We start from the raw sequence: 115,343 nt of genomic DNA on the forward strand, positions 1-115,343 counted from the left end.
CAACATTGCCGAGCTTATCCAAGCTCCCGATCATGAATCAAGTCACAGGCCCGGCAAGCCTATGACTTGATTCATGATCAACTTATAGAGTCGGAGCGGGATTTCAGACGAAAACCGCTCACACTTTTCGCAATCCCGCTCCGGCGCTTGTGAATGGCAAGCGCGTGCGGCATGATCTTTTCCATGCGTATCGCCGTTTTTCTCTGTCTCTGTCTTTGCATGGCCTCACCGGCGCTTGCGCAAGTCGCCGTTTTCCCTGCACCATCAGGCAAGGCGGATGCGGAAACGCTGGTGGTTTATTCCTCGCTGGACGAACCGCTGGCCACGCCGATGATCGAGGGTTTCCAGAAGGCCAACCCCGATATCGCCGTCCATTACGAGGACATGCTGACCGGCGAAATCTATGATCGCATCGTGAAAGAAACCGATGCGGGCAAAAAGACCGCCGATTTCGCCTTTTCATCCGCCATGGATTTGCAGGTGAAGTTGAGCAATGACGGTTACGCCCAGCGCTCCGACCTTGCCATGAGCGCGCGCTGGCCCGCCTGGGCCAACTGGCGCAATACCGCCTATGCGCTGACCTTCGAGCCGGCGGTGTTCGTGTATCACAAGCCAAGCTTCACCACCGAAAAGCCGCCCGCCACCCGTGCCGAATTCGTCGATTATCTTGAGCGCCACGCCAAGGAGGTGCATGGCCGCATCGCTACCTACGACATTGAGCGCTCCGGCGTCGGCTTCCTGTTCATGTCGCGCGATCAGGAGCAGTTCGGCGATATATGGAGCGTCATCAAGGCCATGGGCGCGGCCGGCGTGAAGGTCTATTCAACGTCATCCGCCATTCTGGAGCGTGTCTCCGACGGGCGCTTCGTGCTGGGCTACAATATTCTCGGTTCCTATGCGGCCGACTGGGCCTCACGCCATCCCGATGTCGGCATCGTGCTGCCCAAGGACTATACTGTGGTCATGTCGCGCATCGGGCTGGTGCCGGAAGCCGCCGCCAACCCGGCGCTCGGCCGCCGCTATCTCGAATTCTTCATGTCCAAGGAGGGCCAGACGATCATGGCCCGGCAATTGCAGATCCCGGCCGTCAGCCCTGACGTGGCGGGCGAAAACACCGCCAACACCATGCAGGCGATCCACGGCGCACAATTGCGCCCCGTGCCCGTCAGCCCGGGCCTGATGGTCTATCTGGATCAGGTCAAGCGCAGCCGCCTGATCGAGCGGTGGAACGAGGCGCTACGCTCGCAATAGTAGACGGCAAGCACAAATTAATAGAGAGTAAATGCGCAAGGACTTGCCGTGCGTCAGTTAGATGACAGCTTTTTATGATGCTCTGCAATCCTTCTTCATTCCGTGGAGGCGGAAGAAGATGCGGGAGGAAATCTTGAGGACCGTAGAGCTCCGCGCTGCCCTGGCAGCGTCAGGATAAGCGCGGCCTGAAACTCCCTTCCGCATAAACGAAAAACGACGCCCAAAAGGGCATCCTGAGGAGGGTTTTCTAAGTGAAACATTTTCTTATCGGCACATTTCTGGCAGGCGTGATCGCACTTCCGGCGGTCGCGGCGGACTACACCATCATCGCGCCGGCCAATCCCGGCGGCGGCTGGGACCAGACCGCGCGTTCCCTGCAGACCGTGCTGCAGGAAGAAGGCATTTCCAAGAGCGTTCAGGTGCAGAACGTGCCGGGTGCCGGCGGCACCATCGGTCTTGCACAGTTTGCCAGCCAGCAGAAGGGCAACCCGAACGCCCTCATCGTCGGCGGTTACGTGATGGTCGGCGCGATCCTCACCAACAAGGCGCCCGTCACCCTCAAGGAAGTGACGCCAATCGCCCGCCTGACCGGTGAATATGAAGCAATCGTCGTTCCGGCATCCTCGCCGCTGAAAACCATCGGCGACCTCGTCGACCAGCTCAAAAAAGATCCGGGCAGCGTGTCCTGGGGCGGCGGCTCGGCCGGCGGCACCGATCATATCGCTGTTGGCCTGATCGCCAAGGCGGCCGGCGTCGATCCGACCAAGATCAACTACATCGCCTATTCCGGCGGCGGCGAAGCGCTTGCCTCGATCCTCGGCTCGCAGGTAACAGCCGGCATTTCGAGCTACGGCGAATTCGAAAGCCAGGTCAAGGCGGGCACGCTGCGCCTGCTGGCCGTTTCCAGCGAAGAGAAGCTGGAAGGCGTTGACGCGCCGACGCTCAAGGAAAGCGGCCTCGACGTCGTCGTGCAGAACTGGCGCATGGTCGCTGCTCCTCCCGGCCTGACGCCGGAACAGGAAAAGGCCGTCAGCGCAGATATCGAGAAGCTGGCGAAATCCGCAAAGTGGCAGGAAACGCTGAAGACCAAGAGCTGGATGGATACCTATCTTTCCGGTGACGAGTTCAAGGCGCAGCTTGCCAAGGACACCGACGCCACTGCCGCCATCCTCAAAGAAATCGGACTGGTAAAATGAGCCAGGGTTCCAACCCTTCACAACATCAAGAGCGCCGCCCTGACTGGGCGGCGCTGGCGATCGCCGTAGCCCTCGTCCTTATCGCCTGCGTGATCTTCTGGGACAGTGCGCGTCTCGCCAGCGTCACCGGCTACTCGCCGGTCGGTCCGGCAACGGTCCCCTACGCCATCGCCTTCTGTCTTGTCGGCCTTGCGCTCTGGACGGCCATCGAAGCCTGGCGCGGTGATTTTCCCGAACGGGACAAACAGGAAGTCGCCCCGGTCATATGGGTCGTCGCCGGCCTTGCCGCGCAGATGCTGCTGCTGAACGTCGCCGGTTTCTCCATCGCTACCGGTCTCCTGTTTGCGTTTACGGCGCGCGCCTTCGGCAAACGCAAGCTCTGGTATTCGATCCCCATCGGCATCGCTCTGAGCTTCGTCATCTGGATCATCTTTGCGCGGCTGCTGCAACTTTCTCTGCCTGCCGGGCCTCTGGAAAGGCTGTTGTTCTAACAGCCATTCCGACCAAAATTCGAGATCACAGGAAACCGCCGGCGCGCGATGACGCAAACGCCAGCCGTTCCGCCCGCCCTTCTGCTCGACTTGGGGGACATCTGTCCATGAGTACGTTTGAATTCCTGCTGCACGGTCTTGAGGTTGCTGCCCAACCCATGAACCTGCTCTATGCGCTGATCGGCGTGACACTCGGCACTGCCGTCGGCGTTCTGCCCGGCATCGGGCCGGCGCTGACGGTCGCTCTGCTTCTGCCCGTTACATACCGGCTTGATCCCGCCGGTTCGCTGATCATGTTCGCCGGCATCTATTATGGCGGCATGTATGGCGGATCGACCACCTCGATCCTGCTCAACACGCCGGGCGAAAGCGCATCGATCGTGACTGCGCTCGAGGGCAACAAGATGGCCCGTGCGGGCCGCGGCGGCCCGGCACTTGCCACCGCCGCCATCGGCTCCTTCGTCGCTGGTCTCATCGCCACCGTCGCTCTCGCCTTTGTTGCACCCTATATCGTCAAGCTGGCGCTGGTTTTCGGCCCGCGCGAATATTTCGCGCTGATGGTGCTCGCTTTTGTCACCGTCTCCTCGGCTTTCGGAGACTCGGCACTGCGCGGCCTTACCTCGCTGTTCATCGGCTTCGCGCTCGCCATCGTCGGTATCGACCAGTTGACCGGTCAGACCCGCATGAGCTTCGGCATTCCCGACCTTCTCGACGGCGTGGAAGTGACGACGCTTGCGGTGGCCATGTTCGCCATTGGCGAGACGCTGTTCATCGTTGCGCAGGGCCAGAGTGGCGACGAGAAGGTCGAAGCCGTCAAGGGTTCGGTCTGGATGAGTGCACAGGACTGGGCGCGTTCCTGGAAACCCTGGTTGCGCGGCACATTGATCGGCTTCCCGATTGGCGCCATGCCTGCCGGTGGTGCTGAAATCGGCACCTTCCTTTCCTATGCCACCGAAAAGCGGCTCAGCAAACATCCGGAAGAATTCGGCCATGGCGCCATCGAAGGGGTTGCCGGTCCGGAAGCCGCCAACAATGCGTCCGCTGCCGGTACGCTTGTGCCGCTCCTGACGCTCGGCCTGCCGACGACGGCAACCGCCGCCATCATGCTTGCCGGTTTCCAGCAGTTCGGTCTTCAGCCCGGCCCGCTGCTGTTTGCCACCAATCCGCAGCTGGTCTGGGGCCTTATCGCCAGCCTGTTCATCGCCAACCTGATGCTGCTGGTGCTCAATCTGCCGCTCATCGGCCTGTGGGTGAAGCTGCTGACCATCCCGAAACCCTGGCTCTATGCCGGTATTCTGCTGTTCGCGACGCTCGGTACCATCGGCGCCAACCCGTCCGTGTTCGAACTCGGCATGCTGCTCGCCTTCGGTATCCTCGGCTACATCATGCGCATCTTCGGTTATCCGATCGCGCCTGCCGTGGTCGGCCTCATCCTCGGCCCGCTAGCCGAACAGCAGCTTCGCCGCGCGCTCGCCATCGGCCAGGGCGACCCGACCGTGCTGCTCACCTCACCGATTGCCGTCGGCCTGTTCCTTGTCGCAGCCGCCGCCTTCATCGTCCCGCTCATCATGCGCATCCGCGGCCGCGGCGAGGTGCTGACGCAGCTTGCCGCCAACGAGGACTGACAACAAACAGCCTCCCAAGGCAACTGGCCCCGTCTCCTTCCGGATGCGGGGCCCTTTTTATTCACGGCAACGGGATGTGTGGCGCAGGCACGGCCATGATAGTATTCCTGTCCAACGCAGGAGAAAAACATGCGCAAGATCGCGATCATGCTGGTTCTGGGCCTTGCCGGCTGCGCCACCGCGGCACCCGACGTGCAACCCATTCCGGGCAGCATCACCTATGGCGGACAACCCCACACCAAATTGACCAAGTCACCCATCGGCAGCACGCTCAGCCACGAATTCGTCATGGGCGACGGCCGGCTGGCGATTGAAACCTACCGCATCCAGCCTGACCGGTCGCTGAAACTGGAAAGACGCGAGATCGTCGGCGACTGGCCGCCGAATTGAGAAAAGATACGGCCCCTGATGTGGCTCCGGGGTCTGCTTCCGGTGCCACACACATTTCCCGCTCACGGCAATTCAGAACCATTCTAAAACATATTTTTGATTTCCGCATACCTTGCCAATAAAGCTGACAGCGAACATCAAGTTACGCCTGTGTGATCAGCTTCCGCAGGTTCAAGAACCATATTGCAAGGGACATATCCGTGGCGATCAACTTCACCTTCCCCGTTCGGCTGCTGGCAGCAGCGGCCTTCAGCCTTGGCGCGATGACCGCAGGCGCTGAGGAAATGACGATCAAGCACGCACAGGGCGAGACCGTTCTGAAAGCCGCGCCGAAAAAGGTTCTGGTTCTGGATATCCCCTCGCTCGACAATCTCGATGCGATGGGCGTCGAGCCAACTGGTGTCCTCGGTTCCAACCTGCCGACTTATCTCCAGAAATATGCCGATGGCAAATATCTGAAGGTCGGCACGCTGTTCGAACCCGATTACGAGGCGATCAACGCGGCAGAAGCCGATCTCGTCATCGTCGGCGGCCGTTCGCGGGCGAAATATCCCGATGTTGCGAAGATCACGCCAGCCATCGACATGTCGATCGATTCCAAGGAATTTATCGCGAGCGTCAAAGCCAATATCACCAAGCTCGGCGATATCTTCGGCAAGCAGGAAGAAGCAAAGAAGCTCGACGCCTCCATCGACGAGAAGGTCGCGAAGCTGAAGGCCATCGCGCCGAATTCCGGCACGGCGATGATCCTCGTCACCAATGCCGGCAAGGTCGGTGTTTACGGCCCAAGCTCGCGCACCGGCTGGCTGCACACGGAAATCGGCTTCAAACCGGTCGCTCCTGATATCGACGACCGCTTCGACCGGGGCGATGTCGTGTCCTTCGAATATCTGGCCGAGGTCAATCCCGAATGGCTGTTCGTGATCGACCGCGACGCCGGCATCGGCCGCGCAACGGACCCAGGCAAGGCCGCCGCCCAGGTGCTGGACAACGAACTGATCCACCAGACCAACGCCTGGAAGAAAAAGCAGATCGTCTATCTCGACCCGCAGGCGGCCTATATCGTCAGCAGCGGTTATACGGCGCTTACGACATTGCTCGATCAGGTCTATAACGCAGTTTCGGAGAAGAAGTCGTAAAAGGCATAGACCATCCTCTCCAAGGCTGCTCCATACGCGACGTCATCCTTGGGCTTGTCCCAAGGATCTAAACACGCCAATCAAATCACAACGTTGCAGATCCTCGGGACAAGCCCGAGGATGACGAGAGGAGGCCTTCATCTCTTTCGGCAGCGTGACGGGCGGCCCGAAGCACCAGCATTTTCGAAAAACCATCAACGTGAAATCCCTGTCCCTCATATCAGCCCTCCTTCTGGCGCTGGCACTCGCCATCGTCAGCCTGTTCGTCGGCGTCAGCAACGTCTCGCTGGCGACGCTTTTTGCACCGGATACGAGCGCGGATGCACTGCGCGTGCTGCTTATAAGCCGCATTCCGCGCACGCTGGCGCTGATACTGGCGGGAAGCTCGATGGCGATTGCCGGTCTCATCATGCAGATGCTGGTGCGCAACCGCTTCGTGGAGCCTTCGACGGCTGGCACCACCGAATCCGCCGGCCTTGGCCTGCTCACCATCACCCTGCTTGCCCCGGAAACGCCGATCTTCGGCAAGATGCTGGTGGCCGCCGCTTTCGCACTGGCCGGAACCGCACTTTTCCTGCGTATTCTGCGGCAGGTGCCGCTGCGCGATGTGCTGCTGGTGCCGCTGATCGGCATCATGCTGGGCGGCGTCATTTCTGCCGTCACCACTTTCTTCGCCTATCGTTTCGATCTGCTGCAATCGCTTGGCGCGTGGATGACCGGGGATTTTTCCGGCGTGCTGCGCGGCCGCTATGAATTGCTGTGGATCGGCTTCGTTTTCGCCATCGCCGCCTATCTCGCCGCCGACCGTTTCACGGTGGCAGGCATGGGGCGCGACTTCACCACCAATCTCGGCCTGAACTATCGCCGGGTGATGGCGCTCGGCCTCACCATCGTCTCGCTGGTCAGTGCCGTCGTCGTCGTCACGGTGGGCATGATCCCCTTTCTGGGCCTGATCGTGCCGAACGTCGTCAGCCTGATGATCGGCGACAATATGCGCCGTTCCGTGCCCTGGGTGGCGACGCTTGGCGCGGTCTTCGTTCTAGCCTGCGACATCATCGGCAGAACGGTGCGCGCGCCCTATGAAGTGCCGATCGGAACGGTCGTCGGCGTCATCGGCAGCGCGCTGTTCCTCTATCTCCTGCTCCGGAAACGCCACCATGCATGAGAGACATCCCGACCGGCGCGCGAAACTCGTGCTGCTGATGCTTCTCGCACTGGCGCTCATCTCCATGGCCGCCTTCATGACGCTCGGTGCAAAGGGCAGCTGGAGCTTCGTCCTGCCGTTTCGCGGCATCAAGCTTCTGTCGCTGCTGTTGGTGGCCTATGCCATCGCCGTTTCGACGGTATTGTTCCAGACGGTCACCAACAACCGCATTCTCACCCCTTCGGTGATGGGTTTCGATTCGCTCTATGTGCTGGTGCAGACGGCGTTGATCTTCGTGTTCGGCTCCGCAACCGTGGTGATGATCGATCCGCAGTTGAAATTCCTTGCCGAAACCGCGCTGCTCGTCACCTTCTCCGCCCTGCTCTACCGCTGGCTATTCGTCGGCGCGGAACGCAGCCTGCATCTTCTGGTGCTGGTCGGCATCGTCTTCGGCGTGTTCTTCCGCAGCCTCTCGGGCTTCATGCAGCGCGTACTGGACCCCAATGAATATGCGGTGCTGCAGGATGTGCTGTTTGCCAGCTTCAATTCCATCGATCCCACCCTTCTTGCGGTATCAGCCATCATCATCGGCGTGGTGACGATTATAGGGTTGCGGCTCCTGCACACGCTCGACGTCCTTTCGCTCAGCCGCGCAACGGCCATCAGCCTTGGCGTAGACTACAAGCGAACGGTGACGATCATCCTCGTGCTGGTCTCCGTTCTCGTTGCCGTCTCCACCGCACTCGTCGGCCCTGTCATGTTCTTCGGGCTGCTGGTTGCGGCGCTGGCCCATTATCTCACAGGTAACGGCAAACATGCCTATGTGCTGCCGGCGGCGATCCTCATCGCCATCATCTGCCTTGTCGGCGGTCAGGTGGTGCTGGAGCGGATCTTCGCCTTCAACACGGCGCTTTCCATCATCATCGAATTTCTGGGCGGCATCGTCTTTATCGGTCTTATTCTCAAGCGGGGTGCGCGATGATCATCGCCAGTCAGATCAGCAAATCCTATGGCGACACAGTTGTTGTCGATGGCGTCTCCGTCGCCATTCCGGCAGGCGGCGTCACCTCCATCATCGGGCCGAACGGGGCGGGAAAATCCACGCTGCTCTCCATCCTGGCACGGCTGATGTCCATGGATGCGGGAACCGTGACGGTGGACGGGCTGGATGTGACCAAGACCCCTTCCGACACGCTGGCAAAACGGCTCTCGATCCTCAGGCAAGACAACCACATCTCGTCACGCCTGACGGTGCGCGATCTCGTCGGTTTTGGACGTTATCCCTATTCCAAGGGCCGTCCCACCATCGAGGACAAGGTCCATATCGACCGGGCGCTGGAATATCTCCATCTCGAAAACCTGTCCGGCCGCTTTCTCGACGAGCTTTCCGGCGGCCAGCGCCAGCGCGCCTTCGTGGCCATGGTTCTGTGTCAGGACACGGACTATGTGCTCCTGGACGAGCCGCTCAACAATCTCGACATGAAACACGCCTCAAGCATGATGAAGATCATGCGCCGTGCCGCCGACGAGCTGAAGAAGACCGTGGTTCTGGTGCTGCACGACATCAACTTCGCCTCCTGGTACTCCGACACCATCATCGCCATGCGTGATGGGCGTATCTGCCGCCAGGGACCGGCGGAACAGATTATCCGTCCGGAGGTTCTGCGGGAAATCTACGACATGACCATCAGCGTCAACGACATAGACGGTCGACGCATCTGTCTGTTTTATGAGTGAGATACGACGATTGCGGAGGTTTTTTGCCATTGCTGCCAGAGCGACGGAACAGGGCAACCGGCCGGGGCGTTAATCGGCGGAGATTTTGCCAAACGGCATTCCGTCCGCAACGTCAGGAGACATCGATGAAGACGCACAAGACGAAGAACGACCTGCCTTCCAATGCCAAATCAACAGTGATGGGTATTCTGAACGAATCGCTGGCTTCGGTGATCGACCTTGCACTGGTGACCAAGCAGGCGCACTGGAACCTGAAAGGTCCGCAATTCATCGCCGTCCACGAACTTCTCGACACCTTCCGCGCCCAGCTCGACAATCACGGCGATACCATTGCCGAACGTGTGGTGCAGCTTGGCGGCACGGCACTCGGCAGCCTGCAATCCGTCTCTTCGACGACCAAGCTCAAGGCCTATCCGACCGATATCTACAAGATCCACGATCATCTGGACGAACTGATCGCCCGTTATGGCGACGTGGCCAACATGATCCGCAAGGCGATCGATGATTCCGACGAGGCCGGCGACCCGACGACAGCGGATATCTTCACCGCCGCCTCGCGCGATCTCGACAAGGCGCTGTGGTTCCTCGAGGCGCACGTTCAGGAAAAGAGCTGATCCGCAACGCGGCTCCCGCCACCACACACACGAAAGCGCCCGAGATGCCCGGGCGCTTTTTTAATGAAATGGCGCAATCAGTGCCGACGTAAAACCGCAAGACCGATGTCGCGCAACATCTCATGATCGAGAATGCCGCGCTGGGCGCTACGGATCAAAACCGCCGCGCACTCATTGGCGACGTGGCTACAGCGATCTTGAAGGCACTCGAAACATACGCCATCGAAAATATTCTGCAGATCGGTGATCTGCTGGGGCGACAATTGTGCGCCGACTCTTTCAAAAGCTGCATACGACAAGGCTCATCCTCCCGATGATGACATGCCAAGTATCGTTTCTTTTTTTGTGGGCATAAAATTTGTACACCCGAACGAATCACTTGTCGAATCAGATTTTAACCAAATGTAAACAGGTTATTTTTTGGCTATCCGGCCGGTTGTGTGCTTTTACAACCCAAATAAAGGCCAGCCGAAACAATACCTTCGCCCGCCAACACACTTTTTTACGACACATCGGGCCGGTCGTTTTGAATAAACCCACAGGCCAGACGGATTTCCACCAAAACCGCAAAAGAAACTGTTGCATTCGAAAAACGATTGAGCGATATAGCACCCGTCGCCACGCTTTGGCGGCCCGCGGTCCAGCGAACTACCCCGGACCAGCGGTTTTTGAGCGGGTGTAGCTCAGGGGTAGAGCACAACCTTGCCAAGGTTGGGGTCGAGGGTTCAAATCCCTTCGCCCGCTCCAGTTTTCCCTGGAAAACGTCGGGATTGTCAAAGCGCTTACGGGCACCGCCCTGATTTTGCCGCCGGTCCCAGATAGCTCCTCTTCAACCGAAGCCTACCCGCATGTTCTGGGCCGATCTGACGCCCAAACCACAGTCGCGTGCCCTAGATACCGAACTTATTCGCTTCGGGAAGGCGTTTGCGGACGCGCAAGACATGACAGGCGATTTGGGATCGCTCATTAGAATTATTCAGTATTAAATATTATTCTTATTTAATCTAACATTACTGTAGCTTATTATAAAATACGTAATTACTAATAATACATAATTATTTCTTAAATTTATAAGTATAATCGTCATCGGAAAAGCGCATGATGCCGAAATATGACCCATGAAGGGCTCGATTTTCTTGTGGGAGCCATAACGATGAGAAATATTCCCGTTGTCGGAAAGTTTTTGACGGTATTTGCGCTATTCGGCGTATGTGCGATCCTGATTGCGGCCTACTCCGCCATACAGATCAAATCGATCGATGGAAGTTATAGTGACCTTATTGCCCGTGACAGCGCAGCGGCCCTGAATTTGGCGCTCGCGAACAAGGAACTGCTGAACGGGCGGGCGGCGTTGGCCGATATGATGATCGCCTTTACGGAGCAGGGTAATGCCGCTGCCGAAGCTGAGGTGAAGGCCACGCGCGACGAGTTCATGGTATCGATGGATCGAGCCATCGCCAATCTCCCCGAAGACAACCGCCTGCGCGTACTCAAGGACGACGTGACGACGCTCTATAACGTGACGTGCAAGAACGCCTGGCACCTGGGCCGAACCGCATCAACCGTGGATGAGGCGCTTGCGTCGCAGAAAGCGTTTGGCACCGAGTGCCAGCCAGTCTTTGCCAAGATCGGCGCGAAACTTACACAGATAGCCACTGATATTTCGAACCGTAGCGCCAAGCAGAGCGATAGTCTGAGCGACATAAGCCAACAGACTGCACTGATTACCGTCGTCGCGGTCGTCCTCGGCTTCATCGCCGTCGTCGTCATCGGATATTTCGCGATTCGCAGCTGGCTTGTCACGCCGATACGGGGTCTTGTCGGCACGATGCAAACGCTTGCGGACGGTAACCTGTCCGTCAATGTCGAGGGAACGGACCGGCGCGACGAGGTCGGCACGATGGCAAAGGCCGTTGAGGTCTTCAAGGATAACGAATTGAAAGCCCGCCGGCTGGAAGCGGATGCGGCGCAGGTGCGTAACCAGTCCGAGGCAGAGCGCCAAAGAACCGCCGAAATTGATCGCAGGCGCGCCGCCGAAATGGCGGAAGCGACCAGCGGCCTTGCCGAAGGTCTGAAGCATATGGCCAATGGCGACCTGTCCTACCAGCTGAAAACGCCTTTCTCCGCAGAATTCGAAAGCCTGCGTGCGGACTTCAATATCGCCGTAAACCAGCTTAGCAAAACACTGCTGTCCGTTGCCGATGTCACGGCCACGATCGACAACGGCTCTCGCGAGTTGAGTTCGAGTGCGAGCGACCTGTCGCAACGCACGGAAACCCAAGCCGCATCGCTGGAAGAAACAGCCGCAGCGCTCGACCAGATAACCAGCAACGTCAGCAATTCGACCAAACGAACTGAGGAGGCCCGGATTGTGGCGGTCGAGGCCAACAGATCCGCGCAGACATCCGGTCAGGTCGTCGCAACTGCGGTCGATGCCATGAAGCGCATAGAAAGCTCTTCAAGCCAGATTTCCAACATCATTGGCGTCATCGACGAGATTGCCTTCCAGACCAATCTTCTGGCACTCAACGCCGGCGTCGAGGCAGCACGTGCGGGCGAGGCAGGCAAGGGCTTTGCGGTTGTGGCACAGGAAGTGCGTGAACTGGCCCAGCGCTCGGCGCAAGCGGCCAAGGAAATCAAGGAGCTTATCCGCAACTCCGCCGACGAAGTGCAGAATGGCGTGAAACTCGTGACCGCAACCGGCGACGCCCTGAAGATCATTGAAAGTCACGTCATCGCCATCAATACACAACTCGACGCCATCGCAACATCCGCAAGGGAACAGTCGGTCGGGTTGGCCGAGGTCAACAGCGCGGTAAACCAGATGGACCAGGTCACGCAGCACAATGCCGCGATGGTCGAAAGGGCGACGGCCTCCAGCGCATCGCTTGCCGGTGATGCCGAAAAACTCCGCCAGATCGTCGGCCAGTTCAAGCTGGATGGCGCAATGGCCAGCACCAGCACGGCTAGAACCGCATATAAGCCTTCAGCGCCGGTGCGCGTTGCGGACAACGCACAGCCGAGACCATCCCCGGCGCGTCGCATGATCGGCCAGGTGGCCGCAGCGCTCGGCGTATCCACGGCCTCGAAAGATCAGACATGGGGCGAATTCTGATCCACTCTCTCAGACGACACCCCGATAGCTTATCCGGGTGTCTCAAGGTTATCTATATCTGTGAAAACCGCTCCTCCGTCATGCCGGGCTAGACCCGGGTGACGGCACCAGGAGGAATTCCACCCACACCCGTTGGCAACGGTCAGGCAGCCGCGTCCCATACCGGCGCAAGCCCATCCGGCGAGACGATACGGCCATCCGGTCGAGCAAGAGCACCGATCGCCTCCATCTCAGCGACCGACAGCGTGAAATCGAAGATCGCAAGGTTTTCATCAACACGCGCTTCGCTCACCGTCTTCGAAAGCGCAATCACACCCTGCTGCTGCACGAGCCAGCGCAACACCACCTGCGCCACCGACTTGCCCCGGCTTGCGGCGATGTCCTTCAGAACCGGATCGCCAAAAACCTTGCCGTCGGCCATGCCGTAATAACCCGTCACCGACATGCCGGCGCCCTTGGCCGCCGCGATCACCATATCCTGATCGATATAGGGATGGTATTCGATCTGATTGGTGACGATCGGTGCCTTTGACAAACTGACCGCCTCAGCCATCAGCGCCGTATTGAAGTTGGACACGCCGATATGGCGAACCTTGCCGGCGTCGCGAACCGCGTTCAGCGCGCCGATCTGCTCGGCCAGCGTTACCGCTTCGTTCGGCCAGTGCAGAAGCAGGAGATCGACATAATCGGTCTTCAGTTTTTTCAGGCTCTCATCGACGGAGGCAAGAAAGGCATCGTGCCTGTAGTTCTCCACCCAGACCTTGGTGGTCAGGAAGATATCGCTGCGTGCCACGCCGGAACCGGCAATGGCTTCGCCGACTTCGGCCTCATTGCCGTAAATCTGCGCGGTATCGATATGGCGAAAGCCGGCTTTCAGGGCATGCGGAACGATACGAAGAACATCGGGGCCAGGAATACGGAAGGTACCGAAGCCAAGCGCCGGGATCGATGCGCCGTTGGCGGTGACATCAAACATATATTTTCTCCTTTTAGGGTGCGCCCGGCCAGCCCTGCGGCAGTGGCCGGGATTTATATGAAAAACTCAGGCAGTCTTCAGCGAGAGCGAGGCGCGACGGTCGAGTGCACTGCTCCAGAGGGTGAGAATGAGGGCAATGGCGACAAGGATGGCGCCGACCCATGGGGTTGCGGCAAGGCCCATAGGCGATTCCACCACCAGACCGCCAAGCCATGCACCAATCGCGATGCCAAGATTGAAGGCGGCGATATTGAGCGCCGAGGCGACATCGACAGCGCCGGGGCGGTGTTCCTTGGCCAGCTGCACCACATAAAGCTGCAGACCGGGAACGTTGGCGAAGGACAGGAAGCCGAGCGCCACCAGCGTGATCAGGGTCAGAACAGGCGAGACGGCGGTGAAGGAAAAGACCAGCAGCACGATGGCTTGTGCCAGAAAGAGTCCTATCAACGCCTTGACCGGATTGTGGTTGGCGATTTTGCCGCCACCGATGTTACCGGCGGCAATGGCGATGCCGTAGAGCACAAGGATCAGGCCGACGCTCTTTTCGGAGAAGCCGGTGACGTCCTGCAAGATCGGCGCCAGAAAGGTGAAGGCGACGAAGGTGCCGCCGTAACCAAGTGCGGTCATGGCGAAAACGATGATCAGTCGGCCGGAACCCAGCACCCGCACCTGATCGAGAAGGCTGGCGGGCGGCGCTTTCTTCAGCGTTCCCGGCAACAGGGCCGCGATACCGGCAAAGGCGATGACACCAAGACCTGCAACCGCCCAGAAGGTGGCGCGCCAGCCGAAAATCTGCCCGATATAGGTGCCGATCGGCACGCCGGTGACGATGGCGACGGTCAAACCCATGAACATCATGGCAATCGCCGAGCCACGGCGGTTTTCCGGCACGAGATCGGCGGCGATGGTGGCGCCAACGGAGAAGAAGACGCCATGGGCGAAGGCGGAAAGCACCCGCGCGACCAGAAGCGTCTCATAGCTTGGCGACACGGCGGCTGCGACATTACCGACGACGAACAGCGCCATCAGACCCAGCAGCAGCGGCTTTCTTTCGATCTTGCCGGTCAGCGCAGTCAGGATCGGCGCACCGAAAGTGACACCCAGCGCGTAAACGCTGACGATAAGGCCGGCAAGCGGCAGGGTAATGTGAAGATCGGCGGCGACCGTCGGCAACAGGCCGACGATGACAAACTCGGTTGTTCCGATCGCGTAAGCCGCGATCGTCAAGGCAAATATGGCCAATGGCATGACGAGTACCTCTTCGCCCGGAGCGGGATCGCGGGCGTTATGGACAGCGGGTGCTGTCCGGTTGGATCAACTGTGTGATAGCAATATGGGCGAAGGGGACTTGCATGATAATCGGCAAGATTGGATAAAGGCCTTTGAATTAATTTCACAAGTGGTGCAGCGGTGGACAACAGGGCCGGAGAAATGGAAGTCTTCGTGGCGGCAGCCGAGCTGGGGAGTTTTTCCGCAGCCGGGCGCAGGCTCAAGCTTTCACCCTCGGCGGTGAGCAAACTTGTCACCCGCATCGAAGACCGCCTCGGCACCCGCCTTCTCGCTCGCTCCACACGCGTGGTGACGCTGACGCCGGAGGGGGAAATCTATCTTTCCCGGGCAAGGCGCATTCTGGCCGACATCGCCGATACAGAGCAGATCGTAGCAGGCGGCGGCAAGGTGGTGCCGCGGGGGCTATTGCGTGTCAACGCCACGCTGGGCTTCGGCGAAAGGTATCTTCTGCCGCTCGCACCGGAGTTTTTATCTCTTTATCCGGAAATCGACCTGGATATCTCGCTGACCGACGGCGTCATCAGCCTGATCGAGGAGCGCACCGATATTGCGATACGATCCGGCGGGATGGCGGATTCGTCCCTCAAGGCAAGAAAGCTGAAAGAGGTCCGCCGGATCATCGTCGCCTCCCCTGCCTATATCGAAAAACATGGCATGCCGGAAAAGCCGCAGGATCTGGCCCAACACAATTGCATCAGCTTCAATTTCAGTCGCAGCCTCAACGAATGGCCTTTCCGTGATCCCGGCACGACGGAAATCTACCGCCTTCCCGTGACCGGCAACGCCTCGGTCAACAGCGGCATGGCAATGCGAAGGCTGTGCCTGACGGGCCTTGGGCTGGGAAGGGTCGGAGAGTTTCATGTCGAGCCGGATATCGAGGCCGGTCTGCTCGTGCCGGTACTGGAGGATTACAATCCGGGCGACATGGAGGTGATCCACGCCGTTTATGCCGGACATGATCACCTGGCCGCCCGCGTACGCGCCTTCATCGATTTTGTCGCGGCAAAGGTCGGGCGGTGACTAGCCGCCTCAGACTAGGCTGTGAACCATCTTCGCCAGCCAGTCCACGAAAACACGGACCTTGTTGGTGACGTGCCTTGTCTGTGGGTAGACCACATAGATCGGCATCGGTTCGCGCCGCCATTTCGGCAGAACCGGCACCAACTCGCCACGCGCAAGCGCATCCTTGACCATGAAAACCGGCAGTTGCACCATGCCCATGCCCGCCAGCGCGGCGTTGAGATAGGTGCGGCTGTCATTGACCGAAACAACGTAGTTGGGCGTAATCTCGACACTGCGAAGCCCGTTGTCGAAGGAGATCGGCATGATCTGGCCCGTGGTGGCATTGAAATATCCCACGGAATGATGTCCGTTTTCGAGATCTTCAGGCTGTTGCGGCATGCCGAAACTCTCGATGTACAGGGGAGAGGCGAAGGTTTCGAATTTCAGCTCGCCGACCTTGCGCGCAATAAGGGATTGATCCCGCAACGTGCCGACCCGCAGCGCGCAATCGACATTCTCCGCGATATAATCGACCAGACGGTCGCCGACGCCGAGATCAAGCCGGATTTGCGGATAGCGCTGGTAAAATTCGCAAAGATGTGGAATAACCACGAGGTCCGCGAAGACACCGGCCATTTCCACCCGCAACCGGCCAGACGGCTGCACCTGCGCGCTGGACATGCTGCCATCAAGCTCTTCGATTTCCGACAGAATCTGCGAGGCCCGCTCATAATAGAGAGCGCCGTCCGTCGTCAGCATCACCCGCCGCGTTGTGCGGTTGAGAAGCGTGGTATGTAAATGCGCCTCCAGCGCCTGGACCATGTTGGTGACGGTGGTTTTGGGCATGTTCAGCGCGGTCGCGGCGCGGCTGAAATTGCCGGTTTCGACGACGCGCGTGAACACCCGCATGGCGGAAAGCTGATCCATGTCGCTATTATCCGTTTTTTTGGAATAGTGTTTTCATTTTGACGTACTTGATCGTTTTCTCCCGAACAATAATATGAATTTCAGATTTTGCAAATATGGTGAGCTGCTGATGGCGGCGCACGGGACCGGATCAGATGAAAGCGCACTGGGAAAATATCGAAAGTTGTGGGGGCTCGGCGTCCCAGCTTTCCGTGCGCCGATATGAAAGTGCCGGCCTGTGCACCAACCCGCCCGTGGTCCTTTATTTGCGCGGCGGCTCGTTTCTTGAAAAGGGCGGCAATTGCCCGGAGCTTCCGGTGGCACGCGCGCTCGCTGAAAGCGGCGCGATCGTCGTCGAGGCCGACTATAGCAAGTCGTCCGGCAACGAGTTTCCGATGGTGATCGATTGTGCCTTCGAAGCGCTGGATCATCTGAGCCGGGACCGCAAGCATTATGGCGGCGCAAAATCGCTGCTGTTTGTGGCCGGCGAAGAGGCTGGTGGCAATGTGGCGGCTGGGCTTGCGCTGAAGGCGCGTGACCGCATGCCGGGCAAGCTTGCCGGTCAAATACTTCTGTCGCCCATGATCGACCCGATGATGACGACGGAATCCTTCCGCGATGCGGACAGGATCGGCATGCGCCAGCGCTGGGCGGATGGCTGGAGCCATTACCTTGCCAAGGCCTGCGGGTTTTTTCACCCCTATGCCGCGCCCTGCCAGTGTACGCGGCTGAACCGGGTGGCGCCGGCGCTGATCTTTACCGCCGAGGACGACCCTCTGCGCGACGAAACGGTCGGTTATGCCGACAGGCTCATCGCCTCCGGTGTCAACGTCCGGCAGCATGTTTTCCCCGCCGGCATTGGCTGGACGGGGCTTTATCAAGGAAAGGGCGGCGGATGGGTCCCATCCGTCTGTTCGGAGTTCAAGACCTTCGTTGACCAGATAAAACACTGAAATCGCATTTTGAGCATGTCCAGTAAAAGTGCGTAGCGGTTTTACGTCCGGACCATGCGACAAAACACAGAGATAGAGAAACTGACCGGCTCCTGATCCGAGCCAAGGAGAAACCCATGACGCTGACCACAAAGCGCCGGGCCCTGACGGGCGCCGGTATCGGGCTTGCTATGTCCGTTGCAGCCGCAGCACTCATTTTCGACCTGCCCACCAGCCGTGATGCGACGGCAGCCTCCACCCCGGCTGAAACGCCGGCTATCCCCGTCACCGTCGCCAAGGTGGAAAGCCGCGATGTGATGCGCTGGGAAGAATTTTCCGGCCGTCTCGAAGCCGTCGACCGCGTGCAGATCCGCTCCCGCGTCGCTGGCCAGATCAAGGCCGTGCATTTCCGCGAAGGCGCGCTGGTGAAGGAAGGCGACCCCCTCTTCACCATCGACCCGGCCCCCTATCAGGCAGCCGTTGCGGGTGCTGAAGCCCAGGTCGCCTCCGCCGAAGCCAAGGTCAGCCTTGCCAAGACGGAACTCGACCGTGGCCGCAGGCTTTCCGACAATCGCACGATCTCCCAGAGCGATCTCGACCAGCGGCAAAGCTCGTTTGCGGATGCCGAAGCCCAGCTTCGCGCAGCCCGCGCGACGCTGACAACGGCCCAGCTCGATCTCGGTTACACCGAAATCTTCGCACCGGTTTCCGGCAGGGTCGGCCGCATCGAAATCACCGCCGGCAACCTCGTCGCCGCCGGCTCGACATCGCCTGCCCTTACGACGCTGGTTTCGGTCAACCCGATCTATGCCAGCTTCAACGCCAGCGAAGGAACGGTAGCGAAAGCGCTTTCCGAGCTGCCGAAGACGACCGACGCCCTGCCCGCGCTCGAACAGATCCCGGTGGAAATCGGCACGCTTTCGGATGAAGGCACGCCGATCAAGGGCACCCTGCACCTCATCGACAACCAGGTCGATTCCGCCAGCGGCACCATCGGTGTGCGTGCGGTCTTCGAAAATCCTGATGGCAGGCTCATTCCCGGCCAGTTCGTGCGGGTGCGCATGGGTGAACCGAAGCCGGAAAACCGAATCGTCATCAGCGACCGCGCCATCGGCACGGATCAGGACAAGCGGTTCGTCTTTGTCGTCGATGCCGAAAACAAGGTGAGCTACCGCCAGATCAAGCCCGGCGCACCGGCTGACGGCCAGCGCATCATCGACAGCGGCCTTGCCGCCGGCGATACGATCGTCGTCAACGGCCTGCAGCGCATTCGCCCCGGTGCAACCATCGCACCGCAGGCGGAAGACAAGGTCGCCGCCTCGCAATAACGCCGTCCCGCCTCCGGCGAGACGCATTTCACAAAGAACCGGCCCTCACCGGCGGCCATGATGCCGCCGGAACGGTCCTTGCATTTCCAAATCTACCCGGAGAGGGGACTGGATATGAATATTTCCAGATTTTTTGTCGACAGGCCGGTCTTCGCCGGCGTGCTGTCGATCCTGATCGTGGTCGCAGGCCTTCTCGGCATGCGCGCCCTGCCGATTTCCGAATACCCGGAAGTCGTGCCGCCATCCGTCGTCGTCCGCGCCACCTATCCCGGTGCGAACCCGGCCGTTATCGCCGAAACCGTCGCCACGCCGCTTGAAGAACAGATCAACGGCGTCGAGGACATGCTCTATATGGGCAGCCAGGCGACATCGGACGGCGTGCTGACGCTGACCGTCACGTTCAAGCTGGGCACCGACCCGGACAAGGCGCAGCAGCTGGTGCAGAACCGCGTGTCGCAGGCCGAACCGCGCCTGCCCGCGGAAGTGCGCGCACTCGGCATCACCACCGTCAAAAGCTCGCCCGACTTCATCATGGTCGTCAATCTGGTGTCGAAGACCGATGCCTATGACATCACCTATCTGCGCAACTATGCGACGCTGAACGTCAAGGATCGCCTCGCCCGTATCGAAGGCGTGGGTCAGGTGCAGGTCTTCGGCGCCGGTGACTATTCCATGCGCGTCTGGCTGGATCCGCAGAAAGTGGCCGAACACGATCTCGCCGCGGGCGACGTCTCCGACGCCATCCGTCAGCAGAACGTCCAGGCCGCAGCCGGCGTCATCGGCGCATCGCCAAGCCCCAATGGCGTCGACCTGCAGCTCAACGTCAATGCACAGGGCCGTCTGACGACGCCGGAGGAATTCGGCAACATCATCGTCAAGAGCGGCGCAAACGGTCAGATCACCCGTCTTCGCGATGTCGCCCGCATAGAACTCGGCGCTGCCGACTATACGCTGCGCTCGCTGCTCGACGGCGAACCCGCCGTGGCGATCGCCGTATTGCAGGCTCCCGGTTCCAACTCCATCGAAATCGCCGACAATGTCCGCGCGACAATGGACAATCTGCAACTGGCGATGCCTGATGGCGTAAAATATGAAATCGTCTACGACACGACGAAGTTCGTTCGCTCGTCCATCGAAAAGGTCGTTGATACGCTCCTCGAGGCCGTTGGCCTCGTGGTACTGGTGGTCATCCTGTTCCTCCAGACCTGGCGCGCCTCGATCATTCCGCTGATCGCCGTTCCGGTGTCGATCATCGGCACCTTCGCCGTCATGTATGCCTTCGGCTTCTCCATCAACGCGTTGACCCTGTTCGGCCTCGTGCTGGCCATCGGCATCGTGGTGGATGACGCCATCGTGGTGGTGGAAAACGTCGAGCGAAACATCGAAAACGGGCTTTCTCCGCGTGATGCCACCTACAAGGCGATGCGCGAAGTCTCCGGGCCGATCATCGCAATCGCGCTTGTTCTGGTCGCCGTTTTCGTCCCACTAGCCTTTATCTCCGGCCTTTCCGGCCAGTTTTACCGGCAGTTCGCGCTGACGATCGCGATTTCCACCGTCATTTCGGCGATCAATTCTCTGACGCTGTCGCCCGCTCTTGCAGCCCTGCTTCTGAAAGAGCACGACGCACCAAAAGACTGGCTGACCCGCTTCATGGACCGGATTTTCGGCTGGTTCTTCCGTGGCTTCAACCGCGCCTTCGGGGCCGCCTCCAACGGTTACGGCAAAACCGTAGGCGGACTGGTAACGCGCAAAAGCCTCGTCATGATCGTCTATATGGCGCTGGTGGCTGCCACCTACGGCATGTTCAGCGCGGTCCCAAGCGGGTTCGTACCGGCGCAGGATAAGCAATATCTCATCGGCTTCGCCCAGCTTCCGGACGGCGCAACGCTTGACCGCACGGAAAGCGTCATCAAGCGGATGAGCGATATCGCCATGCAACAGCCGGGCGTCAGCCACGCCATCGCCTTCCCCGGCCTGTCGATCAACGGCTTCACCATCGGCTCCAATTCCGGCATCGTCTTTGCGGTTCTCGACGACTTCGAAAACCGCAAGACGCCGGAACTGTCAGGCGGCGCCATCGCAATGCAGCTGAACCAGAAGTTCGCCGGCATTCAGGATGCTTTCATCGCCATGTTCCCGCCGCCTCCGGTTAACGGTCTCGGCCAGACGGGCGGCTTCAAGCTGCAGATCGAGGACCGTGCCGGTTACGGCTACCAGACGCTTGACGAAGCGGCCAAGGCGGTCATCGCCAAGGCATACCAGACACCGGAACTGGCGGGCATCTTCTCCAGCTTCCAGATCAACGTGCCGCAGCTCTTCGCCGATCTCGACCGCGCCAAGGCCGAGCAGCTGGGTGTTTCGGTCAGCGACGTCTTCCAGACGCTGCAGATCTATCTGGGCTCGCTTTATGTCAACGACTTCAACGCCTTCGGGCGGACATACAGCGTGCGTGTGCAGGCAGATGCGCAATTCCGCGCCCATGCAGAAGATATCGGCCGCCTGAAGGTTCGCTCGTCCACCGGTCAGATGATCCCGCTTTCCACGCTGTTGAAGGTGGATGCAACGACGGGACCGGAACGCACCAACCGTTATAACGGCTTCCTTGCAGCCGATATCAACGGCGGTCCGGCACCGGGCTTCTCCTCTGGACAGGCACAGGCAGCGATCGAGAAAATCCTTGCCGAAAACCTGCCGGCCGGGATCGAATACGAATGGACGGACCTGACTTACCAGCAGATCCTTGCCGGTAATTCCAGCCTCGTGGTCTTCCCGCTGGCGCTGCTGCTCGTCTATCTCGTATTGGCTGCACAATATGAAAGCCTGACCCTGCCGATCGCGATCATTCTGATCGTTCCGCTCGGCGTTCTCGCCGCATTGACAGGCGTCTGGCTGACGGGAGGGGACAACAACATCTTTACGCAGATCGGCCTTGTCGTCCTTGTCGGACTATCGGCGAAGAACGCGATCCTGATCGTGGAATTCGCCCGCGAGCTGGAATTCGAAGGACGAACGCCGCTTCAGGCCGCAGTCGAGGCAAGTCGCCTGCGCCTCCGCCCGATCCTGATGACCTCACTCGCCTTCATCATGGGCGTGGTGCCTCTGGTCATCTCCACCGGTGCGGGTGCGGAAATGCGCGCGGCCATGGGTGTCGCAGTGTTCTCCGGCATGATCGGGGTGACGTTCTTCGGCATCTTCATGACACCGGTATTCTACGTGCTGGTGCGCAAGCTGTCGGGTAACCGTCCTCTCATCCAGCACAAACAGGAAGAACCTGCCAATTCGGACTACAAGCTCGAAAAGGCCGGCTGAGACCTGATCCAATCCACCGCAAACTTCAACGAAAGCCCGCCGCGCATCTCACGATGCGCGGCGTTTTTGTTGGTGGGAACGTCCATGTGCATCGCCTGAAACAGAATCTGTTTCAATGACTTAAGCAGCAAGCACATACATATTGCGCCGCAATAAAGATATAACGAATACACTATATCCGCATAAGGCAGCAGATACGTAAAGGAACAATGCTATTTTATGCTTTTCATTTTATGGTAATTTCAAGAACAGGGTGATTCGGACTAAATGATTTAGTTCAGGGGTGACATGATGGAGCAGGAATACGAGAACTGGGCGACAACCATTGCCTATTCGATAGTAATGCATGAAGGTCTGGATCTGGCGCTTGCCGCGCAGAATCTGGACAGAGGCAAGACCAGAAACAATCGTGAACGGCTGATGGAAGCCATCCGCACATCGCTGCTGGAGGCCCGTTCGCGCAGCCATCTGACGATGGCGCAGCGGCTCTGAAGTCTGTCGCCGTATCCGATGCTGCCACAGGATCAGGTCGGAAGCAGATCGGTCCTTATCGCGGCCTTCAGCGGCAGGTGGTCCGAGGCAACGCGCGCCAGTGCACTGTCATGCGCCTGCACCTGCTCGATCAGCCCTTCGCGGTTGGCGATGATCCTGTCGAGCGCAAGCACCGGCAGGTTGGATGGAAAACTAGGCACTGCGGGCGGCAGGGCGCCGAATGCATCCCTCAGAGTATTGAGCGACGAGCCATTGCCGAGACGCCATTCGTTCAGGTCTCCCATGAGGATGGTCGCGCATTCATTTCGCGCTTCCAGTAGACCGATAAGCGCCTTTGCCTGCTGGGCACGGGAATGCCTCAAAAGACCGAAATGCGCCGCGATGATACGCAGTGCGCCACCGCTTTTCAAATCCAGTTCCACCACCAGCGCGCCGCGCGGCTCCAGCCCCGGCAATTTCAGCGTATGAACATCCCGCACCGCACCTTCCTTGAACAGCAGGACATTGCCGTGCCATCCATGCGCCTTCACACCCGCCAGAACAGGCACGGGGACAAGCCCGCTTTCCCGCTCCAGCCGGGCAAGATCGAGCAGGCCCGTGCGCTCGCCGAAACGGCTGTCCGCCTCCTGTAGCGCGATGATATCCGCGCCGATTTCCTGAATGACGCGGCTGGTGCGATCAGGATCGAACCTGCGGTCGCGGCCGACGCATTTATGGACGTTGTAGGACGCGATGACCGGGAATGAGTGATCTCTCTCCACCTGCCCGGCATTCTTCCGTTGGTGACGGTCGCGCAGCGACTGCATGACGAAGGCGGGCAGGCTGCTGTTTTTCGCCAGTGCCGTTTTTCCACGCTCCAGCAAACTGTTTTTCTTCACGCTGCGATGCCTCCGATGCGCAAATTAAAAGTTTTAGAGCGTTTCCGACGCATGGCGCTCTAAAGATACGGCGAAGCGAGCCACAGGACGCGCTCCACAAGACGGACAACGAATGGCCGCGCATTCAGTTCGCTCAGTCGCACGGGTAAAGCGGTTGCCCGGGCTTCACGGATGCGGTTTCCGATGGTCGCGGCGAATTCCTCATCCATAACTTCCAGATCGACTTCGAAGTTCAGCCGCAATGAACGAGGGTCCAGGTTGGAAGAACCGATGTAGCTCCAGCGCTCGTCGATCACCAGAAGCTTGGAATGATTGAAGGGCCCCGTCGCCCGCCAGATGCGGCAGTAATTCTTCAACATCTGGTCGAATTGCGCCGTCATCGCCCTGTCCACAAGCACCAGATTGTTGCTTTGCGGCACGATGATATCCACCACGACTCCCCGCCTCGCTGCGGTAATGAGCGCTGAAATAAGCTCCCGATCGGGGAGAAAATAGGGCGACATGACGAGAATGGAGGAGCGAGCGACGGAAAACGCCCCCATTAGCATCTTGTGATTGGTCTCTATGCTTTTGTCCGGCCCCGAGGAGGAAACGCGGGCAACGATCTGTGAACCCGGCACACCATCGGGAATGGCGATATCCCAGACCGGAGTGTGCAGAAGTTCCCCCGTCGTGAACCGCCAGTCCTCCGCCGCAATGGAGAAAAAATCAGAGACAACCGGCCCGCTGATCTTGAAATGGGTGTCGTGCGCCTGTTTTTCGCCGCCGAATTCCAGGGTGAAGCCCTCGCGGATATTCATGCCGCCGCTAAAGGCGAGGCGTCCGTCCACCACCAGGATCTTGCGGTGGGTGCGCAAATTCGCATAGGGCAGCCGTAGCCCCATGATGACATTGCCGTTGAACACATCGGCAACGATGCCTTTTTCCCTGAGCGTCGGCAGGATGCTCGGCACGGAATAGCGCGCGCCCACGGCATCCACCAGCACCCGCACCTCCACGCCCCGAAATTTCGCCCTTTCCAGCGCCGCGACAAAACGGGCGCCGATCCTGTCATTGTCGAAAATATATGTTTCGAGGATGATCGACCGCTTCGCCTCGTCTATCGCTTCAAGCATGGCGGCATAGGCCGAGTCGCCGGTGACAAGCGGCTCGATGCGGTTACCGGTCGTCAGCGCATGGCGCGTCACCCGGTCGCCGAGCGTCTTCATCGCCTCGAAACGGCGTCCGAACCGCGCGGCAATCACCTCGCCGCTCGCATCCAGGCGCGCCACGCGATCCATGATCTCGTCCTGCATGAAGGACCGCTGCTGCCTGATGCTGGACCGGCGAATCCGGTTGATGCCGGCAATCGCATAAATGACTGCACCGACGATCGGCGACAGAACGATGACGCCCACCCAGCCAAGCGCGGAACGGACCTCTTCCTTCGTCATCGTGGCATGTACGGCCGCCACGGTTCCCATCAAAATGGAAAGAGCGGCAAGGATATGAGGCCAATAGGCGATGACGAGATCGAGCATGATGCAACTATAGGGCATCGTGCCGAAAAGTGTACCGCGGTTTTGGGAAAACCCGATGCGTAAACAAAAAGGTAGGGCAGTTCGCCGATCCCGCAATAACGGACCGGCACCGGAAAGGCCAAGAAGACCGGACGCCCATCGTTTTACGGGATAGACCCTTGCGGGATTAACGGTGGAAAGTGACGATGCGATATGTCATGAGAGCGCATCTTGATCTGTGAGCAGGGGCACTTGCGGGCTTCTGCGGCGTTTGAAAGCAAGAAGGCCGTGATGCAGGAAAATACCCAGGGCGCCGTCATCGTCATTTCCAGCCACGTCATGCGTGGATCGGTCGGCAACCGTGCCGCAGTCTTCGCGCTGGAGACCCTTGGCTATCCGGTATGGGCGGTGCCCACAATCGTTTTGCCGTGGCACCCCGGTCATGGCCCGTCTACCCGGATGCGCTTTCAGGACGACGACTTCGACAAGGCCATGGCCGACCTCGAAAACTCCAAATGGATCGGCGAGGTCAAAGCCGTACTGACCGGTTATTTCGGAAGCGCAGCGCAGGTCCGTTCGGTCGCAAGGCTGATCCGCAATCTCAGGGAGAAAAACCCGGCACTCGTCTATGCCTGCGATCCGGTGATGGGCGACAAGGGCGGGCTTTACATTCCGGTGGAGACGGCAGAAGCCATCCGCGACGAGCTCATTCCACTTGCCACCGTCGCAACGCCGAACCGCTACGAACTGGCATGGATGAGCGGCGCGGAGCTTGAAACCAACAATGCCATCATGGATGCCGCACTCGCCCTCGGCCCTTCGAAAATGCTGGTCACGTCAGCCGTGTCGATGATGGCGGGCGGCACGGGAAATCTCTATTTGAGCGGCCGGCACGCGCTGATGGCGGAACACCGCGCCATAGACGACGCACCGAACGGTCTCGGGGACCTGATGGCGGCGCTGTTCCTTGCCCGGCTGCTGGAAGGCATGGACGACGAAAAGGCGCTGCAACTGGCCACCGCCAGCGTGTTCGAAATTCTGGCGCGAACCAAAAAACGCGACATGAACGAATTGACGCTGGAGACGGATTCTTCAAGTCTCTCAACACCCATGGCGATGGTGCAGATGCGCCATCTCTTGCATCCTTCGCGCAGCAAGCGCAAATAGCGGCTAAAGGATTGGTCTTCAACGCACCGAGTTCTTCTCTTGATCTTGGTCCAAGCACAACGGTACTGCGATAGATGAAAGATTTTCCGGAAAACCTTCTCAACGGCTACAAGAACTTCATGAGCGGCCGCTATGCCGACGAGCGCGAAAGATACCGCGTTCTGGCTGATACCGGACAGAAACCGCAGACCCTGTTCATTGCCTGTTGTGACTCCCGTTCGGCGCCGGAAACAATTTTCGACTGCGGACCGGGAGAACTTTTCGTCATGCGGAACGTCGCCAACATGGTGCCGCCCTTTGAGCCTGACGGTCAGTACCACGCCACATCAGCCGCCATCGAATATGCCGTGCAGGTTCTGAAGGTGAAGGACATCGTCGTCATGGGCCATGGCCGCTGCGGCGGCATTCAGGCCGCACTCGACCCCAATCTTGAACCTCTGTCACCCGGCGACTTCATCGGCAAATGGATGAACATGGTGAAATCCGCCGCCGAGCAGATCCAGAGCAACGACATCATGACCGCTTCCGAGCGCCAGACGGCGCTGGAGCGCGTTTCCATTCGCAACTCCATCGCCAACCTGCGCGGCTTCCCCTTCGTCAAGGCGCAGGAAACCGCCGGCAAGGTGAAGCTGCATGGCGCCTGGTTCGATATCTCGACCGGCGAATTGTGGGTGATGGACGGCAAAACGGGCGACTTTCGCCGCCCGGACCTGTGATTGTCAAAACCTTCTCAAAGCTTCGTCACCCCGGAGGTGATCCGGGGTCTAGCGCGATCAAGTCTTTGATTGCTTAGGATTTTTTTCACGGCGCAGACGCGCCGTGACTGAATGCCGGAACTAGTCCGGCATGACGGAAGTGGGCGTTCCAATTGGGAGAAAGCGGCCTTATTGGCCGTCAATCGCCTTGCCGATAAACGCAATCGCCTGCTGATAAACGCTAGCAGCGTTCCAGCCCTGAATGGCCGCGTAATTCGTCTGCCCCTGCTGATAACCCGCACCGCGCTGCCAGCCGTGGCCGACAAGGAAGTTGGCCGTGGAGGCCAGCGCATCGGCGCGCGAACCGACGAGATCGATGCGTCCGTCGCGGTCGAAATCCACGCCGTAACGCACAACGTTCAACGGCAGGAACTGCGTCTGGCCAATTTCGCCATGGGCAGCACCCTTGGCGTTAACGTTCAGCGAACCGCTGCCGACGAGCTTCAGGGCCGCATAAAGCTGCTCGGTGAAATAGTCCGAACGGCGGCAGTCGAAGGAAAGCGTCGCCACGGCGGACAGCGTGTGCTGGTTGCCCATGAAGCCGCCAAATCCGGTTTCCATGCCCCAGATGGCGAGCAGCGGGCCGGCCGGCACACCGTAGGCCTTTTCAATCGAGGCGAAGAGAGCCGCATTGTTCTTCTTCATGGTCTTGCCGCGCGAGATGATCGTCTGGCCGCCACGCTTCTGCATGAACTGGTCGAAGGACAGCTTGAAGCTGTGCTGGCCGCGATCGGCGCGGATGGTCGGCTGATTGTAGGAGACGCCGGAGAAGGCACGATCAAGCACCGAGGCGCTGACACCGCGGCCCGCCGCTTCCTGCTTGAAGGCACCGACCCAGGCGTCGAACCCTGCCGAAGTGTTGCCGCATTGCGCAGCCACAACCGGCGTCGCCGCCAAAACCGAGACCATGGCCACACCAGCCAGAATTGCCTTCATTGCCCGCATCAAAATCTGCCTTCGATATCCTTTGGGGAATTTATCCCGAGAACCAAAACGTCGCTGCTGTATGGGTCCGGGTGCCAAATTGCCTTTTGGCCGCCTAAATTGCCTTTCGGCAGCAAGGCCTGCAAATAAACTGGCCGTGATGACAGCCAATTGGAAAACCCGCCTGCCCCACACAGAACAGACGGGTTATACTTAACGAACCTTAAAAAATCGTATCAAGCCGCAGCCTTGCGGGGCTTGATGAGACCACGATTGACCAGGAGTTCGGCGATCTGGATGGCATTGAGGGCAGCGCCCTTGCGCAAATTGTCCGAAACAACCCAGATGTTGAGGCCGTTTTCAACCGTCGCATCCTCACGGATACGCGAAATATAGGTCGCATCCTCGCCGGCGGATTCAACCGGAGTGATGTAGCCGCCATCTTCATGCTTGTCGATCACGAGGCAACCCGGCGCTTCGCGCAGGATGTCACGCGCCTGATCTGCGGTGATCTCGTTTTCGAACTCGATGTTGACCGATTCCGAATGACCGATGAAAACAGGAACGCGCACAGCCGTGCAGGTTACCTTGATCTTCGGATCGAGCATCTTCTTGGTTTCGGCCAGAACCTTCCATTCTTCCTTGGTATAGCCGTCTTCCATGAAGACGTCGATATGCGGGATGACGTTGAAGGCGATGCGCTTTGTGAACTTCTTCGTTTCGACCGGATCGGCCACGAAGACGGCGCGTGTCTGCTGGAACAGTTCGTCCATGCCTTCCTTGCCAGCGCCGGAAACGGACTGGTAGGTGGAGACAACGACGCGCTTGATCTTGGCGAAGTCATGCAGCGGCTTCAGCGCAACAACGAGCTGGGCCGTGGAGCAATTCGGATTGGCGATGATGTTCTTGCGGGTGAAGCCCGAGATCGCGTCGGCATTGACTTCCGGAACGATCAGCGGAACGTCCTGATCGTAGCGCCATGCAGACGAGTTATCGATGACGACGCAACCCTGCTGGCCGATCTTCGGCGACCACTTCTTGGAAATCTCGCCGCCGGCCGACATCAGGCAAATATCGGTGTCGGAAAAATCGTAGTTTTCGAGGTTGGAAACCTTCAGCGTGCGGTCACCATAGGAGACTTCCGTGCCCTGCGAGCGGGAGGAAGCGAGCGGCACGACTTCATCTGCCGGAAAACCACGTTCGGCCAGGATGTTGAGCATTTCGCGACCGACATTGCCGGTGGCGCCTACAATTGCAACTTTGAAACCCATGATCAAGCTCTCTTTCTGTCTCTCCTCTTTTGGGTGAGGTGGGGAACCCGCATCGCATTGCGGCTTCCTCGATCCCCAGCCAAACCGGGGAGAGAGCGGTGGCCAGAGACGTCAGACGGTTTTAATCGTCGTTTTGGCCGTAATTCGGATAGAATAAGAAAGACGCGGATCATCGCCGGCGGATTGTGCCGGTCCTTCCATGACAATCATGTCTGCAACATGCCTGCGCAAGGTGATGCTCCTTCTTCGCGAGAAGCTATTAGAAGGTTTGGTGTTCGTGTCAAGAAAAAAGGCACGTTGCGAGCGACCCGGCGCATAAGCGCAAATACCACCTCGCGACATTTTTGCACGTTATGCATTAGACTAAAGTCATAATCCGAAAGCATCGCTCTCATTGGGGTTAATTTTCTGTCACTCTGACATTACGCGCATTGCACCCTTACGGGGGAGTCCGGAGGAGAGACAGGGCTCTGCAATGCGCTCATTTGACATCTGTGGAGGACAGACAATGGCAAACGTAGCAGCCGTGAGCGGCGCCGCCCGTCCCATGACGGGTGAGGAGAAGAAGGTGATTTTCGCCTCTTCTCTCGGAACAGTCTTCGAATGGTACGATTTTTATCTGTACGGCTCGCTCGCGATCTATATCGGCGCGAACTTCTTCAGCCAGTATCCGGAAACGACACGCAACATCTTCGCGCTTCTGGCATTTGCCGCCGGCTTCCTCGTGCGCCCCTTCGGCGCCCTGGTGTTCGGGCGTCTCGGCGACATTGTCGGCCGTAAATACACCTTCCTGATCACCATTCTCATCATGGGCGTTTCGACCTTCCTCGTCGGCGTCCTGCCCGGTGCATCGCAGATCGGCATCGCAGCCCCGATCATCCTGATCATCCTGCGCATGCTTCAGGGTCTGGCGCTTGGCGGCGAATATGGCGGTGCTGCAACTTATGTGGCCGAACACGCGCCCAACGGTCGCAGAGGCTATTACACCTCATGGATCCAGACGACGGCGACGCTTGGCCTCTTCCTGTCGCTGATGGTCATTCTCGGCGTGCAGTTCGCACTCGGCAAGGAAGCCTTCGCCGCCTGGGGCTGGCGTATTCCCTTCCTCGTTTCGGTTCTGCTGCTTGGCGTATCGGTCTGGATTCGTCTGAAAATGAACGAATCTCCTGCCTTCAAGAAGATGAAGGAAGAAGGCAAGACCTCCAAGGCACCGCTCAGCGAAGCCTTCGGCCAGTGGAAAAACGCAAAGATCGCCCTGCTTGCCCTCGTCGGCGCCGTCATCGGTCAGGCCGTCGTCTGGTATACGGGCCAGTTCTATGCGCTGTTCTTCCTGCAGAGCATTCTGAAGGTGGACGGCCAGTCGGCCAACATCATGGTCGCGGCGGCCCTCATTCTCGGCACGGGCTTCTTCGTGCTCTTCGGCTGGCTTTCCGACAAGATCGGCCGCAAGCCGATCATCATGGCGGGTCTCGTTCTCGCGATGCTGACCTACTTCCCGCTGTTCAAGGCGCTCACATGGGCGGGCAACCCGGCACTGGCGCAAGCGCAAGCCAGCGTTCGCGCCACCGTGACCGCTGCTCCGGGCGACTGCAAGTTCCAGTTCAACCCGACAGGTACGGCGAAATTCACCACATCCTGCGATATCGCCACCTCGTTCCTGACACGCAACTCCGTTCCCTATGACGTCGTTGCCGGAGCGGCTGGCACGCCGGCAAGCGTTAAGATCGGCGACGCCACCATTGCGAGCTACGACGCCATCGCAGCCGGCGCGGATGCTGCCGCAAAAGACAGGGCCTTCCAGAAACAGGTCAACATCGCGCTGCATGACGGCGGCTACCCGCTGGTGCGCGGCGTAGCACAGGTGCCGGACGCAAAACTGGATGCCTTCATTGCCGCCAACCCGGAACTCAACCTCAATGCGGAAGCCGTGCGCGCCGCCGACAAGAAGATGGTGGCGACCGACAAGCTGGTGGCCGACAAGTTGCTGACGCCGGCCGAGACCGCCGGAGCGGCGGAAATGGCCGTCTACAGCATTGCCGGTGGTGGCACCTTCGCCATGGTCGCCGATCCGGCTGCCGTGAACTGGGTTGTCATCATCGCGGTCCTGACGGTCCTCGTGATCTACGTGACGATGGTCTACGGCCCGATTGCGGCCCTGCTGGTCGAACTGTTCCCGACCCGCATCCGCTACTCCGGCATGTCGCTGCCCTACCATATCGGCAACGGCTGGTTCGGCGGCCTGCTGCCCGCCACCGCTTTTGCGATGAGCGCGGCGAAGGGCGATATCTATTACGGCCTCTGGTACCCGATCGTTTTCGCAGGCATCACGCTGGTCATCGGCCTGCTGTTCCTGCCGGAAACCAAGGATCGCGACATCCACACCATGGAGTGAGCGGTTTCGCTCCCGACGATAGAGACCCGGCGCTGACGCGCCGGGTTTTTTATTGCCGCAGTACCGCCAGTGCCCGAACTGGCCTTTCGCGGGCTGTCAATCCGCCGCAGGTAGAAACCGCCAAAAACAAGACAAAAACGCTCGAAATAGGCTATGACGCCCTATCGTGCGGAAAAGGGAGAGCCATTTTGAAAATCGGGACGCCTAAGGAATTATATGATGGCGAGGCGCGCGTCGGCATGACGCCCGACAGCGCGCAAGGCTTGCAGAAACTCGGATATAATTGCATCCTCGAAACAGGCGCGGGCAAGGCAGCGGGATTTTCCGACGACGCCTATCGCGCAGCCGGTGTCACCATCGTCGATAGCGCCGATGCGCTTTATACCGGCGCCGACATCATCGCCAAGGTTCGTCCGCCGGAAACGTCGGAGATTGATCGCCTGTCTTCGGACAAGACGCTGATCTCGTTCTTCTATCCCGCACAGAACAAGGACCTTCTGGAGCAGGCGAAGGAAAAGGGCGCAAATGTCATCGCCATGGACATGGTGCCGCGCATTTCCCGCGCCCAGAAAATGGACGCGCTGTCCTCCATGGCCAACATTGCCGGTTATCGCGCCGTCATCGAGGCCGGCAATAATTTCGGCCGCTTCTTCACCGGTCAGGTGACCGCCGCCGGCAAGGTGCCGCCCGCCAAGGTGCTGGTCATCGGTGCCGGCGTTGCCGGTCTTGCCGCCATCGGCACGGCAACCTCGCTCGGCGCCATTACCTATGCCTTCGACGTGCGCCCGGAAGTGGCCGAACAGATCGAAAGCATGGGCGCCGAATTCGTCTATCTCGATTTCGCCGACCAGAGCCAGGATGGCGCAGCGACCGGCGGTTACGCCGCCCCCTCCTCGCCGGAATTCCGCGAAAAGCAGTTGGAGAAATTCCGCGAGCTGGCACCGCAGATCGATATCGTCATCACCACGGCGCTGATCCCCGGCCGTGACGCCCCGAAGCTGTGGCTGGCCGACATGGTGGCGGCAATGAAGCCGGGTTCGGTCATCATCGACCTCGCCGCCGAGCGCGGCGGCAATTGCGATCTCACGGTGCCCGACCAGCGCGTCGTCTCCGACAATGGCGTCATCGTCATCGGCTATACGGATTTCCCGAGCCGCATGGCCACGCAGGCCTCAACGCTCTATTCCACCAACATCCGTCACATGATGACCGATCTGACGCCCGCAAAGGACGGCAAGGTCGTTCACAACATGGAAGACGACGTCATCCGCGGCGCGACCGTCACCTATCAGGGCGACATCACCTTTCCGCCACCGCCACCGAAGATCCAGGCCATCGCCGCGCAGAAACCCAAGGAACGAGCAAAAGAGCTTACGCCTGAGGAAAAGCACGCCAAGGAACGGGCCGAGTTCAAGGCGCAGACGAAAAGTCAGGTCGGTCTGCTCGTCATCGGTACGGCGGTCCTGCTTCTCGTCGGCCTTTACGCGCCGGCAAGTTTCATGAGCCATTTCATCGTCTTCGTGCTCGCCTGCTTTATCGGCTTCTCCGTCATCTGGAATGTCAGCCACTCGCTGCACACGCCGCTGATGGCGGTGACGAACGCGATTTCCGGCATCGTCATTCTCGGCGCACTGCTGCAGATCGGCTCCGGCAACTGGCTGGTGGTGCTCCTCGCCTCACTTTCCGTCCTGATCGCGACGATCAACATCGTCGGCGGTTTCCTTGTGACACGGCGCATGCTCGCCATGTTCCAGAAGTCCTGAGCCGTGTAGGGGACACATAATGACCATTGGTATCGTTTCCGCGGCCTATGTTGCCGCAGCCGTTCTATTCATCCTCTCCCTCGGTGGTCTTTCCGGGCAGGAAAGCGCCAAGCGCGCCGTCTGGTACGGCATAACAGGCATGGGTCTTGCCATTGTCGCCACGGTCTTCGGACCTGATGTCGGCAACTGGTTCATCGTGCTGCTGATGCTAGCGGGTGGCGCCGTTCTCGGCTACTTCGTCGCAAACCGCGTGCAGATGACCGAGATGCCGCAGCTTGTTGCAGCACTTCACTCCTTTGTCGGTCTGGCCGCCGTCTTCATCGGCTTCAACGCCCACATCGAGGAAGCGCATGTCGCCTCGCTCGATGAGACGGCGCGTTCGTTGCTGACAGGCTTTTCCGCCCTCCTCGCCCACAAGACGCCGGTAGAACTGGCAATCATGAAGGTCGAGGTCTTCCTCGGCGTCTTCATCGGCGCCGTCACCTTCACCGGTTCCGTCGTCGCCTTCGGCAAGCTTGCCGGCAAGGTGGACGGCAAGGCGAAGAAGCTTCCGGGCGGACACGTCCTCAATGCCGGTGCCGCGATCCTGTCGCTCGTCCTGCTCATCATGTATTGCAACGGTGCTGGCGCATGGACGCTGGTGCTGATGACGCTTGCCGCCTTCTTCATCGGCTATCACCTGATCATGGGTATCGGCGGCGCAGACATGCCTGTCGTCGTCTCGATGCTGAACAGCTATTCCGGCTGGGCGGCGGCGGCCATCGGCTTCACGCTCGGCAACGATCTCCTGATCGTTACAGGTGCGCTTGTCGGCTCCTCGGGTGCGATCCTGTCCTACATCATGTGCAAGGCCATGAACCGCTCCTTCATCTCGGTCATCCTCGGCGGCTTCGGCGGCACGACGGGTCCGGCGATGGAAATCGAGGGCGAGCAGGTGGCAATCGATGCCGAAGGCGTGGCATCAGCGCTGAACGACGCTGACAGCGTCATCATCGTGCCCGGTTACGGCATGGCGGTGGCACAGGCACAACAGGCCGTTTCCGAACTGACGCGCAAGCTGCGCGCCGACGGCAAGACCGTGCGCTTCGCCATCCACCCGGTTGCTGGTCGTCTTCCCGGCCACATGAACGTGCTGCTCGCCGAAGCAAAGGTGCCCTACGACATCGTGCTGGAAATGGACGAGATCAACGACGATTTCCCCAATACCGACGTCGTCATCGTCATCGGCTCCAACGACATCGTCAACCCGGCGGCACAGGACGATCCAAACTCGCCCATCGCCGGCATGCCGGTTTTGGAAGTATGGAAATCCAAACTGGTCATCGTTTCCAAGCGCGGCCAGGGCACGGGCTATTCCGGCATCGAGAACCCGCTGTTCTACAAGGACAACACCCGCATGTTCTACGGCGATGCGAAGAAGTCGATCAACGATCTTTTGCCGCTGATCAAGTAATGAAAAGGGCGTTTCCGGTCTCCGGGAGCGCCCTTCTTACTGACGTGAAAAGAAAGCTCCGCCGTCATCCTCGGGCTTGTCCCGAGGATCTATCCACGTCGAATAAAATCAATCGGTTGCAAATCCTCGGGACAAGCCCGAGGATGACGGCGCGCAAATAGCTGATCGTGAGTTTAACCGGCCCCAGAGACCGCTCTCAAAGCACCCGGTAACGCCGGTTGAAATACATCAGTGCTTCGTCGCCCTCATTGATCTTCATATCGACGACATCGCAGATCAGTATATCGTGCGTGCCACCATCATGTGCCTCGCGAATGCGGCAATCGAAGGAGACGAGCGCGTCTTCCAGAACCGGCGCGCCGGTTTCGAGCACGCCCCAGCTTCCGGCAGCGAAACGTTCTTCCGCCGGTGTCTTGCCGCCGAACAGGGTGCTCAGTACCTCGTGCTTGGAAGCAAGCGTGTTGACGCAGATGACGCTATTGCCCTTCACCACATTATAAGCGGAAGAGCCGCGGTTGAGGCAGACGAGAAGCGTGGGCGGATTGTCGGAAACGCTGCAAACGGCCGTCGCTGCAAATCCCGCACGGCCTGCCACACCGTCCGTGGTGACGATGTTGACTGCCGCACCGAGCCGCGCCATGGCGTTTCTATAATCGAGGCTGCGTTCCTGTGCAGTCTTCGTCTCCATTTCCGCTTCCTTTTCAAGAGACATCATCCGCATCTAAACCATCCTTCCTTAACAGGGCCTCAAGCCAGAACACAGGCGTCTTCGAACGCAAGTCGCGGCAGGCGTCCGAACAGCTTCGACGGATCGCCGTAACCAAGATTGATGAGGAAATTGGATTTCCACGTGGTACCCGCAAAAAATGCCGCATCCACCTTGCCCTTGTCGAAACCGGACATGGCTCCGGTATCAAGCCCGAGCGCGCGGGCGGCAAGAATGAGATAACCGGCTTGCAGCGTGGCATTGCGGAATGCCGTTTCCTCGGCCATCGCCGCACTGGACGTGAACCAGGAACGCGCATCGGCATGGGGAAACAGCACCGGCAATTTCTCGTAAAATTCGCTGTCGATGGCAGCGATGACAGTGACGGGTGCTGCCATGGTCTTTTCCAGATTGCCCGAAGAAAGCGCCGGCCTCAATTTTTCCTTGGCTTCCGGGCTGCGCACGAACACAAAACGCGCCGGCGAGCAATTGGCCGAGGTCGGCCCCATCTTCGTCAGGTCATAAAGCGCTATCAGCGTCTCATCGCCGATCGGCTTGTCCGTCCAGCCATTGTGGGTGCGGGCCTCGGTGAAAAGTGTTGCCAATGCAGCGTCGTCCAATGCTCTCGTCATTTTACTCTCAAATCCCGTCAGAATGTTTGTGTTGCCGGTAGCAGAAACTGCAAAAGCCGCGCGTTGAAAAGGTCAGAATCGGTGATATTGACTGCATGCGCTCCGAAATCGAGAAGGCAAAGCTCGCTTTGCGGCAAACCCTCCGCAAGACGCAGCGAACGGGTATAGGGCACCAGAAGATCGTCCTTGGTTGCCACCACCAGAACCGGATTGCCGATCTCGCCGAGGCGGGCGTCGACATCAAAGGCCCTGAGCGCCGCGATGCGCCGAAGCACATTCGTCTTGCCCTGAAAATGCGCGACGCCATGCGCATCGTCCCCTGCCAGCCGCTCCTGATGCTCTGACATCCAGGCCGCAGGATAAAGAAACAGCGGCTGGGCTTTCACGAAAGCCTCGACACCGGATTTTTCCAGAAGCTCGATCCGCACATCGAAGCAGCGCCCGGAATGCGGATCGGCCTTGCTCCAGGCATTGATAAGAACAAGCCTGTCGATGAGGCCGGGCTTGCGAAGGGCGATATCGAGTCCGATCAGACCGCCAAGCGCATGGCCCATGAAGTGAAATTTTTCGAGGTTCAGTGCCGAGACGATCTCCAGCACATCATCGGCCATCGCCGATATGCCGCCATCTGCCGGCACCTCGCCGCCGGTCCGGCCAGTTCCGCGATGGTCATAGGTAACGATCCGGAAATGGCTTGAAAGGGCCTCGATCTGCGGCGCCCAATAGGCGCCCGATCCACCCAGTCCCGATGACAGCAGGATAGTGGGCGCCTCAGGCTCGGCCCGGCCATGAACCTCGAAATGCATCATTTTGCCGTTTCGCCTTATTTACCGATATGGGCGACGGTGGCGATTTCCACCAGCGCGTCAGGCTTTACGAGGCCGCACTGGATGCAATACCGCGCTGGCTTGTCGCCGGGGAAATATTCGGCATAAACCGTGTTCACGGCCTGATAATTCGCCCAGTCGGTGATGAAGATGTGGTTCATCGTTACGTCCTCCATCGTGCCGCCGGCGGTCTCAATAACGGATTTGATGGTTTCCAGAACATGGCGCGTCTGGGCGCTGGCATCGCCCACATGCACGACATTATTGTCCTTGTCGAATGGCAGCGTGCCGGAAACGTAAACCACGCCATCGGCAAGGGTTCCCGGCGAAAAAGGGGCGATGGGTTTGCTTGTACCGGCAGGCACGACGATCTTCTTCGGCATTTCATTCTCCTCTTTGTGTTTGGGGATCAATCCCTGACGGGTGCGGCCTGCGAGATGACGCCGCAGAAATCATTGACGGTCGCGACCCAGCCGAAAAATTTCTCGACATTGTAGACCGTCGCCTGCTGGATATAGTCCGGGCCCAGATGATGCGTCGCATCTTCCAGCATCACCCCGAAATATTCGAGATGGAAGGCATCGCGCAGCGAGCTTTCCACGCAGACATTGGTGGCGATGCCGACGAAGACCAGATTGCGGATGCCACGGGCACGCAGCACGCTGTCCATATTGGTGTTGAAGAAGCCGCTATAACGCGTCTTCGGCACCAAGATATCGCCGGGCTGGGGCTGCAACTCGTCAACGATGGCATAGTCCCATGTGCCCTTGGCCAGTAGCTGGCCCTGCAATTCAGGCCTTTTGCGCATTGTTTTCAGCGCGTTGGACTTGTGCCAGTTGGGCGAACCCGGCCCACCGGCCTCGACATAGTCCTTGTCCCAGCCATTCTGGAAATAGATGACCTGAACACCTGCTGCCCGCGCTGCATCCAGCGTCTTCTTGATGTTGGCGATGGTGCCCTTCGCGCCGGAAATGTCGAACCCGGCAAGATCGACATAACCGCCCTCGGTCGAATAGGCGTTCTGCATATCGACCACGACAACGGCGGTCTCGCTGGGCTTGAGGGTAATCGGCTCTGGCCTTGCGGGAAGTGTGACACTTTCCGAACGGCTTTCCGGCCCCTTGTAACCCGCCACGACGGCTTCACTCATTCCGCTGCCTCCAGTTCGGCCAGCACATGCTGGCGGCTCTTCATCAGCGGCTGTACATATTTGCCGAATTTTTCGACGCCTTCGAGAAAATCGTCAAAGGTCAGCATCACGCCGCCCGTTCCCGGCACTTCGCTCATTTCATCCAGCATCGCCGCCACTTCCTCATAGGAGCCAATCAGCGTTCCCATGTTGATGTTGACCGCCGAGACGGGATTGGACATGTGCCGGACATTGGTGTCGGAGCCGGACTTGGTGTCGACAGAACTCTGCAGGCCGAGCCACTTGATCGCGTCTTCATCCGCGCCCGCCTTGTAATGCTCCCACTTCGCCCAGGCATCCTCGGATTTTTCTTCCGCGAGGATCATGGTCAGCACGACGGATTTAACCTCGCGACCGGACTTTTCCGTTGCCGCCAGAAGTCGCTCATTGGTGGGTGCAAAAGCCTTTGGCGTGTTGACGCCGACGCCGAAGCAGAAGCTGTAATCGGCGAATTTGGCAGAGAACGCCATGCCGGAATTGGAGGAACCGGCGCAGATGAGCTTCACATCCCCCTGCGGCACCGGCTTCATGCGGCAATCATCCATCTGGAAGAACTTGCCCTTGAAGTCCGACTGCCCTTCCGTCAACAGCTCTTTCAGCACGGAGGTATATTCGCCGAGATATTCATAGCGATCACCGAAATAATCGTCGCCCGGCCAAAGCCCCATCTGGCTGTATTCAGGACGCTGCCAGCCGGTAATCAGGTTGATGCCGAAACGCCCGCCGGAAATGGAATCGATCGTCGTCGCCATGCGCGCAACGATGGCCGGCGGCATGACAAGCGTGGCGGCGGTGCCGAACAGCTTGATCTTGGAGGTAACGGCGGCGAGGCCCGCCATCAGGGTGAAGGATTCCAGATTATAATCCCAGAACTCGGTCTTGCCGCCAAAGCCGCGCAGCTTGATCATCGACAGTGCGAAATCGAAACCGTATTTTTCCGCCTTCAGCGTGATTTCCTTGTTCAGGTCGAAGCTTGGCTTGTATTGCGGCGCGTTCTCGGAAAGGAGCCACCCATTGTTCCCGATCGGTATAAAAACACCAACTTCCATTTTGCTGTTCCCTTTTTTGGCATCAGGCGTTTTCCTGATTTGAAGAAAGAGTAGCAGGTTCCGTGCCAGACGAAAAAAAATAATTTTATCAATTGGATAATTTTTAGAGGCGAATTTATTTTTACCAAAAGATAAAAATTTTATCATTTGGTAAATTAATATGCCTGTTTATTCGGCAAATATCGAACGCAATGTGCGGGAAATGAGAGGCTCTTGCAACGGTTGTGGAGCGTTGCACGACATCCGAAAACCACTCCTCCGTCATGCCGCACTTGTTCCTGTATCCAGCCGCGGCGTGTCTGCGCCATGAATAGAGTCTCACGCGATCAAGTGCTTGATCGCACTAGACCCCGGACCAAGTCCGGGGTGGCGGCGTGAAGATGCTAAGACGGGGTCAACACGAATGCGTAACGAGGCATTTCAAGCGCTGTGAAGACAACCAGCGACAAGCTATGCCAAAACTTCAACCGAGGCGTTGCTGCGCGTAAGCATGCACGGCCCGGAAGGCGGCTTCGGCGCCGGCGACGACCCGCTCCTCTTCTTCGACGGTCAGCGAAATTTCATCGAGCGCGGTCGTGAAGGTACGCCAATGCAGGCCCCGCCCTTCCGGAGCGCCGGCCAGATGGCGCGCGCCGAATTCTTCGGTGAGGCCAATCTTGGCTGCGTCTTTCAGAAGGAAAGCCGCGCCGAGGTTCGAGCCTTCGACCACATAAAGCCAGCCCATGGCCTCAGGCAGATCGAACGGCGTTTCGCTGGTAAAGCGCGGCTCGTTTGTTTCGGGAATGGCGTGTCCCAGATCGGCAAGGTCCTGCTCGATCATGGAGAGACGGCGACGACCCTTAAGATCAGGCAGCAGGCCATCAAGCGTTTCATTGGAGAAAAACGCATCGAGATCGCGATGGAAAAGATATTGCGTTTCCACGAATTTGCCGAAGTTCTCCCGGCTCTCGAACGGCTTGGCTGCCATGATGAAAGTATCGAGACTACCATGCGCGCCACGCGTGGCAGCCCTCAGGCGCTTCACGCGGCTCTGCTCGATCTCTTCCACAGGCGCTGATGGCTCCACAATGGTCATGACGCTTCCCTTTATCCCATATTAAGATTGCCTGATAAAAATCTTTACTTAAACAGTCAAATTTTATTTTAGCATTTTTCCGGTGCATCGCTAAAAAATGGCATTCGCGTAAACCGGTGTAAACATTCCATGCCCCACCGGGCGCAACACAGATCCTGAGGCAGCTTCCGAAGCCCATTCTCCCCATTTCCACCGTCCGAACAATCATCCTGCAATTACCGCTTTACAACTAACATGTCAGTGTGCCATCAATCTGCAGCCATCTTGGAGGAGCATCTTAATTGACCCAGAAATTCGGCCTTTCGGCAGCACTGACGACCCCTTTCAAAACTGACGGAACCGTCGATACAGACGCCATGATCGCGCATGCCCGCCGCTGCCTTGCAAATGGTTGCGACAGCGTGACACTCTTCGGCACCACCGGCGAGGGGTGCTCCGTCGGCAGCCGCGAACGGCAGGTCATTCTCTCCCGCTTCATCGAGGCAGGCATTGCGCCTTCCCGTCTGGTCACCGGCGTTCTCGTGGATTCCATCGAGGATGCGGCCGACCAATCCGCCGAGGCCCTGAACGCAGGTGCCCGCAACATTCTTCTCGCCCCGCCCTCCTATTTCAAGAATGTCAGCGATGACGGCCTGTTTGCCTGGTTCTCGGCGGTTTTCGAAAAGATCGGCAAGGGCGCGCGCGACATTCTCGTCTACAACATCCCTTCCGTGACCATGGTAACACTGTCGGTCGAACTGGTGGGGCGGCTGAGACAAGCGTTTCCGGGCATCGTCACCGGCGTGAAGGACTCCTCAGGCAACTGGAGCCACACAGAGCGCCTGCTGAAAGAACACGGCGATCTCGCCATTCTGATCGGCGATGAGCGCGATCTGGCCAAGGGCGTTCGCCTGGGCGGTCAGGGAGCCATCTCCGGCGTTGCCAATTTCCTGACGCAGGAAGTCCGCGCCATGGCCGTTGACGGCAAGGACGACGCGCGCATTGTCGATCTTGTTGTGGAACTTCTGAAATTTCCGGTTACGCCCGCCGTCAAGGTGCTGGTATCACACACGACAGGGGAAAATATCTGGTCTGACGTGCGCGCGCCGCTCGTTGCCATTTCACCGGAGGGCCGGCGGCAGATCGAAGGCGCATTCGACGCGCTGTTTCGCAAACAGGCCGCCTGAACAGACCTTGAAAGGTTGAGCATGGACGATACCGGCGAGCAGACATTGCGGGAACGGGCGTATGAAAGCTTTACGCATCACCTTCTCTCGCGCGACGTTCGCCCGGGGCAATTCATCTCGCAACGCCGCCTCGTGGAATTGACGGGTCTGCCGCTGGGCGCGATCCGGGAAGCAATTCCGAGGCTGGAGGCGGAAGGTCTGATCAAGACCGTGCCGCAGCGGGGATTGCAGGTCGCCCATATCGACATCAACCTCATCCGCGAGGCGTTCCAGTTCCGGATCTTTCTCGAGAAGGAGGCCGTGGCGCTCTTTACGCGTTCGGCCTCGGACGAGACCATCGCCAAGCTGTTGAAACAGCACCGCGATATCGTCGAGGCGACGGAAAACGGTGGGGAATCGCCGGAGCTGGACCATCACGCGCAGCAGGTGGACTGGGGCATGCACGACGCCTTCATCGATAGTCTCGGCAATTCGATCATCTCGAACGCCTACAGGGTCAATTCCATCAAGACGCGCCTCATCAATCAGGAGCGCTTTCGCATCGCAGGCCACGTCAAATCGGTGATGAAAGAACACCTCGCCATCCTCGAAGCCATTGAGAAGCGATCCGTCGAAGACGCCGTGGAGCGGCTGACCGCCCATATCCGCAACGCAAGGGACAGGGCGCTGGCAGTATAGGGCAATTCCGGTAGGGCAGAAGAAAGGTCCTGGCCGGAATTGCATGAAAATAAGCAACAAGCCGGAGGTGAGGAGAATTTCCGGCTAACTGGAGGAGAACTGACATGACGCATTCATTGCTCAACCCAACGCGTCGCGCCTTTCTGGCAGGCACGGCAGCGATCGGTGGCAGCGCGGTGCTCGGCATCCGCCCCGCATCGGCGGCGGTGAACTGGAAAAAACACGCCGGCACCACGCTTGAAGTCAACCTGGTCAAAAGCCCGCGCAGCGAAACGCTGATCAAATATCTGGGCGAATTCGAGGAACTGACCGGCATCAAGGTCAATGCCGAAGCAACGCCTGAACAGCAGCAGCGCCAGAAGGTGGTAATCGAGCTTTCCTCCGGCAAGCCGAGCTTCGACGTTGTGCATCTGAGCTACCACGTGCAGAAGCGGCAGTTCGAAAAGGGCAAGTGGCTGGCCGATATCAGCGGCTTCCTGAAAGACCCGTCGCTGACCGATCCGTCCCTCGTCGAAAAGGATTTCGCCGAAGCCGGCATGCTGTTTGCCAAGGATAGCGACGGCGTGCTGCGCTCGCTGCCATTCTCGGTGGATTACTGGATCGTCTACTGGAACAAGGAACTCTTCGAAGCCAAGGGCCTGAAATACCCTGAGACCTTCGAGGAACTGGTGACGGCAGCGGAAAAGATCACCGATCCCGCAACCAACACCTACGGTTTCGTCGCCCGCGGCCTGAAGAACGCCAATACCCCGGTCTGGACTTCGTTGATGCTGGGTTACGGCGCAAAGCCGATCGGCGTGGACGGCAAGATCGACACCGAATCCAAGGAAGCGGTCGAGGCAGCGAAACTCTATCAACGCCTGATGACCAAAGCCGCCCCTCCCGGCGTCTCCGGCTTCAACTGGGCGGAAGCGCAGTCTGCCTTCCTTCAGGGTAAGATCGGCATGTGGTTCGATGGCGTCGGTTTCGCACCGCCGATCGAAAACCCGGAAAAATCCCGCGTTGTCGGCAAGGTCGGTTACGGTGTCATGCCGAAGGGCCCGGCAGTACAGGCGGCCGGCACCTTCGGCGATGGCCTTGGTGTCGTCGAAGCCAGCAGCAAGAAGGAAGCAGCCTACCTCTTCTGCCAATGGGCGATTTCGCACGACATGGGCGCGCGCCTGTTGCAGGCGGGTGCAGGCGTTCCGTTCCGCCAGTCCATCCTCGAAGACCAGAAGGTGCGTGAAGGCGTGAAGATGCCGGCCGCATGGCTGGATGCGGTTGTCGGTTCCGGCAAGGTCTCGCAGCTTGCCCTGCCGGTCATCATTCCGGTCACGGAATTCCGCGACATCTATGGCGTCGGCCTCACCAACATGATCGGCGGCGCCGACGCGGCAGCTGAGCTGAAAAAAGCGACGGAACAGTTCGCACCCGTTCTGGCGCGTAGCGAGGGATAATGGCCTCCGTGAGCATCGAAAACACCAAAACAGGCGTCAGCCGGAAAGAAGGGAGCAGGCCCGCAAGGCATGCTCCCAACTACTGGCCTTTCGTCATACCGGCACTTGTCGTCATCTCGGCGGTTATCGTTTTTCCGTGGGTCTTCACCCTGTGGATGAGCGTGCATCGCTGGACGCTCGGACAGGAACAGAGCTTTATCGGTTTCGATAACTATATAAGGCTCGCAAGCGACATGAGGTTCTGGGAGTCGCTCTGGCACACCCTCATCTATACCGTGCTGTCGGTCGTCGCTCCGCTGTTTCTGGGAACATTGGCGGCGCTGGTTTTCGATGCGCAGTTTCCGCTGCGCGGTTTTCTGCGTGGCGTCTTCGTGATGCCGATGATGGCGACCCCGGTCGCCATCGCGCTCGTCTGGACCATGATGTTCCACCCGCAGCTCGGCGTTCTGAACTATCTCCTGTCCCTCATCGGCATCGGGCCGCTGGAATGGATCTACAACCAGTCCACCGTCATCCCCTCCCTGGTGCTGGTAGAAACCTGGCAATGGACACCGCTCGTCATGCTGATTGTGCTCGGCGGACTGGCTGCAGTACCCCGCGAACCCTATGAGAGCGCCGAAATCGATGGTGCCAACGCCTGGCAGAAGTTTCGTTACCTGACCATGCCAATGATCGCGCCGTTCCTCATGATCGCCGTCATCATCCGCTCCATCGATGCCGTCAAAAGCTTCGACATCATCTACGCGATGACGCAGGGCGGCCCCGGCACGGCCTCGGAAACCATCAACATCTACCTCTACAACACGGCGTTTTCCTACTACGACATCGGCTACGGCTCGGCCATGGCCGTCGTCTTCTTCATCATCATCGTGGCGCTGTCCTTTGTGCTTTTGATGGTGCGCCAGCGTGCGCAATGGAACGAGATGGAGGATCGCTGATGGCTCGCCAATTGCTTAAACGTAAAAACCTCGACCGCATCGGCCTGTTTTTCGTGGCGCTGGTGATGATTTCGCCTGTCATCCTGTTCTTCATCTGGATGATTTCGCTATCGCTGAAATATGAAATCGACAACGGCGCCTATCCGCCGATACTCATCCCCGAGCGTTTCGCATGGTCGAACTATGTGAAGGTGTTCGAGGAGAATAATTTCTTCCTCTATTTCTGGAATTCGGTCCTCGTCACCGGTGCTGCCACCATTCTGGCGCTGGTGATCGGCGTGCCTGCCGGTTACGGCATCGCCCGGTTGAAGGCGGAAAAGTCGGCTGTCGTCATCATGATCGCTCGCATGACGCCCGGCCTCTCCTTCCTCATTCCGCTATTCCTGCTGTTCCAATGGCTGAACCTACTCGGCACGCTCTGGCCGCAGATCATCATCCATCTCGTGGTGACGGTTCCGATCGTGGTCTGGATCATGATCGGTTATTTCGAAACCACGCCGAAGGAGCTGGAAGAAGCGGCAAGCATCGATGGCGCGTCCTCCTGGCAGGTGTTCCGGCTGGTGGCGTTGCCGATTGCCAAACCCGGCATCGTCGTCTCCTTCATTCTGGCGGTCATCTTCTCGTGGAACAACTTCGTCTTCGGCATCGTGCTGGCCAGCCGTGAAACGCGCACCCTGCCGGTGGCGGTCTACAACATGCTCTCCTTCGAACAGGTGAGCTGGGGACCACTTGCCGCAGCCGCGCTGATCGTGACGCTGCCGGTACTGCTGCTCACCATGTTCGCGCAGAAACAGATCGTGGCGGGTCTTACCGCCGGCGCCGTCAAGGGCGGCTGAACCAACAAATTAGAAATACGGGAACATCCATATGGCACCGGTCAATATTCTAAACGTCCAGAAGCGCTTCGGCGCGGTCAACATCATCCACGGCATCGATATCGATATCAAGGATGGCGAATTCGTCGTGCTGGTCGGCCCGTCCGGCTGCGGCAAATCCACCCTGCTGCGCATGATTGCGGGCCTGGAAGAAGTAAGCGACGGCGAAATCCACATCGGCACGCGCGAGGTCAGCAACCTGCCTGCCCGTGACCGCGATATCGCCATGGTCTTCCAGAACTACGCCCTTTATCCGCACATGACGGTGAAGGATAATATGGGTTTCGCGCTGAAGCTGAAGAAGGTGAGCGCCGACGAAACCAAGGCCAAGGTCGACAAGGCTGCCGCCATTCTGGGGCTGGACAAGCTGCTCGACCGTTATCCGCGCCAGCTTTCCGGCGGCCAGCGCCAGCGTGTGGCCATGGGCCGCGCACTGGTGCGCGATCCGCAGGTCTTCCTGTTCGATGAGCCGCTTTCCAACCTCGACGCCAAGCTGCGCGTGCAGATGCGCGGCGAGATCAAGGCCATGCACCAGCGCATTGGCACCACCACCATCTACGTCACCCACGACCAGGTGGAAGCCATGACCATGGCCGACAAGATCGTGGTGCTGCATGATGGCGTGATCGAGCAGATCGGCGCACCGCTCGAGCTTTACGACCGCCCGGCCAACCTCTTCGTTGCCGGTTTCATCGGTTCGCCTGCGATGAACTTCATTCGGGGACGCGTTGAAGAAGGCGTGTTCCGCACCGTGAAGGGCTTAAGCCTTCCCCTGCCCGCCAACAGCGACATTGCCGCACTGGGCGGCCGCGACCTCGTCTACGGCGTGCGCCCGGAACATATCCGTGCAGCAAGCGGCGGCATTGAAGGCCGGGTCGAACTGGTCGAAGGCACAGGCTCGGAAATCTATGCCAAGCTGAACTGCAAGGGCGACGAGATCGCCTGCCTGTTCCGCGAGCGGCTGGACGTGCGGTTCGGCGATACGATCCATATCGCCATCGACCCGGAAATGGTGCACCTTTTCGACAAGGCAACCGGCAAGCGCATCTAAGGCGCATGACGAGTAAAATTGCGTAAGACAAAGACATAGGGTGACGGGCATGGACAGCCAACACGAGAGCCGCAAACATGTGCTGTGCGTGGGTGCAGCCGTGCTTGACACCCTGTTTCGCGTCCATGACATGCCAAAGGGCGAAGGCAAGGTCCTGCCTTACGAAATGTTGCAGATCGCCGAGGGCATGGCATCCAGCGCAGCCTATGCGGTGCACCGCATGGGTGGGCGCGCCAGCCTTTGGGGTGCGGTGGGCGACGACGAGACCGGAACCCGCATCCTGCGCGATCTCGCCGAAAGCGGTATCGACACCACAGGCATGACAGTCGCCGCCGGCGCACGCTCCGCACTCTCCACGATCATTATCGATGATCGCGGCGAAAGGCTGATCGTCCCTTTTTATGATCACAGGCTGCACGAAAAGAAGCGCTCCTGCACACCAGCGGACCTCGCCGCTTACGACGCCGTGCTGGTGGATGTGCGCTGGCCGGAACTGGCGCTCGATGTTCTTGATGTGGCACGCGCGCTCGGCAAACACGCCATTCTGGATGGAGACGTCGCGCCGGTCGAAACCCTCGAAAAGCTCGCACCCGCCGCGACCCACATCGTTTTTTCCGAACCCGCCGCCGCCCGGCTGACGGGACTTGAAACGGTAAAAGACATGCTGCCGGTACTGCACGCCCGCTACCCGCAGACTTTCATCGCCGTCACCGCCGGACCGGCAGGCTGCTACTGGACAGAAGCTGGCGATCCCACTGTGCATTTTCAGGAAACGATGCAGGTCAAGGCGGTGGATACGCTGGCGGCAGGCGATATTTTCCACGGCACCTTTGCGCTTGCCATAGCCGAAGGCATGGAAAGCCGTGCGGCCATCCGGCTCTCCTCCGTTGCGGCTGCCCTGAAATGCACAGTCTTCGGTGGCCGCATCGGCGCGCCCACGAGAGCAGAGGCCGAAGCGGCCATGCGCCAATGGCTGGAAGACGGGCACGGCCACGCACTTCGCGCCTCCTGAGCGCATACGTTGTCCGCATAAAACTATTCCATTTTTGCGATGCCGTTTCGCGGCGAACTAGGCTAACGTTCGGACAGGCAAAGCTTTTCGGAGGCTTCGCTCGCCCTGATGTCAGCCTTAAATTCCGCAAAAGCGATCGACCCGATGCATGAGACGACCCGCCCGAGACTGCGCGATATCGGCTATAAGCCGGGCCGGTTCCAGACTGGCGCGCTCAACGCCATTACCGATGTCGAAGGTGTGCTTGTCGGCCACTCCACCGTGATCGAAGGCGATACGGTACGCACAGGCGCGACCGCGATACTGCCGCATGGCGGCAATATCTTCCAGGACAAGGTGCCCGCGGGTTTTGCGGTCTATAACGGCTTTGGCAAATTTGCCGGCTCGACACAGATCGAGGAACTGGGCGAACTCGAAACCCCTGTTATCCTTACCAATACGCTCGCGACCGGCAGGGCAATCGAGGCGATCAACCGCCATACGCTGTCGCAGCCGGGCAATGAAAAAGTGGTGTCCATCAATGCGGTCGTTGGAGAAACCAACGATTCCCGGCTCAACGACATCCGCGCCGGTCGCCCGACCATCGAGGAAATCTCCACCGCGCTAAAGAGCGCTGTCACAGGCCCGGTGGCCGAGGGTGGCATTGGCGCTGGAACCGGCACCGTGGCTTTCGGCATGAAGGGCGGCATCGGAACAGCATCCCGCATGGTACCGATTGCCGGAGAAACCTATACGCTCGGCATTCTCGTACAGTCCAATTACGGCGGCCATCTCCTCGTCTGTGGCAAACCCTATCTAAGCCCGGAGCACAGGGACAAGGACGGTTCCATCGTCATCATCGTCGCAACCGATGCGCCGCTGTCTTCGCGCAATCTGAAGCGTCTGGCCGCCAGAAGCTTTGGCGGCCTCTCACGCACCGGTGCGGCATTAAGCAATGGCTCCGGCGACTATGCGCTGGCATTTTCGACCAATGAGCGGCTTCGCAAAACACCTGCGCGCCGCAAGGCCGTGACCGATTTTCCTGATCTCTCAAACGACGCCATCTCGCCGCTGTTCGAGGCTGCCATTGAGGCGACAGAGGAAGCGATCCTCAATTCGCTCTGCGCGGCAACGACGACAACGGGTTTCAATGCAGCAACGGCCAAGGTCTCCACGGTCGAGGCCATTTCCATCGATACGCTTAAAACCCTTCTTTCAGCCTGACTTTTCCAGACGGAGTTTTCATGACTAGCCAACCCGGTCGCATCGTTTATCTCAACGGCGAATTCCTGCCCGAGGCGGAAGCCCGCCTTTCCATCTTCGACCGCGGCTTCCTGTTCGGCGACGGCATTTATGAAGTCACCTCCGTTCTCGAAGGCAAGCTGATCGACAGCGACCTGCACATGGCGCGGCTGGAACGCAGCGCCCGCGAAATCGACGTGCCGCTGCCGGTCACAACAAAGGAAATCGTCGAGGCCGAACGTCGCCTGATTGCCGACAACAACCTCGTCGAAGGCATGATCTACCTGCAACTGACGCGCGGCGCGGAAGACCGCAACTTCCTGTTTTCCGCCGATTTGAAGCCGACGCTGGTGATGTTCACGCAGGCCAAGAAACTCGTCGGCACCGCCGTGGAAGAGGCCGGCATAGCGGTCAAATCCGTTCCCGACCAGCGCTGGGCGCGCCGTGACATCAAGACCGTCTGCCTGCTGCCGCAGGTCATGGCAAAACGAATCGCCAAGGCTGAAGGCTGCGATGAGGCTTGGATGATCGAGGATGGTTTCGTCACCGAAGGCGCATCCTCCACCGCCTATATCATCACCGGCGACAAGAAGATCATCACCCGCGGCAACAGCAACAAGACCCTGCCCGGCTGCACCCGCCTTGCCGCCCTGCAACTGGCCAAGGAAGCCGGTTTCACACTGGAAGAACGGCCTTTCACGCTGGAAGAGGCGATGAACGCAGACGAAGCCTGCCTGACCAGCGCCTCCAACTTCGTGGTTTCGGTGACGAAGATCGACGGCAAGCCGGTGGGTGATGGCAAACCAGGCGCGATGGTGAAACGCCTGCGCGCGCTCTATCTCGAAAACGCCCACCGCACCGCGATCTGACCAGGATCAATCTTCGAGAACCGCCCATATGCGCTCGACAACGGGACGGCGGTTCTCCTTGGAGCGATAAAGCCGGATATCCACGGCAATATCGAAACTGTGATCGGCGGCACGCACCAGCGCGCCGCTATCCAGCTCGTGCCGCATCAGGCTTTCCGGCACCCAGGCAACACCCCATCCCGCCATCGCCATGGCTTTCAGCCCCACCGACATGCTGCCCTCATGCACCCGCTCGAATTTCGGCAGGCGCGCACTCAGGAGATCACGCAACAGCGGCCCGAAGAACGATGCTTTTTCGTAATCCAGATAGGCAAACGGTTTTTTCGCGCTTTCCGTCAGGCTGTGCAGCGGTGCGCCATCCTCCGCGGGGGCCGAAACGGGAATGATATTTTCCGCGCCAAGCACGCGGAATTCGAAGGTCTGTGCATCGAGCAGCATCGGCACTTCGGGGTGGGCGTAGGTCAGAAGGAAATCGCTCTGCCCGTCCACCAGCGAATTGAGGTTCTCCTCCATGCTACCGGAATCAGGCCGCAGAACCGAAAACAGCGGTCCCGCCTTCTCGTTCACCCGTTTCAGCCAGTCCGGGAAGAAGGTGAAAGACAGCGTGTGCAGCGCCGTCAGCCGCACTGTTCTGGCATCCTCACCGTCTTCCTGCAACAGGGTGCGACGGGCGTGGTAAAGCTGCTTCAGGGTTTCCTGCGCCACTGGAACGAACTTCACCCCTGCCTCGGTCAGCCGTGAGGGATAGGAAGCGCGATCGACCAGCGTCGCGCCCACCCAGGCTTCCAGCTGCTTGATCCTTCGGCTAAAAGCGGATTGCGTCACATGCCGCTCTTCCGCCGCCTTCGAAAAATTGAGCGTTCCGGCCAGCGCCAGGAAATCCTCGAGCCATTTGACTTCCAAGGGCCTGTTCTCCCACAAAGATGTTGAACCGGCCTTTAGCTGGAACAAGGGTCTTTATTAGGAGCAATAGCAGCTGATTGAAACCCTCTTATAGGCTTCTGGAAAATTCGACCATCCGCGCCCGGCTTGCCACAAGCTCTATCCGGCTGTCGCTCAATTGATTGAGGCAGATGCGCTTCGTCCACGGCCCGTCCGAGAGCGTGACGAGGAAGCGACCATTGCCGAGCGCCGTCAAAGGCATGGAGCGGCGCGTGGGGCCGATGCCCATCGTCAGCGACGAACAGGAAATCGTAAATTCCGCCCCTTCGGTAGAGCGCCAAGACCCGGAAAGCTCATCGGGCACCGCATGGTCGCCAACCGGCAGGAACCGACGAGCGGCGTGGCCTGCCTCGCCGACGATCGCATCGCCCTCGAGCCTCAGAAGCATCGGAGAGGATGCGGAGCGCGATGATACCCAGCCATCGGCATCTTCATAAAGCGTGTCGTCGCCATCGATGAAGGTCGAGGTACTGCCCTTGATCTCCAGCCACCACGGTCCGCTTTCGGTGACATAGAGACCTTCCGGCAGGCTGCCGGCGGGTTTGGGTAAAGGCAGGCCGGTCAGGGCCGCCATGCTTTCCAGCGCGATCTTGAAGCCGTTGGTATCTTCGCGGTTCGATACCACGACGAAACCCGTGCCGTTTTCCGGATCGAGAAGGAAGTACGTCTTGTAACCGGGATGCGAGCCGCCGTGACCCACGAAACGTCTGTCGCCGAGATGTGACCAGCGCAGGCCGAGACCATATTCGCTCATCCGTCCATCGGCGAGCGGCCGCTCGGTGGAAAGCCCGTCCAGAACGCCTGTAAAGCTGCCCTCGCCCCGCATCAGGCCCTGCAGCCAGCGCGTCAGCGCTTCGGCACTGCCGGCAAGACTGCCCGAAGCGGAAATATGCAGGCCTGCCGCCGAAAGCTGCCAGTTGTTCTCAGCCTTCCAGTAACCCGGCACCAATCCGTCCACCGGATCGTTCCAGACGTCCGGCGCCTTCAGGAAAACACCGAACGGACCGGCAATTTGCGCCTGCACGAAATCATCGAAACGGAAACCATGGCGCTCCAGCGCCGCCTCGACCAGACGATAACCGGTATTCGAATAGGAAACCTCGCTGCCGGCCGGAAAGTTCAGCCGGGTCAGCCGCGACAGATAGTCGAGGAGCGGGCCGGCCTTCGTTTCGGTGTAGACGGAAAGACCAAGCAGCGAGAGGCATTCGCGCGTGTCCGGCAACCCGCCGCTCATATCCAGCGCCTGCCCGACGGTGACGTCGCGGAGTGGCGATTGCAGCTCCGGCAGATGCTTGCCGAGCGGATCGTCAAGCCCGATCAGATCGGAATGGGCTAGCACCATGGCGCAGAAGGCATGTTTGGTGACGGAAGCGTAACGCACCACGCTTTTCGGCGTGAACGGCGCAAAGGTCGAAACGCTCTCAACCCCGCCCGCATGGGCAAAACGGATGCCATCGAGATCGAAACCAATCACCGCTCCGCCCGGCTCATTGCCGGCCCATTGCGAGACGAAACTCTCGGCAAGCGTTGAAGCGGCGTTCCAGTCGAATTGCTGTGACATTGTTCGGTCTCGTGTCTTCGTGGGTCTTGTGGGAAGCCTCATACCGCTGCCGCGACCTTCTCCCCGGTGGAGAGAAGAAGCGAGCAGCACCCGCTCGATTTATGTGCGACGTGGGCTCAAGCCGGCTCTTCCAACCGGATACTCAGGCTGCGCAACTCTTCCGTATGCGGGTGTTTCGTGCGGCCTTCGCGTAAATCGCCTGCATTCAGCTGCTCGACCATTTCACCATTCAGCATCACGCCCACCTGTGGGCACAGATGCGCGATAACAGCCAGATTGTGGCTGACGAGGATATAGGTGAGGTTGCGCGCCGCCCGCAGATCCTGCAACAGGTTCAGGATTTCCGCCTGCACTGAAACATCGAGCGCCGAAGTCGGCTCATCGAGCAGCAGAACCTGCGGATCGGCAATCAAAGCACGCGCAATCGCCACGCGCTGACGCTGGCCGCCGGAGAGCTGGTGCGGGTAACGGAAGCGCACCGCCTGCGGCAGGGCCACATCCGATAGCGCCTGCTGGATGCGTTTTTCGATATTGTCCATGCCGTGCACCAACGGCAATTCGCTGAGAATGCGGTCGATGGTCTGGCGCGGATGCAGCGAACCATAGGGGTCCTGAAATACCATCTGCACCTGCCGGAAGAATTCCGGCGTGCGCTTCAGCGGCGCATCCTTGCCGGCAAAGGCGATGCGGCCTTCCCAGCTTTCATTAAGGCCGGCCATGGCGCGCAGGATGGTGGACTTGCCCGAGCCGCTTTCGCCGACGATGCCGAAGCTGCCGCCCTTTTCGACCGAAAAGGACACGCCCTTCACCACTTCACGGTCGCCGAACTTGATACGGAGATTTTCGACGTCGATCATAGGCTGGACCACGCTGCATCACGGTTGAGAACGGGAAGACGCTCGCGCGGATGCGTCAGCGAGGGAATGCAGTTCAAGAGACCCTGCGTGTAAGGATGCTGGGCTTTCAGGAGTTCGGAAGCCTTCAGCTCCTCCATCACCCGGCCGGAATACATGACAGCCACGCGGTCGCAGAAATGCGAGACAAGCGGCAGGTCGTGGCTGATGAGAATGAGACCCATGCCGCGTTCCGATACCAGCTCCTCGATTAGCCGCAGGATTTCCGCCTGCACCGTGGCATCGAGAGCGCTTGTCGGTTCGTCGGCGATCAGAAGCTCGGGATCGGGCGCCAGCATCATGGCGATCATCACGCGCTGGCCCATGCCGCCGGAAACCTCGTGAGCGTAGGACGAAGCGACCTGGCGCGGATTGCGGATCTTCACCTGATCGAGCAGGGCGATTGCCGCCTCCATGGCCGCACGCTTGCTGCCGCCCTTGTGGGCGCGCCAGGCTTCCGCGATCTGTGCACCCATGGTCTTGACCGGGTTCAGCGAATATTTCGGATCCTGAAGGATGAAACCTGCCCGTTTTCCGCGGATCTGGCGCATCTGCTTTTCACTGGCGGAAAGCACGTCGATACCGTCAAAGGAGAGCTTGTCGGCCTTGATATCGGCATTGGAGGGCAGAAGCTTCATCAGCGCGCGCGCCGTGAGGCTCTTGCCCGAACCGGATTCACCGACGATGCCGAGCTTTTCTGTTCCGAGCTTCATGGAAACGCCACGCACCGCCTCGAAACGGCTGGTGCGGGTCTGGAACGCGATCTTCAGATTTTCGATTTCGACCAGCATGGCTCAATGTCCCTTCGGGTCGAGCACGTCGCGCAGACCATCGCCAAGGAAGTTGAAGGCGAGCGAAACGAGGAAGATGGCGATGCCCGGAATGGTGGCGACCCACCATTGTTCGAAGATGAAGCGCTTGGCGGTCGCAATCATCGCACCCCATTCCGGCGAAGGCGGCTGCGCACCCATGCCGAGGAAGCCGAGGCTGGCGGCGGTGATGATGATCGAGCTCATGTCGAGCGTGATACGCACGATGAGGCTCGGCACGCAGAGCGGCGCGATGTGACGGGCGATGATGCGCCAGGCGGAAGCGCCTGTCAGCCGGTAAGCCGCAACGAAATCGCTGCCGCGAACCGTCATGGTTTCGGCGCGAGCGAGACGCGCATAGGGCGGCCAGGCGGTGAGCGCGATGGCGAGAATGGCGCTTTCGACGCCAGGCTTCAGCGCCGCGACGAAGGCAAGCGCCAGGATGAGGCGTGGGAAGGCCAGGAACACATCGGTCACCCGCATCAGCACCGTATCGACGATACCGCCGAAATAACCGGCGATGCAGCCGATGGCGAGACCGATCGGCGCAACCAGAACGACGACGGCAATGACCATGCCGAGCGTGACGCGACCACCATAGAGAATGCGCGAAAGAATGTCGCGGCCCAGCTCATCCGTGCCGAACCAGTGCTCGGCACTCGGGAAGGCAAGGCGGTTGCCAAGGTTCTGCGCGGCCGGATCGTAAGGCGCGATGAACGGCGCCAGCAGCGACAGCGCAATGAAGACGATGATGATCGTGAGACCGACTACCGCCAGCGGATTGGACTTGAGGTTCAGCCAGATGCGGTACCGATTACCCCAGGCAGCCTGCCTGCGGGAATGCGGCGTCTCATCCAGAGCCCAGTTTCTGAAAGTTGCTAACATCATCGAACGCGGGGATCCATTACTCGGTAAAGTACGTCTGCGAGCAGGTTGAGGCCGACATAGATCAGGCCGATCAACAGGGTCGCTCCGACGACAGGGTTCATGTCCGCGTTCATGAGCGAGACGGTGAGATATTGGCCAAGGCCCGGCCAGCTGAAGACGGTTTCCGTCACCACGGCACCTTCCAGAAGGCCGGCATAGGTGAGTGCGAGAACCGTGACGAGCTGTACGGCAACCGTCGGGAAGGCGTGCCCCCAGATGACTGTCATTGCCGAAAGCCCCTTGGCACGGGCCGTAATGACATATTCGCCCTTCAGCGCATCGATCATGAAGGCGCGCGTCATGCGGGTGATATAGGCCATGCTGAAATAGGCAAGAATGCAGACCGGCTGCACCATATGGGCGATGGCGTCGTAAAACGCGTCCCAGTCGCCGGCAAGCAGCGTATCGACCGTCATCAGGCCGGTGACCGGCGAGATCATGCCGTCATAGATAATGTCCTGCCTGCCCGGTCCGGGTGCGACGCCAAGTGTGGCGTAAAATACCAGCAGCGAAATCAGCGCCAGCATGAAGACGGGCACGGAATGGCCGGCAAGGCAGACGACGCGGATGATCTGGTCCGTCAACTTACCCTGCTTCACGGCGGCCCAGACGCCGAGCGGAATGCCGATCAGCGCAGCGAGAATGAGTGCTGCCGTGGCAAGCTCGAAGGTGGCGGGGAAAACGCGCTTGATATCGATCCAGACCGGGTTGCGGGTCAGGATGGAATTGCCGAAATCACCGTGCAGCACCTGCGACACATAGTGGAAAAACTGAACGACCAGTGGCTGATCCAGGCCCATTTCGGCCCGAACCCGCACAATGACGTCTTCAGGCGCGTTGTCGCCGACTGCCGCAATGACGGGATCGACAGGCATGACGCGCCCGATCAGGAAGGTGATGACCATCAACCCGAACAGCGTCAGAATGACGCTGCTCAGTGTCGACGATATGCTTTTGACGCGCTTGTTCAATGTTACGCTTTCTTAGCATCGTGATAGGAATTGCCCTCGGAGAGAACGCCGAGTTCAAAGCCGGAAACGCCCTTGCGGAACGCGGCCGTCTTCGTCGTCTGGAACATGAAGACGAAGGGGCTGTTTTCCATGTGCTCGCGCTGCAGCGCTTCATAAAGCTCGATGCGCTTTGCCGGGTCCTTCTCGTCACGGGCGGCTTCTGCCTTCGCGGCAAAGTCGTCGTTCTTGAAGCGCGAACGCCACAGGAAGGGCTTGGACTTGGCGTCGTCGCCATTGTCCTTGTTGATGTTGAAGACATCGGCATTGGAATGCGGATCGAAATAATCCGTGCCCCAGGCGGAAAGCGCCATCTGGTGTTCGCGGCCGCGCATCTTGGTCAGAACCTGACGGTTCTCGGCAGATTGCAGACGCACCTTGATGCCGATATCGGCAAGGTTTGCCTGGATGGCCTGCGCCAGATCCGGGTAAGGCTGGGCGGAATAGTGATCCATGGTGATTTCGAAACCGTCGGCAAGACCGGCTTCCGCCATCAGCGCCTTGGCCTTTTCGACATCGCGCTGGTACGGCGTGTCGTTGACGGCGCCGGGGAAACCTTCCGGCTCGAAGCTCTGGTGAACCTTGTGCGTCAGCGGCACGATGTTTTCCTGCATGCCCTTGTAGTCCAGCGCCCATTTGATGGCCTGCCAGACCTGCGGCTTGGCAAGGTTCTCATTGCCCTGATTGAGCGAGATCAGCACCAGCGAGGCGATGCTCTTGCGCTGCAGCTCGATGTTGGCGTCGTTCTGGACGGTACGCAGCTGTTCCGAGGTCAGGTCGCGGGCAATGTCGATATCACCCTTCTGAAGCATCAGAAGCTGGGAAGACGGATCGGTGACATGGCGCAGGATGACGCGCTTGATGTTACCCTTGTAGGGGCCATTCGGGTTGACGGTGAGCGCTACGCTCTCGCTCGGCTTCCAGGCCTGCAACATGAAATCGCCGGAACCGGCGCTGTTCTTCTGCAGCCAGCCATTGCCGAGGTCTTCGCCCGATACATTTGCCAGCACGGCCTTCTTTTCAACGATCGCGCCGATATTGGCGGAGAGGCAATAGAGCAGGAACGAGATTGCGGTCGGCTTTGCCGTCGTCAGCTTCACCGTCTTTTCGTCGGCGGCAACGATGGTCGTTTCGGCATTGTCAGGCGTGAAGCCGAACTGGCCGATGATGAAGGCCGGGCTCTTGTTCATCTTGATGGCGCGCTGCAGAGAAAAGGCCACGTCTTCCGCGGTCACTTTCGCACCGCTCGAGAAGGTCGCATCGTCACCGATCACAAAGGTGAAAACCTTGCTTTCCGCATCGGCTTCCCAGGACTTCGCGATGACCGGATCGACCTTGGTGGAATCTTCACGGTTCGCCCGCACCAGCTTCTGGTACATGTTGGACATGATTTCACCGCCGACGGCTTCGAAACCCTCATGCGGATCAAGGCTCGTCATGTTGTCCAGCTGCTGCGCGACCACCAGAATATCCTTGGGCGTCGCAGCAAATGCCGGAATGTGCGCATAGGACAGGAACGGTACGGCAGCGCCGGCAATCAGCAGGTTGCGTCTTGAAATCATCGAAAATCCCCTTTCGGACCTTATTTTTCGGAAACGGTATGGGTTCGCCCCAATCCAGTCATTTTTTTTGTGTTTTCCCGCGATTACCACGAGCAAACGAGGCGCGACCAATTCCAAATTTGGCAGAGCCTATGCACGGATTGCATTTGCTCCGACCTTGACCTTTCCTCTACCAATTCTCAAAAGTCTGACGACCGCGCGCCCGCGCCCCGCCCGTATCCAAAGGTGAACGACCATGACCGATGAAAAAACCGTACCCGTCTTCGACGGCCACAACGACGTGCTTCTGCGGTTATGGCGATCGGGCAATGCCTCTCCCGAAACGCTTCTCATCGAGGGCGATACGGTCGGCCACATCGACCTGCCGCGCGCCAGGAAGGGCGGGTTGGCCGGTGGCCTCTGCGCCATCTACGTGCCCTCGCCCAGCATGGAGAAGGACGCGAACGGCGACTTCACGACACCGGCTGAAGCGGACGCGCTGAAGGCGACGCTTGGCATGGCGGCGCTGCTGTTCCGCGCCGAGAAACAGTCAGGCGGCGCGCTGAAAGTCTGCCGCACGGCCGCCGAGATCCGCAGCGCGATGGCAGAGGGCGCCTTTGCCTCCGTCTTCCATATCGAGGGCGCAGAAGCGATCGGCGCCGATCTGGATGCGCTGCATGTTCTCCACGAGGCTGGCCTTCGCACGCTCGGCCCGGTCTGGAGCCGCCCGAACATCTTCGCCTACGGCGTTCCCTTCCGCTTCCCGTCGACACCGGATATCGGCCCCGGCCTCACCGATGCCGGAAAACGGCTGGTGAAGACCTGCAACGAACTGAAGATCATGGTCGACCTGTCGCATATGAACGAACAGGGTTTCTGGGACATCGCGAAGATTTCGGACGCACCGCTGGTGGCGTCCCATTCCAACACCTATGCGCTGTGCAACCACAGCCGAAACCTGACTGACCGTCAGCTGGACGCGATCCGCGACACCGGCGGTCTTGCCGGCATCAATTTCGGCGTTCTGTTCCTGCGCCAGGACGGCGTGAAGAACCCGGCTACCGATCTTGGCGAACTGGTCCGCCATGTCGACTATATCGTCAACCGCATCGGCATCGATCACGTCGCACTCGGTTCGGATTTCGACGGCACCACCATTCCCGCAGCCATGAAGGATGCGGCCGATCTGCAATTGCTGGTCACAGCCCTGCGCAACGGCGGTTATGACGACGCCGCACTCGCCAAGATCTGCCATGGCAACTGGGTACGCGTGCTGGAGAAGACGTGGGGCGCGTGACGCGCCCCGACTTTGGCATTCTCCCCGGACTTCCGTGCCGGAGACATGAAGCGGCAGGCCTCAGGCCTTTGCCGCTTTCTTTTTGCCCGTGGACCGAAACGCCAGCAGGCCTGCGACCAGGCCAGCAATGGCCCATTTGATCGGCAGTACATCCGCGGTCTCGCTGCGGATCGGCAGAACGGTCACTGTTCCCGGACGCGATTCATATCCGGCCTGCCCGCCGGCCTTCGCATCAGCGATCTGCTGCGGTGAGACAACCCATTCGGCGCCCCGCATCTTGTCATAAGCCATGTAGCCGCCGCCCACCAAAAGGGCTGCGATCAGCGAAATTACTATTCTTGTCGGCATGTTCATTTGCATTTCCTTCAATTGAAAGAAGCGTTTAATCACATCAAACATCGCCTCCAAGCAATCGGAACGATCAATTCACTGAGTTTTTGATCTAAAATTTGAACATCGCTCTTTTTGGTTGCATTTTTCATTTTACCGGCGAAAATCTCGTTCGTTTGTCGCCAAACTTCACATCGACACGTCACGCATTTCTGCTAAGCAAATTTCCTCAACCGAAACGAATTAGCGACACAATCCTGTGGTTCGCCAACCAAGGGACTGGCGCTGGAAAAAGCAAATGGCAGACAAGAGCGAAATTATACAGACCGATATTACCGAATCCCCGGTTGAAAGCTTCTTTGCCAGAAACCGGCCCTATCTGACGGCCATCGCCATTACGCTCATCTTCGTGATGATGACATTTGCGATTTACCGCCTCACATCCGAAGTGCGGTACGATGATGTGATCGCAGCCCTTCTGGACACTTCGCTTCCCGCCATTCTTCTTGCGATGGTCTTTACGGCGCTGAGCTTCCTGTCGCTGATTTTCTATGACGCCAACGCGATCGAATATGTCGGCAAAAAGGTGCGCTTCCCGTCCATGGCGGCCACCGCTTTTGCCGCTTACGCCATCGGCAATACTGCTGGATTTGGCCCCTTGAGTGGCGGCGCCATACGCTTTCGCGCCTATTCCCGGCTGGGACTTTCGCCCGGTGACATCGCGCGTGTCATCGCCTTCGTCACGCTGTCCTTCGGGCTGGGGCTTTTGTCGGTCAGCGCCCTTTCGACCTTCATCGTCGCACCACGCATCGCGGCGATCATCGGTCTCGACCCGACTGTTCTAAGGGGCGGAGCGCTCGCCGTCATTGCCGTTCTCGTTACCACCGCCTATGTCGGCCGCAACGGCAAGGCGATCCGGCTCGGCAAATGGCGACTGCGCCTTCCCGACAGCCGCACCTCCTCGCGCCAGTTCCTCGTCTCCGCCTTTGATATCGCCGCCTCCGCCTCCGTGCTTTACGTGCTCCTGCCCGAGACGCATCTCGGCTGGCCGACATTCTTCGCGATCTATGCCACCGCCGTCGGCCTTGGCGTTCTCAGCCACGTTCCCGCCGGTCTCGGTGTGTTCGAAACGGTCATGGTAGCCGGGCTTGGCAACGCGATCAGCGTCGATCAACTGCTTGGAAGCCTCGTTCTTTATCGCGTCATCTATCACGTCCTGCCGCTGGTTGTTGCCATTCTGGTGATGATCGTTTCCGAGATGAAGCAGTTCGCGGCCAAGCCGGTGGTCTCCGATATCAGCCAGCTTGCCGTGCGGCTGGCGCCACCGCTGCTCTCCACCTTCGCGATCATTCTCGGCACCATGCTGATCTTTTCGAGCGTGACGCCGACGCCCGGCAGCAATCTGGATTTCCTGTCGAATTTCGTGCCACTGCCGATCATCGAGGCGGCGCACTTTCTGACGAGTATTCTCGGCCTTGGCCTCGTTGTCGCCTCCCGCGGCCTCGGGCAGCGGCTGGATGGGGCGTGGTGGATTGCCCTTGTCGCCGCATCGCTGGCGCTCATCCTGTCGCTGGTGAAGGCGATCGCCGTTTTCGAGGCAATCTTCCTCGGCATCTTCATCGCGGCGCTCGCCCTCAATATGCGCAGCTTCAACCGTCATGCCTCGCTGGTCAAACAGGCGCTGGGACCAAGCTGGCTCGCTGCTATGGCCGTCATCATCGCCGGCGCGGCAACGATACTTCTGTTCGTCTACCGCGACACCGATTACAGCCACACATTGTGGTGGGAATTCGAGTTCTCCGAAGAAGCCCCGCGCGGTCTGCGCGCCCTTCTCGGCCTGGTGCTCGCTTCCTCGACCATTGCAATTTTCAGCCTGATGCGGCCGGTCACTTTCAAGCCGGACTCCATCCAGCCGGAAGACGTTGAACGTGCAACCGACATCGTCATGCAGCAGGATTCGGCCGATGCCAATCTGGTGCGCATGGGCGACAAGCATGTGATGTTCTCGGAAAGCGGCAGCGCCTTCATCATGTACGGCATTCAGGGCCGGTCATGGATCGCCTTCGCCGACCCCGTCGGCAACGAGGAGGATTTTCCCGATCTGGTCTGGCAATTCGTGGAATCCGCCCGTTCGGCGGGTGCGCGCGCCGCCTTCTACCAGATTTCGCCCTTCCTCCTGTCCCATTGCGCCGATGCGGGCCTGCGTGCCTTCAAGCTTGGCGAACTGGCGCTGGTCGATCTTACCGCATTTGAATTGAAGGGCGGCAAGCTCGCGACCCTTCGCCAGTCCCTGAGCCGCGGCGCCCGCGACGGGCTGACCTTCGAAGTTGTCGAGCAATTGCATGTGGCCGATATTCTGGATGACCTCAAGCAGGTCTCGGATGGCTGGCTCACCCACCACAATACAAGGGAAAAGAGATTTTCTCTCGGTGCGTTCGAGCCCAACTACATTCTCTCCCAGCCCGTCGCCGTGCTGCGGAAGGATGGCAAGATCACCGCCTTCGCCAATCTAATGGTGACGGACACGAAAAAGGAAGCCACCGTCGATCTCATGCGCTTTTCACCGGATGCACCGCGCGGCTCGATGGATTTCCTCTTCGTCAGCATCATGCAGCACCTGCGTGAGGCGGGATACGAAAGCTTCAATCTCGGCATGGCACCCATGTCCGGCATGTCGAAGCGCGATGCGGCACCGGTCTGGGACCGCATTGGCAGCACACTTTTCGAACATGGCGAACGTTTCTACAACTTTAAGGGCCTTCGTGCATTCAAGACGAAGTTCCACCCGAAATGGGAACCGCGTTACCTCGCCGTACAGAATGGCGCAGACGCCGCTCTGGCGCTGATGGACGCGACGGTTCTGATCAGTGGCGGTGTCAGAGGAGTGATCGGAAAATGAGAAAATACAGCATGCTGAAGGCAGCCCTTGCCGCTTCCGCCCTGTTCCTCTCCCCATTGTTTGCTTCCAGCGCCGCCTTTTCGCAGGACAAGCCAGCCTATGACACCGGCATGATCCCCGCCGAGCACATCATGGTGCCGGATGGCGAAATTCTCGCCAGCGTCTTCCTTATTTCCGATGTGGACGGATGGACCAGCACCGACGAAGAACGCGCCAAAGCACTGGTGGAAAAGGGTGCCGCGGTGGTCGGCATTGATTTCAAGGAATATCTGAAGGCACTCGAGGCTGATGATGACGAGTGTATCTATATGATCTCGGACATCGAGTCGCTGTCGCAGCAGATCCAGCGCACCGCCGGGACGGCCAGCTATCGCCAGCCTATCCTCACCGGCATCGGCAAGGGCGGAACGCTGGCGCTCGCCATGATCGCGCAAAGCCCGGTCTCCACCGTTCAGGAAGCCATCGCGGTTGACCCCAAGGCTGGCCTGCCGCTTGAAAAGATACTCTGCACCCCCGCCACCAAGGATAAGGTGGACGGTGAAACGGTTTATGGCCTGACCGATGGCCCGCTGCCAGCTCCTGTCAGCGTGCTGTTCACGCCCGATGCGGATCAGAAGGGCCGCGACCATGTTAACGCCCTGGTGAAGCTTCATCCCGATATCGAAGTGACTGATGTGACAGGCAAGGCGGATGAGGTTTTATCCCAGATCCTGTCCGACAAGGTCGACGCGGCGGGCGATACCAGCAGCCCGCTAGGCCTGCCGATCACGGTTCTCGAAACGAGCCCGGCGATGGACACCATGGCGGTGATCTATTCCGGTGACGGCGGCTGGCGCGATCTCGACGAGGAAGTCGGCGGCGCGCTGCAAAAGCAGGGGATACCTGTGATCGGCGTCGATGCCCTGCGTTATTTCTGGAAAGAAAAACAACCGCAGGAAGTAGCCAATGACCTTGCGCGTATCATCGACACCTACCGCAAGGAATGGAAGGTTCGGAACGTGGTGCTGATCGGCTATTCCTTTGGCGCCGATATCATTCCCGCCACCTATAATCTCCTGCCTGAACGCGCGAAATCCCATGTCGTGCAGCTGACGCTGCTTGGGCTTTCGACGGAAGTCGATTTCGAGATTTCCGTCCAGGGCTGGCTCGGCGTTGCCGGCGAAGGCAAGGGCGGCAAGACCATCGACGATATCGTCAAGATCGATCCGAAGCTGGTGCAATGCGTCTATGGCACGGAGGAAGAGGATGAAGACCCCTGCCCCGGCCTGAAGGCAAAGGGCGTGGAGACGATCGGCATCGAGGGTGGCCACCATTTCGATGAAGACTATGAGGGGCTTGCCAAGCGCATCGTGACCTCCCTGAAAACCCGACTACCGAAATAGGCTGTTGCGACCTCTGCGGCTTCGGGAGAATTCCCGAAGCCCATACTTCCATCAGAATTCAATCACCCGAAGCGCCGCCGGCAGGATGCCGGCTCCCCGAATGACCGATCTCGGCTCGCAAACCTTCCTTGAAGGTTCCACGCATCACGGCCATACTTGCGGAATCGATTAAACTATTATTCAAAAGAAATATGCTGGCGGCGAATATCCATGGCATTTCCGCAACCATGCTTCTGTTGATTGCCAATCATAGATTTTATATTTCCCGACCGGTTCAGGGGCCGCCGTATGCTCGCACGAAAGACCAAAACTCCAGTTCTCGTGGAACGCATCGACCAGTTCGTCGGTCGGGTCAGGGAGGCGATGAAAAGCAGCGAGGCGTTGCGAAACAAAAAAATCCGCGATCTTTGGGACGCAGAGGTCCGCTACCATTTCGACAATGGCCGCACGGAAAAGACGCTCGAACTTTACATCATGAAATATCGCTATGCCCTGAAGGCCGAATTTGGCGCAAAGAGCACCCCGCTTGCCATCTGCAACATGAAAAAGCTGCGGGAGCGGCTAAAGACCTATATAGAGCGGGCCGACTATCCGAAAACCGGCGTTGCGACCTCCATTGTCGAAAAGATCGAACGGGCGGAATTCAACACCGCTGGCCGCAAGCCGACAGTGCTTTTGCGGATCGCGGATTTTATTGCAGCGATGAACGGCCTGGGCTCGAAAGAAGAGATGCAGGCTTTGTGGACCGCTGAAATCGACCTCATGAAGGGCAGAGCCCAGACGACGATCATTTCCTACATCACGAAATACCGCAACGCTATCCGCGAAGCCTTCGGCGACGAGCATCCAATGCTGAAGATCGCCACCGGCGATGCCGCGATGTACGACGATGCGCGGCGGGTCAAGATGGAGAAGATCGCCAACAAGCATGGCGCGCTGATCACGTTCGAAAATTACCGGCAGGTTCTGAAGATTTGCACCGATTGCCTCCAGTCCAACGATCCCCTGATGATCGGCATCGGCCTGATCGGCATGACGGGGCGACGCCCCTACGAGGTCTTTACGCAGGCCGAGTTTTCACCCGCCCCCTATGGCAAAGGTGTTTCCAAGTGGAGCATCCTGTTTAACGGCCAGGCCAAGACGAAGCAGGGCGAAGGAACGAAATTCGGGGTTACCTACGAGATCCCGATCCTTGCACGCTCCGCAACCATCCTGTCCGCCTACCAGCGCCTGCGCGAAAGCGGGCAGGGAAAATTGTGGCACGGCATGTCAATCGACGATTTTTCATCGGAAACCCGCCTGCTGCTTCGGGACACGGTTTTTAATCTGTTCGAGGATCTCTGGCCGAAGGAAGAACTGCCCAAGCCCTACGGCCTGCGGCACCTTTATGCGGAGGTGGCGTATCACAATTTCGCGCCGCCCCATGTCACCAAGAACAGCTATTTCGCGGCCATCCTCGGACACAATAATAACGACCTCGAAACCTCGCTGTCCTACATGACCTACACGCTTCCGGAAGACCGCGACGATGCATTGGCGCGAGCCAAACGCACGAACGAGCGCACATTGTTGCAGATGGCGACCATCGCCCCCGTCTCCCGCAAAAACCCGTAGCAGTACCCGGAACTGCCCTAGAAAAAGCCTCTAATACGGTCTTGCCTCAGAATAGCGCTGAACACGCTGCCAGCGGTATTTCGCACGTCTGTCCAACAGCGCGGACAAATGTGCCGCCCTCAGCTTTTGCCAAGTCTTTCCCCTTTGTCTGCCGGCGTGGTGTTGGCGTTGGCGCTTGGGGCTGCTTCTGCCTGCACGCGATCTGAACGCAGCCACGCACCAAACGATCAATATAAATCTCAACTAATTTAATAATACAAAATATTTATTCTAAATATTACTTTTAATTATACAGCTACGCGCAAGACTATACTGCAATTCTCCGCTTCATAACTGGTTCACGCACAGATTCTGCCATAGTTTTTTCGGAGACACATGGTGCTGCCCGCATATACGACTTACGCTCTTTACAATCGTGATATGGAATTGTCGCTGAAACGCGTCGCGAACGACCCCGTCGTATCGCGCGACGCCAGATATTATGCGGATAATATCGGCAAGGTCAAAAACCTCGACGCGTTCCTGAAGGACTTCCGGCTCTATTCCTACGCCATGAAGGCGCATGGACTGGAGGAAATGATCTATGCCACCGCCTTCATGAAGAAGGTGCTGGAAAGCAATCTTAACGATCCGAGCAGCTTCGCCAACAAAATGAAGGATACGCGATACCGCGACTTCGCTGCCTCTTTCGATTTCGGCACGATCAAAGCGGAAAAATCGGTTCAGACGAAATCCCAGCAGGACCGGTTGATTGCCACCTATCACACTACGATCGAACAGGAAGGCGCCGAATTAAAGGAAGAGACCCGTTTTTACAACATTGCCATCGAGAAGGTCGGGCATGTCGACGATATCTTCAAGAACACGCGGCTTCGGGATTATATCTTCAAATCCTTCGGCATCGACGCCGAGACCTTCAGCTACAAGCACGTCAAAAACGTTCTGACGAGCGATATCAGCAATGCCGAAAGCTACATCAACAAGACCTACAAGTCATTGATCCCGGAGTGGAAGGCAAAGGCGGCCGATCTGCGCATAGAACGTGCAGGCGTCGCGCCCACCGACAAACCGGCGCTCGCAAAGATCGACTACCTGATCAGCCAATATAACAAGCGTATCAACGATGCCAACAAGCTGTTCGAGATGGCGGCCGCGTTTAATTTCCGCGACGACGGCCGCGTAGATGACGGCATGCCGGCGCAGACGGCTGCGCAGAGGCGACTGACAAACGAAACCTACGTTCTTTCAAATCCCCGCCTGACGCAGGCCGGAGCTGTTCTCAACCGCGAGTATTTCGCGGACAAGATGAAAACCATCACCGAGGCCAGTCAGATGACGCAGTTTGCGCGCCTGAGAACGATGCTCATCGTCAGCTTCAATCTGACGGACAATGATGAGACGGACAAGAAAATCGGCTGGGCCGTCTTGCAGGATCCGAATGATCCGAAAAGCCCTATCCACAAGGAGAAGGACAAAGGTCTTGTCGATCTGGCACGCGCCTTCAATTTCGGTGCGGATGGCAAGATCAAGACCGGCAAGGTCGCGCAGACCAACGAACAGCTCAACACCATGATGAACCTCTACTTCAGTCGCTACGATGACAAGGACGAAGCAGCGGACGAAAAGGCAATCAAGAACTACCGACGCTATATCGGCCTGACGAAAAATCTCGAGGATTTTCTGTCGAATGCGCAGGGCGCGGTCATTATTCGAAACTTCGCCCTGAAGGCCTTCGATATCACCGCTGAAGAAGCCTCGTCCTTCACGCTCAAAAGGGTGTTCACCAGCGATCTGTCGGACCCGAAAAGTTACGTTTACACTTTGAAGGACGAGCGTTTCGTGCGGCTGGCCAAGGCTTTCAACTTTGATGCCGAGGGCAAGATAGGCTCACCCCGGCTCGCCCAGTCGGAAAACGAGATCACCCGAATATCGCGAAATTATCTGACGGAAGTTACCCGGTGGGACAAGGACAAAAAGGCCAGGGAGAAAGGCGAGGCGGAGGTCACCTATTATCGCCAGAAAATGGAAACGCTTGAAACGGTCGATCAATTGCTTGCCGACCGCCGCCTGCTCGATTTCATGCTTGTTGCACAGGGTATCGACCCCAAAACGGTCACCACCGATTACCTCAAGAAGATCTTCAAGTCCGACCTCAAGGACCCCAAAAGTTTCGCCAATACCGAAAAAGATGCCCGCTTCCGCGCACTTGCCGGCTCCTTCAATTTCGACGCCAAGGGGAATATCGTCGCGAAAGCCGGCCAGAGCGTGCAGAACACCCGCAGCCTCATGGAAACACGCGACAAATATGTTCGGCAGACGCTGGAACAGCGGGTCGGCGAAGAAAATTCCGGCGTTCGCCTTGCGCTCTATTTCAAGCGCATGGCCGCCAGCATTTCCAATCCCTACGACATACTCGCCGACAATGCGCTTGCGGAGTTCACCCGCACCGCCCTTGGAATTCCCGCCGAAACCGCAAACTCCAAGGTGGATGCGCAGGCAAAGATGATCGAGAAGAAGCTGAAGATAAAGGACCTGCAGGACCCCAAGAAGGTCGAAAAACTGGTCAATCGCTTTTTGCTGACATTCGAAGCGAATAACGCAACGTCGGATCCGCGTCTCGCTCTATTCGGCAGCGGCAGCACGTCCATCAGCGGCAATACACTCGCGACGTTGGGGCAACTCCGCAGCCGTCACAGAGGCTAGACCATCCATAAGTGCTGGCCGCAGGTTTTGCCCTGCGGCCAACATCATCTTAGTCAAACCCGCCCGTCGCCTGAAGTGCGGTAAAGCAGGGTCAATACGGTCAAAGCCAGCCCGACCAGTGCGACCGAGCCGAAAATGTAGAAGTTCCACTCCGGAGCCAGGCCCCGTTGCAGCACGAGACCGCCGATCATCGGACCGGCGATGCCGCCCAACCGCCCGACGGCGAGGGAAAAGCCAAGACCCGTACCGCGAATATGGACAGGATAAAGCCGTCCCACCAGAACATTGGCAAGAATCTGGGTTCCGATCGTTCCCGCACCTGCAAGGGCAACGAAGAGATAGAGCAACGGCCCCTTGTTTACCGTCAAGGCCCAGATCGAGGCCGCGCCAATGGCAAACAGGACGGCCACAACCACTTTAACGTTACCCTTGTCGGCGAAGCGCCCACCGATGAGAATGCCGATTGCGGCTCCGACATTGAGCATGATGGAAAAGCTGAGCGCCGAACTGATATCGTAGCCCATCTTGTTCATGATGGTGGGCAGCCAGTTGACCATGCCGAAGGTCAACAGAAGCGAGCAAAAGTGAATGCCCCAGGCATTCAGCGTAGAAAGCAGCCGGCCTTCCGAGAACAGGGCGCCCACACCGCCCTTTTGGATCTTGGCATGCGGCGTAATGCGTTGCAGGCCGTAGGTGTCGCAAATCCCGTCTGCCTCTGCCTGCCGGCCCTTGCTTGCCAGCCACTCCGGCGATTCCGGCAGGAGCCGCATGAACAGCGGCAGAAGAATAAGCGGCAGGCCGCCGATCAGCATCAATGGCCGCCAGCCATAGCTCTCCAGAAGCAAAATACCCATCAGGCCGGAAATGATGCCGCCGATAAGGTAACCGAGGAACGACAGGGAGTTTGCCTGCGCCCTGCGCTTGGGCGGCGAGAATTCCAGCACGAGCGCGGTAACCGTCGGCAGGAGCGCGCCAAGGCCGAGACCGGCGAAGAAGCGCGTGATTTCGAAAGCAAGAAAGTTCGGCGTCATGGCCGAGGCAATCATCATCGCTGAAAATCCGGCAAGGCTGATGAGAACGACCTTCCGGCGGCCGATACGGTCCGCCATGGTGCCGGCAAACAGCGCGCCGAGCAGCATGCCCACCAGCGTCAAGGCGGCAGCCCGCCCGACCATGGCCGGATTTAGCGCCCATGCGCCTTCTTTCAGCAACGCCGGTGCAACCGCGCCGTAAACGACCAGATCGTAACCGTCGAACATGATCATCAGGCCGCATGTCGCGATGACGCCAGCCGGGTTCTTCGTCCGCACCGAGGCGGCGCTCATATAGTTCGTGGACATATTCCTCCCTTTCACGCATGAACGCGCCACCCGGAATGGATCGACGTCTTCCCGTTCCTGCGATTGCTCCCTGGGTGCCCGGCTTGCTCCACCCTGATGTGCGCCTCGCTCCTGTCAAGACACATATCGCCGGTATCACCCGCCTTCGATTAAATGTTGCGTTTGCAAAAATTGCAATTGAAATATTAACAATCGCCAATAGCCATTGCAGGCGTGGATTTCAGTTGCCTTGCAGCCCCGAAATCCTCGACAAAGTCGGCGTCCAGTTCAAAATACGAATGCGGTTATAGACGCCGTGAATGACAAAAGGGTCGGCGTCGCTAAAAGCCATGACGTCCTCGATACAGCGGGCTTCAGCAATGATGAGGGCCGCGACAGACCCTCCGCTCTCCGCCTGCATCGGGCCGGATGCGAGAATTCTGAATCCTTCCGGCACGCCATCTTCGTTGCGTAAATGAGCCTTGTGGGCACTCATCTGCGCCAACCTTTGCTCCACGGCAGCGGGATCACTTTCCGCAAAACGCACATAGAGCCGGGGACGGTCGCTACCGCCGGTCATCGGGCGAGCACGAAATCGTGGTCCACCGACCAGAACCAGCCGTTGGTGAACCCCAGCTCCTGCGCCCTCTGCGCATCCTCCACCCGCTGAAAATCGGCCAGCAGGCTTTCCTTCACACCGAAAACCGCATCCGAACGAATGTAGGGATCATCAGGGTCGAAAATATGCGTGACGAGCGTGGTGAAGCCTTCTGCCGAAACGATGTAGTGCAGATGCGCTGGCCGGTAGGGATGGCGCCCCATGGCCCGCAAAAGCTGCCCCACGGGGCCATCATCCGGTATCGGGTAATATTTCGGCTTCGCGGCCCGGAACCAGTAGCGTCCGTCCTCACCGGTGACGAATACGCCACGCAGGTTGAAATCGGGCTGAATGCCCTTCTGCTGCACGTCGTAGAAACCTTCGTCGTTGGCCTGCCAGACGTCGATGCGGGCGCCCGCAACCGGCACTCCGTCGGTGTCGAGAATGCGGCCGGTCACCAGCATGTCCTCGCCCTTGCCGTCGAGGCAGATATTGGCGCCCATCGGCATCTCAGGCGCATCGGCCACATGAAAAGGCCCGAGAACGGTGGATTCCGACGCGCCGCTCGGCTTGCGGTGGTTGATCGCATCGACCAGCATGGAAACGCCGAGAATATCGGAAAACAGGATCCACTCCTGCCGCCATTCATTGCAGATCTGGCCGACCTCGGTCAAAAAATGGATCGCCTTCATCCATTCCTCTTCAGTCGGCTCAATTTCTTTCACCGCCTCGTGAAGCTTGCGGGTGACGACCGCCATGATCTCCTTGAGACGCGGATCGTCACAATCGCGCATGCGGGCGATCACGGTTTCAGCCGAACGTTCCTCGACGAAATAGCCGTCGTCACCGGTCGTTTTCATGTCCATAATGTCCTCCTCCCATCATTGCCGCTCTCTGCTTGCCGGATCACTCCGGCCTTGCGCCTTCGAAGGCGCGTTGCAACAGGGCGCGGATCGCGGTTTTTTCCACTGGTCGCGGGCACCAGTAAGGATTGGCGGTCGCAAGCTCGGCCATAGCGTCGAGATCTTCCTCGCCAACACCGAGTGCTGCAAGGCTTGCCGGCGCGCCGAGCCGGGCGGCAAAATCGTAAAGACCCGTCCCTGCCCTGCCACCGACAAGTGCGGCCAGCGGCGCAAGCTGATCCGGCACCGACTGTTCCACATAAGCGATGGTTTGCGGCAGAAGCACCGCATGGGTTTCCGCATGCGGCAGGTCCAGACTACCACCCAGCGAGTGGCAAAGCTTGTGATGCAGCGACATGCCAACAGCGCCAAGCACCGTGCCACATAGCCACGCGCCGTAAAGTGCTGTTTCGCGCGCCTTGGTATCTTGCGGCTCCATCCTCACACCGGGAAGCGCCTCGATCATCGCCCGCAACCCTTCCACCGCCATCAGACTGGCGATGGGATTGCGATCCCGAGCATAAAGCGCCTCCGCCGCATGGGCCATGGCGTTTAGCCCGCTGGTCATGCTGATGCCAACAGGTAATCCAAGTGTCAGCTCTGCATCGTAAATCACCACTTCCGGCAGGATTTCCGGACCGCGCAGGGTGGTCTTCACCCCATTTTCCGTCTGGCCAAGAATGGGCGTCACCTCAGAGCCGGCATAGGTCGTTGGAATGACGATCTGCGCCGCATCGGTGCGCAAGGCAATGGCCTTGCCGAGACCGGTGGTAGAGCCGCCGCCGAGCGACACGACGCAATCGGCACCGGCAGCGCGATAGGCCTCGACCGCCCTTTTCGTCACCTCGACCGGCGTGTGCATAGCCGCATCTGAAAAGACACCGGCAGCCAATGGGCCAAGCCGGGCGGCCAAAGCCTCCGCATCGCCCTTCTGATGGGGTGTGGAAAGCACCAATGCCCGTGACAGTCCGAGGCGACGGATTTCCTCCGCCACGCCCAGGGAGCTACCCGTCCCAAAGACGATGCGGGCCGGGGCCGCCGTATAGACGAACGGCTGCATGGCTCAGGCTCCGTCGAGCTTGAACAGGCGGCGCGCATTGGTGCGGCCGATCTTTACCCGGTCGGCCTCGGCAATGCTTGTCGCATTGAACCAGTCGGAGGCATGATCGATGTTCTCGAAGGGCCAGTCGGTGGAGAACAGGATGCGGTCGGCACCGATTTCCAGAATGGCATCGATCAGGGTCTGGGTGCGGAAATTGCCAGAGGTGGTGATGTGGAAATTCTCGTTGAAATAATCCATGAAACGGCGCTTGGCCGGATAGCGCGGCGGCAGCTTTACCCAGGCATTGCGGTGGTCGATGCGCCACATCATGTAGGGCAGGCCCTCGCCCATATGGCCAAGAATGATGTTGAGACGCGGGTGCTCATCGAACAGGCCTGATGCCATCAGGCGCAGCGCGTGAACCGCCGTTTCCTGCGCAAACGCCCAGGTGGGGCCAAGCAGCCAGGGGTGGCCGTCATAGATGCGCGAATCCTGCGGCAGCGGATTGCGCGGATGCAGATAGAAAGGCACGTCGAGCTTTTCCACCTCACCCCAGAATGGGCGATATTGCGGCAGGTCGTAATAAAGCGGTGTCTGGCCATCGCCCTCCTGGCTGAAGCCGTTGACGAGCGCGCCGACGAAACCGAGATCGTTGACGCAGCGCTGAAGCTCCTCGGTCGCCGCATCCGGGTCCTGCAACGGCAGGGCTGCGAAGGCGAGGAAGCGGTCCGGCCGCTTGGCGCATTCTTCAGCCAGGACGTCATTGGCGCGACGCGCAATCTCGATCGCCTTCTTCTTGTCGGGAATAGCCTGCACCGCCGGCGCATTCAGCGACAGGATCATGGTTTCGATGCCATGCGCATCCATCAGCTTCAGGCGCGTATCCTGAATGTCGAGCAGGCGATGCTGCAGTTCCTTCCAGTAATCACCGGGCACGAAGCCGGCCGAATCCTGAAGTGTTTCCGGGATTGCGAAATGCTCTTCGAGAGCGACCTTGCCTTGCATGTTATTTCCTCCGAAAATCGCTGTTCAGTTGCCGCCAGATGTGCGGTCAATATTGGCCCTTGGGTTCCAGGCCGAGCATGCTCTGGCCGATCATGGTGCCCACGGCATCCCAGTTCATGCTGATATGGCGGCCGACCGCATTTGCATCCCGCCAGGCCCGCTGGACCGGATTGGAAAGATCGAGCCCGACACCGCCGGTGGAATCGTTGAGTGCCTGCACGGCGCGCAGCGCCAGAGAGACCGAAAAGGACTGGCCGCGACGGCTCAAAAGCCGGTCGTCCACCGAAAATTCCGCCCGGCCTTCAAGCCTTGCCTGTGAGAGTGCCTGCGCCCGGGCGACGTCGCGCAACAGGATTTCACAAGCGGCATCCACGCTCGCAGCGGCTTCTGCGACACGCAGCTGGATGGTTGGAAATTCCGCCATGCGGTTATTGCCGCCCGCCACCGCACCGCGGGTCACCCGGCCACCGACATGATCGACATAGGCTGCCAGGGCACCCTTGGCTGCGCCGACGCCAGCCGAGGCGAGACAGGAAGGAATGCCGGTCAGAAGCGGCATGTTGAAGAGACCTTCCTGTGCATAAAACCGCCCGCCCGGCGTGCGGCCGCTGGTCGCGTCCGGAAAGGTCAGAACCCGATGTTTGGGAACAAAGACATCATCGAGAACCAGCGTCTTGGAACCCGTGCCGGCCAGCCCGACCACATGCCAGGTGTCTTCAATGGTATATTGGCTTGCAGGCACGAGAAGGAAGGCCGGAACCGGCTTGCCTTCGCCCTGCGGCGGCAGGATGGCGGCGCAGAGAGACCATTGGGCATTCTCGCAGCCCGAGGCAAAGGCCCATTTGCCGCTCAGGCGGTAACCGCCGTCAGCGGCCTCCGCCATCTTTACCGGCGCATAGGAACCACACAGAAGCGCGTCAGGGTTTTCGCCCCACACATCGGCCTGCGCCTCCTCTGGAAACATCGCCAGCAGCCATTGATGGGCGGAAAGCAGGCCGGCAACCCAGCCTGTCGACGCGCAGGCAGCCGAAAGCTCGATATTGGCTTCGACAAGCTCGGCAAATTCACCGCCCTGCCCGCCGAAAGCCCGCGGTTTGACGATATCGAAATAGCCGATGCCGCGCAGCGCCGCGATATGACTGGCGGGAACGCGGCGCGCCTCCTCTGTTTGTCGGGCGCTGGAGCGGAAAAGATCGGCTACACCGGCAACGCGACCGACGAGGCGGACATGCGGGTTCGTTTGCGCCGGCTGCGGCGCATGGCTCATATCGTTCATGATTGTCTCCTCCGAGAATAGTCTAGCCGGGAAATATCAGGCGGACAGGCCTGCCGGGCTTGCGGCGCAATATTGGGCATTTTCGTAAAGCAGCGGTCGTGTCGTCTCGCTTACATCGGCCGACACCACCTGTCCGATAAACACCGTATGCGTTCCATATGGCATTGCCGCGACGCGGCGGCAGGCGATGGCGGCATGGGCCGTGGGCAGATAAAGAACACCGTTGTCATGACGCTGCCACTCGCCGTTGCGGAAACGCTCCTCCGGCGAAACCTTGCCGCTGAAAGCATCAGACAAGGCAATCTGGTCCTGCGTCAGCACATTCACGATGAAATCGGGCCGGCAGAGCAGCAATTCGTGCAGAAACGTGCGGTTGTTCAGGCAAACCAGAAGAGAGGGCGGCTCCATCGAAACCGAGGTGACGGCGGTAACCGTCATGCCGTGATCGCGCTGATCACCCGTGGCACAGGCAGTGATGACCGTCACGGTCGCCGGAAAACGGCGCATCGTCGTGCGGAAATTCTGGCCGACGCCTTCAGGCGCAAGATTGTTCAGGCCAAACAGTGCTAATGTCATGAGATCCTCCCAAATCCTGCATTCTTAAATATTTTCATTTGCAACATTTGTCAATGCAAATGTTTTATGGCGGGGGGAAGCTGCGATATGGCCTCGCCGTCCCCGGTCTTCTGGAGCGAAACTATTGAAACTGATAGATTATGCCGGTACAGCCGATGGGTGCGCCACGTCATCCGCGCACGTGGTTCTCAAAACGGGGTTTTGCTTGTGTCTTATCAGTTCACTGACTCGGTACCCTACCTGCTCAACTGGGTAGGTGTTCGGCTTGGAGAGCGCTTCTCCCTGAGGCTGGCATCCTATGACATCACCCTGCCGATGTATCGTGTGCTGGCAACGCTGAGACAACAGGAAAGCAAAACGCTGACCGAGCTTTCCGACCTCGTGTCGGTGGAGATTTCCACGCTTTCCCGGCTTGTTGGCCTGCTCGTCAGACGCAACCTCGTCAGCCGCGAGCGACCTGTCGACAATGCGCGGATCGTGCGCATCACGCTGACGCCAAAGGGTGAAGAACTTGCCGAGGAACTGATGCCCATCGCCGCCATGTTCGAAAAGACCGCGATCGAAGGCCTGGACCCGGCCGAAGTGAAACTTTTCAAAAGCATCCTGCGCCACATCGGCCGCAACATCGCCGGTCTCTGATCCCCCAAGGATCCACTGCCCCGTCACGACCTTCGCGTGCAATGTACTTGTAATGGCTGGTTCCTATCCCTGTGAAAACTCACCACAGCGGAGGAAAATTGCCATGCCCGAGAGATCGTCACCCGCCTTCCTGACAACGCTCGCCCTTGTCACTGCATCGATCCTGGTTTCGTCCTGCGCTTCGACAGTCATGAAAAGCTACATCGGCGCGCCCATCACCAGCGTGATGCTGGACTATGGGCCGCCGGACAATATCTATAGCCTTGGCGGTGGACAGCAGGCCTACCAGTGGCGGAAGAACAAGACACAGGCTGTCGCCGGATCATCGAGTGGCGAAGTGCGGACAACACGGCGCGGCGAGCGCTACGAAGTGTCCGAGACGCCGGGTTATGTCGAGCGCATAGACTGCTTCTATACTTTCTACACACGCAATTCCGGCGGTGAATGGTATGTCACGAGCTTCCGGCAACCGTCGCTCGAATGCGAGTGATCGTTTCAGGATTTCAAACTCCGCCCTCCCAGATTTTTGACCGCCGCTTTGATGCTTGAACCGGCGGTTTTCGTTGAAACGTTCTCCCTGGGATCTCTCATCGGATGGGCCGGTCAGAAGCGGTAGTTCAGGCCGGGGAAACGTGCCTGATCGCTCAAAATCCCATCAGCTAGACAGTGTCAGCCGCAGCATCTTTCGAAGCCACCGAGCGAATTTCCAGCCGAACGCAAAAGCCGGGATTGAGATCAAGAAATAGGACACGTCCGCAATGAAGCTCGGCCGCCTTCTGGACCAGGTTCAACCCGAGGCCGGCTCCTGGCGAGTTCGTGTTGACGCGATGAAACGGCTCGAATACCTGCTCGCGCTCCGAGACGGGTATGCCCGGCCCTTCATCGCAAACGTCAATGAAGCCCGCAGCACCGACCCGGATCGTGATAGCGCCCTTGCCGCCGCCATGATCGATTGCGTTGCGAACGAGATTGACGACCGCCATCTCGATGATCGAAGTCTGGACCGTGAACACGGCCTCTCCTTCACTCGGCTCGAAATCGAACTCGTAACCGGCATCCATCGCAATCGGCGCGAGATCGGTCGCGATGCGCTCGACAAGGATGTTCAGGTCCTGCCGCTCGGCGGGTAATTCCACCACGCCGACCGCCTGCATCTCCAGCAACTGGTGCGCAACGCGTGTGAGGCGATCGATATCGGCCCGGAGTTGTCGGCTCAGCGCGTCATCGGGCAAAAGATCGGCCCTGATCCGCGCGATTGCAATCGGCGTTCTCAACTCATACGCGGCATCTGCAAGAAAGCGGTTACGGCGATTATATCCCTCATCCAGCTTGGAGAGCGCGACGTTGAAGGCATTTACCAGGGGAATGATTTCGCTGGGCACCTTGGAACGATTGATACGGGCGGACCTGTTCTCGAAATTGATGGATTGCGCCTGGCTGACCGTTTCCATGAGGCCGTCAAGTGAACGGCCGACCGCCCTCGGGGTCACGATCAATGTCGCGATACCAGTCAGGATCAGCATGGGCACAACGGCGATAAGAATGACGAAACCCACACCCGGCAAGACAGTAAGCCAGCGAATCTCGCCGTTGGCATCCTTTTCCAGATCCAACTGCATACTGATCCATAGGCTGAGGCCGTCATTCGGGACGCCTTTTTCCGTCCCGGCAATGAATTGCAGCCGCCCGACAGGCGTCTCGCGGTTTTCCATGGTGGCCCTGACTGTTTCCCCCGCTTCCAGACGCGCCCTTTCGATGCTTGACGGAAAAACTGCCGCCAAAGCCGGTGCTGGGATTTCTCCATATCGCAGGACGATTTCATCGGCGTCCCGCACCAAGAACCAAAGATTGGGATAGCGCTGTTTCAGCTCGACCAATCCGGGCGTGGGCAAAACTTGCGCCCGGCCCTGCCCGTCCTTTGTCACGCTTTCCGCAACGATGCGGACAGCCTCTTCATTGGCGCCCTCCAGCCGTGGATCAATGATCCAGATCCAGCCGACGAGGAGGATGACAAACAGAACGAGCAAGAACGCCTGCAAGGCGAAAAGACGCTTCATCAGCGCCCACCGCAGGGATCGGTTGCGCTCCTGCTTCATGTATTCGACCGGATGAGATAGCCGATGTTTCGCACGGCTCTTATCTCGACCGTGGCTTCGGCCTGCGCGAGCTTCTTCCTGATGCGGGAGATATGGGCGTCGAGAGCATTCGATTCGATCTCATCATCCAGGGTGTAAACCGCCTCGACCAGATTTGAACGCGTCACGATGCGGTTCGGGCGTCGCATCAGAGCCTCAAGCGCCAGATATTCCCGCCGCCGAAACTCGATGATGGTACCGGCAACCGTGACTTCATTGCTCTTCGGATCAATGCTCAGATTTCCGAAGCTCAGATATTGGCTGGACAGCGAAGGGCCGCGCCTGTGCAGCGCCCGAAGGCGGGCAAGCAATTCCTCGATCGCAAAGGGCTTGGCGAGGTAATCATCCGCGCCGGCGTCAAGACCGTCAACGCGGTGATCGACACTTCCGAGCGCCGTCAGAACGAGGATCGGCACGGAATGCCTGGCTTTGCGAAGCGAAGACACAAGGTTCAACCCTTCACCATCCGGAAGACGGCGATCCAGAACCAGCACATCGTAAGACTCGTCACGCGCCAGCGCGTCGGCATCGGCAATCGTCCTGACATGATCCGCAAGCACATCACGCCGTCGCAGGGCTTCGAGCAGGGCCCGCGCCATTTCCGGTTCATCCTCAAGAAGCAGGATTCGCAATGACTTTTCCCCAAAGGTGAACTTTTGCCGTCCTCACCACTGGTCGGTGAATGTTGCAGCTACATTGCAGGCAAGGAGCCGGACTATCCTTCTCTCACCCTCCTGCCAGACGCAAATCGACCGTCACACCTTGGATGCCTTATCCCGGCCTGTACCCATGTCTTGCATAAAACCGGTCAAGCTCCCGCTGCTGCGGCACCTCACCGGTGTAGATCGCAATATAGTCCGGGATCCTTTTCATGCGCACGGCCACATCTTCCTCCGATTGCATGGAGATGTAGCCGATCTGCACGAGATAGGTGGTGCGGGCACGCACATCCGCCATATTTTCGGCATGGCCAAAACGCATGAACATGCGCGAAAGCGCATCCATTCTCGTCTGATCGGCCTTACGCACCTCGGCAAGAATATCATCGGATTGAAGAGCCCAGCTGCGAACCGCAAATTCGAACCTGTTGTCGAACAGGCCGGCATCCAGCCAGCAATCGAAAACATTCAGCATCGCTTCTGCCAAAGTCTCCGCATAGGCCTCCGACTGTCTGACGATGCTGCCGGTATTCTTTTCGCGCCAGCGGGAGACGAGTGCGGCCAGCAACTCCTCCCGATCCTTGAAGAACCAGTAGAAACTCGTGCGCGAAAGATTCAGCTTTTTCGCCAAAGGCAGGATTTTCACGGAATCCACCCCGGATTCGAGAAGTGCCTGGTAGGCGGCCTCAAGCCAGCCCTCCTGCGATCCACGCCAACCGGTCTCGTTCAATGTCGCTTCCATGATGATTTCCTAGCAAATCGGTCTAGTCGCGACAAGGCGAATGTCCACTCATGTCAAATGCATAAACACAAGTGTTTTATTAATTGACACCTATGTACATTCCCGCTTAGCCTTCTCCCATAAACGTTCTCGGAGCACGGTCGCCATGTCGAATGACCCCCTTCTTCAGCCCTACCAGCTAAAGCATCTCACCCTGCGAAACCGCATCATCGTTACCTCGCATGAACCCGCCTATCCGGAGGACGGCATGCCGAAAGGGCGCTACCGCGCCTATACACTCGAGCGGGCAAAGGGCGGCGTCGCCATGACGATGACGGCAGGCTCCGCAGCCGTCTCGAAAGACAGTCCGCCCGTCTTCAACAACCTCTTGGCCTACAAGGATGAAATCGTTCCGTGGATCAGGGAAATGACCGACGCCGTGCATGAAGAGGGTGCAGCGATCATGATCCAGCTGACGCATCTCGGCCGCCGCACCCGCTGGGACAAGGGCGACTGGCTGCCGGTGCTGGCACCATCCCACCAGCGGGAAGCCGCGCATCGCGCTTTCCCGAAGAAGATCGAGGATTGGGATATCGAGCGCATCATCAAGGACTTCGCCGACGCCGCGGAACGCATGAAGGCGGGCGGCATGGACGGGGTGGAGCTTGAAGCCTATGGCCATCTCATCGACCAGTTCGTCTCGCCGCTGACCAACGAGCTGGATGGCCCCTATGGCGGTTCGCTGGACAACCGCATGCGTTTCTGTTTCGACGTCTTCCGGGCGATGCGCGAACGTGTCGGCGACGATTTCATCCTCGGCGTTCGATATACCGCCGACGAATGTCTTGAGGGCGGCACCGGAAAGGCGGAAGGCCTCGAAATCTCGCGCCGGTTGCGGGATAGCGGCCTGATCGACTATCTCAACGTTATCAGGGGCCATATCGACACCGATCCAGGCCTGACCGACGTCATTCCCATTCAGGGCATGGCGAACGCGCCGCATCTGGACTTCGCGGGCGAAATCCGCGCAGCAACCAATTTCCCCACCTTCCACGCCGCCAAGATCCAGGATGTCGCCACCGCCAGATACGCCATCGCTTCCGGCAAGGTCGATATGGTCGGCATGACCCGCGCCCACATGACCGATCCGCATATTGTGCGGAAAATCATGGAAAAGCGGGAGGACGATATCAGGCCTTGCGTGGGCGCCAATTACTGTCTCGACCGCATCTATCAGGGCGGCCTCGCCTTCTGCATTCACAATCCGGCGACAGGCCGCGAAGAAACGATGCCGCACGAGATCACCAAGGCGACGGAAAGCCTGAAGGTCGTGATCGTCGGCGCCGGTCCGGCCGGGCTGGAGGCCGCGCGTGTGTGTGCCGAACGCGGCCATGAGGTCGTCGTCTTCGAGGCCGCAAACGATCCGGGCGGCCAGATCCGCCTGACCGCGCAAAGCGAACGCCGCCGCGAAATGATCAGCATTATCGACTGGCGCATGAGCCAGTGCGAAATGCTCGGCGTCACCTTTCACTTCAACAGCTGGGCGGAAGCGGACACGGTGCTCTCGGAAAGCCCAGATGTCGTCATCATCGCCACCGGCGGATTGCCGCATACCGATGTGCTTTCAAACGGCAATGATCTGGTCGTTTCCTCGTGGGATATCATTTCCGGCGACATCAAGCCGGGAACGAATGTGCTGGTCTTCGACGATGCCGGCGACCACGCGGGCTTGCAGGCAGCAGAATTTCTCGCAAAGGCGGGCGCTAAAGTGGAGATCATGACCCCGGATCGCGCCTTCGCACCCGAAGTCATGGCGATGAACCTCGTTCCTTACATGCGCTCACTGCAAAAACTCGACGTCACCTTCACCGTCACCTATCGGCTGGAAGCGGCGGAAAGAAACGGCAACCAGCTCGTCGCCCACGTCGGCAGCGATTATGGCGGCGTGACGAAATCAAGGACCGTGGACCAGATCGTCGTCAATCACGGCACGGTGCCGCTCGACGAGCTCTATTTCGACCTCAAGCCGGGCTCCAAGAACCTCGGCGAAATATCCTACGACGCCTTGCTGGAGGGCTCCGCCCAGACCGTCGAGCGCAACCCTGGCGGTGCCTACCGGCTGTTCCGCATCGGCGACGCGGTCGCCGCACGCAATACACATGCGGCGATCTACGATGCACTGCGTCTCGCAAAGGACATTTGAGAGGGCCGCCGCGATACGCTTTGAAACTCAGGCCTGGATCAAGGCAATGCCACGGTTCTTGAACCGGAGAGTGACATCGCTTTCGGGCGGCAGGCTGGTCTCGACGGCATGGTCGATGATGAAGAGCGTGCCGATATCGGTCTCGACTTCATATTCGACATGCCCGCCGAGATAGGCGCTGTGCAGCACCCGCCCGGCAAGCCCCTGTCCGCCGGATTGAGCGATGGAAATCGAACCTGGACGAACCGCAAGCTTTGCCGGGCCGGGTTTGGCATTGCGTGCCGCAACACGGTGATCGATCCCTCCAACGCGGATCAACGCATCGGCGCCCTCAAGGCTGACCACCTCGCAGCCGACGACATTCGCCTCGCCCATGAAGTCGGCGATGAAGGAAGACGCCGGCGCCTCGTAAAGTTCCCGCGGCGCGCCTGACTGGGCGATCTCACCTTCCTTCATCACGATGATCCGGTCGGAAACGGCCAGCGCCTCGTCCTGATCATGCGTCACATAAACGGCGGTAAAACCAAGCCGCTGCTGCAATTCCCGGATTTCGGTACGAACCCGGCGGCGAAGACGCGCATCGAGGTTGGACAGCGGCTCATCGAGCAGCAGCACCTGCGGCTCCAGCACCAGAGCGCGGGCAACCGCCACGCGCTGCTGCTGACCACCGGAAAGCTCGGCAGGCAGACGATGTCCCATGCCGGCCAGCCCCACGAGCTTCAGACCTTCCTCGGCCTTCTCCCGTGCTTCCGCCTTGCGCAGTCCGGAGGATTGCAGGCCATAAGCGACATTGTCGAGCGCCGTCATGTGCGGGAATAGGGCATAGGACTGGAAAACCATCGAGACATCGCGCTCATTGGCCGGCAGCATGGTCACATCCTTGTCGCCGATCAGAATGCGACCGGCAGTCGGATGTTCGAGACCCGCCAGCATGCGCAGCGTCGTCGTCTTGCCGCAACCGGAGGGACCGAGCAGTGTCACCAGCGTGCCGGGTTCGATGGTGAGCGAAAGGTCGGGGATGGCGGTGAAGGCGCCGAATGTCTTGCGGACATTCTGAAAGGTAACGGAGCCGGGCTTTACGGAAATCATGCGGTTTTCTCCTGAGCGAGAGGAACGGAGGACGCGGACGGCAGTCCCGCGACGCGGTTTTCGCGGCGCAGGCGACGCTCGCCTACAATGAGCTGGAAGCCGGTGATAACAGTGATCATCACCACGATCAGCATGGAGGAATAGGCAATGGCCACACCGTATTCGCCGTTTTCGACGAGACCGACGATATAGGACGTCGCCATGTTGTACTGGGCGCTGACGAGGAAGATGACGGCGCTGATCGAGGTAATCGCTCGGACGAAGGAGTAGACCAGAGCCGCCGTGATCGCCGGGCGCAGCAGTGGCAGGATCACTTTCCTGATTGTGCGGAAACTGTCGGCGCGCAGCGTCAGCGAGGCCTCATCGAGGCTTTTGTCGAGTTGGCTCATTGCCGCAATGCCGCCGCGCACGCCGACTGGCATGTTGCGGAAGACGAAGCAGGCGATCAGGATCAGCGCCGATCCCGTCATTTCCACCGGCGGCAGGTTGAAGGCCATGATGTAGCTGACGCCGATGACCGTTCCGGGGATGGCAAAGCTCATCATCAGGGCAAATTCGAAGATGTTCCGACCGGCAAACTTCTGCCGCACGATGATATAGGCGGTCAGCAGACCGACGGCAGCGGTCAGCGGCGCCGACACCAGCGCGATCTCCATGGTCGTCCAGAACGAGTTCCAGGCAACACCGGTCCAGGCGATCGAGCCATTCGAGAAGCTGACGGAGAAAGCGCGGATGTAGTGGTCAAGCGTCAGCGAATTGTCGAGACCCCAGGTCTTCACGAAACCGCCGACGAGGATCATGCCGTACACGACGATGGTGAAGACCATCCACGGCACGACGACGGCATGGACACCGATGGACAGGCCGCGCGGCAGCGCGATATGCGCGCCGCTGTCACCCTTGCCGGTAACTGTCGCGAAGTTCTTGCCGGCCAGCCAGAAACGCTGGGCGAGGAAGGCCGAAAGCGTGAAGCACAGGAGGATAATGGCGAGAACAGCGGCGCGTGAAGGGTCGTTCTGCGAACCGACGACGGCAAAGAAGATTTCCGTCGACAGCACCCCATGCGTGCCACCAAGCACCAGCGGATTGCCGAAATCCGCCATGCTTTCGATGAAGCCGATGAGGAACGCATTGGCGAGACCCGGCTTCATCAGCGGCAGCGACACCCGCCAGAAGGTGCGCCAGCGGTCGGCGCGAAGCGTTTGCGACGCCTCCTCCATCGACGGGCTGACACCTTCGACCACACCGATCAGCACCAGGAAGGATATCGGCGTGAAGGAGAGAACCTGCGCGATCCATATGCCGGTCATGCCGTAGAGCCAGCGGCCGGGTTCGATGCCGAAGAGATAGGAAAGCCATTCGGTGACGACACCGGCGCGGCCGAAGAGCAGCGTCAGGGCAAGACCGATGACGAAAGGCGGCGTTATGATCGGCAGAACCGTCAGAAGGCGCAGACCCTTCTTGAACGGAAAACGGGTGCGGGTGGCGACCAGCGCGAAACCCAACCCAAGCGCTGTGGAGCCGAAGGCGGTCATCAAGGCGAGGAAGAGCGTTCGCCAGGCAACGCCGCAGCGCTCTTCACCCGTGACACAGCCAAGGCTCCAGATGCCGGGATCCTGAATATTGCGGATGAAGCCATCGGCATTAAAGGAGCCATCGAAATCCTGAACGGATGCGATCAGCATGCTGCCGATCGGATAGAACACGAAAACGGTAACGAGGAAGGCCAGAATGGAAATCGAGCCGACGACAAAGGCATCGCCCTTCATCACGCCACGTTCGGCAAGCCCGAAGGCAAAGAAAAGCACAAAGACCAGCGACATGACGACGGCACCGGCGCCCATGGCGGGTTGACCATCGGAAAGCACGCCGAACAGGTTTTCACTGACGCTCCATGTCCAGCCGGTAAAGCCGATCGCCAATCCCTGCAAAATCAGAACCACGAGACCGGCAGCACCAATCCACGCAAGAAGCTTGCCGCGCAGCATCGGATCGCCAATCGGGCGGACAAGGCATCCGGCAAGGAAAAACAGTCCGGCACCGGCAAGCCAGGGTTTTCCATAAACCAATATTTGCAGCACACCGGGCGCATTGCTGGGGGAAGAGAGAAACTCAGACAGCCAGCGGAAGCTGAAGAAGCCGCCTTCAATGCGATACCAGGGAAGAAAAACCAGGGCAAAAGCCCCGAGCGCCAGGACAATGTTCAGCCTGCGATTGCCACGTGTCATGGCCGACCTCGCTTATTTCATGCCGATGAAAGAACGGCGGGTATCCCGGCTTTCAAAAGCCGGGATACCGATCGCCGGAGTTCAGATCAGTTTGCGACTGCACCGACCTCGCGGTCCCAGCGTTCCAGCAGCGCCTTGCGCTTGGCCGGGTCGCCATAGGTCTTGAAGTCGTAGTCGATGAGCTTGATGTCCTCGAACTTCGGCGCTTCCTTCGGCACTTCCGCCGTCTTGTTGGATGGAAGCTGGAAGGACTTGGCGTCCTTCATGCGTGACTGGACCTCTGGCTTCAGCGCCCAATCATACCAGGTCTTGGCATTTTCGAGGTTGCGGGCACCCTTGATGATCGACATGGAGCCAATTTCGTAGCCGGTACCTTCGCAGGGCGCGATGGACTTGACCGGGAAACCTTCCGCCGTCTGCGCCACGGCATCATGCATGAAGACGATGCCAAGTGCCGTCTCGCCACGCGCTGCCGCCTTCACCGGCGCGGAGCCGGACTTGGTATATTGCGAGATGTTGACGTTGAGCTTCTTCAGATAATCGATCGCCTGGTCTTCGCCCATGATCTGCACGAGCGAGGCAAGCGCCGTATAGGCTGTGCCCGAAGAGTTGGGATTGGCGATCTGGATTTCGCCCTTCAGTTCCTGTGCCAGCAGATCGGCCCAGCACTTCGGCTCCTTGTAACCCTTGGATTTGAAGATTTCGGTGTTGTAACCCCAGCCCAGCGCGCCGGCATAAACGCCGACGGTTCTGTAACCGGTGCTTTCCGCCTGTTTGACGGCCCAGTCCTGCAGCTGATCCAGCATCGGCGACTTGTATTCGAGCGTTAGGTTTTCGGAAGCCGCCTGCATGTGCGGATCGCCGGTGCCGGCCCACCAGATATCGGTCTTCGGGTTGCGGGCTTCCGCACGCACCTTGGCATAAGTTTCGCCGGAAGACAGGCGAACCATATTGACCTTGATGTCATGCGACTTTTCGAAATCGCCCTTCATCTGTTCGCAGATGACGACATCGGCCGAGCAGATCAGATTAAGCTCGCCTGCCGCCTGCACCGATGTGGTGCCGAGTGCCGTACCGGCAAAAAGCAATGTGGAAAGTATCGTCAGTCGCATGGTTATCCTCCTGTAGCTTGCGTCTGAATGGTTCGGCAGTCCACAAACATGGCGCTGCCGGTCGCGGCATCGTGTGCTGCCACGCTGTCTGTCTTTTCGGTCTTGGATTGCTGACCCCTACTGGGTCGGGTGAATTTCGTTGTCGAAGCGGGTCAACAATCGACTTCGCTCTTCGGGTTGGCCAAAGGTGGCGAAGTCGTAATCCACCATCTTGATCATCGATATATCGGGCGCAGTCAGCGGCAATATCGCACGGGCGTTGGATGGCACCTGGTTCTGCCCCGCCTTTGCCCCGGTTGCCTGTCCTTCCGGGGTCAGCGCGAATTCAACGAAGGACTGCGCCAGCGCATCGTTGTGGTTGCCCTTGACGATGCTGACCGCACCGATCTCGTAACCGGTTCCCTCGCAAGGGGCGACGATCACCAGCGGAAAGCCTTCGATCTTCTGTGTCACGGCGTCATGCATGAAGGAAATCCCGATCAGAATCTCCCCCCGCGCCGCCGCCTTCACGGGCGCCGAGCCGACCTTGGTGTAACTCACCACATTCTGGTTGAGCTTGCCCATGAAACTGAAAGCCTCCTCCTCGCCAAAGAGCTGGACAAGCGTGGCAAGCATGGTGAAAGCCGTGCCGGAATAGTTCGGATTGCCGGTCTGGATATGGCCGCGATAAATCTCCTTCGCCAGATCCTTCCAGCATGTCGGGGCCGGCAGATTGTTCTTGGCGAGCAGTTCCGAATTATAGGCAAAACCGAGCGCACCGGCATAGATTCCGGCCGATTTCGATCCCGACATCGCATTAAAATTCTGCGCCCATGGCAGCAGATCCTGCTGATGGGCGGGCTGATACTCTTCCAGAAGGCCTTCCGAACCCGCCTGCAAATGAGTGTCGCCAGTACCGCCCCACCAGACGTCGACAGTCGGATGGGCGCGTTCGGCACGAATCTGATCGAGGATTTCGCCGGTGCTCTTGCGAACCATCGAAATCTCGACCCCCATCCGCGCTTCGAAAGCCCGCTGCATGGTCACGCACCAAGCCTCGTCGACGCCGCACAGGACGTTCAACTTCGTTGCGGCCATGCCATGCCCTGCGCCGCACAGCCATAAGGCCATGCTCGCCGCAAGTGCGGTCAATGCTCTCAATTGAGCCTCCCTGCTTGGAACCTCCCCGTTCCAATCTCCGCCATTAGCATGTCACATCCTGACCGCACCGCAATCGAAGAATGGTTACCAATCTTTCCGAACAAGATTACAGATATTACAAATATGACAGGGCGGATAACCAGCTAGGCTTTGAAGATCGCGTCTGCCGCGCCTATGATGATGGCGGGAGGAATACGCAGTGTTTAATCAGAAGGTTCGCATTCTGATCGTCGAGGACGATCCGGATATGGCAGAGCTTATCTCGGACCTCGTCGAGGCCGAGGGCTGGCTGCCCACCTGCGCGCGCTCCGCCGAGGAAGCGGATGAGATATTGGCGAAGGACGTGATGCAGTTGGTGCTCGTGGACCACAACTTGCCCGGCACCTCCGGCCGCACCTTTGCCCAGAGACTACGCAGTAAGGTCGATATCGGCATCGTCATGGTAACGGCTGCCGGCAGCGCCGCCGACCGGGTTCTCGGACTGGAAACGGCGGCCGACGATTATGTCGTCAAACCCTTCGAACCGATCGAACTCACGGCACGGATCAAGGCCGTTCTGCGCCGGACAATCCCCTCCCTGAAGCAGGAAAAAGACAGTGAGCGCGACCACGGCCGGGCAGCATTGCTCCTCAGCGACTGGGCGATTGATCTCAATGCCCGACAGGCGGTCTGCCTGACCGATCGCAGCAGAACGCTGACAAGTGCCGAATTCGCACTTCTGGAAATTCTGGCCGAAACGCCCAACCAGCCCGTCAGCCGCTCCCAGATTCTCGACAGGCTCGGCTCGGAAAGCGACCGCTATATCGATAGAAACGTCGATGTGCTGGTACTGCGGCTGAGGCGCAAGATCGAGCGAAACCCCGATCTGCCGCGTCACATCAAGACGCGGCGCGGCAGGGGTTATGTGCTCCACACCGACGAGGGCGAGCTTTCTCCGTGATCAGCCGCTCATTCCTTTCCTCGATCGCCTTTCGCCTGCCCTTTGCGATCGTCTTCATCTGCATCCTCGTCTTCAGCCTATCCGCCATCGCCATCTACGGCCTGCAACGCGCTCGCGATGAAATGGCCGCCTACGGCCTGCAGGCCTTTTCCAGCCTTGCCAAGGCATCGCTGGTTTCGCGGCAGGTCTCCGACCTCGTCTCGAGCGCACCGTTCCTGATGAATGCCGCCTCGCCCTATCGCGTCTCCAGCGAAAGCCGGTCCGTGGTCCAGCAGGTCGATATCCTGCTCGAGATGACAGGGCCCGGCAACGGTGATCGGGTCGCCCGCGGCTTTGCCAACGAGCGCATCGTCGAACTCCTCGAATTGATCAGAACACAGACGCTGGATCTGGCAAAGGATGCCGATGCGGCGCAGGGCCACAAGGCGGAAGCGGCAGCCGCGCTTGGCGAAATTGCCACGGGTCGCGGCATCACCGATCCCGAACTGCGCCGGCGGATGAACGGCATCGTGCAGGCCGCATCCGCATCCGACAGCCTCTTCCAGCTTGGTGAACTGCGCCGCCGCTATGTTGCCGAAACCACCGCGCGCCAGGAAGGCTATCCCGGAGAGCGGCTCCCCGTGGCCGAGTTGCAGCCCTATGAGCGGGTCTTTGAAGCGCAGAGCCGTTACCTCCTGGAAATGTTTGCGATCCGCGCCTCGGTGTCGCGGCTTCACATCGTGTCGCGCGATCTGTCCCATGTCACCGAAACCCAGAGCGATGCGGTTGCCCGTAGCCTCAACGAGGACCTGATCTCGACCTCGGACGCTCTGAGCCGGCTATTGGTCATCGTCGCAGTCGCTTCGCTTCTGGTTCTGGTGATGGCAACATTCTCGATCCGATCGGTGATGCGTGTCTCACGCGGGATCGCGACGCTTTCCAATGGGATGAACGCGCTCGCCAAGGGTGAAAAGGATGTCGGCCCGCCATCCTACACCGGATCGGAGACGGAACTGATCCGCCTGCTCGATGCATTCCGGGCTTTCCATGACAGCGTCGATCGCGTCTCCCGCCTGCGGCGCACGGCGGAAGCGGCGGCCCGAACCATCCGCTCAACCTTCCGCAACATGAATGAGGGAATAGCGCTGTTCGATCCGACCGGTCGGCCAATCACCATGAACCGCCGGATCATAGAACTTGTCGGTCGTTCCGGCTCGTCGCGTAAGCTGCCGCTTCGCCGTTTTGTCGAACCTATACCGGAGATCGATCCCGCACTGTTCCCTTTCGAGAGCGGCCGAGGCGAGTTGATGGACCGGGCAGTCGTGCGCCATCGCACCGGAGATCAACGAGTGATCGAAGTATCGATGTCACGCCAGCCGGATGGCGGTATCGTGCTGCTCGCCCGGGATGTGACTTCTCTCGATCGTCAGGAGGCGGAGGCCGCAAAAGCCCAGAGGCTTGATGGCATCATGCGCATGACCCATCAGGTCAGTCATGAAGTGGGCAACATGATCGGCATCATCACCGGCAGCCTCGGCCTGCTGGAGCGCGAAGCCGGTTTCAACGATCGCCAGAAACGCCACATCGCGCGCATCCGCAAGGCGGCGGATCGCGGCCGTTCTCTGGCCAGCAGCATGCTGACCATCGGCAGCCAGCAGCCCATTCATCCGAGCTGCATCAACGTCGCAAACCTGCTGCGCGGCATGGCCGATATCCTTGAGATTGCAGTCGGTCCGAAATGCCGGATTGCGCTGGAGATTGACGAGGATCTTCCCTCGATTGCGCTAGACCCTGCCCTCCTCGAGCAGTCCATCCTCAACCTTTGCCTGAATGCGGCAGCGGCCATGCCCGATGGTGGCCTGATCTCGATCAGCGCCGCGTCCGAGAAGGATGCACTTGTGATCGCGGTCACCGACGAGGGAGTGGGCATGACGCCCGAGGCCGTGGACAAGGCCTTCGAGCCCTATTTCACCACCCGGCAGGAACACGGCGGGGCAGGCCTCGGCCTTGCAATGGTCTACGGCTTCGTCCGGCAGAGCGGCGGCGAGGCGCATATCAGCTCGACGCCCGGCGATGGCGCAAGGGTACAACTGACTTTTCCGGTAGGCGCCGACCACGTCCAGATTCGATAAGCCCCGGGAAGGCCTTCCAGGGGGAGAGGAATTCGTCAACCAATTGAGTTGTTAACTCCCGATCAACTCAGAATATTCACTGTCCGTTTCTTCCTGCTCTCTAGGATCACGCCATCCGAGTATGGGAAACAGTGCCGTCGTGAAAAATCAACCAAAAGCTGAAGCCAGTGATCCGCAAGCGTACCTGACCGCGCGCCTTGCAACCGCACAGTCTCGTATCGAGAAGACCTTTCTCGAAGGCGGCTCCGTGCTCGTTTCAGTCATGGACATCCTGAACCAGCTTATCACCATATTGGACCGCATGACGGGTTCGATGGACGGCGATACCGCGGATGCGGCAATGGCCAACATGCAAAAGACCATTGAGGACATGGTCCGCCTGCCGGAAACCGAACAGTTGCGACAGGCCGCCTTCGTTGAAATGAGTTCCCTTTGCAAATCTGCAAACGGCCATGTCGATGATATCCGCGAGACGATCCGTTACCTGAAAACCTTTGCGGTCACGGTAAAGATCACCGGAGCAGGCATCGCCGAATTTTCCTCCTTTGCCGAGGAAATCCGCGAACGCATCCATTTCGGCGGTACTGAAGTCGGCAAATTCGCGCAATATCTCGATCTCATGGACAAGCAGCTTGCCAGAGCGCGCGACGTCTCCTCCGTCATCGGCGCGGATTTCGAAGCAACGATCCCCGGCATCGTCGGAGGTTTGAAGACAAATTCCGGTCGCATCGGCGAACAGCATCGCGCCATGACGGCCATGGCGGCCAAGGTGAAATCCGTCGCGCAGGGCGTGCAGGGCAAGATAGCGGCAACGCTGTCCTCCCTCCAGATCGGCGACATTACCCGCCAACGTGTCGAACATGTGCAGACGACACTCGCCCTGTTCAGCGATTATCTGAATTCCGAAGAGGCGCAGGCGTTAAATTCCGCCGAAATGGACGCTCTTTACGACACCGTTTTCGAGATGGTCAGCGCCCAGATCGACGAGATGGCAACCACGTTCCAGCAGGATTGCCGCAAGATTTTTGCAGGCATCTCAAGTTTCGCCGACGATGCCGCAACCATTCTTTCACTGCGCGACACACTGGTGGAAGATGCTGCCAATGATGGCGGCAGCGCGTTGCAGCTGCTTGAGAAGGACATAGCAAAGGCGTGCGATCTGGCCGGGCGTGTTCAGGAGGGCATGGCGGATGCCAATGCGGTCGTCGCTTCCGTTACCGGTACCGCACAGGACCTGTTGCACGGCATTGAAGTGCTGCGCTCGATCAAGACTGAAATCCATTATATGGCGCTGAACTCGAACCTGCGCTGCTCGAAACTGGGCGACGAAGGCCGGTCGGTCAATGTCGTCAGCGGCGAGCTGCGGGTCTTTGCCGACAAGCTGGAAGGCCCGGCGGATTCGATCGTTGCCGATCTCCACCGGATCGAAAGCGTAATTACAAATCTGAAGACGGCAGAGAACCGGAGCGCCGGTGACCTGCGGGAACCATTGAACGAAGCGCTGGAAGCCATAAGCCACGCGAAGGGTCAGATGGAAACCGGTCTTCAGGATCTCGCCACGGAAGGTCAGGCCGTTTTCAGCCGCATCAGTGCCGCCGTGGTCAAGCTCGATTTCGAAAGCGAACTCGGCGACGTTCTGAAAGAATGCCATCACGTGGCAAGCGGGCTGGCCGCCGGCGGCGCCGGAGACATTTCCGGCTTCGCGGAGAAAATCCAGCCGTTTTCGACACGCGTCTACAAGATCTACACGATGGCGCAGGAGCGCGACGTGCATCTTCGCTACTTGCCGGTCGATCTTGCGTCCGGGCAGAAAGAACCCGCCACCGTGGAAGATGACGACGATCTGTTCGCCGACGCGCTTTTCTAGAGCGTATTCGATTTAAACGGGATCGATGGGGCGCTTCTACTGCGCCGGATTGCCGGCGTCAGGCCGCCTGCATCAGTTTGCCAGGGCTTTTCTTGCTGGAGGCCTCAAGGAGACGGAGAACCTCGGCGGCGAAAGCTTCGGCATTCTGCAGAGCCTTATCTAGATTGCTGACATGGCCGGCTTTCATCATATGCAGGCATCCATCGAATTCGAACATATCGCGAAACGCAGAACGTTCGAAAATGGGCGTATCAAGAACACGTACATTCCTTTGCGCCAGCAGTTCCCGTGCGGCCAGAAGCGCGCGGGTCGCGACCAGCGGATTGACGCGGGTCAGCACGACGGAATGGTCGATCCGGATATTCGCCTTTTCATCGAGATAGCGCAGCAGCTCCAGCACCTGCGCCCCGCCCTGCGCATCCATGGTGCTGCCCTGAACCGGTATCAGCACATGGTTGGAGAGACCGATCGCAGTCGCGAGCAGGGGCGATTGCGCGCCGGGCAGGTCGATGATCACATGATCGAACGCACGGCGGCTGTCGATGACATGCTGCTGCAACGTCGCCGCCGTCACATAGGTGATGACTGAAAAATCGACACGCGCATCGGCTTTTTCACGCCAGCGGGAAATCCAGCGCTGTGGATCGGTATCGATGACGCAAACCCGCGATCCGCGCCGGGCCAGTTCGGACGCCAGGAGAAGAACCGCCGTGGTTTTCCCGGCGCCGCCCTTGGTATTCGCGAAGGTGATAACTGGCATGGCATGATCCGGAAAACTGGGCGGAGACGGTCATGCCTCGCGGAACGCACCTGTCGCATGGTGTTGCCGCCATCATTGGCGAGTTTGGTTAATGCCGGGTAAAAAACGGTCGCGCCATTAGCGGCGGCGGTCTTCGGCCTGAATTTCCAGCGCGATCCTGTCGAGCGGCAGAACCTTGTCGACACCGCCATGGGCGATCGCTTCCTTCGGCATGCCGAAGACGACGGAGGACGCTTCGTCCTGCGCCACCGTGAAAGCGCCGGCCTGATGCATCTCCAGCATGCCGCGTGCGCCATCGTCACCCATGCCTGTCATGATGATGCCCATGGCGTTGGCACCGGCGGCACGCGCGGAAGAACGAAACAGAACGTCCACCGAAGGCCGGTGTCGCGAAACCAGTGGCCCGGTGCGGACCGAAACGCGATAACGTGCGCCCTGCCGTTCCAGCAGCATATGTCTGTCGCCCGGGGCAATCAGCACATGGCCGCGCAGCACCGGATCGCCGTCCTCGGCCTCCTTGATCTCGACATCGCAGAGACTGTTCAGGCGTTTTGCAAATGCGGCGGTAAATTTTTCCGGCATATGTTGAACGATCACGATGCCGGGTGAATTGGCCGGCAGCTTCATCAGCATTGCGCGTAACGCTTCTGTGCCGCCGGTGGATGCACCGACACAGACCACCATTTCAGTGGTGCGTGCCATGGCCTTGCCCGAAGGCGGCGGCAACACGGCATCGGCGGTGAGCTTGGCCTGCGGACCGCTTGCGGCAGCCGAACGCAGTGCCGCCCGGGCAGTGCCGACGCGGGCGTGCGCCGCACTTTTGACGACCTCGCAGATGCGCGTGGCCTGTTCCGCCAGATGATCGGCAGCGCCTATCCTCGGCTTGAGGATGATGTCGACTGCCCCCGCCTCCAGTGCCTGAAGCAGGGTTTCCGATCCGGCCTCGGTCAGCGACGAGCACATGACTACAGGGATCGGTTTCTGCGACATGATCTTGCGCAGGAAGGTGATGCCGTCCATGCGCGGCATTTCCACATCAAGCGTGATGACATCGGGAATTTCTTCCTGGATGCGCTTGGCCGCAACAAACGGATCGGCAGCGGCCCCGATCACCTCAATGCCGGGATCGCTTTCGAGAACCTCCGTCAGGGTCTGTCGGACGCTGGCGGAATCGTCGACGATGAGAACGCGGATTTTTTTCGACATGGCTCTCTGTCGCTATTGCTTCTTGAAAACGGTATTGGCGACCTGCCGCAGGGGCAGGTCGATACCGGTTATCGTTTCGGAATGACCGATGAACAGGTAACCGCCCGGCACCAGGCGCTTGCACAATTGGGTCAGGACGTGCACCTGCGTTTTTTTATCAAAGTAGATGAGAACGTTACGGCAGAAGAGAAGGTGCACCGCATCGCCGATCTGGTAGGTCGGGTCCATGAGATTAAGGCGGGCAAAACCGATCTTGGAACGCAGCCGCGGCACGATACGAACCTCCCGTCGTCCGGCATCGACCGACCGCATGACATATTTCCGCATCATGTCGGCCGGAACCGGTTCGAGCAGTTCACGGGCATAGATACCGCTATGGGCTTTCCTGAGCACATCAGTGGAAAGGTCGGTCGCGAGGATGCTGAAATTGTTGATGACCTGTTTCTCGGCCGCTTCGGCCAGCACCATCGCCATGGTATAGGGTTCAGCACCCGTCGAACAGGCGGAACTCCAGGCGCGGATATGCCCATGGCCTTCACCCGCAAGTGCAGGCAAAGCGAATTTCTCCATGTAGTCGAAATGGTTCGGCTCACGGAAAAAATCCGTCTTGTTGGTCGTCACCACATCAATCAGGTAGATCGCTTCCTCTTCCAGCCCGTCTTCGCGGAAGAGGAAATTGCAATATTGAGCGAAGGTGGCATGCCCCGTGGCGCGAAGGCGCTTGCGCAGACGCCCTTCCAGCATGGTGCGCTTGCTGTCCGGCATCTTTATGCCGCTGTAATTGTAGATGTATTCGGCGAGCAGCCGGAAATCCCGCTGGCTCAGGCCATCATGCGCGGAGCTGGCAGCAATGGAGGCATCCACGGAAAGGGCTCTCCTCATGCCGCCTGAACCGGTGTGCCGCCCTGCCGGGCAATGGCGTTTTCTTCATTCGAGAAAAGCTTTGCAAGATCGATGATGACGACGAAATCACCTTCCCGGCGAACCACACCCGCAATGTAGTCGGAATTCCAGTGGACGCCGATATCGGGTGCGGTTTCCATCTGGTCGCGACGGAACGGCGTCACCTCGAATACCTTGTCCGCCACGAGACCTATCGCCAGCGTGCGGGATGGGAACGGAATATCCAGCACCAGCACGCGGGTATGGGGTGTCCGCACGCTGCGGCTCATTTCGAGCCGCAGCCGCAGATCGATGATGGGCACACCCTGCCCGCGCACATCTCTCAGACCCAGCAGATATTCAGGACTATGCGGAATCTTGAACGTGTCCTCATAGTCGAGGATTTCACGGACGACCGCGACGGATACCGCAAAGACCTCCTCACCGAGGCTGAATGTCACGAACTGACCTTCTGAAGATGCGCTGGTCATGGTCAGGCGCTTTCGCGGAAATCCGCGTCGTCAGCATCGGGACCGCCCATGGACATATCCAGTGCGAAACCTTTGACGCGGGCTTGCTGGGCGCTGACGGTATTGCCCGTCTGCGGTTTGCGAACGGGGGCCGGCTTCATCGCCGGACGTGTCGCAGCAGGCTTTGCGGCAGGCCGATGCGCAGCCTGTGCGGGGCGCGACGAGACGCTTGAGGTATCCACCTTGAAGAAGGCGATGCTGCTCTGCAACTCTTCGGCCTGTGCGGCCAGCTCTTCCGAAGTCGCAGACATTTCCTCCGAAGCGCCGGAGTTCTGCTGCGTCACCTTGTCAAGCTGCTGGATTGCCTCGTTGATCTGGGAGGCGCCGATATCCTGCTCACGGCAGGCGGCGGAGATTTCGGCGACCAGTTCGGCGGTCTTGCGAATGTCCGGCACCAGACGGTTCAGCATGTCACCCGCTTCGGTTGCCACCTGCACGGTCTCGCCGGAAAGCGAGCTGATCTCGCTGGCAGCAGCCTGGCTGCGTTCGGCGAGCTTGCGAACTTCCGATGCCACGACAGCAAAGCCCTTGCCGTGCTCTCCGGCGCGCGCCGCCTCGACGGCGGCGTTCAGCGCCAGAAGATCGGTCTGGCGGGCAATTTCCTGCACGATGGAAATCTTCTCGGCGATGGTGCGCATGGCGACCACGGCACGGTTGACGGCTTCACCGCTGGCTTCGGCGTCCTTGGACGACTGGCGCGCGATCTTTTCCGTCTGTGCGGCATTGTCGGCATTCTGCTTGATGTTGGCAGCCATCTCTTCCATCGAGGCCGAGGCCTCTTCGGCAGACGATGCCTGCTCGGTCGCGCCCTGGCTCAGCTGTTCGGAGCTGGCCGACAGTTCCTGGCTGCCGGAGGACACGTTGTCCGAAGCGGAAAGCGCATCGGCGACAATGCCACGCAGGCGCTCAACCATCCGTTCCAGCGCAAGGCCGAGAGTATCCCTGTCGGACAGGGGTTTCGGCATGACGGTAAGATCGCCATCGGCAATCCGGTCGGCAATGCCTGCCGTATTGCGCAGATTGCCCGTCATCGTGTTGATGCGCTCAACGAGATCCTTGATCTCGTCATTGGTCTTGATTTCGACATTCTGATCGAGATCGCCGATCGCAACCGCTTCCGCCACGGTCATGATCTTGCGCAATCCGCTGCTGATGCCGAGCGCGATCCAGAATGCTGTCGCGATGGCGATGAGCACGGCAACGACCGATGCACCAACGAGCAGGGTGCGGGTCTGCTCATAATCGTCCGCCGCCAATTGCTTCGATTCTTCAAGACGGTCGCGGTTCATCTTGACGCCCTCGCCCAGTTTCCCGGTCAGGGCGTTGGCAGCGTCACGGCCCTTGCCGGACGAGTACGACGCGGCGAGCGACGAATTGCCCTGCGCAACCAGTTCCCGGACGTGATCATCACTGGCCTCGAAAGCCTTGGTGATGGCCTGCAGATCCGTCCAGAACGCACGTGTCTCGGCGCTGGCGGTGGCTGCCATATCATTCAGCATGGCCGTCAACTGGTCGCGACTTTCGTTACCGGCTGCCTTGAAAAGCTGGGTTTCCTCCGGCGAAGCAGCAAGGATGATATTTTTCTGCGACCGGACAGTCGCCAGCGCCAGTGCGTTCATCTGGTGAACCTTGTCGAGGCGGACGACAGTGCCATCGACCACATCGTCCATGGCATTCTTGGCGATACCGAGGCTGTAGATGCCGTAGCCGGCCGTTCCGGCAAGCATCAGGATCAGAAAGCCGAAGGCAACCGCCAGCTTCATCTTGATTGTAAATCGCATCTCAATGCTCCTTGGAAAGTTCGATGACGTTGCCACGCGCGCCGGACGAAGCTAGTCCGGACTCGCGATGCCCCGTGAAAATTGCTGTCAGATTTGGAAGAATGACGAACTCGCTGCCGCGTTTGATGAGGCAATGGATGTAATCCGCCCGCCACCGCATGCCGACGCTCGGCGGCGGTTCGCTGGCTGCCCGGCTGAACGTGGTCACCTCGTTGACCTTATCGGTCCTGATGCCGATCAATGCCGGCTCGCCATCGAACGGCAGTTCTATGACGACGATACGGCTATCAATGGTTCGCTCGGTGGCTTCCATGCCGAAGGCAAGACGGATGTCGGCCAGAGGGATGACCTTGCCCCGGAAGTTGATAACACTCGCCACGAAGGCTTTAGCACCGGGCACGGCGGTTTCGGGCAGAAGATCCAGAATTTCCCGGACCTTCACCGCCTCGATGGCGAAGGTCTCGCCCGCGATGTTGAAGGTCAGAACTTCCACGGCGTCGGACACGCCCCAAAATTCGTCCGTCTGCTTCAAGAGAGACTGGTTCATCCCGCGGCCCGCAATCGCGCCTCCTGTTGTTGCCCCGCCATCACCAGATGGGCGACATCGAGGATAAGGGCGACATTGCCGTCACCGAGGATGGTCGCGCCGGAGAATGTCGCGACGTCATGGTGCAGTTTCGACATGGCCTTGATGACCGTCTGGTGATCGCCGATGATCTGGTCGACCACAAGCCCAACCCGCTCGGAGCCGGTGGAAATGACGACGATCTTCTGGAACTGATCCGGCTTGGTTCCGGTGTTGAACAATTCGCGCAGGCGAATGAAGGGAACGAGGCTCTCGCGCAGTGAAATGAAGGACCGGCCCCGCGAACGAATATCGTCGTCAGGCGACAGTTCGAGGCATTCCTCCACCGCCGGCAGCGGAATGACGTAACAACCATTGCCGACCCGCACCAGCAGGCCGTCGATGATGGCCAGCGTCAACGGGATCGCCAGCGAAACTTCCGAACCCGCGCCCGGCGTGCTGGTGACGCTGATCGTGCCGCGAAGTGCCTCGACACTCTTTTTCACCACATCCATGCCGACACCACGGCCGGAAAGACTGGTGACTTCAGAGGCTGTCGAAAAGCCCGGCTGGAAGATCATCTGCAGCAGTTCCTGATCGCTGACTTGCGCGTTCGGAGCCAGAAGGCCGGAAGCCTCCGCTTTTGCCCGGACGCGCTGGCGATCGATGCCACGGCCATCGTCACGGATGGTGATCGTCACATCACCGCCCGACTGGCGGGCAATGAGGGTGATCCGCCCCGTCGCCGGTTTGCCGGCCGCCACACGCTCATCGCTTTTTTCGAGACCATGGTCGCAGGAGTTACGGACAAGGTGCACGAGGGGATCAGCCAGGCGTTCGATCACTGCCTTGTCGACCTCTGTGCCTTCGCCCTCGGTCTCCAGCTCGATCTGTTTGCCCGTTTCCCGCGCCAGGTCGTGGATCAGACGGCGGAACCGACCAAAAAGCTGGGCGATCGGCACCATTCGCAAGACCATCATTGTATCGCGAAGTTCTCCGGAAAGACGCTCGACATCCTCCGAAACAGAGCGCAAAAGAATATCGACGCTGCCACCCGCCAGCTGCGAAAGACGAGACTGGGCAATGACGAGTTCACCGACCCGGTCCATCAACTCGTCAAGTCTTTCAGCAGGCACCCGCACGTTTTCGGCCGCCTTGCCGCCCTTCGGATCGGCGGCGACCTTTCTCGCTTCCGGCATAATTTCGGAAACGGGGGGCTCTTCTTCAACAACCGCTTCGATTGCGCGGATATCGATCTCCATGTCATCCATCACGAAGATGAAAACGTCGTCGATTGCCGTTTGCGGCTGCTCGGTCGTCAGCCGGACTGTCCAGCCTAGATGGAGATCGGTCGGATTGAGGGCATCGAGAGACGGCACCGTCGAGGTGTCCGCGACGATTTCACAATCACCGAGTTCGACCAGCTCATCAAGAAGACCAAGCGGATTGGTTCCGTTTGCCATGGCATTGACGGGCAACCGGAACCGGATTTCCCAAGTGGCAGCTTTTGCCTTTGCCTGCTTCCTGGCGAGATTCCGCGCCGGAACATGTGTCAGGACACCGCCATCGCCACGAGTGCCGACTGCCGCACGAAGCTTGGCGAGCAGCTGCTCTCCAACATCGCCCTGTACGCCGTGCGGATTGTCGACCAGCGCCTGCATATGATCCTGCGCTTCGAGAACGGCTGCGACCAGTTCGCTGGTTGCCGGAACCTCGCCCTTGCGCACCCGGTCAAAGGCGGTTTCGCAATGGTGGGTGAAGGCGGCAAGCGCCTCGAACCCGAACATTGCCCCGGACCCCTTCAATGTATGCAGTCCGCGGAAAACGGCGTCGATCTGATCCTGATCGGTCAAATCGTGAAGCAGATCGAGAAGGCCACCCTCGATTTGCTCGAAAAGCTCCGCAGCCTCCGTTCTGAAAACCTGAATAGGGTCCAGCGTCGTCATTTTCCGAGGACCTTTCTGACGATCTTGACCAGATGTTCGGCATCAAAGGGCTTGGTCAGCCAGCCGGTGGCACCGGCGGCCTTGGCGCGCGCCTTCATGTCGGCATCTGATTCCGTGGTCAGAAAGATGATAGGAATGCCGGTATGGGCCGGAGATTGCCGAAGCGCTTCGATCATCTCGAGACCATTCATGTTCGGCATGTTGAGATCAGTGACGATGAGGTCGAAATTCGCGGCCTTCGCCTTGGCAAGACCGTCCTGCCCATCAACGGCCTCGGTAATCTGGTAGCCCGCGCCTGTGAGGGCGATCTTCGTCGTCATGCGAATGCTGGCGGAATCGTCGACCGTTAAAATATGTGCGCTCATGATATGTCCTTTCCATGCAACCAGAACTGGCGGGAGGCTTCATTCATCCGCGACAGGAAACCGCCCCGCCGCAATGTCTGCAAAACCTGACCGTCAGCCGGCTCTTTCAATGTTATCGTCTTGTTGTTCTGCGCCGCGAAATTGCGCGAGGCTTCCATGAGCTGCACGAAGCTTAAATCCGCATCCGCATCCTTCGGCACCTCGACCACCAGCCTGTCGGTGTCTTTGAGACGGTCGAGAAGAAGACCGTGTGCCGGCGCAATCGACCGGATGGAAAGCGCCTTCGGCATCTTTAGTGTGTCGTTCGTGGTTTCATCAAACATGGGGAGCCTCCCGAACGGCTTCGGCTTGCATGCCGCCGTCCGCCCTGATCGGTTGTTCTTCCGGTGTTTCAAGGCCCGGCACTTCGATCTCCAGAACGTCGTGACCCGTCATGAGCCTCTCGATCAGCGTCCATTGCCGCTGGAACGCCGCAACGCAGGCGGGATCGAAATGGCTGCCGCTCTGCGCGACAACATGCGCATAGGCCTCTTCGGTCGACCACGCCTTCTTGTAAGGGCGCTCGGAGCAGAGAGCCTCAAAGACGTCGGCAATGGCGACGATACGGGCTTCCAGCGGAATGCCGTCACCCGACAAGCCGTGCGGATATCCCGTTCCATCCCATTTTTCGTGATGGCCGCCCGCAATCGCCTCGGCTATGCGCAGCAGGTCCGATGAACCGTTTTCGAGAATCTGCACACCGATACCGACATGTTTTCGCATTTCGGTGATCTCATCAGGCGTCAGGCGACCCGGCTTCAGCAGCACGCTGTCGGAAATTCCGATCTTGCCGACATCGTGCAAGGGGGCCGCGAGATAGATCATGCGGCAATGCTCGTCATCGAGGCCGAGATCCTTCGCCATCAGCATGCTGATTTGCGCGACGCGGGAAATATGGTCGCCGGTGTGGCCGTCGCGGAATTCGATGGCCCGCGCCAGGCGCCAGATGATTTCCTCTTCGCGGGCCGCGAGTTGGCGGGTGGCCTTGCGCACCTCATCCACAAGGCTGCGCGCCTGTCCGGCAAGATCGCGCTGCGCCTTGCGCAAGGCGAGAAGGTTGCGCACCCGCGCCTTCAGCTCCACCGGGTCAAAAGGCTTGTGGATGAATTCCGTGACACCGCTCTCTATCGCTTCGATAAGGACAGGCCGGCCTCTTTCCGATGTGATCATGATGACAGGCACATGCGCGAAATGCTCATATGTATTCAGTGCCTTGAGGAGCTGTATGCCGTTATATTTCGGCATCGTATAATCCACCACAAGCAGATCGACTGCATTGTTGCGGCAGAATTCCAACGCCTCCGTGGGATCGGTGAAGCCCACGATGGTGCCGACATCCGGAAGCCCGCGGACCGTCGCTTTCAGGGCAACAAGAATCGACTTGCTGTCATCGACCAATACGATTTGCACTTGTCCTCGCTATCATTGGATTGCGGGCGAATAGACGCGCGAACTCCTCGGCTTTCACCGAGCGAATTCAACGGATCTGGAAACATTTTTTTGGGAAAAGACGACCGCGTCATGTGGTCATAAAAATGAAGCGCCTGCGCGAAATTCGCCTGCGAAGACAACTTCTTATATGAATAAATTGACCAGATGTTGGTTAACAGCAACTTAAGTGTGACTTATGAATACTTATAGTGAAGCGCTATCATCAGGCCTTCCAACGGGAATGTGATCCTGTTGCGTTGCGCCGCAGCCTCTCAGTCTGCTGCGCTGACGCGCCACTAATCCTTGTTAGTATTTCTAACCTACGGAGAAGATTTCGGCCGATTGTTGCCGCGTTGATCCTCGAATAGCCTGAGACCAGAATTGGTATGAGGCAAAAGAGGGAACGATGTCGAAACGGCAGGACAAGATCAAGCTCGGAACCTTTGTTTACACGTTCGGCTTCCATGCAGCCGCATGGCGGCACCCGGCAAGCAAGGTAACGGCAGCAACCGACTTCAGCCACATGTTGAATGTGGCCAGAATTTCCGAAGCTGCCAAATTCGATTTCATGTTCCTCGCCGATTCCGCTGCGGCTGCGGTTGGTGACCCCGACGCCCTGGCGCGCAGCCCTACCAAGCAGAACCGGTTCGAACCGCTTTCTCTCATCTCGGCACTTTCGGTGATGACGGAAAAACTGGGTTTGGTCTCGACGGTATCGACGAGCTATTATGAACCCTTCAATGTCGCCCGAATTTTCGCGTCTATTGATCAGCTGAGCCGGGGACGCGCCTGCTGGAATGTCGTCACCTCCGATCATGACGAGACCGGCTACAACTTCAATCGTCAGGGTCTCGATCCTCATGCCGTCCGTTACGAGCGCGCGCAGGAATTCATCGATGTGGTGTTCGGTCTATGGGACAGCTTTGAACGCGACGCCTTGCTGCTCGATCGCGAAAGCGGCGTTTATTATGACAAGGACAAGCACCATACCCTCAATCATGTCGGCAAGCATTTTCAGGTGCGCGGCCCCCTCAACATTGCGCCTTCCGAGCAGGGGCGACCCGTTATTGCTCAGGCCGGCGGCTCCGAGGCCGGAATGAACCTTGCTGCACGGACGTCTGAAATCGTCTTCAGCCTGGCATCCAACATCGAGAGCAACAGAGCTTTCTACCAGAACGTCAAAGGACGTATGCCGGCATTCGGTCGCGATCCCGAAGATCTCAAGGTCATGCCGGGAATTGTCGTCAATGTCGGGGAGACCGAGGCCGAAGCGAAGGCAAAAGTCGATTTTCTCATCGACAGCCTGCATCCGGACGTGGGTCGGTTGATGCTTTCGGAGTTCCTCGAAGCCGACCTTCGTGGCGTACCCCTCGATCAGCCATTTCCGATGGACCGGCTGCCCGCCGAGCCGAAAGGCTCGCGCAAGATGTTCGACCAGCTCGTCGAGTTCGTCAAACAGGGACAGACAGTGGGACAATTGATCCGCCACTACGCCGAACGCCACACCGGAAACGGAATAACCGGGACACCAAAACAGATCGCAGACTACATGGAAGAGTGGTTCGAAACCCGTGCCGCCGACGGTTTCATTCTTATGTTCCCGACACTTCCCGCAAGCCTGGAAGATTTCGTCCGCCTTGTCTTGCCGGAGTTGCGGCGGCGCGGACTGTTTCGTGAGGAATATGAAGGATCGACGCTGCGCGAGAACCTGGGGCTTTCGATGCCTGCCAACCGTTACACGGCCGCCAAAGGCAATAGAGGGCGCATCTGAAGGAGCCGATCATGGTGGACCAGATGAAAATGCAGGTGCCGTCTCCGGGCGCAGACCTCTTCAAATCCTCCATGCGGAATCTGGCGGGTGCCGTTTGCGTCATCACGACAGGCACGGGTGAAACACGAACCGGCTTCACCGCAACATCCGTCACAGCACTTTCTGCGGATGGCCCGACGGTGATGGTCTCGCTCAATCGCGGGTCCTCATCCTGGGAAATCGTCGAAAAAGCCAGACGGTTTTGCGTCAACGTCGTCGCTGAAGGTCAGGAAAACGTCGCCCACTCATTCTCGGGTTTTAATGGCCTTAAGGGTGCCAGCCGCTACGATGGCGCCGTCTGGCACACGATGACGTCAGGCGGCCTTGCGCTGGATGGCGCTCTGGCAAGTCTGGACTGCGAACTCGAAGATGCGATTATCCATCGATCCCATGTGATCCTGATCGGCCTCGTCAGGTCGATAAGGACGCATGACGATGCCCGGCCACTTCTGTACTGGCGCGGAGAATATCAACACATGCAAAGGTGACATCCCGACCGGTAGGCCCTTAGTTACGCACTGCGGTTCGGGGACGATGCGACAGACTGCTTTTTCGCGATCCCCAACACCCACATATGAAATTCTCTTCCGTAGGGCTTGTCGAAAACGGAACGATCCCATGCAAGATAATAGCTCTCGGGAAGCGGAAGGCGGATGTCGAAAGGGACAACAAGAGTACCGGCCTGCAACTCGTCCTCGATCATCGAGACCTGAGCCAGCACGAATCCGTGTCCGTTGACCGCAGCGTCGATTGCGTTGCTCGACAGCGCGAAAAACAGGCTCGAGAGTTTTTCATTCACGGTCGCGCCAACCAGCTGCGCCCACTCGCTCCATTGTGGCGGACGGCTGTAATGGGCTTCCCACTCGATATTGAGCAAAGGGAATTTGAGAAGGTCGGCGGCCGCCGATAGCGTCCGTCCCCCGAGCAGACGCGGCGAACATGCGGGAACCACCCAATCCGTATAAAGGGGCACGAAATGCGCGTGCACCTCTGCCCGCTTTCCATAGGTTATGCGGAAATCGCTCTGGCCGCCCGACAGGCTGGGTTCGTCATCCTTGCCGATGATACGGACATTGGCTTCGGGATAGAGGGCCTGCCACTCGAAGATCTTGCGGCCGATCCACTTGTTCACCACCGAGCTGAGCGCCGTCAGCACGATGCCGGTCTGGCTCCGCGCCCGTTCGAGAACATCAACGGAATGATTGAGCTGGCTGAAGCCTTTGGCGACTTCCTTGTGAAGAAGAACACCCCAGGACGTCAGTTCCACACGGCGTCCGATACGTTCGAGAAGCGTAACGCCGAGATGGTTCTCAAGCTTGCGCACCTGTTGGCTGATGGCACTGGGTGTTACGCCCAGTTCTTTGGCAGCCGTGCTCATCGTGCCGCACCTTCCTACGGCTTCGAAAGCTTGCAGGGCATGGAGTGGGGGCATAGCCAATAGAGTATCTCCAGTTCTGCTTTTTGTTAAGTTTTTCTAAACAAAAACGCAACGAAAATCCGCTTGTCCCGCATCGCAACAAGGAAAATACTGTTCCGATTAAAGCGAGAACGGGGGAAGAAAATGTTTCTCAAGAATGCTTGGTACGTCGCCACCTGGGATCACGAAATCGGACGAGACCTAACACCCGTAACGATGCTCGGCGAAAATATCGTTCTCTATCGTCTTCAGAACGGCAAGCTTGCAGCGCTTGAAGATGCCTGTCCCCATCGCAAGCTCCCCTTGTCCATGGGGCGTATCAAGGGCGATGACGTCGAATGCGGCTATCACGGACTGACCTTCGACTGTTCCGGCGCCTGCACCCGCGTGCCGGGTGCAGAGCGTATTCCACATGTGGCCTGCGTCCGCTCCTACCCGGTGGAGGAACGTTACGGGCTCGTCTGGGTCTGGATGGGTGAGGCCGCGAAAGCCGATCCCGCAGAGATTTTCCATGTCGAACATTTCGGTGATCCGTCCTGGGGCGTCAATCGCGGCGAGTCGATGACGATCAACTGCAATTACCTCTACATGACGGACAATCTTCTGGACCCATCCCACGTCGCATGGGTGCATCAGAACTCGTTCGCCAGTTCCGCCTGCGAAGAAACGCCATTGGAAACAACGGTAAAAAGCGATGGCGTCGTCGTCTGGCGCTGGATGCTGGATTCAGATCCGGCCCCCTTCTACGCCCCGTTCCTGCAATTTGAGGGGAAATGCGATCGAAAGCAGCATTACGAGGTTCGCTACCCCAGCAATGCCATCATTAAGGCCATCTTTGCACCATCAGGCTCCGGTGGCGAAGGCCGCGAATTGCCAGCCAACACGTTCTTGATGGACAGCTACAATTTCATGACGCCAGTCGATGAGAACCGCACGAAGTATTACTGGTTTCAGATGCGAAATTTCGCGCCCGACGACCCGGACGTTTCAGCGCGCTTCGCAACATCCGTACGCGGCGCATTCGAGGAAGACCGTGTCGTGCTGGAGGCGGTCCACCACGGGATCGCGAACAAGAAGACTCCAAACCTCGATCTGAAGATCGATGTCGGACCGCTGCGGTTCAGACGCAAGCTTTCACAGATGATCGATAGCGAGACCATGAATGTCGTCGCTGCCGCGGAGTAAGCGCCTGCGCCGGAATGACTAACGATATGGTCTTCGCCTGCTCAAATGGGTCAGGCGGAGATGGCAAAAAAATAATAACCGGGAACATAGCTGGTGATCGGCAAAAGCCGACGCCCGCCACAAATCGGGAGTATCCTTGATGCGCCACATCAGGCAGCCTGAGCTCTATTCAGTGGACTATAATGTGCTGCGGCAACGTTTTCTTTCCGCCGCGCGCCGGTCGAATGCTGCGTTGTTCGAATATAAGCATCCACTGCATGGCCCAGGTGGTGAGCACCTTTTCACGGATGTTGCATATCTGGGCGAACGCAACGCGTCAAAAAAACTCGTCATCTTGTCCGGCACGCACGGAGTTGAAGGGCAATTCGGATCGGCTTGCCAGGCTGAATGGCTTGCCGCAAACAACCCGTTACCGCTTCCTCCCGATACGGCTGTGGTGATGATCCATCTGATCAACCCGTGGGGAACAGCGTGGAGCAGACGGGTCAACGAGGACAATGTCGATCTCAACCGAAACTTCGTTGACTGGAAGAGAGCCGTTCCACGAAACGAACGATACGCCCCACTCCATGATGCATTTGTCTGCGCCGAGTGGGATGGGCCCGATCGTGACAGTGCCGATCAACTGCTGAGAGATGCCAAGGCCGCTTTAAACGGTCACGCCGGGATCGCCGCGGTTGTCGAAGCAGGCCAATACGACTTTCCAGACGGACTGTTTTATGGCGGCAACGGCCCGACATGGTCGAACCGCACCCTCAACGATATCTTGAGCACTTTCGTCAGTGGCGCGTCGGATGTCATCGTCTTCGATCTTCACACCGGTGCAGGCCCCTACGGATATCCCGCGCTGCTATCCGTGGCGGAAGAGGACCATGCCGGTCTGGAATGGGGCAGGAAAACCTATGGGCACGCACTCGCGGTCGTGATGACCGGCAAGGGCGCAACGACCGATACCGGCATTGCGGCTACGGCCACGGGCTACGTTTCAGCAGCGGTCTGCAAATCCTTGCCGGACAGCCGCGTATTGCCGCTGGTGATCGAATGCGGAACCCTTGAAGGCCCGGTGGTGATGGACGCCGTGCAGGTCGATAACTGGCTGCATCTTTTCGGGAATATCGAATCTCCGCTTGGGCAGAAAATCAAGAAGACGCTGAGAACTGCGTTCATTCCTGACGATCCCGAATGGCAGCAGAACTGTCTTGGGACAAGCTTGCGATATTTCGACCGCGCGCTGACCGCACTTGCCTCGGTTACTCCCCCGGCTTCAAAGGGCGCAACCGCTCCGGCTTTGGTGAGCGACTGGCCACCGGCCGTGCCTGTCAACACCAAACGCCATGAACGGCCAGCCGTTGAAGTTCATGATCTCCACAAAAGCTTCGGCACGCACGAAGTCTTGTCGGGCGTGGGGCTGAGTGCCGATCCCGGCGAAGTCGTTTCCATGATCGGCTCGTCAGGTTCCGGCAAGAGCACGTTTTTGCGCTGTATAAACCTGCTCGAACAGCCCAGCAGTGGAACGATCGTCGTTGATGGCGAGGAAATACGAATGAAGGGCGGAGCGAATGGCCGTTCGCAGCCAGCAGACATGCGCCAGGTCGAAAGAATTCGCGCCCGCGTGGGAATGGTATTCCAGAACTTCAATCTGTGGCCCCACATGTCCGTGCTTGAGAACATCATCGAGGCTCCCGTCCATGTCCTTGGCGAGCGTCGCCAGGATGCAATCGACCATGCCCATCAGTTGTTGAAGAAAGTGGGACTGTCGGAAAAGCATGCCCAATATCCCGGGCAGCTTTCCGGCGGCCAGCAGCAACGTGCGGCCATCGCAAGAACACTGGCCATGCGGCCAAAAGTCATCCTCTGTGACGAACCGACATCCGCTCTCGACCCCGAACTTGTGGGAGAGGTCCTGCGCGTGATCCGTCAGCTGGCAGAAGAGGGCAATACCATGATCCTCGTGACGCATGAAATGCAGTTTGCGCGCGAGGTATCTCACAAGATTCTCTTCTTACACAAAGGAAAGGTGGAGGAAGAGAGTACCCCGGCGGAATTGTTCACCAATCCGCGATCGGAACGCCTGCGTCAGTTCCTGTCGCGAACGTTATGACGTGATCCGCTGATCAGCTGTGCCGGGGGCTGTGTCCGGCAAATCAAACCTAACAAATAACCAAATAGGGGAATTCGCATATGAATCTGAAAGTCCTGTCACTCGCCCTGCTTCTTGCAGGCGTCAGCACGGCGCACGCTGCCGAAGGCGAATTGTCGATCGGCACAGAAGGTGCCTATCCACCATGGAGCATGGCCGATGCTGCCGGCAACGTAACCGGCTTCGACGCCGATGTCGGCAACCTGCTCTGCACGAAGCTCGCCGTGAAGTGCCGCTTCGTCGTGCAGGCCTTTGATGGCCTGATCCCTGCCCTCAAGGCGAAGCGCTTCGACGTCATCATCTCCGGGATGTCGATTACCCAGGATCGAAAAAAGGAAATCAATTTTTCGGTCGGATATGCTGAGCTGGCAAATATGTTCCTCGTTCCCAAGACGTCCGATCTCGCCGGCATCAAGGATATCGACACGTTGCTGAAGGGCTTGGACGGCAAGACGATCGGCGTTCAAACCGGCACGACGCACGCCCATTTCATCGAAAAGCGGGTGCCGAATGCCAATCTCAAAACCTACGACACGCTTGACAATATGCAGATCGATCTCGCAAGCGGCCGCGTTGAGGCCGCATTTGCAGACGCCTCTGCGCTTCAGGATTTTCTCGCCAAGCCCGAAGGCAAGGACTTTCAGTTTGTCGACGTGAAAGTTCAGAGCAAATTCGATTCCACCCTCGGCGAAGGGATCGGCGTCGGAATTGCCAAGGAGAACACCGAACTGAAGACGAAGATCGACAAGGCACTGTGCGAGCTCGTCGCGGATGGTTCGATCGGCAAAGCGAGCCAGAAGTGGTTCAAGATGGATATCTCCAGACCCTGCAACTAAGACGCCTGCCCCGCTCTTCCCAGGAGTGCGGGGCAACCACTCAATCGCAACCTGACAGGGTGCGCACGGTCGAAGATGCTGACGATGCCCGCTGCCGAAAAGGCAAGGGAGTGCGCAGCAAAACCCAGGGCAAATCCAATGGAGTCTAGTCTGATCCTAGTTTGGCAGGGTGGTTGGATAAGGGCCATTCTGCAGGGGGCCGCAATAACGATTGCCGTCGGTACGGTCAGCATGCTTGTCGGTGCGTTGATCGGAACCTTGTGCGGCGTCATCAAGTGGGCGCGGATATTCCCGCTGACACTTGTGGTGGACGCCTATACCTCTCTCGTGCGGGGGGTGCCGGAACTGCTTATCATCTATCTGCTGTTCTTTTCTTCCGTGCAATTCGTGACACAGGTTGCCACAGCTTTCGGATATGCTGCCCTTGCGGACAGCGGATATGCCTTCATCATTGCCATCATTGCCATCGGTACGATTTCAGGCGCCTACTCGACCGAGGTTATCAGGGGAGCATTGGCTTCCATCCCGACGGGACACATCGAAGCTGCGCGTGCACTGGGGATTCCCGGGCGCCGCATCTTCAGGCGCATCATCATCCCGCAAATGCTTCGCATCGCCATCCCCGGCATGAACAATGTATGGCAGACAACCATCAAGGACACGGCACTGGTATCGGTTGTCGGGCTGCAGGAACTGATGCGCGCCGCCTCGGTTGGCGCCGGTAGCACGCGAAATCCCCTGATTTTCTTTCTTATCGCAGCCGTCGTGTATTTCGCGATCACCATCATAAGCCAGGCTGGCTTCGACAGGGTCGAACGCCTGGTGAGACTAAGGGCGAGGAAGTAACGCGATGGATATCGAATTCCTGAAAACATCGATGCCTTTCCTCTTGAAAGGGCTTTCTACAACGGCGACCATAACCGCGATATCTGTCGCGATCGGTTTCAATCTCGGCCTTGGTCTTGCGCTCATGCGGCTGTCCGAAAACCGTTTCCTTGCCGGGTTTGCAAAATATTACAGCATGGTCTTTCGTGGGACGCCGCTGCTTGTACAACTGTTCCTGTTTTACTACGGGCTTGGCCAAATTGGCTTTATCAAAGGCAATGCCATAACGTGGTGGGTGATTAGTGATGGTGCGCGCTGCGCGGTCATGGCGATGGCGCTCAACACAGCCGCCTATACATCGGAGATTCTGCGAGGCGGATTATTATCGGTTCCCGCGGGTCTCAAGGAAGCGGCCAAAGCCACGGGAATGTCACCATTTATGCGTTTCCGCCGGATCGAATTCCCGCTCGCCATTCGCCAGGCTCTGCCTGCTTACGGCAATGAGCTAATCCTCGTCGTCAAGGGTACGAGCCTTGCCTCGACAATCACGGTTCTCGAGATCACGGGATATGCAAAGCGCCTGATGAGCCAGACATTCGCGATTTTCGAGGTTTTCGCCCTGGCGGGTGCCATCTACCTCGTCATCAACCTCACCCTCGTCATGCTCATCCGCATGCTTGAGGCACATCTGATGCGTCACGAAGCGCGATAGTGGTCGCGGTGGCCATCATCGAAGCGGGCTTTTCGCCAGATGATATGTCTGCGATACGAACCACGCTGAAGGCAAGTGGTCTCGAACCTCACGACAAACAGCGCGGCGTTTTAATCTCAGCCGGTGACTTTGCCGGGGTTAAGAGTGTGTCCGCCATCGATTGCGGCCTTGATCTGCGTCATCAAGGCAAATTTTACCGGGTTGGCTGTCTCCCGCAACGCATGAATGCGTTTGGAGCCGATCCCATGTTCCGCCGAGAACGAACCACCCGATTGCGCCAGGTCGCGGTAGAGAACGGATTCGATGGCAGCAATCTTATCGGGCGTCAGAGCTGTCCCGGCAGCATTGAGGACAATGTGAAGATTGCCATCGGCAATGTGGCCGAAGAGGTAGGGATCGAGGACAGGATCGATTGACCGAAGCTCCGGTACACAACGAGCCACATATTCTCCGATCTGCGACAAGGGGACGGAGACGTCAAAGGACGGCGCAGCCGGATATCTGCGATAGATAAGGTCCGTGTCCTCCCTCAGACGCCACAACTCTGCTTCCTGCGCCTTCGATGTTGCGACGACAGCGGACATGTTCGGATACGTCTCATACAGCTCCTCGTAAATCCGGCCGAGCTCCATCTGAAGCTGTTCCTCGTCACCGCCGCCCAGAGACATGATGAGGTTGACGGGATAGTCAGGGGCATAATCTGCCGCCGACCAAAGGTGCTCGCCCGCCGTCAGGGAGAAAAACGAATTCCAGATCGCTTCCGCCGCACGCATGTGGCCATACCTCACGGTCAACCCCAGCCTGGTTGCCTCAAGAGCCGCTTCAACGGAGGGAAGCCCAAAAAGTGCGGTGGCGGTTGCTGCGGGAACAGGTTCCAGCTTGATGGCAACCCTGGTCACTATACCAAGCGTACCCTCGGCCCCGATGAAGAGATGCTTGAGATCGTATCCTGCGGCGTTCTTCACCACGCGTGTCAGGTCGGAATATATCGAGCCATCAGGCAATACGACTTCCAGCCCGAGCACGCGATGTCGCATCACCCCATATCGAAAAGCAGAAATCCCGCCGGCATTGGTCGAGACCATTCCGCCAATCGTGGCAGAACCACGCGATGGCAAGTCGATGCCTGGCTCGAGACAATGCTCCGATGCGGCCGCCTGCAACGCTTGAAGCGTAACGCCCGCCTCCACAACGGCAACCCGCTCATCGGGATAGATTTCCATGATCCGGTTCAGCCGGGCGGTCGACACCACGATTTGACCGGGGACGGACACACCCCCGCCAACAAGCCCGGTTCGGCCACCCTGTGGTACAACCGATATACCATGGGCAACCGCAGTTTTTATGATCGACGCAACCTCGTGCGGAGATGAAGGGAAAGCAACCGCGTCCGCACCGAAATTCGCAGGCGTTACGCCATAATCGAGATTGGCAACGGCATCACCGCGTTTCAGGTTCGACAGGCCGATAATCTGGTCGATTTCATTGAGAAACGCGGCGGACAAATCCCGTGTCGAGGCGGTATTGTGTTCGATCATGACGCGACTTTTGCCTCGGGAAGCTTGTCTTTGAGTGAGCATAACGCTTCGAGAAAACGGTCGTTTTCTGCGGGAAGCCCGACGGTCACACGAATGAAGCTGGCGAACTCCGGTTCTTTCCAGGGTTTGACGATGACGCCATGGGACAGGAAATGATCGAAAGCGAATGAACTGTCGCAACCAACATCGATGAAGAGAAAATTCGTCTGAGAGTCCGGAACGAAAAGATCAAGCGAGGCGATCGCCGCAGCCATGCGCCTGCGCTCCTTGACGACTCTTTCGACCGAAACCCGCATCCAGTTTTCGTCATCGAGCGCGGCAACTGCGGCCAATTGCGCGGCTGCATTGACGTTGAACGGTGTCTTTGCAGATGATATGGCCTGTGCCAGCCGCTCATCGGAAGCCACGGCATATCCGACACGCAACCCAGCCAGCCCATAGGCCTTCGAGAAGGTTCTGAGCACGACCCAGGAGATAGCGCTGTCAGACAGTATCTTAAGCCCATCGGGCGTATTCTCGTCGCAGAATTCGAAATAGGCTTCGTCGAAAACAAGCAACGTCTCTTTCGGGACAGCTGCAATGAGGCTTGAGAGCTGATCCTGTCGCAACGCCGGGCCCACGGGATTGGAAGGCGAGGAGATAAAGAATATCGATGGCTTTTCGCGCAATGCGGTCGTCATCGCCTCAAGATCAAACCGAAGATCCTTCGTCATCGGTATCTTGATGATTTTCGCACCATTTGCTCTGGGCTCGATTTCGTGAAGGCCGAAACCAGGTATCATCGCGACTACGGTAGCATCCGGACGCAGGACCGCGCGACAAACGGCAGCGATCATCTCTTCGGAGCCGTTTCCAATGACAATCCGGTTTCCGGCAACGCCGAGCTTTCGACTGAGCGCATCACGCAAGATCACACAGGCAGGATCCGCATAGCGGGAAGGGTCGAGACTGGCCAGTGCAGCGGTTACCTTCGGAGAGCAACCATATGGATTCTCATTGCTGGCAAGGGCCGCAATCTCGGTCAAACCCGTCTTGCCTCGCGCAACGGCGATATTCATTCCAGCATTATAAGGCGGGAGTTCAGCAACGTGCGGGTTGAGTCTGAGTGTATCGGCCATGGGTTGATCTCGCTGATTTGGACAAACGCTGGAATCTGGTGTCAGAGGTCGAGTACGACTGAACTCACGGGCTTGGAACAACAGAGGAGAATCTGCCCGGATGGCACGTCATCCAGCGGCTCTTCCACATATTCCACGTCGCCGGACACAAGGCCCTGGACACAGCTGCCGCAGACACCTGCGCGACAGGAGAATGCTGGCTCAATACCCTGGCTCTCCAGAAAGCTCAGGATGGATCCCGAGGCTGAATCCCACTCGAATCTGGCATTTGACTTTCCAAGAACGATCTCGATGCCTAAGTACTCAGACTCTGGCGCCACAAGAGGGGCATTGAGGCTGAGGTTTGCTTCCTTCTTCGGCTGCGATGGCGAAAGCAGGGAGGCAGGCCCGAAAAACTCGTAGGCAATCTTGCTTTTCTCCAAGCCGAGGGAGAGGAGCAGGTCATACATCGCCTGCATGAACGGCGGTGGTCCGCACATATAGACTTCGTAATCGTCCAGCGGCAGAAGCGACTGCAAGGTCTCCCGAGTGATGAAACCGGCGGAATGGAACAGCCCGGCTTTGGCATCCTCGTCGGTTGGAAAACGATAACAGTAATGAATATGGACGTTGCTGCGCTGTTCAGCGAGCGCCCGTACTTCTTCACGCAGGGCGTGAGTAGCAGCCCCGTCGCAGGCATGGACGAACCAGACGGGCCGATCGCTTTCCGCAACCAGAACCTTCAACATGGAAATCGTAGGTGTCAGCCCGACGCCACCGGACAAGAGAATAACCGGTCGCTGACTGGCCTTGTCGAGTTTGAAGGCACCACGCGGCCTGTCAATATGGATGACCGCACCCTCTTCCACGGCGTCGTGGAGCCAGCACGAAACAAGACCATCGGCCATATCGGGCGTTAAAGCGGCCTCCCGTTTCACGGTAATACGATAGACCCCGACCTCATTTGGTCCCGACGAAACCGTGTAATTCCGGAAAAGCGGTTCTTCGCCTTCGGGATGAGGCATCTGGATCGTCAGAAACTGGCCCGCCTCAAAAGTACACCAATCCGCAGGATCGACAGGCGTGAGGTAAAAAGACGTGATCGTGGCACTCTCGCGCACCTTGCGCTTTACCTCGAACGGGCGAAAACGTGGATCCAGGCGGGTCGTCATGATTTGCTTGTCCTGATGATTGCAATATCCGGAAATCTGCAGATCGCCTGAGAGCCCTCCCCGTGAGATCGATCAAGACTTGCTTCAACCTGCAGACGATCAAAGGTTTTCGCGGGAGGCAGAACTTCCTCAAAAACTCGCTGTCAATTTGGTTATCACCAATTTGCAGCCCCAAGGCCTCACCTCAATTTATCCCTCTGACAAATCTCATTATTTGCGCGTCGACAAAGAGAGACAATCCCGCCACTGATGGGTTTTTGTTTAGAAAAGCTAAACTATGGGAGATTTGAATAGGCGCGAGCAACTCTGAATTTGCGCCCTCGTTTTTGCCGGGATACGACAAAGCAGAACGTGATCGTCAGAACCAATCGTTAGATAGTTGCAGAGTGCCCCGGGAGCAGGATATGGGCCTAGGTGCACACTATCAGAGCCCGTGAGGGATATACCGCCGGCAAGTCATTTGCGGTATCCAACGCCCTAAACGCAAAACGCCCTCCGGGATGGGAGGGCTTTGTTGTTGATGGTCTTGAAGATATTGGTTGCGGGGGCAGGATTTGAACCTGCGGCCTTCAGGTTATGAGCCTGACGAGCTACCGGGCTGCTCCACCCCGCGTTACCATCGCATTCGGCTCTGCCGAATGTCGCGCTTCCGTCTTTGCTTTAGCGAAGACGGATCTGTTTCGGAGCAAATTGCCGAAGGCGATTTGTCTCCTTTAGGGGACGCACAAGGCGTTTTCCTTATATTTTTATGGTCCGCAATGCATAAAGGCCGCTTTGATAGCGGCCCTTTGTGTCGGCTGGGCCGAAGAGTGTGGTTGAGAAGATATTCGTTGCGTTTTGCAGACCTGGCAGCGACCTACTCTCCCGCGTCTTGAGACGGAGTACCATTGGCGCTGGGGCGTTTCACGGCCGTGTTCGGAATGGGAACGGGTGCAGCCGCCCCGCGATAACCACCAGGTCGGCAAAACGCAACACAGTTCATGTTTTCACATGAGTGTTGTTTCGAGAAGCTGGGAAGCTTGCGCTTCATTTAATTTAACACGTCTTTCTTTGACTGGTCCGTTTGCCTGCCTTGCTCAAGGTTGAGTTTGGCAGCCATACAGGACGCTAGTCCGTCGCCTCGGGTTTTTGCCTTGGCAAAATACCCTGACGGCGCGCCGTCTGCAGCGAAGCGGCCTTGGCCGCGACAGCGTGAAGACAGAAGAGATGATGCTCATCTTTGATGAGCATGAACAATGGGAACGAAGAAGTCGATCGAGCTATTAGTAACGGTAAGCTTCACATGTTGCCATGCTTCCACACCCGTCCTATCAACGTGGTCGTCTTCCACGGCTCTGATAGGGAACACTCGTTTTCAGGTTGGTTTCCCGCTTAGATGCCTTCAGCGGTTATCCATTCCGTATATAGCTACTCTGCTATGCCCTTGGCAGGACAACAGATCCACCAGAGATACGTCCATCCCGGTCCTCTCGTACTAGGGACAGATCCTGTCAATATTCCTACACCCACGGCAGATAGGGACCGAACTGTCTCACGACGTTCTGAACCCAACTCACGTACCGCTTTAAATGGCGAACAGCCATACCCTTGGGACCTGCTCCAGCCCCAGGATGCGATGAGTCGACATCGAGGTGCCAAACAACCCCGTCGATATGGACTCTTGGGGGTCATCAGCCTGTTATCCCCGGCGTACCTTTTATCCGTTGAGCGATGGCCCTTCCACACGGGACCACCGGATCACTATGACCGACTTTCGTCTCTGCTCGACTTGTCAGTCTCGCAGTCAGGCGGGCTTATGCCATTGCACTCGACGACCGATTTCCGACCGGTCTGAGCCCACCATCGCGCGCCTCCGTTACTCTTTCGGAGGCGACCG

Annotated in this window: 99 protein-coding genes, 2 tRNA genes and 2 rRNA genes (1 of these 103 running past the window's edge); 49 read left to right on the plus strand and 54 right to left on the minus strand. The window is 58.8% G+C overall.

From position 1 onward, the window contains the following. Positions 1-171: 171 nt before the first annotated feature. From CRP02_RS23575 to dps, 10 genes are all read left to right on the plus strand, one after another. On the plus strand, positions 172-1,251 hold the full coding sequence (locus CRP02_RS23575; protein WP_097172442.1) for an ABC transporter substrate-binding protein: 1,080 nt from the start codon (positions 172-174) through the stop codon (positions 1,249-1,251). 251 nt (positions 1,252-1,502) lie between these two features. Further along, a complete protein-coding gene (locus CRP02_RS23580; RefSeq protein WP_003514032.1) occupies positions 1,503-2,447 on the plus strand; it encodes a Bug family tripartite tricarboxylate transporter substrate binding protein in 945 nt (314 codons plus the stop codon). Continuing rightward, a complete protein-coding gene (locus CRP02_RS23585) occupies positions 2,444-2,938 on the plus strand; it encodes a tripartite tricarboxylate transporter TctB family protein (protein ID WP_013636754.1) in 495 nt (164 codons plus the stop codon). Before CRP02_RS23580 ends, CRP02_RS23585 begins: the two co-directional genes overlap by 4 nt. Before the next feature lie 107 nt (positions 2,939-3,045). After that, complete coding sequence (locus CRP02_RS23590) at positions 3,046-4,563, plus strand: tripartite tricarboxylate transporter permease (RefSeq protein ID WP_003514036.1); 1,518 nt, start codon at positions 3,046-3,048, stop codon at positions 4,561-4,563. Between the two features lie 129 nt (positions 4,564-4,692). Next, complete coding sequence (locus tag CRP02_RS23595; RefSeq protein WP_003514037.1) at positions 4,693-4,953, plus strand: hypothetical protein; 261 nt, start codon at positions 4,693-4,695, stop codon at positions 4,951-4,953. A 200-nt stretch (positions 4,954-5,153) separates the two neighbouring features. Beyond that, complete coding sequence (locus CRP02_RS23600) at positions 5,154-6,092, plus strand: siderophore ABC transporter substrate-binding protein (RefSeq protein ID WP_097172905.1); 939 nt, start codon at positions 5,154-5,156, stop codon at positions 6,090-6,092. Positions 6,093-6,291: 199 nt separating this feature from the next. Further along, positions 6,292-7,257, plus strand: a complete 966-nt coding sequence (locus CRP02_RS23605) for an ABC transporter permease (protein WP_179784113.1) — start codon at positions 6,292-6,294, stop codon at positions 7,255-7,257. Next, complete coding sequence (locus tag CRP02_RS23610; RefSeq protein WP_097172444.1) at positions 7,250-8,218, plus strand: iron chelate uptake ABC transporter family permease subunit; 969 nt, start codon at positions 7,250-7,252, stop codon at positions 8,216-8,218. Before CRP02_RS23605 ends, CRP02_RS23610 begins: the two co-directional genes overlap by 8 nt. After that, positions 8,215-8,973, plus strand: a complete 759-nt coding sequence (locus CRP02_RS23615) for an ABC transporter ATP-binding protein (RefSeq protein ID WP_097172445.1) — start codon at positions 8,215-8,217, stop codon at positions 8,971-8,973. The genes CRP02_RS23610 and CRP02_RS23615 overlap by 4 nt, the downstream gene beginning before the upstream one ends. Before the next feature lie 125 nt (positions 8,974-9,098). Next, a complete protein-coding gene (gene dps, locus CRP02_RS23620) occupies positions 9,099-9,587 on the plus strand; it encodes a DNA starvation/stationary phase protection protein Dps (protein ID WP_003514046.1) in 489 nt (162 codons plus the stop codon). A gap of 77 nt (positions 9,588-9,664) precedes the next feature. On the opposite strand, the gene CRP02_RS27670 is transcribed toward dps, so the two are convergent. Next, positions 9,665-9,886, minus strand: coding sequence for a hypothetical protein (locus tag CRP02_RS27670; protein ID WP_013636760.1), 222 nt, complete (start codon positions 9,884-9,886; stop codon positions 9,665-9,667). Between the two features lie 373 nt (positions 9,887-10,259). Here CRP02_RS27670 and CRP02_RS23630 point away from each other — a divergent pair. Together CRP02_RS23630 and CRP02_RS23635 are read left to right on the plus strand one after the other, a co-directional pair. Beyond that, a tRNA-Gly gene (locus CRP02_RS23630) sits at positions 10,260-10,334 on the plus strand. Positions 10,335-10,740: 406 nt separating this feature from the next. Continuing rightward, positions 10,741-12,702 (plus strand): methyl-accepting chemotaxis protein, encoded by a 1,962-nt coding sequence (locus CRP02_RS23635; RefSeq protein WP_179784114.1) that lies wholly within the window; start codon positions 10,741-10,743, stop codon positions 12,700-12,702. A 142-nt stretch (positions 12,703-12,844) separates the two neighbouring features. Here the strand turns inward: CRP02_RS23635 and CRP02_RS23640 are convergent, their stop codons facing one another. After that, positions 12,845-13,678: an aldo/keto reductase gene (locus tag CRP02_RS23640; RefSeq protein WP_097172447.1), complete on the minus strand. Its 834-nt coding sequence runs from the start codon at positions 13,676-13,678 to the stop codon at positions 12,845-12,847. Positions 13,679-13,744: 66 nt separating this feature from the next. Continuing rightward, entirely contained in the window at positions 13,745-14,926 is a 1,182-nt protein-coding gene (locus CRP02_RS23645) for an MFS transporter (protein ID WP_080797766.1), read from the minus strand. A 183-nt stretch (positions 14,927-15,109) separates the two neighbouring features. Here CRP02_RS23645 and CRP02_RS23650 point away from each other — a divergent pair, with 183 nt between their 5' ends. Beyond that, positions 15,110-15,988, plus strand: coding sequence for a LysR family transcriptional regulator (locus CRP02_RS23650; protein WP_323455387.1), 879 nt, complete (start codon positions 15,110-15,112; stop codon positions 15,986-15,988). 9 nt (positions 15,989-15,997) lie between these two features. On the opposite strand, the gene CRP02_RS23655 is transcribed toward CRP02_RS23650, so the two are convergent. Beyond that, a complete protein-coding gene (locus CRP02_RS23655) occupies positions 15,998-16,897 on the minus strand; it encodes a LysR family transcriptional regulator (RefSeq protein ID WP_097172449.1) in 900 nt (299 codons plus the stop codon). A 134-nt stretch (positions 16,898-17,031) separates the two neighbouring features. Here CRP02_RS23655 and CRP02_RS23660 point away from each other — a divergent pair, with 134 nt between their 5' ends. The 4 genes from CRP02_RS23660 to CRP02_RS23675 all read left to right on the plus strand — a co-directional run bounded on the left by CRP02_RS23660 (position 17,032) and on the right by CRP02_RS23675 (position 22,937). Then, the gene (locus CRP02_RS23660) at positions 17,032-17,829 is read left to right on the plus strand and encodes an alpha/beta hydrolase fold domain-containing protein (RefSeq protein ID WP_097172450.1); all 798 of its coding nucleotides are present in this window, start codon (positions 17,032-17,034) and stop codon (positions 17,827-17,829) included. A 116-nt stretch (positions 17,830-17,945) separates the two neighbouring features. Beyond that, positions 17,946-19,136: an efflux RND transporter periplasmic adaptor subunit gene (locus tag CRP02_RS23665; protein WP_097100832.1), complete on the plus strand. Its 1,191-nt coding sequence runs from the start codon at positions 17,946-17,948 to the stop codon at positions 19,134-19,136. Positions 19,137-19,250: 114 nt separating this feature from the next. Then, positions 19,251-22,445 carry an efflux RND transporter permease subunit gene (locus CRP02_RS23670; protein WP_097100833.1) on the plus strand — a complete coding sequence of 1,065 codons (3,195 nt, stop codon included), beginning with the start codon at positions 19,251-19,253 and terminating at the stop codon, positions 22,443-22,445. Positions 22,446-22,733: 288 nt separating this feature from the next. Next, positions 22,734-22,937 carry a hypothetical protein gene (locus tag CRP02_RS23675; protein WP_174002263.1) on the plus strand — a complete coding sequence of 68 codons (204 nt, stop codon included), beginning with the start codon at positions 22,734-22,736 and terminating at the stop codon, positions 22,935-22,937. A 32-nt stretch (positions 22,938-22,969) separates the two neighbouring features. Here the strand turns inward: CRP02_RS23675 and CRP02_RS23680 are convergent, their stop codons facing one another. Then, on the minus strand, positions 22,970-23,815 hold the full coding sequence (locus tag CRP02_RS23680; protein WP_097172451.1) for an endonuclease/exonuclease/phosphatase family protein: 846 nt from the start codon (positions 23,813-23,815) through the stop codon (positions 22,970-22,972). Positions 23,816-23,874: 59 nt separating this feature from the next. Continuing rightward, positions 23,875-25,335, minus strand: coding sequence for a phospholipase D-like domain-containing protein (locus tag CRP02_RS23685; RefSeq protein ID WP_097172906.1), 1,461 nt, complete (start codon positions 25,333-25,335; stop codon positions 23,875-23,877). 270 nt (positions 25,336-25,605) lie between these two features. Here CRP02_RS23685 and pdxY point away from each other — a divergent pair, with 270 nt between their 5' ends. Together pdxY and CRP02_RS23695 are read left to right on the plus strand one after the other, a co-directional pair. Continuing rightward, positions 25,606-26,481, plus strand: a complete 876-nt coding sequence (gene pdxY / locus CRP02_RS23690; RefSeq protein ID WP_097172907.1) for a pyridoxal kinase PdxY — start codon at positions 25,606-25,608, stop codon at positions 26,479-26,481. 74 nt (positions 26,482-26,555) lie between these two features. Then, positions 26,556-27,197, plus strand: coding sequence for a carbonic anhydrase (locus CRP02_RS23695; RefSeq protein ID WP_097100835.1), 642 nt, complete (start codon positions 26,556-26,558; stop codon positions 27,195-27,197). 168 nt (positions 27,198-27,365) lie between these two features. Here the strand turns inward: CRP02_RS23695 and CRP02_RS23700 are convergent, their stop codons facing one another. Then, complete coding sequence (locus tag CRP02_RS23700; protein WP_097100836.1) at positions 27,366-28,181, minus strand: lytic transglycosylase domain-containing protein; 816 nt, start codon at positions 28,179-28,181, stop codon at positions 27,366-27,368. A gap of 215 nt (positions 28,182-28,396) precedes the next feature. Continuing rightward, entirely contained in the window at positions 28,397-29,431 is a 1,035-nt protein-coding gene (locus CRP02_RS23705; protein ID WP_003514078.1) for an aspartate-semialdehyde dehydrogenase, read from the minus strand. A gap of 508 nt (positions 29,432-29,939) precedes the next feature. Here CRP02_RS23705 and CRP02_RS23715 point away from each other — a divergent pair. The 3 genes from CRP02_RS23715 (at position 29,940) to CRP02_RS23725 (ending at position 35,039) form a co-directional block, all read left to right on the plus strand. After that, positions 29,940-31,823 (plus strand): MFS transporter, encoded by a 1,884-nt coding sequence (locus tag CRP02_RS23715; protein ID WP_003514082.1) that lies wholly within the window; start codon positions 29,940-29,942, stop codon positions 31,821-31,823. Between the two features lie 188 nt (positions 31,824-32,011). Continuing rightward, positions 32,012-33,586, plus strand: coding sequence for a Re/Si-specific NAD(P)(+) transhydrogenase subunit alpha (locus tag CRP02_RS23720; protein WP_097172452.1), 1,575 nt, complete (start codon positions 32,012-32,014; stop codon positions 33,584-33,586). Positions 33,587-33,605: 19 nt separating this feature from the next. After that, positions 33,606-35,039 (plus strand): NAD(P)(+) transhydrogenase (Re/Si-specific) subunit beta, encoded by a 1,434-nt coding sequence (locus CRP02_RS23725; RefSeq protein WP_003514086.1) that lies wholly within the window; start codon positions 33,606-33,608, stop codon positions 35,037-35,039. Between the two features lie 196 nt (positions 35,040-35,235). Here the strand turns inward: CRP02_RS23725 and rutF are convergent, their stop codons facing one another. From rutF to CRP02_RS23760, 7 genes are all read right to left on the minus strand, one after another. Then, positions 35,236-35,760: an NADH-dependent FMN reductase RutF gene (rutF, locus tag CRP02_RS23730; RefSeq protein WP_097172453.1), complete on the minus strand. Its 525-nt coding sequence runs from the start codon at positions 35,758-35,760 to the stop codon at positions 35,236-35,238. Positions 35,761-35,786: 26 nt separating this feature from the next. Next, entirely contained in the window at positions 35,787-36,377 is a 591-nt protein-coding gene (locus CRP02_RS23735) for a malonic semialdehyde reductase (RefSeq protein ID WP_097172454.1), read from the minus strand. A 17-nt stretch (positions 36,378-36,394) separates the two neighbouring features. Beyond that, positions 36,395-37,186, minus strand: a complete 792-nt coding sequence (gene rutD / locus CRP02_RS23740; RefSeq protein ID WP_179784115.1) for a pyrimidine utilization protein D — start codon at positions 37,184-37,186, stop codon at positions 36,395-36,397. A 14-nt stretch (positions 37,187-37,200) separates the two neighbouring features. Then, complete coding sequence (gene rutC, locus CRP02_RS23745) at positions 37,201-37,587, minus strand: pyrimidine utilization protein C (RefSeq protein WP_003492069.1); 387 nt, start codon at positions 37,585-37,587, stop codon at positions 37,201-37,203. A 26-nt stretch (positions 37,588-37,613) separates the two neighbouring features. Further along, on the minus strand, positions 37,614-38,354 hold the full coding sequence (gene rutB / locus CRP02_RS23750) for a pyrimidine utilization protein B (RefSeq protein WP_003514094.1): 741 nt from the start codon (positions 38,352-38,354) through the stop codon (positions 37,614-37,616). Further along, positions 38,351-39,442 carry a pyrimidine utilization protein A gene (rutA, locus tag CRP02_RS23755; RefSeq protein WP_003504013.1) on the minus strand — a complete coding sequence of 364 codons (1,092 nt, stop codon included), beginning with the start codon at positions 39,440-39,442 and terminating at the stop codon, positions 38,351-38,353. Before rutA ends, rutB begins: the two co-directional genes overlap by 4 nt. A 463-nt stretch (positions 39,443-39,905) precedes the next feature. After that, positions 39,906-40,517 carry a biliverdin-producing heme oxygenase gene (locus CRP02_RS23760; RefSeq protein ID WP_097172455.1) on the minus strand — a complete coding sequence of 204 codons (612 nt, stop codon included), beginning with the start codon at positions 40,515-40,517 and terminating at the stop codon, positions 39,906-39,908. 281 nt (positions 40,518-40,798) lie between these two features. Between CRP02_RS23760 and CRP02_RS23765 the strand changes: the two genes are divergently transcribed. The 9 genes from CRP02_RS23765 to CRP02_RS23805 all read left to right on the plus strand — a co-directional run bounded on the left by CRP02_RS23765 (position 40,799) and on the right by CRP02_RS23805 (position 49,763). Further along, entirely contained in the window at positions 40,799-41,683 is an 885-nt protein-coding gene (locus CRP02_RS23765) for a dihydrodipicolinate synthase family protein (protein WP_003504010.1), read from the plus strand. A gap of 21 nt (positions 41,684-41,704) precedes the next feature. After that, positions 41,705-42,361 carry a GntR family transcriptional regulator gene (locus CRP02_RS23770; protein WP_097172456.1) on the plus strand — a complete coding sequence of 219 codons (657 nt, stop codon included), beginning with the start codon at positions 41,705-41,707 and terminating at the stop codon, positions 42,359-42,361. A gap of 104 nt (positions 42,362-42,465) precedes the next feature. Next, positions 42,466-43,797, plus strand: coding sequence for an ABC transporter substrate-binding protein (locus CRP02_RS23775; protein ID WP_097172457.1), 1,332 nt, complete (start codon positions 42,466-42,468; stop codon positions 43,795-43,797). Next, complete coding sequence (locus tag CRP02_RS23780) at positions 43,797-44,735, plus strand: carbohydrate ABC transporter permease (RefSeq protein ID WP_097172458.1); 939 nt, start codon at positions 43,797-43,799, stop codon at positions 44,733-44,735. The genes CRP02_RS23775 and CRP02_RS23780 overlap by 1 nt, the downstream gene beginning before the upstream one ends. Next, complete coding sequence (locus tag CRP02_RS23785; RefSeq protein WP_003504003.1) at positions 44,735-45,571, plus strand: carbohydrate ABC transporter permease; 837 nt, start codon at positions 44,735-44,737, stop codon at positions 45,569-45,571. Before CRP02_RS23780 ends, CRP02_RS23785 begins: the two co-directional genes overlap by 1 nt. Positions 45,572-45,602: 31 nt before the next feature. Next, entirely contained in the window at positions 45,603-46,661 is a 1,059-nt protein-coding gene (locus CRP02_RS23790) for an ABC transporter ATP-binding protein (RefSeq protein ID WP_019565059.1), read from the plus strand. 49 nt (positions 46,662-46,710) lie between these two features. After that, a complete protein-coding gene (locus CRP02_RS23795; protein ID WP_097172459.1) occupies positions 46,711-47,673 on the plus strand; it encodes a sugar kinase in 963 nt (320 codons plus the stop codon). A 144-nt stretch (positions 47,674-47,817) separates the two neighbouring features. After that, complete coding sequence (locus CRP02_RS23800; RefSeq protein ID WP_097172909.1) at positions 47,818-48,876, plus strand: P1 family peptidase; 1,059 nt, start codon at positions 47,818-47,820, stop codon at positions 48,874-48,876. A 20-nt stretch (positions 48,877-48,896) separates the two neighbouring features. Then, the gene (locus CRP02_RS23805; RefSeq protein ID WP_097100846.1) at positions 48,897-49,763 is read left to right on the plus strand and encodes a D-amino-acid transaminase; all 867 of its coding nucleotides are present in this window, start codon (positions 48,897-48,899) and stop codon (positions 49,761-49,763) included. A gap of 6 nt (positions 49,764-49,769) precedes the next feature. Here CRP02_RS23805 and CRP02_RS23810 read toward each other — a convergent pair whose 3' ends face one another. The 7 genes from CRP02_RS23810 to CRP02_RS23840 form a co-directional block, all read right to left on the minus strand. Continuing rightward, a complete protein-coding gene (locus CRP02_RS23810) occupies positions 49,770-50,666 on the minus strand; it encodes a LysR substrate-binding domain-containing protein (RefSeq protein ID WP_097100847.1) in 897 nt (298 codons plus the stop codon). 88 nt (positions 50,667-50,754) lie between these two features. Then, positions 50,755-52,266 (minus strand): serine hydrolase domain-containing protein, encoded by a 1,512-nt coding sequence (locus CRP02_RS23815; RefSeq protein WP_097172460.1) that lies wholly within the window; start codon positions 52,264-52,266, stop codon positions 50,755-50,757. A 116-nt stretch (positions 52,267-52,382) separates the two neighbouring features. Continuing rightward, positions 52,383-53,123, minus strand: a complete 741-nt coding sequence (locus tag CRP02_RS23820; RefSeq protein WP_003514115.1) for an ABC transporter ATP-binding protein — start codon at positions 53,121-53,123, stop codon at positions 52,383-52,385. Further along, positions 53,120-53,950 carry an ABC transporter ATP-binding protein gene (locus CRP02_RS23825; RefSeq protein WP_097100849.1) on the minus strand — a complete coding sequence of 277 codons (831 nt, stop codon included), beginning with the start codon at positions 53,948-53,950 and terminating at the stop codon, positions 53,120-53,122. The genes CRP02_RS23820 and CRP02_RS23825 overlap by 4 nt, the downstream gene beginning before the upstream one ends. A gap of 3 nt (positions 53,951-53,953) precedes the next feature. Further along, positions 53,954-54,856 carry a nickel transporter permease gene (gene nikC / locus CRP02_RS23830; protein ID WP_003514116.1) on the minus strand — a complete coding sequence of 301 codons (903 nt, stop codon included), beginning with the start codon at positions 54,854-54,856 and terminating at the stop codon, positions 53,954-53,956. Further along, positions 54,853-55,866: an ABC transporter permease gene (locus CRP02_RS23835; protein ID WP_003514118.1), complete on the minus strand. Its 1,014-nt coding sequence runs from the start codon at positions 55,864-55,866 to the stop codon at positions 54,853-54,855. Before CRP02_RS23835 ends, nikC begins: the two co-directional genes overlap by 4 nt. 2 nt (positions 55,867-55,868) lie before the next feature. Beyond that, entirely contained in the window at positions 55,869-57,464 is a 1,596-nt protein-coding gene (locus tag CRP02_RS23840) for an ABC transporter substrate-binding protein (protein WP_097172461.1), read from the minus strand. A gap of 235 nt (positions 57,465-57,699) precedes the next feature. On the opposite strand from CRP02_RS23840, the gene CRP02_RS23845 reads away from it, so the two are divergent. Next, entirely contained in the window at positions 57,700-58,740 is a 1,041-nt protein-coding gene (locus tag CRP02_RS23845) for a dipeptidase (protein WP_013636788.1), read from the plus strand. Positions 58,741-58,800: 60 nt separating this feature from the next. Here the strand turns inward: CRP02_RS23845 and CRP02_RS23850 are convergent, their stop codons facing one another. Further along, complete coding sequence (locus CRP02_RS23850) at positions 58,801-59,094, minus strand: hypothetical protein (protein WP_003514125.1); 294 nt, start codon at positions 59,092-59,094, stop codon at positions 58,801-58,803. 274 nt (positions 59,095-59,368) lie between these two features. On the opposite strand from CRP02_RS23850, the gene mprF reads away from it, so the two are divergent. The 4 genes from mprF to CRP02_RS23870 all read left to right on the plus strand — a co-directional run bounded on the left by mprF (position 59,369) and on the right by CRP02_RS23870 (position 67,668). Next, positions 59,369-61,969, plus strand: a complete 2,601-nt coding sequence (gene mprF, locus CRP02_RS23855; protein WP_097172462.1) for a bifunctional lysylphosphatidylglycerol flippase/synthetase MprF — start codon at positions 59,369-59,371, stop codon at positions 61,967-61,969. Positions 61,970-61,980: 11 nt separating this feature from the next. After that, on the plus strand, positions 61,981-63,351 hold the full coding sequence (locus CRP02_RS23860; RefSeq protein WP_414896243.1) for a virulence factor: 1,371 nt from the start codon (positions 61,981-61,983) through the stop codon (positions 63,349-63,351). A 288-nt stretch (positions 63,352-63,639) separates the two neighbouring features. Then, on the plus strand, positions 63,640-64,965 hold the full coding sequence (locus tag CRP02_RS23865) for a telomere resolvase (RefSeq protein WP_097172464.1): 1,326 nt from the start codon (positions 63,640-63,642) through the stop codon (positions 64,963-64,965). A 375-nt stretch (positions 64,966-65,340) separates the two neighbouring features. After that, a complete protein-coding gene (locus tag CRP02_RS23870; RefSeq protein ID WP_179784116.1) occupies positions 65,341-67,668 on the plus strand; it encodes a DUF1217 domain-containing protein in 2,328 nt (775 codons plus the stop codon). 53 nt (positions 67,669-67,721) lie between these two features. Here the strand turns inward: CRP02_RS23870 and CRP02_RS23875 are convergent, their stop codons facing one another. From CRP02_RS23875 to graD, 7 genes are all read right to left on the minus strand, one after another. Then, a complete protein-coding gene (locus tag CRP02_RS23875; RefSeq protein WP_154961530.1) occupies positions 67,722-69,008 on the minus strand; it encodes an MFS transporter in 1,287 nt (428 codons plus the stop codon). A gap of 220 nt (positions 69,009-69,228) precedes the next feature. Continuing rightward, entirely contained in the window at positions 69,229-69,567 is a 339-nt protein-coding gene (locus tag CRP02_RS23880) for a YciI family protein (RefSeq protein ID WP_097172465.1), read from the minus strand. Then, positions 69,564-70,451: a hydroxyquinol 1,2-dioxygenase gene (graB, locus tag CRP02_RS23885; RefSeq protein WP_097172466.1), complete on the minus strand. Its 888-nt coding sequence runs from the start codon at positions 70,449-70,451 to the stop codon at positions 69,564-69,566. The genes CRP02_RS23880 and graB overlap by 4 nt, the downstream gene beginning before the upstream one ends. Positions 70,452-70,491: 40 nt before the next feature. Then, positions 70,492-71,547, minus strand: a complete 1,056-nt coding sequence (graC, locus tag CRP02_RS23890) for a maleylacetate reductase (RefSeq protein ID WP_097172467.1) — start codon at positions 71,545-71,547, stop codon at positions 70,492-70,494. 3 nt (positions 71,548-71,550) lie between these two features. Beyond that, positions 71,551-72,534 (minus strand): gamma-resorcylate decarboxylase, encoded by a 984-nt coding sequence (gene tsdA, locus CRP02_RS23895; RefSeq protein WP_003514143.1) that lies wholly within the window; start codon positions 72,532-72,534, stop codon positions 71,551-71,553. A 46-nt stretch (positions 72,535-72,580) separates the two neighbouring features. Beyond that, positions 72,581-73,810 carry an FADH(2)-dependent resorcinol hydroxylase oxygenase component gene (gene graA, locus CRP02_RS23900; RefSeq protein ID WP_097172468.1) on the minus strand — a complete coding sequence of 410 codons (1,230 nt, stop codon included), beginning with the start codon at positions 73,808-73,810 and terminating at the stop codon, positions 72,581-72,583. 36 nt (positions 73,811-73,846) lie between these two features. Then, on the minus strand, positions 73,847-74,386 hold the full coding sequence (gene graD / locus CRP02_RS23905) for an FADH(2)-dependent resorcinol hydroxylase reductase component (RefSeq protein ID WP_097172469.1): 540 nt from the start codon (positions 74,384-74,386) through the stop codon (positions 73,847-73,849). 207 nt (positions 74,387-74,593) lie between these two features. Between graD and CRP02_RS23910 the strand changes: the two genes are divergently transcribed. Together CRP02_RS23910 and CRP02_RS23915 are read left to right on the plus strand one after the other, a co-directional pair. Continuing rightward, a complete protein-coding gene (locus CRP02_RS23910; RefSeq protein WP_025594436.1) occupies positions 74,594-75,025 on the plus strand; it encodes a MarR family winged helix-turn-helix transcriptional regulator in 432 nt (143 codons plus the stop codon). 103 nt (positions 75,026-75,128) lie between these two features. Beyond that, positions 75,129-75,515: a hypothetical protein gene (locus tag CRP02_RS23915; protein WP_097172470.1), complete on the plus strand. Its 387-nt coding sequence runs from the start codon at positions 75,129-75,131 to the stop codon at positions 75,513-75,515. A 169-nt stretch (positions 75,516-75,684) separates the two neighbouring features. On the opposite strand, the gene CRP02_RS23920 is transcribed toward CRP02_RS23915, so the two are convergent. The 3 genes from CRP02_RS23920 to CRP02_RS23930 form a co-directional block, all read right to left on the minus strand. After that, complete coding sequence (locus tag CRP02_RS23920) at positions 75,685-77,082, minus strand: HAMP domain-containing sensor histidine kinase (protein WP_323455388.1); 1,398 nt, start codon at positions 77,080-77,082, stop codon at positions 75,685-75,687. A gap of 35 nt (positions 77,083-77,117) precedes the next feature. Then, on the minus strand, positions 77,118-77,792 hold the full coding sequence (locus CRP02_RS23925; protein ID WP_097172472.1) for a response regulator transcription factor: 675 nt from the start codon (positions 77,790-77,792) through the stop codon (positions 77,118-77,120). 139 nt (positions 77,793-77,931) lie between these two features. Further along, a complete protein-coding gene (locus CRP02_RS23930) occupies positions 77,932-78,561 on the minus strand; it encodes a TetR/AcrR family transcriptional regulator (RefSeq protein WP_179784117.1) in 630 nt (209 codons plus the stop codon). 145 nt (positions 78,562-78,706) lie between these two features. Here CRP02_RS23930 and CRP02_RS23935 point away from each other — a divergent pair, with 145 nt between their 5' ends. Then, complete coding sequence (locus CRP02_RS23935; protein WP_097172473.1) at positions 78,707-80,743, plus strand: NADH:flavin oxidoreductase; 2,037 nt, start codon at positions 78,707-78,709, stop codon at positions 80,741-80,743. A gap of 27 nt (positions 80,744-80,770) precedes the next feature. On the opposite strand, the gene CRP02_RS23940 is transcribed toward CRP02_RS23935, so the two are convergent. The 4 genes from CRP02_RS23940 to CRP02_RS23955 all read right to left on the minus strand — a co-directional run bounded on the left by CRP02_RS23940 (position 80,771) and on the right by CRP02_RS23955 (position 86,282). Then, positions 80,771-81,832, minus strand: coding sequence for an ABC transporter ATP-binding protein (locus CRP02_RS23940; RefSeq protein ID WP_097172474.1), 1,062 nt, complete (start codon positions 81,830-81,832; stop codon positions 80,771-80,773). Next, complete coding sequence (locus CRP02_RS23945) at positions 81,829-84,060, minus strand: ABC transporter permease (RefSeq protein ID WP_097172475.1); 2,232 nt, start codon at positions 84,058-84,060, stop codon at positions 81,829-81,831. The genes CRP02_RS23940 and CRP02_RS23945 overlap by 4 nt, the downstream gene beginning before the upstream one ends. An 86-nt stretch (positions 84,061-84,146) precedes the next feature. Then, positions 84,147-85,172, minus strand: a complete 1,026-nt coding sequence (locus CRP02_RS23950) for an ABC transporter substrate-binding protein (RefSeq protein ID WP_097172476.1) — start codon at positions 85,170-85,172, stop codon at positions 84,147-84,149. Positions 85,173-85,289: 117 nt separating this feature from the next. Then, positions 85,290-86,282 (minus strand): ABC transporter substrate-binding protein, encoded by a 993-nt coding sequence (locus CRP02_RS23955; protein ID WP_179784173.1) that lies wholly within the window; start codon positions 86,280-86,282, stop codon positions 85,290-85,292. Between the two features lie 229 nt (positions 86,283-86,511). Here CRP02_RS23955 and CRP02_RS23960 point away from each other — a divergent pair, with 229 nt between their 5' ends. From CRP02_RS23960 to CRP02_RS23970, 3 genes are all read left to right on the plus strand, one after another. Then, positions 86,512-87,252 carry a response regulator transcription factor gene (locus tag CRP02_RS23960; protein WP_097172477.1) on the plus strand — a complete coding sequence of 247 codons (741 nt, stop codon included), beginning with the start codon at positions 86,512-86,514 and terminating at the stop codon, positions 87,250-87,252. Then, positions 87,249-89,363: a sensor histidine kinase gene (locus tag CRP02_RS23965; protein ID WP_097172478.1), complete on the plus strand. Its 2,115-nt coding sequence runs from the start codon at positions 87,249-87,251 to the stop codon at positions 89,361-89,363. The genes CRP02_RS23960 and CRP02_RS23965 overlap by 4 nt, the downstream gene beginning before the upstream one ends. Positions 89,364-89,502: 139 nt before the next feature. Further along, a complete protein-coding gene (locus tag CRP02_RS23970; protein ID WP_097172479.1) occupies positions 89,503-91,230 on the plus strand; it encodes a chemotaxis protein in 1,728 nt (575 codons plus the stop codon). A gap of 58 nt (positions 91,231-91,288) precedes the next feature. Here CRP02_RS23970 and CRP02_RS23975 read toward each other — a convergent pair whose 3' ends face one another. The 10 genes from CRP02_RS23975 to CRP02_RS24020 all read right to left on the minus strand — a co-directional run bounded on the left by CRP02_RS23975 (position 91,289) and on the right by CRP02_RS24020 (position 100,714). Further along, positions 91,289-91,990 (minus strand): ParA family protein, encoded by a 702-nt coding sequence (locus tag CRP02_RS23975; protein ID WP_097172480.1) that lies wholly within the window; start codon positions 91,988-91,990, stop codon positions 91,289-91,291. Positions 91,991-92,107: 117 nt separating this feature from the next. Then, entirely contained in the window at positions 92,108-93,196 is a 1,089-nt protein-coding gene (locus CRP02_RS23980; protein WP_097100870.1) for a protein-glutamate methylesterase/protein-glutamine glutaminase, read from the minus strand. Between the two features lie 12 nt (positions 93,197-93,208). Then, on the minus strand, positions 93,209-94,078 hold the full coding sequence (locus CRP02_RS23985; protein WP_179784118.1) for a CheR family methyltransferase: 870 nt from the start codon (positions 94,076-94,078) through the stop codon (positions 93,209-93,211). Next, entirely contained in the window at positions 94,075-94,569 is a 495-nt protein-coding gene (locus CRP02_RS23990) for a chemotaxis protein CheW (protein ID WP_097172482.1), read from the minus strand. Before CRP02_RS23990 ends, CRP02_RS23985 begins: the two co-directional genes overlap by 4 nt. Positions 94,570-94,571: 2 nt before the next feature. Continuing rightward, positions 94,572-96,389 (minus strand): methyl-accepting chemotaxis protein, encoded by a 1,818-nt coding sequence (locus CRP02_RS23995; protein WP_097172483.1) that lies wholly within the window; start codon positions 96,387-96,389, stop codon positions 94,572-94,574. Position 96,390: 1 nt separating this feature from the next. Next, the gene (locus CRP02_RS24000; RefSeq protein WP_097172484.1) at positions 96,391-96,936 is read right to left on the minus strand and encodes a chemotaxis protein CheW; all 546 of its coding nucleotides are present in this window, start codon (positions 96,934-96,936) and stop codon (positions 96,391-96,393) included. Continuing rightward, a complete protein-coding gene (locus tag CRP02_RS24005; RefSeq protein WP_097172485.1) occupies positions 96,933-98,900 on the minus strand; it encodes a chemotaxis protein CheA in 1,968 nt (655 codons plus the stop codon). The genes CRP02_RS24000 and CRP02_RS24005 overlap by 4 nt, the downstream gene beginning before the upstream one ends. Continuing rightward, positions 98,897-99,265 (minus strand): response regulator, encoded by a 369-nt coding sequence (locus CRP02_RS24010; protein WP_013636814.1) that lies wholly within the window; start codon positions 99,263-99,265, stop codon positions 98,897-98,899. Before CRP02_RS24010 ends, CRP02_RS24005 begins: the two co-directional genes overlap by 4 nt. Beyond that, positions 99,262-99,588, minus strand: coding sequence for a hypothetical protein (locus tag CRP02_RS24015; protein ID WP_097172486.1), 327 nt, complete (start codon positions 99,586-99,588; stop codon positions 99,262-99,264). Before CRP02_RS24015 ends, CRP02_RS24010 begins: the two co-directional genes overlap by 4 nt. Further along, positions 99,581-100,714: an HD domain-containing phosphohydrolase gene (locus CRP02_RS24020; protein ID WP_323455389.1), complete on the minus strand. Its 1,134-nt coding sequence runs from the start codon at positions 100,712-100,714 to the stop codon at positions 99,581-99,583. Before CRP02_RS24020 ends, CRP02_RS24015 begins: the two co-directional genes overlap by 8 nt. A 427-nt stretch (positions 100,715-101,141) precedes the next feature. Between CRP02_RS24020 and CRP02_RS24025 the strand changes: the two genes are divergently transcribed. Together CRP02_RS24025 and CRP02_RS24030 are read left to right on the plus strand one after the other, a co-directional pair. Further along, positions 101,142-102,506 (plus strand): LLM class flavin-dependent oxidoreductase, encoded by a 1,365-nt coding sequence (locus tag CRP02_RS24025; protein ID WP_097172488.1) that lies wholly within the window; start codon positions 101,142-101,144, stop codon positions 102,504-102,506. 11 nt (positions 102,507-102,517) lie between these two features. Then, positions 102,518-103,033, plus strand: coding sequence for a flavin reductase family protein (locus tag CRP02_RS24030; RefSeq protein WP_097172489.1), 516 nt, complete (start codon positions 102,518-102,520; stop codon positions 103,031-103,033). Positions 103,034-103,056: 23 nt separating this feature from the next. Here CRP02_RS24030 and CRP02_RS24035 read toward each other — a convergent pair whose 3' ends face one another. Next, entirely contained in the window at positions 103,057-103,977 is a 921-nt protein-coding gene (locus CRP02_RS24035) for a LysR family transcriptional regulator (protein WP_097100876.1), read from the minus strand. Positions 103,978-104,106: 129 nt separating this feature from the next. On the opposite strand from CRP02_RS24035, the gene CRP02_RS24040 reads away from it, so the two are divergent. The 5 genes from CRP02_RS24040 (at position 104,107) to CRP02_RS24060 (ending at position 109,660) form a co-directional block, all read left to right on the plus strand. Continuing rightward, positions 104,107-105,147, plus strand: a complete 1,041-nt coding sequence (locus tag CRP02_RS24040) for an aromatic ring-hydroxylating dioxygenase subunit alpha (protein WP_097172490.1) — start codon at positions 104,107-104,109, stop codon at positions 105,145-105,147. A 139-nt stretch (positions 105,148-105,286) separates the two neighbouring features. Then, positions 105,287-107,248 carry a DUF2817 domain-containing protein gene (locus CRP02_RS24045; RefSeq protein WP_097172491.1) on the plus strand — a complete coding sequence of 654 codons (1,962 nt, stop codon included), beginning with the start codon at positions 105,287-105,289 and terminating at the stop codon, positions 107,246-107,248. An 80-nt stretch (positions 107,249-107,328) separates the two neighbouring features. After that, on the plus strand, positions 107,329-108,123 hold the full coding sequence (locus tag CRP02_RS24050) for a transporter substrate-binding domain-containing protein (RefSeq protein ID WP_003514202.1): 795 nt from the start codon (positions 107,329-107,331) through the stop codon (positions 108,121-108,123). A gap of 138 nt (positions 108,124-108,261) precedes the next feature. Then, on the plus strand, positions 108,262-108,969 hold the full coding sequence (locus CRP02_RS24055; protein ID WP_035198759.1) for an ABC transporter permease: 708 nt from the start codon (positions 108,262-108,264) through the stop codon (positions 108,967-108,969). Positions 108,970-108,973: 4 nt separating this feature from the next. Continuing rightward, positions 108,974-109,660 (plus strand): ABC transporter permease, encoded by a 687-nt coding sequence (locus CRP02_RS24060; protein ID WP_013636823.1) that lies wholly within the window; start codon positions 108,974-108,976, stop codon positions 109,658-109,660. Between the two features lie 116 nt (positions 109,661-109,776). Here the strand turns inward: CRP02_RS24060 and CRP02_RS24065 are convergent, their stop codons facing one another. The 6 genes from CRP02_RS24065 to CRP02_RS24090 all read right to left on the minus strand — a co-directional run. After that, positions 109,777-111,198: an FAD-binding oxidoreductase gene (locus CRP02_RS24065; RefSeq protein WP_097172492.1), complete on the minus strand. Its 1,422-nt coding sequence runs from the start codon at positions 111,196-111,198 to the stop codon at positions 109,777-109,779. After that, positions 111,195-112,316 (minus strand): histidinol-phosphate transaminase, encoded by a 1,122-nt coding sequence (gene hisC, locus CRP02_RS24070; protein ID WP_097172493.1) that lies wholly within the window; start codon positions 112,314-112,316, stop codon positions 111,195-111,197. The genes CRP02_RS24065 and hisC overlap by 4 nt, the downstream gene beginning before the upstream one ends. Positions 112,317-112,357: 41 nt before the next feature. After that, positions 112,358-113,467, minus strand: a complete 1,110-nt coding sequence (locus CRP02_RS24075; RefSeq protein ID WP_097172494.1) for a 2Fe-2S iron-sulfur cluster-binding protein — start codon at positions 113,465-113,467, stop codon at positions 112,358-112,360. Between the two features lie 536 nt (positions 113,468-114,003). Then, positions 114,004-114,080 (minus strand) — tRNA-Met (locus CRP02_RS24080). Positions 114,081-114,310: 230 nt separating this feature from the next. Next, positions 114,311-114,425 (minus strand): 5S ribosomal RNA (rrf, locus tag CRP02_RS24085). Between the two features lie 283 nt (positions 114,426-114,708). Beyond that, positions 114,709-115,343, minus strand: a 23S ribosomal RNA gene (locus CRP02_RS24090); it runs 2,172 nt beyond the window's last position.

It is taken from the genome of Rhizobium sp. AN5 (assembly GCF_900215255.1).
GTDB classification, from domain to species: domain Bacteria; phylum Pseudomonadota; class Alphaproteobacteria; order Rhizobiales; family Rhizobiaceae; genus Agrobacterium; species Agrobacterium tumefaciens.

Bases quoted from the DNA above. Each gene is read 5' to 3' on its own strand.
- graD (WP_097172469.1), bottom strand. From the start codon at position 74,386: ATGACATTAGCACTGTTTGGCCTGAACAATCTTGCGCCTGAAGGCGTC.
- CRP02_RS23845 (WP_013636788.1), top strand. From the start codon at position 57,700: ATGACCGATGAAAAAACCGTACCCGTCTTCGACGGCCACAACGACGTG.
- CRP02_RS23595 (WP_003514037.1), top strand. From the start codon at position 4,693: ATGCGCAAGATCGCGATCATGCTGGTTCTGGGCCTTGCCGGCTGCGCC.
- tsdA (WP_003514143.1), bottom strand. From the start codon at position 72,534: ATGCAAGGCAAGGTCGCTCTCGAAGAGCATTTCGCAATCCCGGAAACA.
- CRP02_RS23735 (WP_097172454.1), bottom strand. From the start codon at position 36,377: ATGACGAGAGCATTGGACGACGCTGCATTGGCAACACTTTTCACCGAG.
- CRP02_RS23915 (WP_097172470.1), top strand. From the start codon at position 75,129: ATGCCCGAGAGATCGTCACCCGCCTTCCTGACAACGCTCGCCCTTGTC.
- CRP02_RS23930 (WP_179784117.1), bottom strand. From the start codon at position 78,561: ATGGAAGCGACATTGAACGAGACCGGTTGGCGTGGATCGCAGGAGGGC.
- CRP02_RS24030 (WP_097172489.1), top strand. From the start codon at position 102,518: ATGGTGGACCAGATGAAAATGCAGGTGCCGTCTCCGGGCGCAGACCTC.
- CRP02_RS23640 (WP_097172447.1), bottom strand. From the start codon at position 13,678: ATGTTTGATGTCACCGCCAACGGCGCATCGATCCCGGCGCTTGGCTTC.
- CRP02_RS23775 (WP_097172457.1), top strand. From the start codon at position 42,466: ATGACGCATTCATTGCTCAACCCAACGCGTCGCGCCTTTCTGGCAGGC.
- CRP02_RS23875 (WP_154961530.1), bottom strand. From the start codon at position 69,008: ATGTCCACGAACTATATGAGCGCCGCCTCGGTGCGGACGAAGAACCCG.
- rutC (WP_003492069.1), bottom strand. From the start codon at position 37,587: ATGCCGAAGAAGATCGTCGTGCCTGCCGGTACAAGCAAACCCATCGCC.
- CRP02_RS23715 (WP_003514082.1), top strand. From the start codon at position 29,940: ATGGCAAACGTAGCAGCCGTGAGCGGCGCCGCCCGTCCCATGACGGGT.
- CRP02_RS23980 (WP_097100870.1), bottom strand. From the start codon at position 93,196: ATGTCGAAAAAAATCCGCGTTCTCATCGTCGACGATTCCGCCAGCGTC.
- CRP02_RS23850 (WP_003514125.1), bottom strand. From the start codon at position 59,094: ATGAACATGCCGACAAGAATAGTAATTTCGCTGATCGCAGCCCTTTTG.
- CRP02_RS23590 (WP_003514036.1), top strand. From the start codon at position 3,046: ATGAGTACGTTTGAATTCCTGCTGCACGGTCTTGAGGTTGCTGCCCAA.
- rutF (WP_097172453.1), bottom strand. From the start codon at position 35,760: ATGCGGATGATGTCTCTTGAAAAGGAAGCGGAAATGGAGACGAAGACT.
- CRP02_RS23860 (WP_414896243.1), top strand. From the start codon at position 61,981: ATGCTGAAGGCAGCCCTTGCCGCTTCCGCCCTGTTCCTCTCCCCATTG.
- CRP02_RS23815 (WP_097172460.1), bottom strand. From the start codon at position 52,266: ATGTCACAGCAATTCGACTGGAACGCCGCTTCAACGCTTGCCGAGAGT.
- CRP02_RS24035 (WP_097100876.1), bottom strand. From the start codon at position 103,977: ATGCCCCCACTCCATGCCCTGCAAGCTTTCGAAGCCGTAGGAAGGTGC.
- CRP02_RS23615 (WP_097172445.1), top strand. From the start codon at position 8,215: ATGATCATCGCCAGTCAGATCAGCAAATCCTATGGCGACACAGTTGTT.
- CRP02_RS23795 (WP_097172459.1), top strand. From the start codon at position 46,711: ATGGACAGCCAACACGAGAGCCGCAAACATGTGCTGTGCGTGGGTGCA.
- CRP02_RS23725 (WP_003514086.1), top strand. From the start codon at position 33,606: ATGACCATTGGTATCGTTTCCGCGGCCTATGTTGCCGCAGCCGTTCTA.
- CRP02_RS23840 (WP_097172461.1), bottom strand. From the start codon at position 57,464: ATGATTTCAAGACGCAACCTGCTGATTGCCGGCGCTGCCGTACCGTTC.
- rutD (WP_179784115.1), bottom strand. From the start codon at position 37,186: ATGATGCATTTCGAGGTTCATGGCCGGGCCGAGCCTGAGGCGCCCACT.
- CRP02_RS23705 (WP_003514078.1), bottom strand. From the start codon at position 29,431: ATGGGTTTCAAAGTTGCAATTGTAGGCGCCACCGGCAATGTCGGTCGC.
- CRP02_RS24025 (WP_097172488.1), top strand. From the start codon at position 101,142: ATGTCGAAACGGCAGGACAAGATCAAGCTCGGAACCTTTGTTTACACG.
- CRP02_RS23635 (WP_179784114.1), top strand. From the start codon at position 10,741: ATGAGAAATATTCCCGTTGTCGGAAAGTTTTTGACGGTATTTGCGCTA.
- nikC (WP_003514116.1), bottom strand. From the start codon at position 54,856: ATGATGTTAGCAACTTTCAGAAACTGGGCTCTGGATGAGACGCCGCAT.
- CRP02_RS23945 (WP_097172475.1), bottom strand. From the start codon at position 84,060: ATGACACGTGGCAATCGCAGGCTGAACATTGTCCTGGCGCTCGGGGCT.
- CRP02_RS23665 (WP_097100832.1), top strand. From the start codon at position 17,946: ATGACGCTGACCACAAAGCGCCGGGCCCTGACGGGCGCCGGTATCGGG.
- CRP02_RS23770 (WP_097172456.1), top strand. From the start codon at position 41,705: ATGGACGATACCGGCGAGCAGACATTGCGGGAACGGGCGTATGAAAGC.
- rutB (WP_003514094.1), bottom strand. From the start codon at position 38,354: ATGAGTGAAGCCGTCGTGGCGGGTTACAAGGGGCCGGAAAGCCGTTCG.
- CRP02_RS23575 (WP_097172442.1), top strand. From the start codon at position 172: ATGATCTTTTCCATGCGTATCGCCGTTTTTCTCTGTCTCTGTCTTTGC.
- CRP02_RS23870 (WP_179784116.1), top strand. From the start codon at position 65,341: ATGGTGCTGCCCGCATATACGACTTACGCTCTTTACAATCGTGATATG.
- CRP02_RS23645 (WP_080797766.1), bottom strand. From the start codon at position 14,926: ATGCCATTGGCCATATTTGCCTTGACGATCGCGGCTTACGCGATCGGA.
- graB (WP_097172466.1), bottom strand. From the start codon at position 70,451: ATGGACATGAAAACGACCGGTGACGACGGCTATTTCGTCGAGGAACGT.
- CRP02_RS23805 (WP_097100846.1), top strand. From the start codon at position 48,897: ATGACTAGCCAACCCGGTCGCATCGTTTATCTCAACGGCGAATTCCTG.
- CRP02_RS23655 (WP_097172449.1), bottom strand. From the start codon at position 16,897: ATGGATCAGCTTTCCGCCATGCGGGTGTTCACGCGCGTCGTCGAAACC.
- CRP02_RS24050 (WP_003514202.1), top strand. From the start codon at position 107,329: ATGAATCTGAAAGTCCTGTCACTCGCCCTGCTTCTTGCAGGCGTCAGC.
- CRP02_RS23780 (WP_097172458.1), top strand. From the start codon at position 43,797: ATGGCCTCCGTGAGCATCGAAAACACCAAAACAGGCGTCAGCCGGAAA.
- CRP02_RS24045 (WP_097172491.1), top strand. From the start codon at position 105,287: ATGCGCCACATCAGGCAGCCTGAGCTCTATTCAGTGGACTATAATGTG.
- CRP02_RS23660 (WP_097172450.1), top strand. From the start codon at position 17,032: ATGAAAGCGCACTGGGAAAATATCGAAAGTTGTGGGGGCTCGGCGTCC.
- graA (WP_097172468.1), bottom strand. From the start codon at position 73,810: ATGAACGATATGAGCCATGCGCCGCAGCCGGCGCAAACGAACCCGCAT.
- CRP02_RS23825 (WP_097100849.1), bottom strand. From the start codon at position 53,950: ATGCTGGTCGAAATCGAAAATCTGAAGATCGCGTTCCAGACCCGCACC.
- pdxY (WP_097172907.1), top strand. From the start codon at position 25,606: ATGCAGGAAAATACCCAGGGCGCCGTCATCGTCATTTCCAGCCACGTC.
- CRP02_RS23790 (WP_019565059.1), top strand. From the start codon at position 45,603: ATGGCACCGGTCAATATTCTAAACGTCCAGAAGCGCTTCGGCGCGGTC.
- CRP02_RS24065 (WP_097172492.1), bottom strand. From the start codon at position 111,198: ATGATCGAACACAATACCGCCTCGACACGGGATTTGTCCGCCGCGTTT.
- CRP02_RS23975 (WP_097172480.1), bottom strand. From the start codon at position 91,990: ATGCCAGTTATCACCTTCGCGAATACCAAGGGCGGCGCCGGGAAAACC.
- mprF (WP_097172462.1), top strand. From the start codon at position 59,369: ATGGCAGACAAGAGCGAAATTATACAGACCGATATTACCGAATCCCCG.
- CRP02_RS23990 (WP_097172482.1), bottom strand. From the start codon at position 94,569: ATGACCAGCGCATCTTCAGAAGGTCAGTTCGTGACATTCAGCCTCGGT.
- CRP02_RS23650 (WP_323455387.1), top strand. From the start codon at position 15,110: ATGGAAGTCTTCGTGGCGGCAGCCGAGCTGGGGAGTTTTTCCGCAGCC.
- CRP02_RS23880 (WP_097172465.1), bottom strand. From the start codon at position 69,567: ATGACCGGCGGTAGCGACCGTCCCCGGCTCTATGTGCGTTTTGCGGAA.
- CRP02_RS24075 (WP_097172494.1), bottom strand. From the start codon at position 113,467: ATGACGACCCGCCTGGATCCACGTTTTCGCCCGTTCGAGGTAAAGCGC.
- CRP02_RS23760 (WP_097172455.1), bottom strand. From the start codon at position 40,517: ATGACCATTGTGGAGCCATCAGCGCCTGTGGAAGAGATCGAGCAGAGC.
- CRP02_RS23950 (WP_097172476.1), bottom strand. From the start codon at position 85,172: ATGCGACTGACGATACTTTCCACATTGCTTTTTGCCGGTACGGCACTC.
- graC (WP_097172467.1), bottom strand. From the start codon at position 71,547: ATGCAGCCGTTCGTCTATACGGCGGCCCCGGCCCGCATCGTCTTTGGG.
- CRP02_RS23820 (WP_003514115.1), bottom strand. From the start codon at position 53,123: ATGATCGACGTCGAAAATCTCCGTATCAAGTTCGGCGACCGTGAAGTG.
- CRP02_RS23695 (WP_097100835.1), top strand. From the start codon at position 26,556: ATGAAAGATTTTCCGGAAAACCTTCTCAACGGCTACAAGAACTTCATG.
- CRP02_RS23670 (WP_097100833.1), top strand. From the start codon at position 19,251: ATGAATATTTCCAGATTTTTTGTCGACAGGCCGGTCTTCGCCGGCGTG.
- CRP02_RS24000 (WP_097172484.1), bottom strand. From the start codon at position 96,936: ATGAACCAGTCTCTCTTGAAGCAGACGGACGAATTTTGGGGCGTGTCC.
- CRP02_RS23985 (WP_179784118.1), bottom strand. From the start codon at position 94,078: ATGAGGAGAGCCCTTTCCGTGGATGCCTCCATTGCTGCCAGCTCCGCG.
- CRP02_RS23865 (WP_097172464.1), top strand. From the start codon at position 63,640: ATGCTCGCACGAAAGACCAAAACTCCAGTTCTCGTGGAACGCATCGAC.
- CRP02_RS23995 (WP_097172483.1), bottom strand. From the start codon at position 96,389: ATGCGATTTACAATCAAGATGAAGCTGGCGGTTGCCTTCGGCTTTCTG.
- hisC (WP_097172493.1), bottom strand. From the start codon at position 112,316: ATGGCCGATACACTCAGACTCAACCCGCACGTTGCTGAACTCCCGCCT.
- dps (WP_003514046.1), top strand. From the start codon at position 9,099: ATGAAGACGCACAAGACGAAGAACGACCTGCCTTCCAATGCCAAATCA.
- CRP02_RS24055 (WP_035198759.1), top strand. From the start codon at position 108,262: ATGGAGTCTAGTCTGATCCTAGTTTGGCAGGGTGGTTGGATAAGGGCC.
- rutA (WP_003504013.1), bottom strand. From the start codon at position 39,442: ATGGAAGTTGGTGTTTTTATACCGATCGGGAACAATGGGTGGCTCCTT.
- CRP02_RS23955 (WP_179784173.1), bottom strand. From the start codon at position 86,282: ATGGCCTTATGGCTGTGCGGCGCAGGGCATGGCATGGCCGCAACGAAG.
- CRP02_RS23610 (WP_097172444.1), top strand. From the start codon at position 7,250: ATGCATGAGAGACATCCCGACCGGCGCGCGAAACTCGTGCTGCTGATG.
- CRP02_RS23685 (WP_097172906.1), bottom strand. From the start codon at position 25,335: ATGCTCGATCTCGTCATCGCCTATTGGCCTCATATCCTTGCCGCTCTT.
- CRP02_RS24010 (WP_013636814.1), bottom strand. From the start codon at position 99,265: ATGAGCGCACATATTTTAACGGTCGACGATTCCGCCAGCATTCGCATG.
- CRP02_RS23700 (WP_097100836.1), bottom strand. From the start codon at position 28,181: ATGCGGGCAATGAAGGCAATTCTGGCTGGTGTGGCCATGGTCTCGGTT.
- CRP02_RS24005 (WP_097172485.1), bottom strand. From the start codon at position 98,900: ATGACGACGCTGGACCCTATTCAGGTTTTCAGAACGGAGGCTGCGGAG.
- CRP02_RS23675 (WP_174002263.1), top strand. From the start codon at position 22,734: ATGATGGAGCAGGAATACGAGAACTGGGCGACAACCATTGCCTATTCG.
- CRP02_RS24015 (WP_097172486.1), bottom strand. From the start codon at position 99,588: ATGTTTGATGAAACCACGAACGACACACTAAAGATGCCGAAGGCGCTT.
- CRP02_RS23935 (WP_097172473.1), top strand. From the start codon at position 78,707: ATGTCGAATGACCCCCTTCTTCAGCCCTACCAGCTAAAGCATCTCACC.
- CRP02_RS23940 (WP_097172474.1), bottom strand. From the start codon at position 81,832: ATGATTTCCGTAAAGCCCGGCTCCGTTACCTTTCAGAATGTCCGCAAG.
- CRP02_RS23585 (WP_013636754.1), top strand. From the start codon at position 2,444: ATGAGCCAGGGTTCCAACCCTTCACAACATCAAGAGCGCCGCCCTGAC.
- CRP02_RS23785 (WP_003504003.1), top strand. From the start codon at position 44,735: ATGGCTCGCCAATTGCTTAAACGTAAAAACCTCGACCGCATCGGCCTG.
- CRP02_RS23920 (WP_323455388.1), bottom strand. From the start codon at position 77,082: ATGAAGCGTCTTTTCGCCTTGCAGGCGTTCTTGCTCGTTCTGTTTGTC.
- CRP02_RS24060 (WP_013636823.1), top strand. From the start codon at position 108,974: ATGGATATCGAATTCCTGAAAACATCGATGCCTTTCCTCTTGAAAGGG.
- CRP02_RS23800 (WP_097172909.1), top strand. From the start codon at position 47,818: ATGCATGAGACGACCCGCCCGAGACTGCGCGATATCGGCTATAAGCCG.
- CRP02_RS24040 (WP_097172490.1), top strand. From the start codon at position 104,107: ATGTTTCTCAAGAATGCTTGGTACGTCGCCACCTGGGATCACGAAATC.